This is a genomic window from Aliishimia ponticola (assembly GCF_004803475.1).
Classification (GTDB): domain Bacteria; phylum Pseudomonadota; class Alphaproteobacteria; order Rhodobacterales; family Rhodobacteraceae; genus Aliishimia; species Aliishimia ponticola.
Genome location: NZ_SRKY01000002.1, coordinates 848,327 through 961,508, shown reverse-complemented (window position 1 = coordinate 961,508; position 113,182 = coordinate 848,327). Strand labels below are relative to the sequence as shown.

Genomic DNA, 113,182 nt, shown 5'->3' with positions numbered 1-113,182 from the left:
GGCATTTCCATCAATGTCGAACCCGATCTGGAGCATTTCTCCGGCATCGTGCCCTGCGGCATCAGCGATCACGGCGTCACCAGCCTTGTCGATCTGGGTCTGCCGGTCACGATGGACGATGTGGACGTCGCTTTGCGCCAGAGCTTCGAACGCGTTTTCGGCCCCTGCCCGGCAGAGACGCAGTCCTGACATCAAAGACGCTTGCCGGCGCGAATGGACCATTCCCGCGGTTTTTCGACCTGCGGCGTCAAACCCATGTTACAATTTTAGCGTGAAAGGGACGATGCGGTGGGCCTGCGGCCTGCCACCCCATACCCCATCTAGATGACAGGTGTTCCCGTGAAAGACATAGATCCGACGATGCTCTCCGCCGATGACTGGGACGAACAGAACTTCCCCCGGCCAGAAGAAAATGAGTTCGACCAAGTGGTTGAGCGTGCGATTTCGCGACGTGGCTTTCTGGGCGGGGCGCTGGCCTTTGGCTCTGGCGCGGCGGTGATGACGGGCGGGCTGCTGTCCTCCACCTCGGCGCAGGCGCAAACCGCAAGCCGATTCCCCTTCAAGCCGATCGCGGCGCACACCGACGCCATGGTTCACGTGCCCGAAGGCTTTACCAGTCAAGTCATGGTCAGCTGGGGCGATCCGCTGATGTCCGCCGCCGACGGCTATGACATCACCGAGGGCGGCCCGCTGGAAGGGTCGGACATGGTCTTTGGCGAGAATACCGACGGGATGGAGACCTTCGTGTTCCAAGGTCGCCAGTTGATCGCGATCAACCACGAATACACCAACCGCAAGACCAACCTGCCTGCAGCGCAGGAGGGCACCCCAGCCAATGCGGATGACGTGCGCAAGCTGCAAAACCTGCAAGGCGTGGCCGTGATCGAAGTGAGCGAAGGCGAAAACGGCTGGCAGGTGGTGAAGGACAGCCCCTTCAACCGGCGCATCCACCACAACACGCCGATGCAGATCACCGGCCCCGCAGCCGGGCATGACCTGATGAAGACGCAGGCCGATCCGACCGGCACACAAAGCCTTGGCACGCTCAACAATTGTGGGTCGGGCAAAACGCCGTGGGGCACCTATCTGACCTGCGAAGAGAACTTCAACGGCTATTTCGGCTCCACCGCCGAGGTGGCGGAAGGCGACCCCGCGCCGCTTGCCCCCGGCTATGCGCGCTATGGCATCGGGACCGATGGTTGGGGTTATGATTACCACAAATGGGATGCACGTTTCGACGTGTCGCAAAACCCAAATGAGCCGCACCGCGCGGGCTGGATTGTCGAAATCGACCCGACCGATCCCACATCCACACCGGTCAAGCATACGGGGCTGGGCCGCTTCAAGCATGAGAACGCGGCCGTGACGCTTTCCGCTGATGGGCATGTGATCGTCTATATGGGCGATGATGAACGCGGCGAGTTCCTGTACAAGTTCGTCTCCAATGGCACCTATGCCACGGGCGGGCCGACCGACGGGCTGCTGGATGACGGCACGCTGTACGCGGCGAAGTTCAACGATGACGGCACCGGCGAATGGCTGGCGCTGACGCCGGAGACCACCGGTATGGCATCGCTGGCCGAGGTGCTGATCTTTGCCCGTCAGGCCGGGTCCGCCGTGGGCGCGACGACGATGGACCGCCCCGAATGGGTGGCCGTCAATCCCAAGGCCATCGAGGCATATTGCTGCCTGACCAACAACAAGAACCGTGGCGTCAAACCCAACGCCGGCGGGGATGAGACCCCGGTCAACGGCCCCAACCCGCGCGAGACCAACCATTACGGCCAGATCGTGCGCTGGCGTCCCCATGACGACGACCACACGGCGACGACCTTCGACTGGGATCTGTACGTGATGGCGGGCAACCCGGAGGTTTACAACAACGTCTATGGCGGGTCCGACAATGTCACGGCGGGCAATATGTTCAATTCGCCCGACGGCATGGCCTTTGACAGCAACGGTCTGGTCTGGATTCAGACCGATGGCGATGACAGCAACGAAGAGGACTTCGCCGGACAGGGCAACAACCAGATGCTTGTGGGCGACCCCGTCACCGGCGAGATCGCCCGCTTCATGACAGGGCCGAAGGGATGCGAGGTCACGGGGATCTGCTGGTCCGCCGACCGGCGCACCATGTTCGTCGGCATCCAGCATCCGGGCGGGTCCTGGCCTACCGGGTCTGGCCTGCCGCGGTCCTCGGTCATCGCGATCAAGCGGGATGACAACGGTCTGGTCGGCTAAGCTTTTTGCGAACGCGCAGCGCCCGCCCAAGATCGCGGGCGCTGCGATGCTACGTCACAGGTGCCGCCCCGCCCCCCTGCGCGGCCCGTGAGATAGACGTGAGAAGGACGGCGCGGCCCGCCAAACCCCACATTGCACAAAGCAGGCCGAAGCACGGCTGCGCCCCGACGGCCCCCGCGACCCGCCGCAAATCTTTCCACACCTGCGGCACGATCGCTCATTGATCCTTCACCAATCCCATTCTAGAACCAGAATAAGTCCGGAATCTGTCCGGGTAACGTTTCGCGCGCAGGATTGTCTAACAGGAGGCACGCCATATGGCAGACGCAGCCATTCACGGCCACGAACATGAAGACAACCGGGGATTCTTTACCCGGTGGTTCATGTCGACCAACCACAAAGATATCGGGATTCTCTACCTGATCACATCGGCCTTTGTTGGCCTTATCTCGGTTATGTTCACCGTTTACATGCGGATGGAACTTCAGGAACCGGGCGTTCAGTACATGTGTATGGAAGGCGCTCGTTTCTTCCAGTCTTCCGCTGAATGTACCCCGAACGGTCACCTCTGGAACGTGCTGATCACGGGCCACGGCATCCTGATGATGTTCTTCGTCGTGATTCCGGCCCTTTTCGGCGGTTTTGGCAACTATTTCATGCCGTTGCAGATCGGTGCGCCGGATATGGCCTTCCCGCGGATGAACAACCTCAGCTACTGGCTCTATGTTGCCGGTACGACGCTGGCGGTTTGCTCCGTGCTGGCGCCGGGCGGTAACGACCAGCTTGGCTCTGGCGTGGGCTGGGTTCTGTACCCGCCGCTCTCCGTCAACGAAGGCGGCATGTCCATGGACCTCGCCATCTTCGCCGTGCACGTGTCAGGCGCGTCGTCGATCCTTGGTGCGATCAACATGATCACCACCTTCCTGAACATGCGTGCCCCTGGCATGTCGCTGTTCAAGGTACCGCTGTTCTCGTGGTCGATCTTCGTCACATCCTGGCTGATTCTGCTGTCCCTGCCGGTTCTGGCGGGCGCGATCACCATGCTGCTGATGGATCGTAACTTCGGCTTCACCTTCTTCGACCCTGCCGGTGGCGGTGACCCGATCCTGTATCAGCACATCCTGTGGTTCTTCGGCCACCCGGAAGTGTACATCATCATTCTGCCGGGCTTCGGCATCATCAGCCACGTGATTGCAACATTCTCGCGCAAGCCGATCTTCGGCTACCTGCCGATGGTGTGGGCGATCATTGCGATCGGTGTTCTGGGCTTCGTCGTGTGGGCGCACCACATGTACACCGTCGGGATGAGCGTTGAGCAACAGGCCTACTTCATGCTCGCCACCATGGTCATCGCGGTGCCGACAGGTGTGAAGGTGTTCTCCTGGATCGCAACGATGTGGAAGGGCTCGATCGAGTTCAAGACACCGATGCTCTGGGCGTTTGGCTTCCTGTTCCTGTTCACCGTTGGCGGTGTGACCGGCATCGTGCTGAGCCAGGCTGCCGTCGACCGCTATTACCACGACACATACTACGTGGTGGCACACTTCCACTACGTGATGTCGCTGGGCGCGGTCTTTGCCATCTTCGCCGGGATCTACTTCTACCTGCCCAAAATGACGGGCCGGATGTATTCCGAAACCTTCGGCAAGATCCACTTCTGGATGATGTTCATCGGTGCAAACCTGACCTTCTTCCCGCAGCACTTCCTGGGCCGTCAGGGCATGCCGCGCCGCTACATCGACTACCCGGAGGCGTTCGCCTACTGGAACCAGTGGTCGTCCTTTGGCGCGTACCTGTCCTTCGCCTCGTTCCTGCTGTTCTTCGGCATCATCGCTTACGCCCTGCTGCGTGGCGCGAAAGTGACCGAAGCCAACCCGTGGAACGAATATGCGGACACGCTGGAATGGACACTGCCCAGCCCGCCGCCGGAGCATACCTTCGAAATCCTGCCCAAGCAGGAAGACTGGGATAACAAGCACGCGCATTAATCATCCGTGCAAATAGAGATCGAAAGCCCCGCCAAAATGGCGGGGCTTTTTTGTTAGGGGGGCCGATATGCCAGCAGCGCTGGCAGACGGGCGGGTTTGGCCGCCTCGCCCGATCAGGTCGGCAATCACTTCAAACAGAAGCTTCCATTTTTAGTTGAACTCCAAACTCGCCGAAGGAAAATACACTAGGAAAAACAAACACCCCCCGCCATGTGAACCGCTTTGCAAGGCTTGGGCCCTAATGGTGTTTTGGTTAAGAGTGGAAAAGGCTGGCACGTCATGGAAGTTGATATATCCCCCGACGACATCGCGAATATCGGGCAACAAGTCTCGCTCGCGACGGGTCCGTTCTTCTGGATATTAGTCATATTGGCGGGCGGCATGATCGCCGGAATGATATACGTGGCGTGGGGCGAAAAATTCCAGGTCTCCAACCTTCTTGGCGGTATGTCTGGCGTGGGTCTGATCGCGCTTGCCGGCGCACTACTTGTCGCCGGTGTCTTCGTCACCGACCGGGAGGTTCGCGCCTGGGTGCTGATTCAGCGAAACCTGATCGATCCGTTTTACGTGACCATTTTGGGCAAAGACAGTTGCAACCCTGAATCATCAAAGTTCTGCGTCGTTGTTTGGGACAAGACCGGAAAGGAGCTTTTGGTCAATTGGCACGACAAACGGGTCAATGCGCATGAGGTGTTCGGCGGCTACGAATTTTCGCTTTTTACCTCCGCAAGGCCGCAGATGCGCCCGGCGCAGTCCTCGCCGAAGGACCTGTAAAGCGCGCACTGCGTCAATTCGGTGCCTGTCAGCAACCTCAATTCGGATTATTCTAGCTCTACACACATTCATCAACTCGCCCGCCCATTATGCCCTATCGCTGGACGTCCGCATCACCCGCCCCGACACAGGAACTTCGTCTGTGGCCCTATGAATCGCTCCCCGCTCGCGGCATGGCGGCAGTTGTCCTGACGACGTTCACGATGATCCTGATCCCCGCCCTGCCGCTGCTGGGCTCGCCCGTGCTCTGGGGGCTGTTGCCGTTTCTGATGCTCGCTGTCTGGGGCATCTATTTCGCCCTGCAACGCAACCACAAGGCGCGGCAAATCCTTGAAGTGCTGACCCTGTCAGACGACATGGCCCACCTGTCGCGCACTGACCCGAACGGGCAGGTGCAGGAATGGGAATGCAACCGCTATTGGACGCAGGTGACCAAATACGACACCGAAGGCCCCGTGCCCCATTACGTCACCCTGCGCGGTGAAGGCCGGGAGGTGGAGATCGGTGCCTTCCTGTCCGAAGAAGAGCGAATCGAGCTTTACGACGATCTGGCCCGCGCCCTGCGCCGGGCGTGATACACCGCGTGGGATCACGGCCCATGACATCGACGCGCATCGCCCCCGTAGGGAAACCGTCTGAATTGTAGGAAGAAGGTCGCTCACCCGGCGCATCGCCTTGAACCGCCGGGCGTTTGGGCAAAGGGGCGATCTGCCGCCCCTGCCCTATCTCAACCGCAAAGGCGGGATTTGACCAAAGCGCCCACGGCGCCGAAATCCATCTGGCCGGTATACTTGGACTTGAGCGCGCCCATCACCTTGCCCATGTCCCGCACGTTTTCAGCGCCGATCTCTTCGATGGTCGCCGACACGGCCGCTTCGACTTCTTCATCGCTCAGCTGCCGCGGCAGATATTCCGCAATAACAGCGACTTCCTGCATCTCGCGCTCTGCCAGATCCAGCCGCCCGCCCTCTTCATAAGCGCGCGCGCTTTCCTGACGCTGCTTCGTCATCTTGCCAAGGATCGCGAGCACCTCATCATCGCCCACGCCCTCTTCCTTGCCTTCGCCGCGCGCCGCGATATCACGGTCCTTGATCGCAGCATTGATCAGCCGGAGTGTCGACAGCCGCTGCTGGTCCTTATCCTTCATCGCTTGCTTCAGCGCATCGGTCACGCGCGTGCGAAGATCGGTCATATGTGTCATCCTCATCTCGCCCGGTGAGTGGTCGGGCCGTCAGGTGGCGGACCATACGCAAAAGCCGATGACCCTGCAACCAAAGAGCCCCGCAGCAAGGCACTGAAAATAAAGGGAAACTCTTTTTTTCCTACTCTTGACCCTGCCGCCGGGCGGCATTAGGTTCCCGCCAATTTGCCCCATTCCTACAGGTAGCCCCCCATGACCGAGCCTCGCCCGACCGCTTGTCTTGCCCTCGCCGACGGAACGCTGTTTTTCGGAACGGGCTTCGGCGCAACTGGTCAGACAACCGCTGAACTGTGCTTCAATACCGCCATGACCGGCTATCAAGAGATCATGACAGACCCGTCCTATGCGGGACAGATCGTGACCTTCACCTTCCCCCATATCGGCAATGTCGGCGTCAATCCCGACGATGACGAGACCGGCGATCCCGTTGCGGCGGGCATGGTCGTGAAGTGGATGCCGACGGAGCCGTCGAACTGGCGCGCGGTGCAACCATTGTCGAGCTGGCTTGCCAGCCGGGGCCGGATTGCGATTGGGGGCCTCGACACGCGCCGCCTGACCCGCGCCATCCGGCAGGCCGGCGCGCCGCATGTCGCGCTGGCCCATGATCCGGATGGGAATTTCGACACCGATGCGCTGGTCGATGCGGCCCGCAAGTTTGTCGGCCTGGAAGGCATGGACCTTGCGAAGGAAGTGACCTGCGCGCAGTCCTACCGTTGGGATGAAACGCGCTGGAACTGGCCCGAAGGCTTCGGCACCTTGACCGAGCCGCGCCACAAGGTCGTTGCCATCGACTATGGCGCAAAACGCAACATCCTGCGCTGCCTCGCCTCTGCCGGGTGCGATGTCACGGTCTTGCCTGCCACCGCCACGGCAGAGGAAGTTCTGGCCCACGAACCCGACGGTGTTTTCCTGTCCAACGGCCCGGGTGATCCGGCAGCGACGGGCAGCTACGCGGTGCCGATGATCCAGACCATTCTTGAGAAAGACCTGCCCGTTTTCGGTATTTGCCTCGGCCACCAGATGCTGGCGCTTGCCCTTGGCGCAAAGACGATCAAGATGAATCACGGCCACCACGGGGCCAACCATCCGGTCAAAGACCTTGAAACCGGGAAGGTCGAAATCACCTCGATGAACCACGGGTTCGCGGTGGATGCGCAGACCTTGCCCAAGGGCGTCAAGGAAACCCATACGTCGCTGTTCGACGGGTCCAATTGTGGCATCCGGGTTGAAAACAAGCCGATCTTCTCGGTGCAGTACCACCCCGAAGCCAGTCCCGGCCCGCAGGACAGCTATTACCTGTTCGACCGGTTCGCCGCTGCGATGCAAGAACGCGCCTCCTAACGTCGCGTTCTGCCCTTTCGCCTAAGCGTGGGACGTTTTCCCCAGCTTTTCCGTCTGCTTACGGCCGGGGATTAATCCGGCCTTAACCCTAATTCAGTCTAAAGATTCGCGCAGCAGCCAGAAGGGATGATGCGTGAGTACGCAGAATGCGTTGTCGACAGTTCTTCCAGGCGCCCATTCAGGTGGGCGTCCGCCTCTGCGTGGCCCTCGGCTGCTGGGGCGTATCCTTGTCGATATGGGGGCCATCACCGAACAGCAACTGGAAGACGGGCTGGCCCAGCAGCGCCGGATCGACGCGCAGCTTGGTGATATCTTTTTGGCCGAAGGGATCATTACGGCCGAACAGTTGCAGCAAGCGCTCGCGCAGCAACATGGTATGGGCCTGACGGACCTGACCGCCCAGCCCCCTGCCCCGAAAATGGCCGCGCTGATGGGGGTCGATCTGTGCTTGCGCCACAATGCGGTACCTTGGCGGCACTTTGGGGACATCCTGCTGGTCGCGATGTCGCACCCACATCACTGCGATGCGCTCAAGTCGGAACGGCCCGATGACGGGCTGACCGTGCTGCCGGTCCTTGCCGAACCCGAAGCGGTGCGCGCCGCGATTCAAGCGCTTTACCGTCCGGAACTGACGCAGCAGGCGGAAACACGGGTTGAAGACGTCTATTCCTGCCGCAACTGGGGGCAGGTGCAATGGCGGCGGCACGCGGTGTCCGTCCTGTTGGTTGCCGCCCTGCTGCTTTGGGCGGTGCGCTCTCCGCAATCCCTTGCGCTTGGCCTGGCGGGGATCGCGATCGTCACGCTGGCCATGTCCATGGCGCTGAAGATCACCGCCGCGGGCACGCAGCTTTGGGCAGAGATTCGGCGCAAGCCGCCCGAGGACGCGCCCGATATCACCCCGCTGCGCCTGCCGCGCGTGTCAGTGATGGTGCCTCTGCTGCGCGAAAAGGAAATCGCGGGCGCGCTGATTCACCGCTTGGAACGGCTCACTTATCCCAAGGCGCTGCTCGACATCATTCTGGTGCTCGAAGAAAGCGACGAGATCACCAAGCAAACACTGGCACGAACCGAATTGCCGCAATGGATGCGGGTCATCGAAGTGCCGTCAGGCTCCGGGCTGATGACGAAACCGCGCGCGCTGAACTACGCGCTGGATTTCTGCCGGGGCAGCATCGTTGGCATTTGGGATGCCGAGGATTCGCCAGAAACCGACCAGATCGAACAGGTCGTGCGACACTTCCATACCGCCGGGCCAGAGGTCGTTTGCCTGCAAGGGCGGCTCGACTACTACAATTCGCGGGATAACTGGATCGCGCGCTGTTTCACCATCGAATACGCCGCGTGGTGGCGGCTGATCATGCCGGGACTGGCCCGGCTGGGCTTCGTGATTCCGCTGGGCGGAACCACCCTGTTCTTCCGCCGCAAAGAGCTGGAAGAGCTTGGCGGCTGGGATGCGCATAATGTGACTGAGGATGCCGACCTTGGCGTGCGCCTTGCCCGCGCCGGGTACCGCACCGAACTGATCCCAACCGTCACCTATGAAGAGGCCAACTGCCGCGCCTGGCCGTGGATTCGCCAACGCTCACGCTGGCTCAAGGGGTTCGCGATCACATGGGCCGTCCATATGCGCGCGCCCCGGCAGCTATGGCGCGACCTGGGGCCGCTGCGATTTCTGGGCCTGCAACTGTTCTTCGTGACCGCGCTAAGCCAATTCCTGCTGGCCCCTGTATTATGGAGCTTTTGGCTGGTCTCTGCCGGATTGCTGCCATGGCTTGCCGGGGCGGGCGCGCAGCCGGTCCTGATCGGGTTCTTCGCCGGCTGCGAAGTCATGGCGCTGTTGATCCATATGGCGGCGGTGCGGCGGCAACAGCACCGGCATCTTCTGCCATGGACCATCACGATGATCGCTTATTTCCCAATGGCGAGCGTTGCGATCTACAAGGCGCTGTATGAACTCGTGCTGCGCCCGTTTTTCTGGGACAAGACAGAGCATGGCGTCTCCGCCCCGCCCTGCATTCCGGCTAAAGATCCTCCCGCCGAGCTTCCGCGTCCTGCTGCAACCGGGTCATGAAGGCGATCGAAATGTGATCGCGCAGCGCCTTTCCGGCGGCTTGCTCATCCCGGTTTTCAATCGCGGTGACGATCTTGTCATGTTCGCGCTGCGCGATCTCGGACCGCCCCTGCGCCGCAAGAGAGGTCGAGGTCATCAGCGCCATCGTCCGGTGCACAAGGTCAAGCTGCTGAACCAGATAGCGGTTATGCGAGGCAAGGTGAATCTGCTTGTGAAACCGCCGGTTGGCGCGGGCAAGCGCTGCTGGATCGTTGGTCAACTGGTCGTCCATCTTCACCATATCGCGCAGCAGGCGGACTTCTTCGGCGGTGGCATGTTTGGCCGCCAGACTGGCCGCCAGCCCCTCCAATTCGCGGCGCACGATATAAAGCTCTGCCATCTGGTTATGGTCAAGCGTCGCGACGATCAGGCTGCGCCCGTCCCGCTCAAGCAGCGACTGCGTTTCCAGTCGTTGCAGCGCTTCGCGGATCGGGGTGCGCGAGACGCCGAACCGTTCGGCCAATTCGCTTTCCACCAGCCTGTTGCCGGGCCGATAGACCCCCTCGTCAATCGCGGCGAGGATCATCGAATAGGCATCCGTCGGTGCAAGTTTGGTTACGGCCATTGAAGGTCGCCTCCCTCTCCATCGGCGGTTTGATCCCGGCACCTTACCGACCCCGCCGCGCAAAGAGCAAGCGTTAAGCCTGCGGCCCCTTGTCCCCGCGCCCATGCGTTGCACGATTTGCCTGCCCCCTTGTCCCGCAGATCGCGCCGCAGTATCCCGGCCCCATGCCACGCGACGCCTTTTCCCATGTCGACACTTGGGTGTTCGACCTCGACAACACGCTGTACCCGCCGTCGGCGCGTCTTTTCGACCAGATCGAAGTGCGCATGACGCAGTTCGTGATGAACGCCACCGGTGTGGACCGGCCCGAAGCGGACCGGCTGCGCAAACATTACTGGGCAAGCTACGGCACGACGCTGGCCGGGCTGATGCGCGAACATGATGTCGACCCCGCGCCCTATCTGACAGAAGTGCATGACATCTCTTTCGACACGCTGACCCCCGATGCCGATCTGGCCGCCCGTATCGCGGCACTGCCGGGGCGCAAGATCGTCTACACCAATGGTTGTGCGCCCTATGCGGAAAAGGTCATCGCCGCGCGGGGGCTGTCAGGCCAGTTCGACGCGATCTATGGGGTGGAGCACGCCGATTTCCTGCCCAAACCCGAAGCCGGCGCTTTCGCCAAAGTCTTCGAACAGGATGGGCTTGTCCCCGAACGTGCCGCCATGTTCGAAGACGACCCACGCAATCTGGCCGTGCCTCACGCGCTGGGGATGCGCACCGTCCATGTGGCCGAAGCGCCCAGCCCTGCGGATCATATTCACCACCATACCGACGATCTGGCCTATTTCCTGCGCCTGCTCACCGACAGGTAATCCCCCGCGTGACACGATGCCGCTTGGAAACATGGCCAGCCCGGCCCTAGCTTTGGACGCATGACACATACCGACATCCTGATCTCCGGCGGCGGTATCGCCGGGCTTTGCGCAGCAGCCGCCTTCGGCAATGCCGGGTTTTCCGTTGTTTGCGTCGATCCCACCCCCCCGGTGACAGAGCGCGACGTGGAAGGCGCGGATTTGCGGACCACCGCGCTGCTGCAACCGGCCCGCGATGTTTTGAGCGCGGCGGGCATTTGGCAGGATCTGGAACCGCACGGCATGCCGCTTGAGGTGATGCGGATCGTCGATGCGGGCGGCGAAATCGCACAGCCGCGCGTGACACATGACTTCAAGGCCGCTGACTTGTCTGACCTGCCCTTCGGCTGGAATTTCCCCAACTGGCTGCTGCGGCGCGAATTGCTGGGCCGCCTTCGCACGTTGGAGAACGTTGATTTTCGCCCCGGTGTCGCCACCACACGGCTGTTCACCCGCACGGCAGAGGCCCGCGTCAGCCTGACCGATGGCAGCCGGATCACCGCCAAGCTGGTGATCGCCGCCGATGGGCGCGGCTCTCCGATGCGCGAGGCTGCCGGGATCGGCGTGCGCACCAAACGCTATGGCCAGAAGGCGCTGGCCTTCGCGGTCACGCACCCGATTCCGCATGAAAATGTCTCGACCGAGATTCACCGCTCCGGCGGGCCATTCACACTGGTGCCCCTGCCCGATTTCGACGGACGCCCCTCTTCCGCCGTGGTCTGGATGGAAGACGGCCCGCGTGCGCAAGAGCTTGCGCATATGGAACAATCCGCGTTCGAAACCGCCATGTCGGAACGCTCTTGTCATCTGTTCGGGCCGCTGACACTCGCCTCGCGCCGGACGGTTTGGCCGATCATCTCGCAGCAGGCAGAGCGTATGTCGGGCGAACGGCTCGCACTTATGGCCGAGGCCGCCCATGTGGTGCCGCCGATTGGCGCACAGGGGCTCAACATGTCCCTGCGCGATCTGGATTGCCTTCTGGACCTTGCCCAGGAACGCCCGGATGGGCTGGGCGACATGGTGATGCTAGATGCGTATCACGCCGCCCGGCACCGCGATATTAGCCTGCGCGTGACGGGGATAGACATGCTGAACCGCGCCAGCCAGGCGGCCAGTCAGCCCCTGCGCGACACCCGCGCGGCGGGGCTGCAAGCGATCTATGGCCTGCCCCCCATCCGCCGAATGCTGATGCAGATGGGGCTGGGCGTTCGGTAAAACCGCGCCGGATTACAGGACCTTGTCGACGGTCTTGCGCAGCCGCGCGACGGTGCCGTCGACATCATAAAGCTTGTCCAGACCGAACAACCCAATCCGGAACGTGCGGAAATCGGCAGGCTCATCGCAGGCCAGCGGCACACCGGCAGCGATCTGCATCCCTTGGGCGGCGAATTTCTTGCCGTTTTGCACATCGGGATCAGAGGTATAGCTGACGACCACGCCCGGCGCACCGAAACCATCAGCGGCAACAGATTGCAGACCTTTCTGCGCCATCATCTCCCGCACCGCGCGGCCCAGCGCCCATTGTGCATCCCGCAACTTGTCAAAGCCATAGGCGCGGGTTTCCAGCATGGTGTCCCGAAAATCGCGCAGCGCATCGGTCGGCATGGTCGCATGATAGGCATGGCCGCCATCCAGATAGGCCTGCATGATCTGACGCCATTTCTTGAGGTCCGCAGCAAAGCTGTCCGAAGTCGTTTCCTCCAACCGCGCCAAGGCCTTGGCCGACAACATGACCAGCCCGGCGCAGGGCGACGCGCTCCACCCCTTCTGGGGCGCAGAGATCAGAACATCGACGCCAAGTGCGCGCATATCCACCCAGACACAGCCCGATGCGATGCAGTCCAGCACCGTCAAGGCACCGACCTCATGCGCGGCCGCAGCCATCTGCTGAATGTAATCGTCCGGCAAGATCACGCCCGCCGACGTTTCCACATGCGGGGCAAAGACCACGTCCGGCTTGCGCGTTTTGATTTCCGCCACAACCTCGTCGATCGGCGCGGGCGCGAAGGGAGAGGTCGAGGAATTGCCCGTCTGGCGCGCCTTCATGACGGTGGCTTCCGCAGTCAGATCCCCGCTTTCGATGATCTGGCTCCAGCGATAGGAAAACCAGCCATTGCGCACGACCAGAACCTTGCGATCCCGTGCAAATTGCCGCGCGACCGCTTCCATGCCGAAAGTTCCGCCGCCCGGAACGATCACCGCCCCCTCCGCGCCGTACACCTCACACAGCATTTCGTGAATGTCGCGCATCACGGCCTGAAACGCCCCGCTCATGTGGTTCAAAGAGCGGTCCGTGAACACGACCGAGAATTCCTCAAGCCCGTCGGGATCGATATTGTCCAATAGTGCCGCCATGTCGCGCGCCTCCTCTACTGATCTGCGCCCGCTTTACGCGGTTCTGCCAGGACGCACAAAAGGTTCTTGCCCGGACCAGCGCGGTGGATCGCCGCGCGCGCCATGGCTTGTCGCCCCCGGCGTCCTTTGCGCGCCCTATGGTCACCGATGCCCCCGTCAGGACGCTTTCGGGCGGATGTCCAATGTGGAAATTTCCGCAGGTGTCAGAATCACGCAGTCCCGGCCCGCTGCCTTCGCCCGGTAAAGCGCCGCATCCGCCTGCCGGACAGCCTGTTGGATATCGCTCACCGGTAATTTCCGCGACACTCCAATCGAAACCGTCACCCAGATCGAACGCCCTTCAGCCGTGATCTCCGACCGTGCGACGCGGGCCCGCACCCGCTCCGCCACAAGCTCTGCCGTCGGTTCATCCACACCATCAAGGTATACCAGAAACTCTTCGCCGCCGAATCTGCAGACGATATCGCGCACCCGCACCTCTTGGCCCAGCATGGTCGCCACATGCGCGATAACCGCGTCCCCGGCGAGATGCCCATGGCTGTCATTGACCTTCTTGAAAAAGTCGATGTCCACCATCAACGCGATACCGGCACTGTGCTGCCGTTCGGCCAGACGATTGAAAAAGGCATCGCGCGTGGCGACATTCGTCAACCGATCACGGCTTACCAACCGATGCAATTCCGCATTCAATCGCCCGATCTCGAGAAGCTGCAAACTGATCATCCGCGTGGTCGTGAAGGTGATCAAGGTGGTCAGCGGCCAGCTTACCGCGATCTGCCAAAGCCACAGCGACCGGGGATAGATCGTCAATGATACGACCGTGACGAACACCAACGCCGCCACTGTCAGCAGCAGCGACAGGCGGGTGACGTCCGACCGATCATTGATGGCAATCCTCATCATAAAGGACGCTGTAGCGCAGAACGTTGAAACGCACGTTAATCCGCCAGGGGGCCGGACAGTCTTTCTTCCGACAAAAGCACATTCGCCTCGACCGCCCCCGCCCCGGGCAAGGTCATGATCCGGCGCCGCAAGACCCGCTCGAAATCGGCCAGATCCCGCGCCACAACACGCAGCCGGTAATCATAAAGCCCCAAGACATGCTCGACCGTCTGCACTTCCGGGATCCCGGTCACCGCCCGCTCGAAATCCTCCAGACTGACCCGCCCCTTGGTCGCCAGTTTCACACCCAGAAAGACCGTGACGCCGAAACCCAGCTTGTCAGGCGCCAATCGCAGCCGCTTGCGCACAAGAACACCGGCTTCACGCAATCGCTGAATGCGCCGCCATGTCGCGGGCTGAGACAGCCCAAATTCCCGCCCCAGCGCGCTCGCACTCTGTGTCGCGTCCCGTGCCAAGGCCGCGATCAACGCCCGGTCGACCTCATCCAACGGGATCATATCGGCAAACCTTCCTGTGTCTTGATCCGCGCGACCTGCATCAATGCCTCAATATCGGCAATATGCGGCAAGGTCAGAATCCGGTCCCGATACACACGCTGATAATCCGGCATATCCCGCGCAATGAGCGACAGCCGCACATCGACGCGGCCCAGAAAGGTCTGAATTTCCAAAACCTCCGGCACCTTGCGCGCTTCTGCGATAAATTCATCAAAGGCGCGCGCGACCGTCTTGTCCAAAGTGACCCGTAACGACACCTCGACCTCATAACCCAGCGCAGCCCAGTCAATCACCGTCTCGACAGCCTCGATCACACCGGTATCCTGTATCCGCGCGATCCGCCGCGACACCTGCGCTGCGGACAGCCCGGCGCGCTCGGCGATCTCGGGCACGGTCAGCGACGGCTCCGCCTGCCATTGCCGCAGAATGCGCCTGTCCAGATCATCAAGCATGATTTTCCCAAATTATCCGAATTGCACGCATGACTTTGCCTTCATTGTTCTGAAAATACTCATATACATACCCTGCAACCCGCACAACGCCCTGCTAGAACGCGCTCCAATATCCAACCGGAAAGGAAATATCATGCGCGTTTACTACGACCGCGACTGCGACGTGAACCTGATCAAGGACATGAAAGTGGCAATCCTCGGCTATGGCAGCCAAGGTCACGCCCACGCCCTGAACCTGCGTGACAGCGGCGCCAAGAACGTCGTCGTCGCGCTGCGTGAAGGCTCTGCCTCCGCTTCCAAAGCCGAAGGCGAAGGCCTCAAGGTCATGGGCATCGCGGAAGCCGCCGCATGGTGCGACCTGATCATGTTCACAATGCCCGACGAGCTTCAGGCGGAAACCTACAAGAAATACGTCCACGACAACATCAAGCCCGGCGCAGCCATCGCATTCGCGCACGGCCTGAACGTTCATTTCGGCCTGATCGAACCGAAAGACGGCGTCGACGTCATCATGATGGCCCCCAAAGGCCCCGGCCACACAGTGCGCGGCGAATACACCAAAGGCGGCGGCGTGCCCTGCCTTGTGGCTGTGGACACTGACGCCTCCGGCAAAGCGCTGGAAATCGGCCTCAGCTATTGCTCCGCCATCGGTGGCGGCCGTTCTGGCATCATCGAAACCAACTTCCGCGAAGAATGTGAAACCGACCTGTTCGGCGAACAAGCGGTTCTGTGCGGCGGTCTCGTCGAGCTGATCCGTTGCGGCTTTGAGACCCTGGTCGAGGCGGGCTATGCCCCCGAGATGGCCTATTTCGAGTGCCTGCACGAAGTGAAGCTGATCGTCGACCTGATCTATGAAGGCGGCATCGCCAACATGGATTACTCGATCTCCAACACGGCGGAATACGGTCAGTACGTCACCGGCCCGCGCATCCTGAAATACGACGAAACCAAAGCCCGGATGAAAGAGGTTCTGACCGACATCCAGGAAGGCAAGTTCGTGCGTGATTTCATGCTGGAAAACGCGGTTGGTCAGCCGACCATCAAAGCGGCCCGTCGCCACAATGACGAGCACCAGATCGAAGCCACCGGCGAGAAACTGCGTTCCATGATGCCGTGGATTTCTGCGGGCAAGATGGTCGACAAGTCCAAGAACTAAGGCCGACAAGTCTTGAACCAGATTGGGGCGCCCGGTTTCGGACGCCCCTTTTTCGTGGCACATACTGCGCCGCCCGCGCCCCTTACGTCAGGCTGTAGCGCAGCTTGGGAAGTCGCGACAGGATGAACAGATCCAGCGCCAGCGCAGACAGCAGCGCCAGACCGGCCATGGGAAAGGCCATCGACACACCAAGCCCGACCAGCACAGCGCCCTGCCACAGCGGCAGCTCTTTCGGCATCGGCGGCGCAGCAAGACGGCCTGCCTTGGCCGGGCGCCGCTTCCACCACAGCACGATGGAACTGGCGCACAGGAACAGCACCGCAAGACACACAGCCGTGTTGGCCAGCACGCTCCACAGCCCCAAGGTGCCCATATGCAGCGCGATCCCGACCGCCATCGCCTTACCATAAATCGAATAATCGGCGTAACGCACCTCTGCCAGCACATTGCCGGTGAACTGATCCACATGCACCGTCCGGTCCGAGGTCGGATCGACGCTATCGGTATTCATGGAATCGCGGTTTACCGTCCAAACCCCGGTCTCGCCGCGTGGCAGGGTCAGCTGATACCGCCCTTGGAACCCGATCTGCCGCGCCAAGGCGTCGATCGTATCGATGGTCACAGCCCCCGTCACTCCGGCCTGCCCTGCCGCGCTGCCGGATGCGGGCATTGGCGTTTGCTCAATCGCCCAAGGCACCTCACGCCGATGGTGGTTCATGCTGGCATGGGTCACATCGGACAGCGGGACATTGTCCCATTTCGCCGCCGGGAACTGGCTCCAGGCCTGCACCATCTTGCCGCCCCAAATCCCGGCCCAGCTCAACCCGGAGATCAGGAAAAACACCAGAATGGCGGAGACCCAGATGCCGACGACCCCGTGCAGGGATTTCCACAGCGCCCGTCCCCGGCCAAGGCTGGGCACCAGCGCGCCGCGCCAGCCCTTTTCGCGCGGCCACCACATGTAAAGCCCGGTCGCCACCAGAACGAGGCTCAATGACGCGGCGGTTTCCAATATCCGGTCGCCGGTCACGCCCAGCATAAGGTCGCTGTGAATTCCGTCGAAGAAATCATACCACCCGCTGCGGCGCGGGAAGGTCTCGATCACCTGCGCGGTATAGGGATCGACCGCGACCATGACCGCATCGCCATCTGCATCCACACGGAACAGCGCGGCGAGGTCATTGCTGCGCGGCGCGACATATTGCTTGAGCACCCCGTCCGGCACCGCCGCCACGGCGGCTTCGGCCTGCGCCGATACGGCCAGCGGGGCGTCTTGCGGCACGACGGGCGTGCGCTCTCCATCGCGCCCGTCAATCCATGCGATCCACAGCATCGACATGCCGGTAATCGCCAGAATGGCCAGAAACGGAATCACGAAGAGGCCCGCGTAAAAATGCCAGCGCCATGCCGCGAAATAGAATATGTTCACGCGCCCTTCGGGCTGCGCATCTGCTTGTGTTGTCATTGGTAAGTGCTCCATGCCTTTTTGGGCCCGCGAAGATGCGGGCGATCTGATTTGAGTTTTGAAAAAGCTCAGACCAGCGGCGGAGCGCGCGTCAGACGGGCGGGATCAAGCGCCGTGCGGTTATGGATGCGTTTGGCGACAAAACCGAGTGTTTCGAAGGAGGCCAGAACGGCCACCGGGACGGCTTCGCACCCGCCGATTAGCGCCGCCGCGTCGGCAATCCGGCAGGCCTGACATTCCGACGATCCCGACCGCCCCTGCCCGTCCAGATCTCCGCAGACATCCGCCAGCGACCCGCCGAGCGCCACAAAGGCCGCAAGTTCGGGCGACGGCGCCGAGGTTTTGAAATTATGCGCAAAGCCAATGCCGATCAGCGCCACGATCATTGCGGATCGCAGGATCAGATCGGCCAAGGTGAAAGGGCGCCATCGCATGGGACCGGCAATAATCCAGGACCTGCGGCGATGCTACTTTAATTTGTAGCGCCGCTTGCCGGATCGCGAATTGGCATTGCCGGGAAAACGCATCTTGCGCCGGGGCGCACGGGCGGGGCACAAGCTGGCACGAGGGAGGGACCACAACATGATCGCAGTGATTTTCGAGGTATGGCCAAAGGACGGCCATCGCGACCCCTATCTGGAACGCGCCGCTGGCTTGCGCGCGGTGCTGTCGCAAGCGCCCGGCTTCATCTCTGTCGAGCGGTTCGAAAGCCTGACAGAGCCGGGCAAGCTGCTGTCGCTCTCTTTCTGGGAAAGCGAAGAGGCGCTGGAAGCATGGCGCGCCGTGCCCAAACATCGGGACGCCCAGACCGCCGGGCGCGATATTCATTTTGCAGATTATCGCCTGCGCGTGGCGGGCGTTCTGCGCGATTATGGCATGACCGATCGCAGCCAAGCACCGGCGGACAGCAAGGCCCTGCATGACACCTGACATCACGTGGAAAAGCTGGGCCATGGTCGGGATTCTGGGCCTGACATGGGGCGGAACATTCCTTGTGACCGAACTGGCGCTGGAGGAGTTTCCCCCCTTCTGGCTTGCCGCCGGCCGCATCACCTTTGCCGCGCTGGTCATGAGCGCGGTCTGGCAAGGCATGGTGGGCGGCCGCCTCTTTGCCAGCCCGCCCCCGCCCAGTGCCATTGTCGCGGTGCTGTCGATCGGCGCGTTTTCCACCGCGATCCCCTTCACGCTTCTGGCATGGGGGCAGCAATTCGTGACCTCTGGCTTGGCGGGCGTATCGATGGCTTCGGTCGGGCTGATTGTCCTGCCCCTCGCGCATTTCTTCGTCCCCGGAGAAGCGATGACCCTGCGGCGCAGCCTTGGCTTTCTCATCGGGTTCGCGGGGGTCTGCCTGTTGCTGGGCAGTCAGGCCTTCGACACGATAGGCGCGGCGCTGGAATGGGCGGGACGACTGGCCTGCATCAGCGCCGCCTGCTGCTATGGTATCTCCTCCGTGCTGATGCGCCGTCTGCCATCAATCGATCCAATCGGGCTGGCAACGATCTTGCTGATCATCGCGGCCTGCATGGTCATCCCCTTGGCGCTGCTGCGCGAAGGAGCGCCGCCCCTGCCCACGGCCAAGGGATTGATGATCCTCGCCTTTCTGGGGCTCATCCCAACCGCCGCCGCCAGCCTGCTGCGGGTTCTGGTGATCCGGTCCGCCGGACCGGTCTTTATGTCGCTGACAAATTTCCAAGTCCCGGTCTGGTCGCTGGTTCTGGGCGCAGTGCTGCTGAACGAGCCGCTGCCCGGCACCCTTGTCATCGCGCTGGCACTGATCCTTGCCGGGTCGGGGCTTAGCCAATATGGCGCGCTTTCCCGTATGTTTCGGGCGCGGGCCTGAACGGGCTTAGGATGCGCTTGCGACCTCGGCCACGATCCCGTCAACGACCCGTTCCAGCATCGCTTCGTCCTCGCATTCGGCCATGACGCGGATCAGCGGCTCTGTGCCGGACTTGCGGATCAGCACCCGGCCCTTCTGGCCCATCTCGGCCTCGCCCGCCTTGATCGCATCCTGTACCGATTGCGCCTCAAGCGGGGATGCCCCGGCCGCATAGCGCACGTTCTTCAGCAGTTGCGGCACCGGCTCGAACGAGCGCAGAAGCTTGGAGGCCTGTTTGCCGCTGCGCACCATCTCTGCCAGAAATTGCAGGCCCGCCATCAGGCCATCCCCGGTGGTCGCGTAATCGGTCATCACGATATGACCCGATTGTTCGCCGCCAAGGTTGAACCCACCCTCGCGCATCCGTTCGACCACATAGCGGTCCCCGACCGATGTACGTTCCAACCGGACGCCATGGCCTTCAAGATACCGCTCCAGCCCCAGATTGGACATGACCGTGGCCACAAGCGCGTCGCCTTTCAGACGATCCTCGGCCTTCCAGCGCGTAGCCATCAGCGCCATGAACTGATCGCCATCACCAATCTGGCCCTTTTCGTCGATCAGGATCAGCCGATCCGCGTCGCCATCCAGACAAATCCCCACATCCGCCTCATGCGCCAGCACCGCCTGCGCGGCCGTGCGCGGCGATGTCGATCCGCAATTGAGGTTGATATTGTGGCCGTTCGGGCTGACGCCGATTTCAATCACATCCGCGCCAAGTTCCCAAAGCGCCGTGGGCGCAACGTTATAGGCCGCCCCATGCGCGCAATCCACGACCACCTTGATCCCGTCCAGACGCATCTGCCGGGGGAAGGTGCTTTTGACCCGCTCCACATAGCGGAAGCGGCCATCGTCGATCCGCTTGGCGCGTCCGATCTCTGCGGCGGGGACCGGGTCCACCCCCTGCGTCACCAGCTCTTCGATCTCGGCTTCGACCGCGTCGGACAGCTTGAACCCGTCCGGGCCAAAAAACTTGATCCCGTTATCAATCGCCGGGTTATGCGAGGCAGAGATCATCACCCCAAGATCGGCGCGCATTGACCGGGTCAACAGCCCCACGGCGGGCGTCGGCACCGGCCCCAGCAACAGCACATTCATCCCGGTAGATGTCAGGCCCGCCGTAAGCGCGTTTTCGAACATATAGCCCGACAGGCGCGTGTCCTTGCCGATGACCACGCGGTGCACACCGCCATCGCGCGCGAAATAGCGCCCCACCGCCGCACCAAGGTTCAGCGCGTTGCTGGCTGTCATGAAGCCGGTATTGGCGGTCCCGCGAACGCCGTCTGTTCCGAAAAGCTCACCCATCAATCCGTCTTTCCTACGGTTACCGCCTGCCACAATGCCACTGCCTGCCGGGTTTCGGCGACATCGTGTACCCGCACTATTTGCACGCCCTGCGCAATGCCCGCAAGCGCGACGGCGATTGATCCGGGGGCGCGGTCAGCGGGTTCGGGCGCATTCCCGATAGTGCCGATAAAGCGCTTACGCGATGCGCCCAACAGGATCGGCACACCCAGCCCTTGGAACACCGAAAGCCGGTTCAGCAGTGCAAGATTATGCGCCGCAGTCTTGCCAAAGCCGATGCCGGGGTCCGCGATGATACTGTGCCGCGCGATCCCCTGCGCGACCAACGCCTCGATCCGATCGGCAAGGTAGTCATAGACATCCAGCAGCACGTCATCATAGCGCGGATCGTTCTGCATCATCTCCGGATCGCCCAGCGCATGCATGGCGCAGACCGGAACGGCGCGCGCAGCACATAGTGGCGCAAGTGCCGGATCATATGTGAACCCGGCCACGTCATTGACCAGGCTCGCCCCCGCATCCAGCGCCGCACCGGCCACCGCCGCCTTGCGTGTATCGATGGAGATCGGCAGCGTCACACCAGCGGCGCGCAGCCCCGCGATCACCGGGGCCGTGCGCTGAATTTCATCCTCCGCCGGAACCGTCTTGGCGCCGGGCCGTGTGCTTTCGCCACCCACATCAAGGATATCCGCGCCCGCTTGCGCCAAAGCGACACCGGCGGCCACCGCCTGCGCGGCTGCGTCAAAGCGCCCCCCGTCCGAGAAACTGTCCGGCGTGACATTGAGAATTCCCATGATTTGGGGCCGCGCCATATCCATACCAGCGATATCGGCGCGCGGCGCAGTCAGCGCCTCCCGCCATTCTGCGGGCAAGGCAGTGACTGGCAGGACGTCTGGCGCGCGGCCACGGCGCAAATGCTCCACCTGTGTGAACCATCCGATCCCACCGGCCAGGGGCAACGCCTCTGCCGGGCGGGTCCGGTCCATCTGCACCAGGGGCCGGAAATAATTGGTCATGTCAGGTCCAGCGCGCGCGATTGGGCTGAAAGCGGACGCACGGGGCACGCCGTATCCCCGGCCACGGCGTCAAGCCGCCCCTCACCCAGAAGCAACATCTCTTCTGCGGCAAATGTCGCGGCGAACCACGCCGCCAGCGCCACCGCGTCATCGGCGGCCGTGCCGGGGCTGTCGACCGCATCCAGCACGATCTTGGACGGGGCCCAGACGCAAATCTGCCCATTGCGCATTGCCCAATCGAGTTCCGTGCGCGTCTCGACCACTTTGCAGCGCGCATCCCGCGCGGCCAGCACCCAAGCGTTCTGTTCAATCGCAAGCAGGTCGATACGGCGCTGCGCCAGCGGGTGATCGGCCTGCGGCAAATCAAGATCCGCCGCGCCAACGCAAAAGATCAGCGGCTTGCCAAGCGCCTGAAGCTGGTCGATCCACGCTTCCAGATGGGGTGAGGCAAGCGCCGCATTGGAAAGATACACGATCTCGGGATGGGGCGCGTCATCATCGGCCACCTGCGCGCCAGAGCCGCTGGAGCGCACGATTTCCACCCCCAGCGCCCCCGGCCCGCGATCCAGCTTTTCGATCCGCACGAAGACGCGCATGGCTTGCGGCTCGTTCAGAATCCGCTCGGCCACACGTTCGGCCAACGTCTCCAGCAGGTTGAGCCGTTCTTCCGCCAGCGCCGCCGCAATTGCCTCCGTCACCTTGTCATAGCTGAGGATGCGGTCCACATCGTCGTCAATCGGCCCCGATAGCGGGCGCACTTCCACGACGATGTTGAAACAGACCCGCTGCGTCACACCGCGTTCGGCCTGAAAGGCGCCGATCTCGACCTCGACCACATGATCGCGGACCGAAATCCGGTCGAGAGGGGCAGATGTCGCCGTCGCCTCGGCCCGTTCGCTGGGATGGGCAAAGGCCAACCGGATTTCTGAACTCATGAGGGGGACCTCCATCACCGCTTTGGCGCTCTATATCCTGCGCGGGCAGGAACGCAAATTCCGGCGGCGACACCTTGCGGGCTGAACCCGCCTTTCGCCGGCGTCAGTTGGACGCGGTGCGATAGGTATGGCGGTAGAAGATATGCACGCCGATCTTGGTCGTGCGTGTGTAGGTCTTGGACCAACGCGGGTTCACCGCCGTCGTGTGATAGTGGGTCGCGCCGCTGGTCAGAGGGGCCACCTTGCCGTCCAGCATCGCCCGCGCCACCTTGCCGACGCGCTTATAGGCTTTCGGTTCGTGGATCACTTCCTTCTTGCCGTCGCAGGTATAGGTGAACTGGCACTGATACCGCTTGCCGGTGCCTTGGTTGATCACCCCGCAGACAGACCCGGGGAAGCGTGCGCTTTTCACCCGGTTCAGGATCACTTCCGCCACCGCGAACTGGCCCTTGATCGTCTCGCCTCGCGCCTCGAAATAAAGCGCTTCGGATAGGCACTGCCATTCCGACCCGCCCTTCGCGGCAGGCTGCGCATCCAGCCACGAGCGGCTGAACTGCACCCCGGCATGACGCGGCGCGGGCGCGCTGAGCAATTCTTCGATCAGGGCCGGTTTCAGGCTTGCCAGCCCACGGGACTCAATGCGGCGAAGCTCCTCGACGGTTGCATCGGAAGCCAACGCGAAGGATGAGATACACAAGCATATTGATGCCACGAGGGCTGAAATCAGGCAGCGCATGATGAAGGCAGTCTCCACAAAATCGGGCAGCAAGTAGCCCGAATTGCCACAATCGTCCAGACCAGCGTCACATTTCACGCGGGACGGGTGATTTTCCGCCAGTATCTGCGCTGGGGAAACGATCCCCAAGACCACGACATATTGTAGCCGTCAGGCCGCCCGTTGGTTGATCTTGTCCGCAATCGCAAGTTGCGCAGCGGCCAGTCGCGCAACCGGAACGCGGAAGGGAGAACAGGACACATAGTCGAATCCGGCCTCTCGGCAGAAGGCAATCGATTCGGGATTGCCCCCGTGTTCGCCACAAATGGACAGCGTCAGGCCGGGCTGCGCCGCGCGCCCGCGCTCTGCGCCGAGCTTCAAAAGCTCCCCCACCCCTTCGATATCGAGCGTGTGGAACGGGTCTTCGGCATAGACGCCCTGCTGCACATAGACCGACATGAACCGCCCCGCATCGTCGCGGGACAGACCATAGGTCATCTGCGTCAGGTCATTGGTGCCGAAGCTGAGGAAGGCACAATGCTGCGCGATTTCACCGGCGCGCAAAGCCGCGCGCGGGGTTTCGACCATGACGCCCAGACGATAGGTGAAGTCGCGCTCTTGCTCATTGCGCACAGCGGCGGCCACGGCGTCGACGCGCGTCTTGACCAGTTCCACTTCGCGCTTGGCCGATACCAGCGGGATCATGATCTCAGGCACCACCGGATCGCCCTCGGCGCTAGCGGCCAATGTTGCCTCAAAGATCGCGCGCGCCTGCATCTCGTAGATTTCGGGCACCGTCACCCCAAGCCGCACGCCGCGCATCCCCAGCATCGGGTTATATTCGCGCAACGCATCCACCCGCCGCGTCACATCCGACAGCGGCAAATCCAGCGCCTCGGCCAGTTCACGCTGGCCGCTACGGTCGGACGGCAGGAATTCATGCAGCGGCGGGTCGAACAGCCGGATCGTGACGGGCTTGCCTTCCATGATGCGGAAAAGCTCTGTGAAATCAGCGCGCTGCATGGGAAGCAGACGCTCCAGCACCTCGCGCCGATCCTCGGGATCTGCGGTAAAGATCATCTCGCGCATGACCGTCAGGCGGTCAGCCTCGAAGAACATATGTTCGGTCCGGCACAAGCCGATGCCTTCGGCGTCGAAATTGCGCGCGGTCTGCGCATCGACGGGCGTGTCGGCATTGGCGCGAATGCCCAGATCGCTGGCCTCTTTCGCCCAATCCATGATCGCCTGAAACGCATCGTCCTGTGCCGCTTCCAGCAGCGGCGGCGCCCCGGCCAGCACCTGCCCGGTAGAGCCGTCGATGGTGATCTCGTCGCCTTGGGTGAACACACGTCCATCCGGCGCGGTCAGCGTCTTTTGCCGGACCTGAAAGCGCATGTCATTGGCCCCGACAACGCAAGGAAGCCCCATGCCGCGCCCGATCACCGCCGCGTGGCTGGTGATCCCGCCCTTTTCGGTCAGCACCGCCGCAGAGACATGCATCCCCCGGATGTCTTCCGGGTTTGTCTCGCGCCGGACGAGGATACAAGGCTCGCCGCGCGCGGCGCTGGCCTGCGCCTCGGTCGAGGAAAACACGATCTTGCCCGTTGCCGCGCCGGGGCTGGCGGCGATGCCGGTGCCGATCAGGTCACGCGGCGCTTCAGGATCGACCTGCCGGTGCAGAAGTTCGTTCAGCGTGCGCGGCGGAATGCGCATCAACGCCTCTTCGCGCGGAATGATCCCATCCGCGGCCAGATCAACGGCGATACGCACGCTTGCCCGTGCCGAGCGTGCCACGCGCACCCCGTCAAGGATATGCACCTCGCCATCATCCAGCGCGAATTCGACCTGCATCTCTTCGCGCAGCTTGCGGCGCATCAGTTCGGCATATTCCACCAAGGCGCCAAAGGCTTTGGGCGCAATATCCTGCAAGGAGGGGCCGCGCGGATCATGGGTCAGAAACAGCGCCTCGGATTCAGGCTTCAACGCCTCGCGCCCTTGGCTTTGGCTCAGATACCGCCCTGTCACCTGCGGCGCGCCGGTGGCGGTGTCCACCAGTTGCAACACGCCGGAGCCGGATTCGCCCTTGCCGATGCCAAAGACCATGCGCTGCACCACCAGCCCAAGCCCCGCATCCGGCGGCGCACCGCGCGCTTGACGGAGCAGGCGAGCTGTCGTCCCCTCCCATGCGCGCGCCATGGATTTGAGCACATCCGACAACTGCCGCGCGGGATCTTGCGGAAAGGCTTCCTCCGCCTCGTCCTCATAGGCGGTCAGGCATTCCTGCAACGCCTCTTGCGGCGAAGCGCAGGTCACATGTTCGAACACATCCGGGTCCAGCCGCGCCACATGGACAGCGTAGGATTGCACAAACCGCGCATAGATCCGCGCCGCCGCGTCGGCCCCAAGCTCGCTGCGCAATTCCTCGAAACAGGCGTCGTTCATCCCGATATTGAGGATCGCGCCCGGCCCGCCCCAGTCAGGGTCTTCCGAACTTGGCCGCACACAAAGCAGCCCGCCCGAAGGAAAGGCCGACACGATCCGATCCACATCCGGCAAAACGCCCTGCGCGATTTCCTTAACTGCCGGAAAGGACAGCGCCACAGTGGGCGGCACCGGCAGGTTAAGACGTGTCAGACGTTGCAGGCATTTCGCGCGCCCCCCATGAGTCGCCGCCGCAATCGGTGCGTCAGGCGTCACAAGGGTCACGTTGGGATCGGTGTTCATCCACACTCTTTCTGCACTGCGGCAAAGCCAATTCGCCCGCAGGATAGGCAGAAATGCCTGTCACGCAAGCGTTACATGAACGCAGATCAACCTTCGATCCGCGTCAAATCGGCCACGCCCAGACAGACCTGCCGAATGCGCGACAGCAGGTTCAGGCGATTGCGCCGCACGGTCTGGTTGTCTGCATTGATCATGACGGCTTCGAAAAACGCATCGATCGGGCCGCGCAAATCCGCCATGGCCCCCATCGCCACCGGGAAATCCTGCGCCTCGATCGCCGGGGCAATCGCGGCCTCCGCCGTGTCGAGCGCGGCGAACAGCGCGCGTTCTTCGTCCGTCTCGGCGAATTTGGGATCGGCACCGAAGGAGTATTCGACCCCGTCCTTCTCTTCCGCCTGCGTCAGAATGTTATTGGCGCGCCGGAAGCCTTGGATCAGGTTTTCGCCATCCTCGGTTTTCAGGGTCTCGGACAAAGCCTTGGCCCGGTTCACCAGAAGCGCCAGATCGTCATTGCCGGGCATGGCAAGGCAAGCGTCGATCACATCATGGCGGATGCCCTGATCGCGCAGATACACTTTCAGCCGGTCGTGCATGAAGGACAGAAGGTCGTCCGATGTATCCGGCACCGCCCCCATGACCGGCTCCAACGCACCAACGCCGTCCTGTTTGAACTTTTCGCGGAAGGTCCGCCACGCCGCGCCAAAGACGCCGTGATCTGCGATTTCCTCAAGCAGATCACGCAGTTTGTTCAACTGCGCCTCATCCAGCGCCCCGTGGTTCAGGTTGAGCTTGTGGCGCACGAATTGCGTATCGTTGAATTGATCAAGCTGGAGCGACAGACCGTTTTCCAGAACCAACCGGATCACGCCCAGCGCCGCACGGCGCAGCGCGTAGGGGTCTTTGGAACCGGTGGGTTTTTCATCGATGGCCCAGAAGCCGGTCAGCGTGTCGATCTTGTCGGCCAGCGCGACCGCGATAGAAACCGGCGCGTTTGGCACATCGTCGGACGGGCCCAGCGGCGAATAATGTTCTTCCGCCGCAGCCGCGATAGCCGCATCCTTGCCCGACGCCTCGATATAATAGCGCCCCATAAGCCCCTGAAGTTCCGGGAATTCATAGACCATTTCGGAAGACAGGTCCGCCTTGGCCAGACGCGCGGCCTCTTCCGCCTGATCGGCATCGGCGCCAACCACGGGCGCCAGATCGCGCGCAAGCGCCGCGATCCGGTCGATCCGTTCGGCCTGACTTCCCAGCTTGTTGTGGAACGTCACGTTTTCCAGCGACTTGGTCCAGACCGACATATCGGACTTGGCGACCCGCAAATCGTTCTCCCAGAAGAATTTCGCATCGGCCAGACGGGCCGACAGCACCTTCTGGTTGCCCGCAAGGATCGTCGCGCCATTATCGGCGGTTTCGCGGTTGGCCACGGTGACAAAGCGCACGATGCGCCCGTCCTTGTTTTTGACTGAGAAGAACTTCTGGTGCTCTTTCATCGAAGTTTGCAGCACTTCGGGCGGCAATTCGAGGAAATCGGCCCCGATTTCACCCATCAACGCCACCGGCCATTCGACCAGCCCGGCGACCTCTGCCAGCAGGCCACGGTCTTCGACGACTTCCAGCCCCTGCGCGAAGGCAAGGTTGGTCGCGTCGTGCCAGATCGTGTCCGCACGCTCTTGCGGGTCAAGGATGACATAGGCGCGCTTCAGCTTGGTGGCATAATCGTCGAAACCGGTGACGGAAAATGCGCCGGGCGCCATGAAACGGTGACCTTCGGTCGTGTCACCCGAAGCGATGCCTTCGACCTCCATCGGGACGACGCGCGCGCCCTCCTCATCCGAAAGAATGCACAGGATCGAATGCAGCGGGCGCACCCAGCGCAGCGTTTTATCCGCCCAGCGCATGGATTTCGGCCACGGGAAGGTGCGGATCGCGTGCTCCAGCACCTCGGCCACGATATCGGCCGCCGGGCGTCCGGGCTTTTCGATCACGGCAAAAAGCACATTGCCCTTGGGTGTTTCGCGTTCTTCGACCTGATCGCGGGTCAGACCGGCACCGCGCAGGAAGCCTTCGATCGCCTTTTCCGGCGCATCGGCGCGAGGGCCTTTGCGTTCTTCGCGCGTGGTCGGGCTTTGCCCCAGCATCCCCTCGACCGACAGCGTCAAGCGGCGCGGCGTGGAAAACGCGCCCGCGGATTCATAGGTCAGGCCAGCCTCGACAAGGCCGTCGGTGACCAGCTTCTTCAAGTCCTGCGCCGCGCGGCTCTGCATCCGCGCCGGGATTTCTTCGGAAAACAGTTCAATCAGCAGATCAGGCATTTAGTTCCTTTCCAGAGGCGGGCATTCCTCGCCCACCACCGTGCCGTCATAGGCTTTTTCGCCACAAGCGTTCAGCTCGTGCCAGATGTATCCCCGGCCATCGTCCGAGATCGCAACGATCTGGTCGACGCCATAGTGAATGTTCTTGCGGCCCAGAAAGGCCAGCATGGTGCCCGCTTCCAGTTCCGCCCCGATGTTTTCGGCATCGAAGCAATCGAACCAGTACGGCGCATTGCGTGGTGCGGGCGCATCAAGGCCCACATAGGTTTCGGTCAGCATCGCAAGGCTGAGATCGGTCTGAAAGCACGCGCGATACCGGATCGGAGAGCTGTCGGCATCAATCGCTTCGAACCCGCTGACCGGAATTTCCTCGGGCGCGTCGCTGACCACGCTGACAAGCTGCACCCCGCCCTGCGGCGCGGGCACGGCGGCATAAAAGCCGTAGACCTGAAGATAATATAGGGACGCCCCCGCGATCAGACCGGACAACAAGATGACAATCCCCACGAATTTACCGCTGACGCGCATGACCTATTGCTCACCCTCGCCCTGAACCATCAACACGCTGGCACCGCGCACGATCCGCGCCGGATGGCCGCGCCCGTCCTCGAAATTATCCGCGTCGCCCTTGATCAGGCTTTCCCAATCGCGGTCGAACCCAAGCCGCAGCGTCCAGTTGCGGTGATCGGCCTCGCGCAGATGTGCCATGAACGGCTCATTCGCAGGTGCGAAGCCCACGACTTTCTTGAGCCGGTCGAAATAGTCCCAATAGAGGATCGCGGTGCCCTTTGGTTCATCGACCTGAAGGTCTTCGCCATAGACCACGACCTCTGCCGCGATTTCGTTCATGTTTAAGATCGCGTCCATTTCCTCATGCGGGTGGCCATCCCACAGATCGGACAGCGCTTCGGCCACGACACAGGGCCGCGACGTCGCAGGTCCGCCCGCCGCATGGCCAAGCTGGGTTTCCCATCTGGTGAAACCACGGAACCCGATAGAGATCATGCGCCCGCCTCTTGCGCGGTCCAGCCGCCCGCTTCGGTCTGCACGAAGGCGTCGGCGCACAGCTTGGCCAACGTCCGCACCCGCCCGATATAGGACTGCCGCTCGGTGACGGAGATCACGCCGCGCGCGTCCAGCAGGTTAAAGATGTGGGACGCCTTGATGCACTGATCATAGGCCGGATGCGCCATGATGATGCGTTTGCCCGTCTTGGGGTCCACCGCCTCTTGATCGAGGATGGTCCGGCACTCCGCCTCCGCCTCTTCGAAGTGGCGCAACAGCACCTCTGTATTCGCGGTATCGAAGTTCCAGCGCGCATATTCCTGCTCTGTCTGGAAGAAGATGTCGCCATATTTCAGCGGGATCGGCGTTTGCGGATCATTGAACGGCATGTCCATCACGTGATCGATGCCCAGCACATACATGGCCAGACGTTCCAACCCGTAAGTCAGCTCGCCCGAGACCGGGTGGCAATCATGCCCGCCGACCTGTTGGAAATAGGTGAACTGGCTGACTTCCATCCCGTCGCACCAGACCTCCCAGCCCAGCCCCCACGCACCCAGCGTCGGGCTTTCCCAGTCATCCTCGACAAAGCGGATGTCATGCATCTCCATATCGATGCCGATCGCCTCAAGGCTGCCAAGATACAGCTCTTGCAGGTTCGGCGGGCTGGGTTTGATCAGAACCTGGTACTGGTAATAGTGCTGCAACCGGTTGGGGTTCTCGCCGTAGCGCCCATCGGTGGGACGCCGCGAGGGCTGCACATAGGCCGCCGCCCAAGGGCGCGAGCCAAGGCTGCGCAACGTGGTGGCCGGATGGAAGGTGCCCGCGCCGACCTCCATGTCGTATGGCTGCAACACCGCGCAACCTTTGGCAGCCCAGTAGGTCTGAAGGCGCAGGATGATTTCCTGAAAGGACTTGGGAGAAGTCTCGGACATGGCGGTATTTCCCGTCTTTTTGCGCGCCCTACCTAGGCCCTGCCGCGCGCAGGGTCAATTGCGTCACACCAGCGAGAGGACAGGTTTTCCCCCATGGAAAACACGGCGGAAACCTGCTTATCTGTGCGCCAGAAAAAACATGAAGTTTCCAAAGGCGTTACCCAACATGCGTAAACCGTGGCTGCTGATCGCAACCCTGACTTTTCTGGTGTCCTGGACGCTGTCCGCTGTGGCGCAATCGGCCAATGACGTCGTCTGGGTCCAGATCGAGGCGCATCCGTCGCTGGCCACCGCGCAAGAGCGGGCACAGGCCTTTGGCACGCGGCTTGAGGACGTCAACGGGTTCGCCTTGGGCGGCGGCTGGTACGGGATAGCGCTTGGCCCCTATCGCCGGATCGACGCCGAACAGGTGCTGCGCGTCTACCGCAGCGAAGGCGAGATCCCGCGCGACAGCTATATCGCGCTGTCCTCCGATTTTCGGCAGCAATTCTATCCCGCCGGTGCGGATATCCTGAACAACGGAACGCTGGCCGACCTGCCGGAGACAGCGGCCCCCACCCCCGCGACGCCGGAAACCGCGACCACCGACACCGCAACCGCTGAACCAGAACCGACCCCGCAGCCCGCCGACGAAACCCCGGCAGAGGCGCGCCGCGCCGAACAGGCGCTGGACCGGGACGCGCGCCGCGCGTTGCAAGTCGCGCTGAAATCGGCAGGGTTCTATAACTCGACCGTCGATGGCCTGTTCGGGCGCGGCACGCGCAACTCCATGGCTGCGTGGCAAGAGGCGAACGGCTTTGAAGTGACTGGCATTCTGACGACGCTGCAACGCCAGGAGCTGTTCCGCCAATATAACGCGGTGCTGGACGGCCTTGGCCTGCAAGTGGTGCGCGACGATGCTGCGGGCATTGAGATGAAAATCCCGACCGAGGTCGTCGCCTTCAGCCGCCACGATTACCCGTTCTCGCAATATGACGCGACCGGCGACATTCCTGCGCAGGTGCTGCTGATCTCGCAGGCCGGGGACCGCAACACGCTTTACGGTCTGTACGACATCATGCAGACACTTGAGATCGTCCCGCTGGAGGGCGACCGCGAACGCGGGCGCGACAGCTTCACGCTGGTCGGGCAGAACGCGAAGATGATCAGCTATACCGAGGCCCGCCTGCAAAACGGCGAGATCAAGGGCTTCACCCTTGTCTGGCCCACCGGTGACGAAGAACGCCGCACCCGGATGCTGGACGAAATGCGCAGCAGCTTCACCCGGCTGAGTGGGGTTCTCGACCCAAGCTGGAGCGACAGCGCACAGCAAGCCGTCGACCTCGTGTCTGGCCTGAAGATCCGCAAACCGAAACTGACCCGCTCGGGCTTTTTCGTGAATACCAATGGCACCGTCGTCACCGCGACAGAGGCCGTGGCAGGCTGCGCCCGCATCACGATCGACGAAGAGACAGAGGCCAGTATCGCCGCGCAGGATGACGCCACTGGCATCACCGTGCTGACGCCGACCACGGCCCTTGCCCCGCGCGCGGTGGCCCGGTTCTCCGGCACGGCGCCGCGGCTGAATTCCGATGTTGCGGTTTCCGGCTTTTCCTATGGAGGGGTGCTGGAAGTGGCGACACTGACCTTTGGGCAATTGTCCGACCTGCGCGGCCTGCGCGGCGAAGAAGACCTGACGCGCCTTGCTCTCGATAGTTTCGAGGGCGATGTCGGCGGCCCGGTCTTTGACGAGACAGGCGGCGTTCTGGGCGTTCTGCTGCCGCGCGCGGGATCGGATCGCCAGCTGCCCGCCGATGTACAATTCGCCGCCGATGCCAGGGTTGTGCAATCCCTGCTGAGCCAAAGCGGCATCGCCTCGCAGACGGGCGATGCAGGCCGCGTCATGGCCCCCGAGGACATCACAGCGCAAGCCCGCGACATGACCGTTCTGGTCAGCTGCTGGGAAGACTAAGCGCCCAGCGCCGCAGATTGCTTGCCGACGGGGCTGCGCCTATTCCGCGATCCCCGGCGTGACCCGGATCAAGGTGGGCACGGGCGCGTCGAACGCTGCGCGCACGGCCTCTTGCATGGCGTCCAATGTCTGCGGCGCGGCAGAGCGCGCGCCATATGCTTCGGCCAGCTTGACGAAATCCGGGTTGCGCTGATGCACCGCGTTCGGCGCGATTTGCGCGCCAACCATGCTGTCTTCGATCTCGCCCAGCTTGCCATTGTCCCACAGAAAGATCGGCAGGCTCAGTTCCAGTTCGACCGCCGTCGCCAGTTCCTGAACGGTGTACTGAAAGCCATAATCCCCGATGATCGCCATGGTCGGCTTCCCCGGCCGCGCCACCGCCCCGCCGATCGCCGCCGGTGTCGCATAGCCAAGCGTGCCGAACCCCGTCGGGTGGTGCCAATGGCCGGGGCGGTCCATGTCCCAGACCTCCTTCGCGGCATAGGCGAATTGGGTCATGTCGGAATAGATCATCGTGCCGCCGGGCAGGCAATCGCGGAGCGCATCGACCACGGGCAGAATGCCGGGGCGCTCGGCCTCTACTTCCGCGCGCCAGCGGCCACGGATCGCGGCGACGTCATCCGCCGTCCATTCAGAACGATGAGCGCCTGTACCCCCTGCCCCGAGCATGGCAAGGAAATCGGCCCCATCGCACAGGAACCGCGTGTCGGCAGGATGCGCGCGGGCCAAAACCTCCGGGTCGATATTGACGTGGATGGTCTTGCCCGGCGGCGTGCCGGCATCGTCCCGCCACAGATCGACCTGGGCCAGATCGCAACCGATCACCACCACGCAATCGCTTTGCGCCAGAACCTCGGCACTGCCGGGCCGGGCCAAACCCGCGCCCAACGACAGGGGATAATCGGGTGCCACCAGACCGCGCCCGGCATATGAGGTCAGCGCCGCCGCCCCGAACCTTTGCAACACATGGCCCAGATCGGCCTGCGCCATGCCACGCGCCAGACCACCGCCCAAAAGGAATAGCGGTCGGCGCGCCTGTGCCAGAGCCTCTGCCACCGACGCCACCTGATCCGCCGAAATCTGCGCGGCGACCGGACGCTGCCCATCGCGCGCAGGTGCGCGCGCGGCGTCGGCCAACCCTTCCAGCGCGGGGATTGTCACCTGAATATGCTTGGGCCGCTGGCGCCCTGTTCCAAACTCCATCAGCGCGCGATCCACCAACGCATAGGCCGTGGCCGCGTCCCGCGCTTCTTCCGACCAATCGCAGACCGCTGCCCCCGCGATGCGTTGATCCTTCATCTGGTGCAACTGCCCGCGAATGCCCGTTACATCCGGCAAGCAGGATGAAATCACCAGAACCGGCACGCTGTCGCTATAGGCTTGCCCCATCGGTGTCATGATGTTGCACAGGCCCGGCCCGGTGATCACATAGGCCACCCCCGGCTTGCCCGTGGCCCGCGCATAGCCATCGGCCATGAATCCCGCGCCTTGTTCGTGACGCGCCAGAACATGCACCAGCCCGGCCTCTTCAATGCCGCGATACATTTCCTGATTATGCACCCCCGGAATACCGAAGATGTGGCTGACCCCACGCGCTTTGAGCATGTGGGAAATCTGTGCGCCAAGTGGGCGGTTCATCAGGCTCTCCAGAATTGTACCGTAAAGATGACGTAGACGGCCAAAAGCTCCAACCGTCCGATCAGCATCGCAAAGCAGAGAATCCACTTCGCGGTGTCATTCAGCCCGGCGAAATTGCCCGCAGGGCCGATTTCCTGTCCGAGTCCGGGGCCGACATTGGCCACCGCCGTCGCCGCCCCGGAGACAGAGGTGATGAAATCCAGCCCCGTCAGCCCCAGCGCCACGGCGACGATGCCCAGCGTGAGAACGAAGAACATGAAGAACGACATGACCGAGCTTAGGACATCCTCGCCCACGGTGCGGCCTTCGAACCGTGGGGTGAAGATGCCATGCGGCGTGCGGATGCGGCGCAATTGCGAACGGATGGAGGCGAACAGGATCTGGTAGCGGAACACCTTGATCGAGCAGGAGGTCGACCCCGCGCAGCCACCGATCAGGCCGACGAAGAAGAACACCATCACCGCCAGCGGCCCCCACCGCATGTAATCCGCACTGGCATAGCCGGTGCCGGTGGTGATCGAAATCACGTTGAAGATCGCCTGCATGACCGTCGGCCGGTCATAGTCATAGGTGCTGGTCCATGTTGCCAGCAACAGGAACACCACCACGACCGCAAGGATCATCAGAAAGACACGGATTTGACTGTCACGCAGCAGCGGCTCCGCATGGCCGCCCAGAAGCTGCACGAAGCGCACGAATGGAAAGGCCGACAGCACCATAAAGACGCAGGCCACGACCAGCGTCGGCACTGAATAGGCAGAAAAAGACGCGTCGCTATTGGCCATGCCGCCCGTCGATACGGTGGTCATCGCATGCACCGTCGCGTCGAACGCATTGAGCCCGGTGGCGAGGTAGCAAAAGATGCAGGTCAGCGTCATTGACACATAGATGACCGAGATGCGCGAGGCGATTTCCGTCGCACGCGGCAGGATTTTTCCCATCGTGTCAAAGGCTTCCGACCGGAAGATCTGCATCCCGCCGACCCGAAGCTCTGGCAGGAACACCATGGCGAAGACGATGATCCCGACGCCGCCCAGCCATTGCATGATGCCGCGCCACAGCAGCAAGCCCTTGGGCAGATGCTCGATTCCAGTCAGCACGGTCGATCCGGTGGTGGTCAACGCCGACATTGCCTCGAAAAACGCGTCAACGGGGGCGGAGGCTGTCTCACCCAGCAGGAAAGGCAGCGCGCCGAAAATCGGCAGGAACAGCCAGACCGAGGTAACAAGCAGGAAGGTTTCCTGAAGCGTCAGCCCCTCGCGGACACCATTGGCACAGCTAAGTGCCAGAAAGCCGCCGATCAGCATGGTCAGCGCGGCGGATTGCATGAAGACAGGCCAGTGCCCCAGCCCTTCGGCCACATCCACCAGCAGGGGCAGCAACATGGTTGCCCCAAGAACGGTCAACAAAAGACCGATAACATATCCGACGGGGCGCAAATCTACCATGAAGCGCAGGGTTGATCTGCCCCGCCGCGACTGTCAAGCGCTCAGCTGTCGGACTTCAGCCGTTCCGGCATTTGCGGCGGCATGGAAGGCGACCGGGGCTTGCGCGCGTTCTGGGCCGCGTCTGCGCCGCTGGCGGGTTTCGGGGCAGCCGCGGCGGCGGGCGTCGGCGCGGGCGCTGCCGGTTTGGCAACCTCCGCTTTGGTCGCGGGCGCGGGTTTTGACGCGGCTTTTGGTGTGGGCTTAGCTGTTGGCTTGGCTGCGGCTTCGACCGGCTTGGGGGCAGGCTTTGCAGCAGGTTTCGGTGCGGCTTTGGCAGCGGGCTTGGGTGCAGCCTTCGCTTTGGTCGCTGGCTTCGCCGCAGGTTTGGCAGCCGCCTTCACGGCCGGTTTCGGCGCGGCTTCGGCTTTCGGCGCAGGTTTCGCTTCAACTTTCGGCGCAGGCTTGGCCACCGGTTTCGCAGCGGTTTTGGCCAAAGCCGGTTTCGCGGCCACCGGTTTCGCAGCCGCTGGTTTCGCCGGGCTGGCCTTGACCGCCGCCTTCTTCGGAGCCGCCGGTTTCGCAGCAGGCTTGGCAGCCGCACTCTTGCGCGGCGCAGGCTTGGCGGCCTTGTTCGCGACTGGTTTAGCGGCTTTCTTCGCCGCTGGCTTGGCGGCGGGTTTGGCGACGGGCTTGGCGGCGGGTTTGGCCGCGGGCTTGGCGACAGGCGTCGCTACCGAGGATACGGCGGTCTCCGCCATCGTCACCCGGACCGGAACGTCCATCAGGGTTTGCGTCAGTCGAATTTGCCCTTCGACCGCCTGCACCATCATCCGCGTCATCGCATGTTGCTGGCGCAGCCCCTGCTCCAACATCTTGGTTGCAAGCGCGCCCATCACCGCGCCAGATTTATACTGCGTCAGCATGATTTCGGTCAGTCCAGACATCGCTCAAACTCCTGTTTCTCGGCGAAACCTTGATCTGCAACCGTGCATATCAGGTCTCGCTGCAAAGCAGAAGGAAAAATTGCCGCACCGCAGCAATTCCGGCGAAATCAGGCGTAAATCACCCGATATGGAACAGCGATTGGAACAGGCGCGGGTCCAGACTGTCCTGGGCGAAGGTCGGCCCCTCGGTCAAAACTGACACCGCGTCATGGCTGTGCAGGCTTTCCTGATGGCTCGCGATCACGCGGAAATCACCGACACGATGATCGGCTAGCAATTGCGCGCAAAAGAGCCGCGCCGCATCCTCTACAAAGATCGGATTGGCCGCGTTGAGTTCCGCAAAGGCTTGCTCATCCTCGCGTTTGACCATGGCCTGGGTCTCTGTCGGCACCGCCCGGCGGCACGCGTCGATCAGATCTTCGAACCACAGGCACGGCGCGTCTTCTTCCAGCACCACGGAAATCCGTGCGACCGAGCGCTGCGAATGCGGTGTCGCTAGTTGCCCACGGGTGGCGCGGGCATGCTCGCTCAACTCCAGCGAACAGGGGCAGGTCGAGGAATAGACATAGTCGAGGTGCACGATCTTCTTGCGCAGCCCGGCCTGTTCGACCAATTCCAGAGCGATGTCGTAATATTGGTAACCAGACAGGCCAGAGCGCAGGCTTTCCACCTTCATCGGAAAGGAGAACCGCATCTGGATACGGGCATCGAAGCTGCCCAGATCGGCTTTGTAATCGTCAAGGGCGGCGTCGATCACATCGAAGGAGAACTCCCGCTCTGCATGCTTGTAAAAGCTGCGCATGATGCGGGACATGTTGATGCCCTTCTTTTCCGCCTCAAGGCTGACCGTCCCCGTGACAGACGTTTCCAGCATCAGCGGGCCGTTATCGCGGGTGGCATAGCGGATCGGCAGGCGGAAATTGGAAATCCCCACATGCTGGATTTGGCGCTTGGCCCCGCGGATCAGGCTCGACGGGCCGTTCTGAAGGTCCGGCAACCCGGCCTTGTAAGCCTCATCGACCGTGAAATCGTCAGGATAGCTGCGCGACAAGGCCGGATAGGGCGCAGTGCTGCGGCCGGGCAATAGTGCGGACAGCGACGGGTCAAGCTCAGCGATTTCGGCGGCGCTGGCCCTTTTGGCCCATTCTCTGAGAGTTTCCAGCGCGGTTTCAGCCTCGCTGCGTTCGGGTATTGTCGTCAATTCGGGCGCATGAATATTCATGGAAGTAGCCCCCCTTTCATTTCTAACCTGACAGATAAGCACTGCGGTCTGCGTTTCCAAACTTATCTTTTCTACGCACACGGGCCAGCACTGGATCACTCAAGTCGCATAAAATCCTGAACGCCGGCGCAAGGCACCCCGGCAGCGCCGCGCACCGCCGGGTTTTGCCCCCAAGACTGAAAGAAAAGAACGGGCGCGCGGCAGGTTAGACCGCGTCGAGCGCCCCCAGAACATCCGCGACGAGGTCTTCGGGATCTTCCAGCCCCACGGACATGCGGACCAATCCGGGCGTGATGCCCAGAACCGCACGTTGATCGTCGCTGAGCCGCTGGTGGGTGGTCGTCGCCGGATGGGTCACAATGGATTTGGCATCGCCCAGATTGTTGGAAATCACGGCCACGTTCAGCGCATTGAGGAACCGGAACGCCGCCGCCTGCCCGCCCGCGATATCAAGCGACAGAACCGTGCCGCCCTTGCCCGCCATGATCCGCTGCGCCACGTCATGCTGCGCATGATCGGCCAGCCCCGGATAGATCACCCGTGCCAATTTGGGATGACCTTGCAAGGTCTCGGCCAGCACATGCGCGCTTGTCGCCTGCGCACGCACCCGCAGTTCCATCGTCTCCAGCCCTTTGAGCATGACCCACGCCGTGAAGGGCGACATCGAACCGCCGGTATGCTTCATGTAAGGCTCGACGACCTTGCGGATATGCTCCTTGGTGCCAAGGATCACCCCGCCCAAGGTCCGGCCCTGCCCGTCAATATGCTTGGTTGCCGAATAGACAACCACATCGACACCCTGTTCGATCGCGCTGGAAAATACGGGGGTGGAGAACACGTTATCCACGATCACCGTCGCGCCCACCTGATGCGCCAGTTCGGCCACGGCGGGCACGTCGATCACCTCTAGCGTCGGGTTGGACACGGATTCGAAGAAGACCGCGCGCGTGTCCGGGCGGATCGCCTCTTTCCACTGGGCCAGATCGCACCCATCGACGAAGGTGACTTCGACGCCGTAACGGGTCAGGATATCTTCGAGCACATATAGGCACGACCCGAACAACGCCCGCGCCGAAACAACGTGATCGCCGCTTTTCAGCATCGACATCAGCGCACCCGAAACCGCCGCCATGCCGGAGGCCGTGGCGAACGCATCTTCCGCCCCTTCCAGCGCGGCGATGCGGTCTTCGAACATTGCCACGGTCGGGTTGCCGTAACGGCCATAGATGAACTCATCCGGGCCGGTTTCGATAAACCGGGCCTCTGCCGCCTCGGCCGTGTCGTACACAAAGCCCTGCGTCAGAAAGATCGCCTCGCTCACCTCGCCATATTGGCTGCGGCGGGTTCCCGCATGGACGGCGCGCGTCCGTTTTTTCCAAGAATCAGACATGACTGTCATCCTTTCCGGGCGCGATGGCCCAACAAAAAAGCCCCGTTCGCGGTCAGACGAATGGGGCAAGCCAGTCGGATGACCTCTTTAGCGGAATGATTAACGTGGCCCGCAATCCGGTAACAAATCGCCACGCCCGTTTCCTAAGCCCCACCGCACGCTCCGTCAATGGCTGAAAAACCATCGCGCGTTACCAAAGAGTCACCGCATCTTCACCGGAACGTCACGCGCGGTTCCTATGCGGCGTCGAACAGATTGCCACTAAATCTGGTAGGGGACTCGAAGACATGCCAATCCTTCGGATCAATGCGGGCCCAAGCGGACTGGAACCACACCGGGCGCGCATGAGCTTGCCAGACGCCCTGCGCCTAACGCTGCCCGAAACCGGCCCGATCATCATCATGATACATGGCTTCAAATATCGTCCCGGACACGGCTCCGCCTGCCCGCACGGATCGATTTTCGCGACGGATACCGCCCGCGGCGCGGCGGCATGGCCCCGGCATCTGGGCTTTGGCCTGGGTCATGAAGACGAAGGGCTGGGCATCGCCTTTGGCTGGAACGCGCGCGGACACTTGCGGCAAGCCTACAAACGCGCGGCCACCGCCGGACAGGAACTTGCCGCCCTGATCACCCAGCTGCGCACCCGCGCCCCCGGTCGCCGCATCCACATATTGACCCACTCCATGGGGTCGGAGGTCGCCTTCTGCGCCCTTCCCCACCTGCCTGCGCAAAGCGTGTCGCGGATTTTGTGCCTGACCGGCGCGAGCTTTCGATCCACGGCACTTGCCGCGATGGACAGCCCAGCCGGACGCACGGCCGAACTGGTCAATATCACAAGCCGGGAAAACGACCTGTTCGACTGGCTTTTCGAATGGTCCGTGCCCGCGCCACAGCGGGGGGACCGCGCCATGGGCCACGGGCTCAAGTCCCGCAATATCGGCACGCTGCAACTCGACCACCCCGAACACATCACCGCGCTCGCCCGCCTTGGAAGCCATATCGCCCCGCCCAATCGGCGGGTGTGCCATTGGTCCGGCTATCTGCGCCCCGGTGCGCTGCGGGTCTGGGCGCGCGCCATGCGGCAGCCAGAGCAACTGCCATTGCACCTGATCGCCCCTTCCCCGCCCGCGCCGCGCTGGTCCCGTATCGTGGCGCTGCCCGGCGGGTCTTTTCCCGGCGGCGCGACAGCGGCCAGCCAACCGGTCAGTCACGTGTAAGACGTGACATAAAAACCGCACAGTTTTTCATCAGATTGTCACGATCTGGCCCCGAATATTGCCCGTTCTGCCCCGCAGTTGGTAGACCTGCCTAAATATTTGATTTCGGGGGAGTAACGATGACAACCTACGCGATAAACGCCATTACACTGACCTATGACAACGATTTCGGAAACGACACCCTTTCGCAATCGGTCCTGCAAGTCACCTACCCCGATAGCGGCCCTGTCAGCTACGACTTTCCGTTCGGCACAGCGCCCAACACCGAGATCAACCCTGAATTCGATTACGACCAGATGCTCGTATCGGGCGCGCTCATTCCGATGAGCGCCTATCTCGACGTGCCGGGGTCCGAAACGCTCAACTCCGACCATTTCATCGACATGGATTCCGCCGAAGTCAGCATCGTCGATTTCGTCTGGAGCGGTAACCGGACGACCGTTCTGGTCATGACCGAATTTCAATATGACGACAATATTGGCGACAGCGATACGTTCTTCGTGCTGAACGGGCCGGCCCTGCCCAGCTTTACCGATGCCGAAGACCTGTACGATTTCATCTCTGGCGTCACCTTCCGCACCCCACGGTCCAGCAACCCGTTCGGTCCGGACACGGATTTCGCCATCGATAGTTTCGGCGCACTCCTCACCGAGGACGATTTCATCATCGACACGCTGACCTATACCGGCGGCAATTCGATCGACACCGGGATCGGCGATGACGTGATCGTCGGGCTGCAAGGCGACGATCTTATCGATGGTGAAGAGGGTTTTGACACCGTCCGCTATGATCTGGACGCATCCTATGGCGGCAATCGCGGGATCAACGGCAATCTCGACACCAAGCTGGTGACAGATGGGTTCGGCACCACGGATTCTCTGTTCAACATCGAAGAGATCATCGGCACCGACAACAGCGACTCCCTGATCGCGGGCGACAACGACGTGCGCTTTGAAGGCCGCAGCGGCAGTGACACGTTCTTTGGCGGAACCGGCACGACCGAATTTGACGGCGGCAACGGCACTGACACGCTGACCTATGTCCTCGTTTCAGAGGATCTGAACATCGACGTCTCGCGCGGCGTGGTCAAAGGCGCGGGCCGTGACACTTTCGCCAATGTGGAACAGATCAACGGTGGCAGCGGCAATGACTTCATCGCCGCGCGCGTGGATGAATTCGCCACGCTCTCCGGTCTGGATGGCGACGATGTGCTGAAATTCAAGAACGACGCATGGGGCGTCCTCTTCGGCAATGACGGCAACGACAAACTCGTCGGCGCAGGTCTGGATGACGAACTTGACGGCGGCGCCGGTGACGACGTGGTGATCGGCAATGACGGCCAAGACATGGTCTTTGGCGGCGACGGGTCGGATTACGTCTATGGCGGGCTTGGCGCGGATTCGGTCGAAGGTAATGACGGCAATGACTTCGTGCGGGGCAACCGTGGTGCGGACCTTCTGCTCGGCGGCGACGGCGATGACGATATCGAAGGCGGCGCGGATAACGACTATCTGGACGGCGGCAACGGGATCGACGTGCTGGAAGGCGGCAATGGCCTTGATGAATTGGTTGGCGGGTCCGGCAACGACTATTTCTATGGCGGCGGCGGGGCCGATATCTTCTCCTTCTACTGGATGGGCGAAGACCAGTTCGACCGGATTCAGGATTTCGAAGACGGCACCGATACCATCTCCCTGATCGGCTATGGCTTTGACGATATCTCGGACTTCTCGATCACATCGCCCTCTGCGGGCCGGGTCGTTCTGGATCTGGGCGATGGTCGCAAGGTGAATATCAACGGGATCGACGTGTCGGACCTGTCCAACGACGACTTCTCCTTCGAAGATCTGTTCCCGATCTTTGAATTCTGATCGGGCAATGCCCCAAGGCATCCGCTGCGTGCGGGTGCCTTACAGCGCCTTGCTGCAAGGTCGCGCGATCCGCGCAAAGCGCAGCGATCAGGAGCCGTCGCTATCCGCCTCAGCGGATTTTTCGGCATCCTCCTCGATCACGTGCTCTTCCAGCCCCATCATCTGCCAGAACAGAAACGCCATCAGGGCAATCGGGAAGCCGAAAGTTTCGATCTTGACCCACGCATCGGTCGACATGGTGCGCCAGACGATCTCATTCGCCACGGCAAGCGTCGCAAAGCCCAGGCACAGACGCCGGGTCAGGATCATCCACCCTTCCTGCGTCATCGGGATCATGTCCGACAGGATATAGGCCAGCCACGACTCGCGGCGCAGCAGCCCGACCCCCAGCAGCAGCGCAAAAAGCCCGTAGACGATCGTGGTCTTCATCTTGAAGAACCGTTCGTCATTGAACCATGCGGTCAGCGCGCCGAAGACGATCACCATGATCGCGGTAAAGATTTGCATCCGGCTCAACTTGCCGGTCAGCGCCCAAAGCGTGCCCATCGCCAAAAGCAGGATCGGCACGAAAATCAGCGTGGCCGCGATGAAGCCCGAATATTCAAAGCCCCACATCGCGTAGGTGTTGTCGCGCATCTTCATGTAGACAAGGAAGAAGACGATCGGTGGTCCCAGTTCGAGAACCTGCTTCAACAGAGGATTGATTTTACGCTCTTGCGACATACCGAATATCCTTTACCCACCCATTTCCACTATCACAGCCCCCACTGCAATCAATGCCATCAACGCGATCCGGCGCGGACCGACGGTCTCGCGCAGGACAAGCCAGCCGATCAATGCGGCGAAAACGGTCGAGGTTTCGCGCAGGACGGCGGCCTCCCCCACCTTGTCGAGCCGGGTCGCCAGCATCACCGACCCGAAGGAGAAGAACGCGATGATGCCGCCCGCGACGCCGCGCAGCAGGAGCGGGCCAAGAACCGGCGCATCCGCCATCCGCAGCCAGCGGCGCGCCGCGATCATCGGAAAGACAAGCCCGTCGATCAAAAAGAACCACGCAAGGAAGGTAAACGGGTCCGCCGTGGCGCGGATGCCATAGGCGTCCCACGTGGTATACATCGCTACGAACAGCCCCGTCGCAACCGCCAGACCCAGGGCCATATGCAGCGTGTCGCGCCCGGTCTCCAGATAGCGCAGGTTATAAAGCGCAAGGCCGTAAATCCCGGCCAGCAGCACCCCCACCCCGACCCATTGCGTCGGTGTGAAGGTTTCGGAAAACAGCAGATAGGCACCGACCACGGTAAAAAGCGGCCCCGTGCCGCGCACCACCGGATAGACGACCGTATAGGCCCCCTTGGTATAGGCCCACGCCTGCAGCAGCTTGTAGATCGTGTGGATCACCCAAGCGATGGCGAAAATCGCCCACATATGCGGCTCGGGCCATGGGACGACAAACAGCGCGAAGGGCGCGGCCATCAGGGCATAGGCCCCGTCAACCGCCCCCCGCGTCAGCCACGGATCGTGCCGCCCCTTCTGCAAGGCCCCGAAAGCGGCATGCAAAAAGGCGGCGAGAAGCGCAAGGAACAGGGCCGCGCGATGCCCGGCCTCTGTCCCTTCGATAGAAAGTATCCAATCCGTCATGCGCGGCGCGGCGGCGCCGGGCGGTACTTATGCCTCATGCGTCCCCCGGATCGGGTAGTCATTGTCGAACACGAATTTCAGACGCTTGGGCAGCGTCACCACATCCGGGCGCAGATACGGCGCGTTGGACACATCGACCATATGCAGGTTGCCCTCTGGGTTGATCAGGAACAGGCCCGGTTCCGCAAAGGGGCGGTCGGTTTCCTGGGGCGAGCGCGGATCGGAAATATAAAGCCCCATCGCCGCCATTTGAACCGGCGTCAGGCCAAAGCCGATGGGCACCGTGATATCCAGATCGGCCACCGTCTTGCGCGCCTTCGCCTCGGTATCGGCAGAGACCGCAACGACCTCGACGCCCAGATCGGCATAGTCGGGCAGCTTCGGTTCCAGATCGGTCAGGTACTGACGGCAGATCGGGCAGTGGATGCCGCGATAGACGATGACAAGCTGCCAGCCATGGGACTTTGGCCGGCCCAGCGTGATCTTTCCGCCCGACAGATCGTCCACTTCTGTGACCGGAAAGGGTTGGGCGGCGGTGAGTACATTTGGCATGGATCAGTCCTTATCTTGCGCCGAACCGCGGCGCGTTGCGTTCACGGACCAACGTGGGAAGTCGCCCCGTGGTTCCCAGAGCGCGCCTCTCAAGTTCGCGTGATCACCCATCCAGCCCCGTCAACGCGGCCGCGAATTCCTCCGGGTCGAAGGGGGCCAGATCGTCGATCTGCTCGCCCACGCCAATGGCATGGATCGGCAGGCCGAACTTATCGGCCAGCGCCACCAGAACACCGCCCTTGGCCGTGCCGTCCAGCTTGGTCATCACAAGGCCGGACACATCGGACACTTCCTGGAAAATCTTCACTTGGTTCAAGGCGTTCTGCCCTGTTGTCGCGTCCAGAACCAGAAGCGTGTTATGCGGTGCCGTTTCATCATGCTTGCGGATGACGCGTACGATCTTGGCCAGTTCCTCCATCAGGTCAGAGCGGTTTTGCAACCGCCCCGCCGTGTCGATCATCAGCAGATCGGCCCCGTCGCGCGTGGCTTGCTCCATCGCGTCGAAGGCAAGGCTGGCCGGGTCGGACCCTTCGGGCGCGGTCAGGACTGGCACACCGGCGCGTTCGCCCCAGACCTGCAACTGTTCCACCGCTGCGGCGCGAAATGTATCGCCCGCAGCGATCACCACTTTCTTGCCCGCCGCGCGGAACTGGCTGGCAAGCTTGCCGATGGTCGTCGTCTTGCCCGACCCGTTCACGCCAACCACCAGCACCACTTGCGGCCTTTTGGGAAACAGCGGCAGCGGGCGCGCGACAGGCTCCATGATCCGCGCCACTTCCGTCGCCAGCAATTCCTTGATCTCCTGCACCGACAGGCGTTTGCCATAACGCCCTTCGGCCATGTTGGCGGTCACGCGCAGGGCGGTATCCACCCCCATATCCGAGGCGATCAGAAGCTCTTCAAGCTGTTCGAGCATGTCATCATCAAGCTCGCGCCGGACCACTGCGGGGGCGTCTTTACGGCCAAAGAGCCGGCCCAGCAGACCCGGTTTTGCGGCGCTCGCCGTTTCCGCAGGCGGGATGGGCAATGGCGCGGGCATTTCTGCGGGCGCTTCCGATGGCACCTCAACCGGCGCAGCAGGCGGCACCTCGGAAGGGGGTGCAGGAACCGATACCGGTTCGGGTGTCGGCGCTGGGATAGGTTCCGGGGCAGGCTCCGGTTGCGGCGGGATATCCGGCTCTGGCTCTGGCTGCGGCGCCGGGGGAATGTCGGGCGCAGGCGCGGGGACCGGTTCTGGCGTCACCGGGTCTGGCGTTGTCGGGATTTCCGTCGGCGCAGGTTGCGGTGTCGGAACAGGTTCCGGCATCGGTTCGGGCTGCGGCTGGATTTCCGGCTCTGGCTCCGGCTGCGGCGCAGGATCGGGCTGCGCGGGCACCTCGGGGGTGGGCACTTCGGGAATTGGGTCCGGGGCGGGCGCCTCTGGTTCCGGCGCGGCGGATTCCGGCGGTACGGTGTCGACAACGCCGCCATCCTCGACAATCGCCTCCAGCCCCTCGTCCAGCTTTGAGGACGATTTGAACAAACGTTCCTTGAGTTTCGAAAAGAATGCCATGCGCAGCCCGCATCAATTAGGTTCTTATCTCACCTAACCTTCCGGCGCGGAAGATAAAAGCCCGCGCAACACGGGCGCGGGCCGTCCCCGTCACACTTCGTCCGGGAAATGCTTCATCGTCAGGCGGATCGGGTTCGGTGCCGCCTGCCCCAACCCGCAAATCGACGCATCGGCCATCGCGCTGCACAGCTCTTCCAAAAGCGGCTGGTCCCAGCGGTCCGCCTGCATCAGCTTGACCGCCTTCTCGCAGCCCACACGGCAGGGCGTACACTGGCCGCAGCTTTCGTCCTCGAAAAAGCGCAGCATGTTCAACGCCGCATCCCGCGCCGAATCCTTGTCCGACAGGACCACGATCGCCGCCGAACCGATGAACGTGCCATGTTCCTGCAAAACATCGAAATCCATCGGGATATCCGCCATGGAGGCTGGCAACAGACCGGCAGACGGCCCGCCCGGTTGGTAGGCCTTGAACCTGTGCCCGTCCAGCATCCCGCCTGCGGCCTCGATGATGTCTTCCATCGTCGACCCGGCAGGCAGCAGATAGACGCCCGGCGCTTTCACACGCCCCGAGACTGAGAAGTTGCGCAGCCCGGTTCGCCCGTTCTTTTCGACGCCCGACAGGATGTCCGGCCCTTCGCGGCAGATCTTGGCCACCCAGTAAAGCGTTTCGACATTGTGGACGAGCGTCGGACGGCCAAAGATACCGACCTGCGCCACGAAAGGCGGACGATGACGCGGCAGACCACGCTTGCCTTCGATGCTTTCGATCATCGCGCTTTCTTCACCGCAGATATAGGCCCCCGCGCCGCGCCGCAGGTCGATATAGCCCTTATCCACAACACCTGCATCCTCCAGCGCCTTGATTTCGCGGCGCAAAATCTCAAGCACGGCGGGGTATTCGTCGCGCATGTAGATAAAGCAGGTTTCGGCCTCTACCGCCCAGGCGGCGATCAACATTCCCTCAAGAAACGTATGAGGCTCGCGCTCCAAGTGGAAGCGATCCTTGAAGGTCCCCGGCTCGCCCTCATCCCCGTTCACCGCAATGTAACGCGGGCCATCATTGCCCCGCACGAAGCCCCATTTCTTGCCGGACGGGAACCCGGCGCCGCCAAGCCCGCGCAGACCGGAGGACAAGACCGTGTCTTGCACGACCTCCCAGTCGCCCTTCGCGCGCAAGGTGCGAAGAGTCTCGTACCCGCCTGATTTGCAATAGCTTTCGAAGGTTTCGTAGCTGGGGATATGTGCGTGGAAATCCTGTGAATCGATTGCCGCCCGCACCTTTTCCGGCGTGGCATTGTCGATATGGTGATGGCCCAGTTCCAACACCGGGGCCGTGTCGCAGCGGCCCATGCAGGGCGCGCGCAGCACCCGCACCTCGGCCGGATCGAGCCCCTCTTCCAGCGCCGCTTGCAGCTGTTCGGCCCCGGCAAGTTCGCAGGCCAGCGAGTCGCAGACCCGGATCGTCAAGGCGGGGGGCGGTGCCTCGTCCTCCTTGACCACGTCGAAATGCGCATAGAACGTCGCGACCTCGTATACCTCTGCCATGGACAGGCGCATTTCTTCGGCCAATGCGCGCAGATGGGTCGCCGACAAATGGCCATAGCTGTCTTGAATCAGGTGCAGAAATTCGATCAGCAAATCCCGCCGACGCGGACGATCCTGCATAAGCGCGCAAACCTCTTCATGGGCGCGGTCGTCCAATTGGCGGCCCTTCGGCGTATGCCGGCCCTTGCCTTTGCCCGATTTCCAGACGCCTTTGCGTTCATCCAGTGCCATGCGCGAGTCCTTGCTGAAGTCCGCCAAAGAGTAGCAACCAAGCCGCAGCGAGCAGAGACGAAAAACGACCGTTTTCGGCGCAATACGCGGCAAATGGAGAGGCGCGTTTCCGATATGAAATCAGGTTTCCGTGTCCCGGCCCGGTGAAGGCTGGCAGTGCCGCGCGATTCAAGTCATGATAGCGCGATGCGATGGATTGCCCTGATGGCCCTATTGGCCGCCGCCCAGATCACCCGCGCCGCAGAGCCGATGAGCCCGGCGCAATTCGAAGCCTATGTCACCGGAAAGACGCTGTTTTACGGGCAGCAGGGCCGCGCCTATGGGGCGGAAATCTACCTTGAGAACCGTCAGGTGCGCTGGTCCTTTCTGGACGGCGAATGCAAGGATGGGCACTGGTATCCGGTGGATGAGAAAATCTGTTTCGTCTACGAAGACCGGCTTGATCCGCAATGCTGGACGTTTTTCCTGCAATCTGGCGGGCTTAGCGCCAAGTTCGAAGGCAATCCCGATGCGCCGGAACTGTATGAGGCGCAGGATCTGGGCGAAGAGATGCTGTGCCTCGGCCCCAAGGTCGGCGTCTGACGCGGCATCAAGATCACGATCAGAACAGGCTGCCTTGCTCCGGCGGTTTCGGCTTGCTGGCTTTGCGCTGCGCCGACGTCGCGGCGGGCTTGCCCCCCACCTCCACACGCCCATCCGCGAACTGAATTTGCAGCGAGTCCGCCTTTTCGGCTGCTGCCTTGCCGGTGATGACCGTGTCGCCATCCCAGACCACCGCATACCCGCGCTGCAACGTCGCCTCATAGCCCAGCGTCTGGCGCAGGCGGTCCAGCGCCTCAAGCCGGTCGGACAGGCGCCGAAGCCGGGTCGCGCCGTTCTCCGCCAGCCGGGCGGTGCGGTCTTCCAGCGCCTTGCGCCGCTCTGCCACGTCGCGCGCCAGCATTTGCGGACGGAAACTGCGTAGTTTCGCACTCAAAAGCTCTGACTGCCGGGCCACCCGCGCCGCCAGAACCGGCTGGAGCCTATCGCCCACCCGCGTCAGATCGGCCCGGCGTTGACGCAGCCCTGCCGTAAGGACTTGCGGGCGCAGCCCGGCCCCGGCCTCTGCCAGCGCCCCGCGCCGCCGATGCACTACAGATTGCAACGCCGCCTCAAGCCGATCGGCCCGGTCGAGCCTTTGGCGCGGCGCTTCCAGCAGGCGGTCGGCAGAGGGCAAGGCCCGCGACAAGTCCTGCAAGCGCTGTCCCCGCCGGTCCAGAACCGCCGCCAAACCGCGCCCAAGCCGGGCATTTGCCTCGCGCAGCCATGCCATCAAGTCCAGCCGTACCGGCACCGCCATTTCCGCAGCGGCGGTCGGTGTCGGCGCGCGCCGGTCCGAAACGAAGTCGATCAAGGTCGTATCGGTTTCATGGCCCACCGCTGAAATCAGCGGAATCTCCGACGCGGCAGCGGCACGGGCGACGATCTCTTCGTTGAAGCCCCAAAGATCCTCGATGGAGCCACCGCCCCGTGCCACGATCAGCAAATCCGGCCGCGGCAACGCGCCGCCCGGTGTCATCGCATTGAAGCCCTTGATCGCACGCTCGACCTCGGGCGCACAATTGGTGCCCTGCACGGCGACGGGCCAGATCAGAACCTTGCGCGGAAAACGGTCCCGCAACCGGTGCAGGATGTCCCGGATCACGGCCCCCTGCAGCGATGTGACGACGCCGATCACCTCGGGCAGGAACGGCAGCGGCTTCTTGCGCTCTGCGGCAAAGAGGCCCTCTGCCTCCAACGCCTTCTTGCGCTTTTCCAGAAGCGCCATCAATGCGCCCTGCCCCGCGACGGTGACCTCGTCCACGTTCATATTGTACTTGGACTGCGCGCCATAGGCGGTCATGCGTCCGGTGACGACGACCTCCATGCCTTCTTCGGGCACCACGGCGAGTCGCGCGACCTGCCCTTTCCACGTGGTGCAAGCCAGCGAACTGCGATCGTCCTTCACGTCGAAATACATATGGCCCGACCGCGCGCGCACGACGCGGCCGACCTCGCCCTTGACGCGGATTCGGCCGAATTCGTCCTCCAGCGTGCGCTTTACCGCGCCGGAGATTTCGCTGACCGTATATTCCGGCGTATTTTGTCCCGGTACGGGATCGTCGATCAGGTCCATGCCGCGTGCCTCGCCTCGTCGCTTGTCTGGTGCCTTGTACTGCTGCACCGCTCAGCCTAGAACGCCGCAACGCAAAGACCAAGGGGGCGCGCATGAACATCCTGATCCTCGGCGGCGGTGGCCGCGAGCATTCGCTGGCCTGGGCCGTGGAGCAGAACCCGAAATGCGACCGGCTGATCGTCGCGCCGGGCAATGCGGGCATCGCGCAGATTGCCGAATGCGCATCGCTGGATATCGAAGATCCGGGCGCGGTGGTCGAGTTCGCCCATGCCGAAAGCATCGATTTCGTGATCGTCGGCCCCGAAGCGCCGCTGGCGGCGGGCGTGTCCGATCGCCTGCGCGAAGCGGGCGTGCTGGTGTTTGGCCCCTCTGCCGCGGCGGCGCAGCTTGAGGCCTCGAAAGCTTTCACCAAGGAAATCTGCGCGGCGGCGGATGCACCGACAGCCGCTTACGGTCATTTCACCGATGCTGACGCGGCAAAGGCCCATATCCGCGCACATGGCGCGCCCATCGTGGTCAAGGCCGACGGTTTGGCGGCGGGCAAGGGCGTGATCGTGGCCATGGACGAGGCCACCGCGCTGGCGGCGGTCGACGACATGTTCGGCGGCGCGTTTGGCGGTGCAGGCGCGGAAGTGGTGATCGAAGAATTCATGACGGGCGAAGAGGCGTCGTTCTTCGTGCTGGTCGATGGCACCGATGTCCTGCCCGTGGGCACCGCCCAGGATCACAAACGAGTGGGCGAAGGCGATACCGGGCTGAACACGGGCGGCATGGGCGCCTATTCCCCCGCCCCGGTGCTGTCCGACGCGCTGCAGCAACAGGCGCTGGACGAGATCATCAAACCGACCATGGCAGAGATGGCGCGGCGCGGCACGCCCTATCAAGGTGTGCTTTATGCCGGGTTGATGATCGAGAACGGGCGTGCACGCCTGGTCGAGTACAACGTCCGCTTCGGCGATCCCGAATGTCAGGCCCTGATGCTGCGGCTTGGGGCGCAAGCGCTGGATTTGATGCATGCCGCCGCCGAAGGCCGTCTGTCCGAAGCGCAGGCCCATTGGGCCGATGACCATGCGATGACTGTCGTCCTGGCCGCGAAAGGGTATCCGGGCGCCTATGAGAAAGGCAGCAAGATCAGAGGCCTGGAGGATTGCCCTGCGGATTCCTTCAACATGGTGTTCCATGCGGGCACCGCTGAGGCGGAGGGCGCGATTGTGGCCACCGGGGGGCGCGTTCTCAATGTAACCGCGCGCGGGGCCACACTGCACGAAGCGCGCGACCGGGCCTATGCCATGGTTGACCGTATCGACTGGCCCGAGGGGTTTTGCCGCCGCGACATTGGCTGGCGGGCTCTTTGAACTCTTGTATCGGATCGGCGGTGCCGATCCGACCGTTACGGGGGCTCTGCCCCCGCGCCCCCGGAGTACTTCACGAACAATGAAGGGTTATTCGCAGTTCAGGGCTGCGTTGAGGCGCGTTTTGTCAAAGGGTCCGAGATCGCGGCTTGTGATGCTGTGCCCGTCGAATGTGGAGGCCATGATCCGGGACCAGTTAGCGTTGGCGGTCAGTAGTTCGGGTTGGCCTGCGCAGGTTCTGAGGCCGCCGGAGATGAAGTCCTCTCCGATCCGGTGGTTGGTCAGGCCGTCCTTGTCGGCGATCTGTTGCAGCGCGCCGTCCTTGAAGCGCCAGATGCGCAGGCGCTTTGCGAGATGAGGCCGGTCAATATAGGCGATTTCCACATGGCCGTCACCGTCAAGATCGCCTGTGCCGATGGGGGCGAGCCAGCGGAACCGGGTGCCGATATAGGGCGTTGCCGCCATCAGCCCGTCGCCATTGTAGATTGCGAGACGCGCCCCCTCGTTGGCATGGCTTTCGATCACCAGTGCTTCGGGTTTCTGGTCGCCATCGACATCGACAATGCGGGGCGCGATATCTTCGAAGACGCGGGTTTGCGGGAGTCGGATCGTGATGGCCGGCCCCGCTGAATAGTGGAGCGTCAGTGCACCGTATTCGATCGTGTCGCCAAGAACCCCATGCGGATAGCGATCTGTCGGCTCTGCGTAGTCGGCCGTCACCAGATGCTCTGCCTGCCAGGATTGGGCGAGGCCCGTGCCAGCGCCGGAGAGCCACAGGCACAGACCCATCAGCCCGCCGCGAGCCAGACGTGGCCACAGGCGCGCGGGCTGTCGCGGCGCCTTGGCCGGTATCATATCTGCTTTTCGGGCATTTTGACCACGAGGCCGTCCAACGCGTCGGTCACCTTGATCTGGCAGGTCAGGCGCGAGGTTGCCGGATCGGGTTCGAACGCGAAGTCGAGCATATCTTCTTCCATGTCGTCCTTGGCCGGGAGCTTTTCGACCCATGCCGGATCGACATAGACATGGCAGGTGGAACAGGCACAGGCCCCGCCGCAATCGGCTTCGATGCCCGGAATATTGTTGTCACGTGCGCCTTCCATCACGGTCAGACCGTTGGCGACGTCCACGACATGTTCGGTGCCGTTATGCTCAATATAGGTGATCTTGGCCATGCTTGCCCTCTTCGTGCCGAGTTATCCGGGATATACCTAGTGGGCTTGCTCCGGCCCTGCCAGCCCTTTTGCGACACTCTGGCGTCACAGGCTTGCGACGGGCCATAGATGTTCTATTCTTGTTCTCATGAAACTTGTCCCCTCTTCGTCTTCCCGCGGCGCATGGCCGCGCCCGCCGGCCTGTCTGCGGGCGGATCAGCTGGCCCTGCCCTCAGACGGAGCGCGGGTGAGCGTGGCCGGGCTTGTCATTCTGCGCCAGCGTCCCGGCACGGCCAAAGGCGTGATTTTTCTGACGCTTGAGGATGAAACCGGCGTGGTCAATGTGATCGTCTGGCGCGCGATGTATGAAAAGTTTCGGCGGGCGGTGATCTCTGGTCGGATGCTGCGCGTGACGGGCCGGATGCAGCGCGCCCATTCCGTCACCCATGTGCTGGCCGAAGAGATCGAGGATATCTCGTTCATGCTGGATCGGCTGGTCGCCCCGGACCCCCGGCAGGCGCTGCCTCATGCCATGCCCGCCCTCGGCCGCACAGAGACATGGGACAGCCGCAGTTGAGCCTTGCCGCCGGGCCGTGACGCGCCAAAGCTTTAACTGGTCAAAGGATGACCGCGCGGTTACTCTCCACGCGAACCTTGCCCGACAAGAGGCACGACACAAGGCCAGAGCAGTCATGCGCACCATCGCTTCTCTTCTTGCCGTATTGGCAATCGCTGGCTGCACGCCCGGCGACGCCCCCGCCACGCGGGAAACCACACAAAAACTTTTCACGCCGAGCGGCGCCGCACCGCAGGACGCCGCCCCCGGCACCTGCTGGGACAAGACGGAAACGCCCGCGCGCGTCAGATCGGTGACGGAAGACGTGCTGGTCCAGCCCGCGCAGATGTCGTCCGAAGGCACGGTACAGGCCCCGCCCATTTATCGCAGCCAGACGCATATCATCGTCGAGGAAGACCGCCACATCGATTGGGTGCAAATTGCCTGCACCACCGATCTGACCCCGGAATTCGTCGCATCCGTGCAACGCGCGCTGGCCTTGCGCAATCTGTATGATGGCCCCGACACGGGCGTTTATGATGATGCCACGCGCGCGGCGGTGGCGCGGTTCCAGACCGAGGCCGGGATCAAAACGATCGACCCGGGCAACCTGACCATCGACGGGGCGCGCAAGCTGGGGCTTTGGGCTGTCGCCCAACCGGCAAAGCCCGCATAACGCCGCCGCCGCCCGCCCAAAAGAAAAGGGGCGCAGGTTTCCCCACGCCCCGCATTCAAGTTTTCATCGATAGGTCAGTCTGCGTCGGATTCCAGACCCAGCGCCACGAAGCGCGGATCACCGCCACGGCGCACCAGCAGCAGCAGCGACTTGCGCCCGGCTTCTTTCGCTTCCGCGATACGCTCTTCGAGCACCTCCAGGGTTTCTACCTTCTGCTGGCCCGCTTCGGTGATGATGTCCCCGGCACGCAGACCTTTTTCATAGGCTTCGGATGTTTCGTCCACATCCGTCACGGCCAGTCCGATTTGCTTGTCATCGGCGCCAAGCTGTTCGCGCAGCTCGTTGGTCAGCGGGCTGAGGGTAAGGCCAAGAATATCCTTGGTCTCTGGCTCTGCCTCTTCGCCCGGTGTCGCCGCGGCGGGCACAGCGCCTTCGGCTTCTTCCCGGCGTCCCAGCGTCACTTTCAGCGTTTCGGTCTTGCCGCCGCGCAGCACCACGACACGCACGGTTTTGCCAACCGCCGCGTTCCCGACCTTGCGGACAAGATCCCGCGTGTCTTCGACTTCGCGCCCATCAAAGGACATGATCACGTCTTCGACCTTCATCCCGGCATCCTTCGCAGGACCATCCGGCACATCCGTGACGATCGCCCCCTTGGCCGAGGTCAGCCCTTCGATCGCTTCGACCATGTCTGGGCTGACATCCTGAATGCGCACGCCCAGCCAGCCACGGCGGGTTTCGCCGAATTCTTTCAGCTGCGCCACGACCTTGGTGACAACGTTCGACGCCATGGAAAAGCCGATCCCGATGGAGCCGCCATTGGGCGACAGGATCGCGGTGTTCACACCGATCACTTCACCATCCATGTTGAACAGCGGCCCGCCAGAGTTGCCCCGGTTGATCGCCGCGTCGGTCTGGATGTAGTCGTCATAGGTGCCGCTGAGCGCGCGGTTACGGGCCGACACGATCCCGGCAGATACCGAAAAGCCCTGCCCCAGCGGGTTGCCCATGGCGATGACCCAATCACCCACGCGGGCCAGATCGCTATCGCCAAAGGGAACGAATTTCAGCGGCTGTTCCGCTTCGACCTTCAGCAGCGCGATATCCGTGTTCGGATCCGTGCCGATCACCTTGGCCGGCAGCTTTTCCGTCGGCTGACCATCGCCGGGGAAGAATTCGATCAGGATTTCATCCGCCCCTTCGATCACGTGGTTATTCGTGACCACAAAGCCATCCTCGGAAATGACGAAGCCGGACCCCAATGCAGAGGACCGGCGCGGACGCTCGCCCTCGCCATTGCGGTCCTGGAATTCGCGGAAGAAATCTTCGAACGGCGAGCCTTCGGGCACGATGCCCTGCGGCCCGGTGCGTCCTTCGACGACCGTAGAGGTCGTGATGTTCACCACCGCGGGGCTGATTTTCTCGGCCAGCGGCGCGAGGCTTTCGGGCCGTGCGGCTGCGCTGAGAACTTGGGCCAGCAGTAGAAGGGTCGCCAGAAAACCGAGCCACATCAAACGCATGACCTGCAACTGGGGGGTGGGACGTGGGATCGAAATCGCCTGTGGCTTCATTCTCAAAGCTCCTGAATTCTTCTGACTCGCGGCGCTTGGGCCTATGTTATTCTATGCGCGCATCGCCCGCGCGCAGGGTGCATCTAGTGCGGCTTACATGCAACATTAAAGATGGGATTCACTCTCAGCCTTTCAACTCCACGTGACAGTTCCGTGAAACGAATGTTTGCGGAAGGGCTGCCCAGCAGAATCGCGCAGCCTGCGGCTCACAACCCAAGCTGATACGCGCCCCAAACAAGGATGAGGCCGCTGACCACCGCCAGCAGGCCGATCTGCCGCACCGCGCTTTGCGGCAAACTGCGCAGCGCTTCCAGCATACGCTCCACAAGCGAAGGGGCCAGCGCATAGGCCAGCCCCTCTACAATACACACCATCCCGATGGACAGGAGCAGCAGACTCATTCCGCGCCCTGATCCGACTTCAGGTAATTGAAGAATTCGCTATCGGGGCTCAGAACCATCGTCGAGTTGTCGCCGTTGAGCGCACGTTGATAGGCGGTGAGCGACCGATAGAACTCAAAGAACTCCGGGTCCGCGCCGAAGGCTTCGGCGAAGATGCCGTTGCGTTCCGCATCCGCTTCACCGCGCACGACCTCGGCAGAGCGCGCCGCCTCGGAGGTCAGTTCCACCACGGTCCGATCCGCTTGTGCCCGAACCCGCTGCGCCGCTTCGTTACCGCGCGCGATCTCGTCGGCCGCTTCACGTTCCCGTTCCGCCCGCATCCGGGCGAAGGTGGCGTCAAGGTTCTGCTCCGGCAGGTTTGTCTGCTTCAGACGCACGTCGATGACCTCAAGCCCAAGGGGCCGTGCCCGTGCCCGCGCCCGTGCGGTGATCCGCGCCATAAGCTCGGCCCGGTCGGCGGACAGGATGGTCGAAGAGGTTACGCCATCGGCACCCAGAACTTCGCGGATATCGGGGTTGAGAATGCCTTCCAGCCGGTCCTCGGCGGTACGCAAACCGCCAACGCCCACGGCCTGACGGAACTGGACCACATCGGAAATCCGGTAACGTGCGAAGGCGTCAACCACCAAACGACGACCGTCCGAAGGCGTGACTTCGGTGGCTTGCGTGTCCAGCGACAGGATCCGGTCATCATATTTGACGACTTCCTGAACCAGCGGGATCTTGAAACCCAGACCCGGGTCTTCCTTGACGCGGACAATCTGCCCGAATTGCAGGACCAGCGCCTTTTCACGCTCGTCCACGATGAAGATCGACGACAACAGGCCGACAATGGCGACGGCCACGAGGATCAATACATAACGCATCAGTTGGACCCTCCCGAGCGACGCAGTTCGTTCAGCGGCAGGTAAGGCACGACGCCCTGACTTTCGCCGCTATTTTCGTCCAGGATGATCTTGTCCACGCGGCCCAACACTTGTTCCATGGTTTCAAGGTAAAGACGCTTGCGTGTCACTTCCGGCGCTTTGGCATATTCAGCCAGAACCGCACCAAAGCGCGACGCCTCACCCAAGGCTTCGTTCACGACCTGCGCCCGGTAGGCTTCGGCCTCTTCCAAAAGCTGCGCAGCTTCACCGCGCGCACCCGCCGTCACCCTGTTGGCATAGGCATCCGCCTGACGTTCCAGGCGGTCACGCTCCTGCTCGGCGGCCTGCACTTCGCGGAAGCTGTCGATTACTTCGCCCGGCGGGTCCGCCTTGTCGAGGTTGAGACGCACGATATTCACGCCGCTGTCATAAGCGTCCAGCGTGCTTTGGATCAGCGTCATCGCCTCGTCCTTCACGACCTCCCGGTCACGGTTGAGGATCGGGGCCAGTTCCCGGCGCGCGATCACTTCGCGCATCGCCGACTCGCTGACCGCGGAAATGGTTTCCTGCGGCTCTGCAAGGTTGAACAGGAACTTCGCAGGGTCGGAGATGTTCCAAACCACCTGGAAGTCGATGTCGATGATGTTTTCATCCGTGGTCAGCATCAGCCCTTCAGAGCTGCGCCCGCCCGAACCCGCGCCAAGCTCTTCGGTCTGTTCGCGCGTCACCGGCAGCACTTCTGCCGTCACGAAAGGCCATGGGGCGAAGTTCAGACCCGGATTGCCCACCTGGCTGAATTCACCAAGGAACAGTTCGACCGACTGCTCTTCCGGCGCGACCGTGTAAAAGCTAGCAAAGCCCCACAGGAAGACTGCCGCAACGCCGCCCAAAAGCAAGGTGCCGCGCGTGAAGAACGGAGGCGTCTCGCCACGACCGCCGCCGCCGCCACCACCGCCGGAGCGGTCACTGTTGTCACGGCCGCCCATCAGGACGCGCAATTGTTCCTGACCCTTTTTGACAAGCTCGTCGATCTCCGGAATCTGCGGGCCATCGGGTCCGCCGGGACGTCGTCCTCCGCCGCCCCCGTTGCCACCGCGTCCACGGTCATCGCCACCGCCCGACCCGCCCGAATTTCCACCGCCGCCCCAAGGGCCGCTCCCATTGCTCGCCATTCGCTGATCTTCCCTCTCAAGTCTTGCACCGCACGAAGCGGCTATTTGTGTCTAAGCTGTGCGTTTTTACCCGGGTTTCAAGTCGTACGCACAGGGGACCGCATCGTCACCATTTCCTCGCTCATGGTCGGGTGAACCGCAACGGTCCGGTCAAAATCCTCTTTTGTCGCGCCCATTTTGACCGCGATCCCCGCCAGTTGGATCAACTCGCCCGCGTTTGGCGCGACGATATGACATCCCAGAACCTTGCGGCTTTCCTGACTGACAATCAATTTGAACAGCACCCGGTCAGACTTGCCCGCAAAGGCGGTTTGCATGGGCCGGAACGAAGTGCAGTAAACCTCGACCGGCTCTTGCTCGCGTGCGGCTTCCTCGGTCAGTCCAACGGTGCCCATCTCTGGCTGGGTGAAGACGGCGGACGGGATCAGATCGTGATCGACCGGCGTGGGCGTCCCGCGGAACACCGTATCGACAAAGGCCATGCCCTCGCGGATGGCCACCGGCGTCAGGTTCACCCGGTCCGTCACATCGCCAATCGCATAGACCGACGGAACGGCCGTCTGGCTGTATTCATTCACCTCGACAGCGCCGCCACGCGCCAGCTCGACGCCGATCTCTTCGGCCCCCAGATCATCGGTATTGGGTTTGCGCCCGGTGGCGAAAAGAACCATGTCAAAGACCTTTTCGGTCCCATTGGTCGATTTCACCCGGATCGGGCCGCCACGGCTGGCCTGCGCCTCCGGAGCGGTGTCGCCGCGCGCCAATTCGTCCGACTGCTGGATATCCGCGCCCATGGTCGCATCCGATCCGGTCGGCCCGCCTTGCAGCCCCTCGCCGTTTTCAAGGCACATCTCGACGATGTTGGTACCCACATGCAGGTCAATTCCGCGCTCGCGCATCCCTTCGGCGATGAGGCCGCGCGCCTCTTCATCGAAGCCGCGCAAAATCTGCGCGCCCCGGTAATACTGGGTCACTTCCACGCCAAGCCCGTGCAGGATGCAGGCAAATTCGCAGGCGATATATCCGCCGCCGATGATCAGGATGCTGCGCGGCAGGGATTCCAGATGGAAAATATCGTCCGATACGATGCCAAGCTCGGCGTTGGGGATATCGGGTCGAACCGGGCGCCCGCCCGCCGCGATCAGGATATGTTTCGCCGTCTTGGTCGTACCATCGGCCAGTTCCACCGTATGCGGGTCTTTGAGCCGCGCGCGCTGGTCGAACATCTCTACTCCCGAGGAATCCAGCAGTTTGCGATACACGCCTTCCAGCCGGTCCAGCTCCGCTTCGAGCTTGGCCTTAAACTCATGCCAATTGAAAACGCCATCGCTGGTGTCCCAGCCATAGCAGCGCGCGAGGTCGGGCATATCGTTGAATTCCGACGCGAAAACCATCAGCTTCTTGGGAACACAGCCACGGATCACGCAGGTGCCGCCATAGCGGTCTTCTTCTGCTAGGGCGACCTTGGCCCCGGCCTCACCGGCGGCGACACGGGCGGCGCGCACACCGCCGGACCCTCCACCGATGACGAAAAGATCATAGTCAAAATCCATGGCGGCAACCCATTTTGTCGTTCCGGTCGAGCGTGTATCTCATACGGCGCGCACCTTTGCCAGAGCACCCGCCCCGGCAATTGCGCGTCCTAGTCGTCGAGATCGGCAAAGAGGTTGTCTGTCTCGACGAATTCCAGCCGATCCTGTTCGACCGTACCGGCATTGATGTCGCGCACTTCGACGCGGCCATCCCCATGCCCGACCACGACGCTGTCGCAGATGTCGATGAACAGACCGTTTTCCACCACGCCCGGCATCTGGTTCAATACCAAGGCCAGTTGGCGCGGATTGCCGATGCGGTTGAGATGCAGATCAAGGATGTGATTGCCCTCATCCGTGACGAAAGGCGCGTCGCCATTCATCCGCAGGCTGGAATTGCGCCCCAGCACATCCATCGACACCAGCGTTTCCTCGACAAGCGCTTGCGTGGTCTGCCAGCCAAAGGGGATCACCTCGATCGGCAGCGGGAAGGCCCCAAGCGCGTCGACCTCCTTGCCGGCATCTGCAATCACGACCATCCGGTCAGAGGCCGTGGCCACGATCTTTTCCTGCAACAGCGCGCCGCCGCCACCCTTGATCAGATTGAGATCGCCGTCGAATTCGTCGGCCCCGTCGATGGTCACGTCCAGCCATTTCGCCTCGTCAAGGCTGATCACCTCGATGCCCACATTGCGCGCCAGTTCAGCAGTGCGCGTGGAGGTCGGAACGCCCTTGATCCGCAGACCGTCGTCGCGCACCATTTCCCCAAGGCAGCGTACCAGCCATGCGGCAGTCGATCCTGTGCCCATGCCGACGCGCATTCCCGATTCCACGTATTCCGTGGCCTTCTTGGCAGCGACGAACTTGGCCTTGTCGATGGGCGACAATTCTCCGGACATGGGGCAGCGACTCCTTTGCGATTTGCCGCCTTATACGCCGCCACCCCGGCGCGCGCGACCCCTTAGGCGCAATTGTCACGGCCCCGAAGTGATCGCCCGGCACCGCATCGGCGCCGTGGCGCGCGGCCTAGCGTTTCTGGCCCACGTGACGCCCTGCCCCCTCGGGCAGCGGCAGCCCCGCCTGCGCCTGCGCGATCTGCGCCAACGCCGCGACGATTTCGGCTTTCGGCTCCGACGGGCGCCGGGTTTCAAGACTGACATGCAGCAGGAAATGCTCACCCGTTGCGACGATCTCGCCGTTGCGGGTCATCTCGTGCCACAGATGCATCTTCTTGCCCTCGCCGCCAAGCAGCCGCGTGTGGATGTCGATCACGTCCCCGGCATTCGCCTCTGCCACGTGGCGGATATGGGTTTCGGCAGTGAAATAGCTGCCGCCCGTCGCGATGTAGTCCATATCGCACCCGACAAGCTCCATGAAACGATCCGTCGCATCGCAGAACGCCTGAAGGTATTTCGCCTCGTTCATATGGCCGTTGTAATCCGTCCAGTCGAGCGGCACCGCGCGCCGCCCCATCAGGATCGGCCGGCCCAGATCAGCCACATCCGCAAGGCTCTGCGGGCGCGGATCGATGGCCTTTTGCTGGGCATTTAGAACCGCCCCAGCGCCCCAGTCATTGGCCTTGAGCGCGCGCATTAGCCCGACAAGGTTATCGTCCCGTGCCTTGAGCAGTTCGGAAATCGTCAGATGCCCCGATTGTTCATCCGACTGCCCTGCGATCAGATCGACCAACTCATCCGTGAATTCCGGCACGTCCATCAGCTTGGTCCACGGCCATTTCAACGCCGGACCGAACTGCGCCATGAAGTGCCGCATCCCCGCATTGCCGCCCGCCGTGCGATAGGTTTCGAACAGCCCCATCTGCGCCCAGCGGATGCCAAAGCCCATGCGGATGCTTTCGTCGATTTCTTGCGTAGTCGCGACCCCGTCCTTCACCAGCCAGAGCGCCTCGCGCCAGACCGCCTCAAGGAACCGGTCGGCAATATGCGCGTCGATTTCCTTGCGCACCCGCAGCGGGTACATGCCAAGGCTGTGCAGGATGGTTTCGGCCTGCTCCACCAGCGCAAGATCGGTCTGCGCGGATGGGACGACCTCGACCAGCGGCATCAGATAGACCGGATTGAACGGGTGCGTCACCATGATCTGTCCGGGCCGGGCCGCGCCGTCCTGCAACTCGCTTGGCTTGAAGCCGGAGGTGGACGAACCGATCACCGCCGCCGGGTCACAGGCCGCCTGCACCTCGGCCAGAACCTTGTGTTTAAGCTCCAGACGCTCCGGCACGCTTTCCTGAATCCAGGCCGCGCCCGCCACCGCCTCGGCGACCGTGGCATGAAAGGAGATCGCGCCCTCGGGCGGCAAGGCCACATCCGTCAGCCCCGGCAGGGAACGCCGCGCATTGTCCAACACTTCGGCAAAGATCGCCGCGCAATTGGGGTCCGGGTCGAACACCTGCACGTTCCAGCCATTCAGCAGGAAACGCGCGGCCCAGCCGCCCCCGATCACGCCGCCACCGATGATTGCTGCTGTCCTGGTCATTCCGGTGCCCTCATCCATTCTCGATTATATCCATACCAGTCAAAGACTTCCCACGCCGCGTTCACCCTGTCAGCGGGCGGCGCGGCGCGTGTCATGATCCACACGGCGGGCGCATTCAGAACGCCCACAAGCGCCACGGTCGCATCCGCATCCATCCAGTGAACCCAGTATTGCTGCTTCAGCACACCGAACCGTCCCTGCCCAAGGTCGGTCGCCGGAAGGTCAGCCCTGCCATCCTGCACGAAAACCGCGCCGCCATCGGACAGCGCCCGCACCTGAAAGCGTCTTTTTGGGGCCAAAGCGCCTGCACTGGACAGGACGCGCCACTCCCCCCGCAAACGGTCCAGCGTCACGTCGACCTGACTTGCGATCGGGGCGGCCGGATCCCGCAACGGCCCCGGATGCCGGGTGTCCTTGAGCGGCGCATTCGAGACCAGCGCGCACCCTGGCAAAACGCCGGTCAAAGCGGCAAGACCGCCCAGAACAAAGACCCGTCGCGCTGCGTGGATCACCCCTGCGGCGCCCGCTTCGTCAGGCCCAGCTTCGCGCGGACCTCATCAGGGCCGATGACGCGCGCGCCCATGTTCTCGATGATGGTGCCGGCGCGTTCGACCAACTGCCAGTTCTCGGCCAGCACGCCCTTGTCCAGCCACAGGTTATCCTCAAGCCCGACGCGCACATTACCGCCCGCCAGCACGGATGCCGCGACATAAGCCATCTGGTCGCGGCCAAGGCTGAAGGCGGACCAGTTCCAGTCGGCGGGCACGTTGTTCACCATCGCCATGAAGGTGTTCAGGTCGTTCGGCGCGCCCCACGGCACGCCCATGCACAGCTGCACCAGCGCGGGGCTATCCAGAACCCCATCCGCAACCAGCTGTTTTGCATACCAAAGATGGCCCGTATCAAAGGCCTCGATCTCCGGCTTCACGCCCAGATGGGTCATCATCCGGCCCATCGCGGTCAACATGCCGGGCGTGTTGGTCATCACGTAATCGGCCTCGGCGAAGTTCATCGTACCGCAATCGAGCGTGCAAATCTCGGGCAGGCATTGCTTGACATGCTCGACCCGTGCTGCGGCCCCGATCATATCCGTACCGGCCTCATTCACCGGGAACGGGCTTTCGGGCGAGCCAAAGACGATATCGCCGCCCATCCCGGCGGTCAGGTTCAGCACCACGTCCACCTCGGCCTCGCGGATGCGGTCGGTGACTTCGCGGTAGAGCGCCAGATCACGCGAGGGCGCGCCCGTCTCCGGGTCGCGAACATGGCAGTGGACGACGGCGGCCCCGGCCTTTGCGGCGGCGATGGCGCTCTGCGCGATCTGCGCGGGAGAACGCGGCACATGCGGGCTGCGATCTTGCGTGCCACCCGACCCGGTCACGGCACAGGTGATGAACACCTCTTTATTCATGGTAAGCGGCATCGCCCTCTCCTCTGTCGCAGTTCTTCGCGCACAGAAGGCAGATTCGGCCCCGCCTGCCAAGCAGGTTTGCGACGTTTGAGCCGCCGAAACGGTCTAATAGGGCATTGGGTGGGCGCGATGCGCAATCGTGATATCGTCCAACACCTCTTGCGAGAGCGTCACATCCGCAGCGCCCAGCGCCACGTCCAACTGGTCAAGCGTCGTCGCGCCAAAGATGACAGAGGCCATGAAGGGCCGCGTAAGGCACCAGGCCAGCGCCATCTGCACGGGATCGAGCCCGTGTTTGCGCGCAATCGCCAGATAGGTATCGACCGCCGCAAAGGCCCGGTCCGTGACGCGCCCGCCAAGGTCGGGGTTCTTCTTCATGCGGCTTCGGCCCGGCACCGCGCCATTCTGGTATTTGCCCGACAGCAGCCCCTGCGCGATGGGCGAGAACGCCAGCAGACCGACCTCTTCGTTCAGGCATGTCTCTGCCATGTCGGTGTCGAAGAGGCGGCACATCAGCGAATATTCATTCTGCACCGTGGCCGGACGCGGACCACCGACGCGCTCGGACGCGGCGATCCACTGCAAGGTGCCCCAAGCGCTTTCATTGGACAGGCCAAAGGCCCGAATCCGGCCCCTGCGGACCTCGTCCTCCAACGCGCCGATGCAGTCTTCCATGTTCTGAATGATCGCCGCGCGGTCCTGACCGGATGGATCATAGGTCCAGTTCTTGCGGAACATGTAGCTGCCGCGATTGGGCCAGTGGAATTGATAAAGGTCGATATAGTCGGTCTTGAGCCGCCGCAGTGATCCGTCGACAGCGTCGGGAATCGTCTCAGCCGTGATCGGCGCCCCCTCGCGGACCATTTTCTGCCCCTCGCCGGAATGTTTCGTCGCGATGACGACATCCTCGCGCCGCTCGCGCGCCTCCAGCCACAGGCCCAGGATGCGTTCGGTGCGGCCAATCGTTTCCGCCCGGACCGGGTTGACGGGATACATTTCCGCCGTGTCGATGAAATTGACCCCGGCTTCGATCGCTCGGTCGATCTGCTCATGCGCTTCCTCAGCGTCGTTCCTGGCCCCCCACGTCATTGACCCAAGACACAGTTCGCTGACTTCGATTCCTGTCTTGCCGAGCGGTTTCATCTTCATCGGCAGGTTCCTTTCCGTCTGTCTTGCATTCCACGATGCACGCTATGGGCCAAGCCCACCGTTGACCAGTCTTCAGTTTCACGGCAAGAATGAGAACAAATAAAGAACACGCGCCGCCGCGAGATGTTATCATGACCTACCAACCACTTTTGGGACGACGCCCGGTACGGGCGGGCCCTTCCTTGGCCCTTCTGCCAGATAAAGATGAACTCAATCTTCACTGCGGCCGCCTTCATGAGGCATGCGGCCCGGCGCGGCGCAATTTCGCGCTTTGGCTGGCCGCGCGTTGTACCGGACCGGTGCTGTGGGTGCGCCCCCTGTGGGAGGTCGACAGGCTCAATGCGGATGGGGTTGCCGATTGGGTGGACCCGGCCCGGATCATCTTTGTGGATGCGCGCCGCCCCGAGGATGTCCTGTGGTGCCTTGAAGAAGCGTTGCGCGCGGGGGCGGTCCCGCTTGTCATTGGCGACCTGCCCGGCCTGCCGGGACTGACGCAGGTGCGACGCCTGCATCTGGCCGCCGAAACCGGGGGCACGCAGGGGGCTTATGTCCCGCTGGGCCTTATTCTGACCCCCGGCATGGGCGGCGCGCAGGGGGTGGAAAGCCGCTGGCACCTCGCGCCGGATCATGCGGGGGGCGCGGAACAATGGCAGCTTGCGCGGCTACGCGCCCGCACCGCCCCCGAAGCGCGCTGGACCTTGCAGCGCCGCGGCACAGAGGGAAACCGCAGCCTCCACGCGGCATGACGCCCTGCTTCGACCGGGTTCGGAAAACGACACCTGCCCGTCGAAACTGCACTAGCGCTCGACCTAAGGCGCTGTCATGCAAGGCACATGCGCCTCATCATTTCCTTCGCCGCCCTGTTTTTTTCGGTCCTGCTGCTGCAACTTTCCTCGGGAGGTGTCGGCCCGCTTGACGCGCTGTCCGGGCTCGCGCTCGACTTCACGCGGCAACAGATCGGCCTTCTCGGCTCGGCCCACTTCCTTGGCTTTTTCGTCGGCTGCTGGTGGGCACCGCGCCTGATGGGATCGGTCGGACACTCGCGCGCCTTTGCCGCCTTCACCGCCGCCGGAGCGATCGGCCTGCTGGCGCATATGCTGGTCATCGACCCCTATGCCTGGGCGCTGATGCGCGTGGCGTCGGGCGTCTGCGTCGCGGGCTGCTACACCGTGATCGAGGCCTGGCTACAGGCGAAAGTCACCAACGAAACGCGGGGCCGCACCATGGGGGTCTACCGCGTGATCGACATGACCGGATCGCTCGCCGCGCAAATGGCCATCGGCTTTCTGGAGCCCGCCAATTACGTCTCTTACAACCTGCTTGCCATCATCTGCTGCGCCGCCCTGCTGCCGCTGACCCTGACCACCGTCCAACAACCCGCCACCCCAAGCGCGCCGCGCCTGCGTCCCTCGCTGGCCTATGCGCGCTCGCCCCTTGCGGCGGCCGGGGTGATCGTGGCGGCTGTCTCCAGCGCGTCGTTCCGTATGGTCGGGCCGCTCTATGGGCAAGAGGTCGGCCTTACCGCCACGCAGATCGCCTGGTTCCTGTCCGCCTTCGTCTTGGGCGGCGCGGTTGCGCAAATCCCGGTGGGCTGGCTTGCGGACAAATTCGACCGACGCCGCGTGCTGATCGGCCTGTCCCTTGCCGCCGTGCTCAGCAGCGCGCTGACGATCTATGCCGCCGATTTCGGCACGACCGGGATTTTCGCCGCCGCGATCCTGTTCGGCCTGACGACATTCCCGATCTATTCGGTGGCCTCAGCGCACGCACATGACTTCGCGTCCTCGGACGAAAGGGTCGAACTGTCGGCCGCGCTGATGTTCTATTTCGCGCTGGGGGCCATCGCCGCGCCCTATCTCGCCTCGGCGCTGATCGAGGCCTTTGGCCCGGATGCGCTCTTTGTCATGATTTCCGCCGCGCATCTGGCGCTGATCCTGTTCAGTGCCACCCGGATGCGTGTGCGCCCGGCCCGAACGCGCACCCGCTATGTCTATGCGCCGCGCACCTCCTTTACCGTCGGCAGGCTTTTTGGCAAATCGCGGGACAAAGACTGACGCAGACTGACTCTGGCCCTCTCCCCGTCCATCCGATAAAGGGGGCGCGACTTTCAGCGAGGACACGGAACGCATGGCCCGTCACCTGATCACATCCGCTATCCCCTATATCAACGGGATCAAACACTTAGGCAATCTTATCGGCTCGCAGCTTCCCGCCGACCTGTATGCCCGCTATCAACGTGCGCGCGGCAACGAGGTTCTGTTTCTCTGCGCGACCGATGAACACGGCACCCCGGCGGAACTTGCCGCCGCCAAGGCCGGGATGCCCGTCGATGAATATTGCGCGAAGATGCACGAGGTTCAGGCAGAGCTTGCCGCGGGCTTCCGGCTTAGCTTTGACCATTTCGGGCGCTCCTCCTCGCCGCAGAACCACGCGCTGACCCAACATTTCGCCGGACGTCTGGCAGACCAAGGCCTGATCGAAGAAGTGTCGGAAAAACAAGTCTATTCCAAGGCGGATGGGCGGTTCCTGCCGGATCGCTATATCGAAGGCACCTGCCCCAATTGCGGGTATGACAAGGCACGCGGCGACCAGTGTGAAAACTGCACCAAGCAGCTTGACCCGACCGACCTGATCGAGCCGCGCTCGGCGATTTCCGGCTCGACCGATCTGGAAGTACGCGAGACCAAGCACCTTTACCTGCGGCAATCGGCCATGCGCGACCAGTTGAACGACTGGATCGACCAGAAAGCGGATTGGCCGGTTCTGACGACCTCGATCGCAAAGAAATGGCTCAACGATGGGGACGGGCTGCAAGATCGCGGCATCACACGCGATCTGGATTGGGGCGTGCCCGTCCAGCGCGGGACAGAGCCGTGGCCGGGCATGGAAGGCAAGGTCTTCTATGTGTGGTTCGACGCACCGATCGAATATATCGCCTGCGCCGCCGAATGGGCCGAAGCCAATGGTCTGGACGCCGCTGCGTGGGAACGTTGGTGGCGCACGGACAAGGGCGCAGAGGACGTGCGCTACACCCAGTTCATGGGCAAGGACAACGTCCCCTTCCATACGCTCAGCTTCCCCGCGACGATCATCGGATCGGGCGAAGACTGGAAGCTGGTCGATTACATCAAGTCCTTCAACTACCTGACCTATGATGGCGGCCAGTTCTCGACCAGCCAGGGGCGCGGGATCTTCATGGATCAGGCGCTGGACATCTTGCCTGCGGATTACTGGCGGTGGTGGCTGCTGAGCCATGCGCCCGAAAATTCCGACAGCGAATTCACCTGGGATAATTTCCAGGCCTCGGTCAACAAGGACCTCGCCGATGTGCTGGGCAACCTTGTCAGCCGCGTCACCAAGTTCTGCCGGTCCAAATTCTCCGAAGCGGTGCCCGCAGGCGGCAGCTTTGGCCCGGCCGAAGAGGCACTGATCGCCGACCTGACCCGCCGGCAAGCGGTCTATGCGGAACATATGGACGCGATGGATGTGCGCAAAGCGGCGACAGAATTGCGCGCCATGTGGGCCGCCGGGAACGAATATCTGCAAGCCGCCGCACCATGGAGCACGATCAAGACCGACCCGGAGCAGGCAGAAGCGCAAATCCGGCTGGCACTGAACATGATAGTTGTCTTCGCGCAGATTTCCTCTCCATTTATCCCGGATGCGAGCATGTCGATCCTGCGCGACTTCGGTGGGGTGGCCCCGGAATGGCCCGAAGATATGGCCCAAGCCCTGTCGCGCCTTGAGCCGGGCCATGCCTTCACCGTGCCGGAAAACCTCTTTGGCAAGATCACGGATGATCAGGTCGAAGAATGGCGCGCCCGCTTTGCAGGCGGCAAAAGCTGACCCCTTCGCACCATGCGGATACGCGGCGATGACGCCGTGTGTCCGGCAGGGTTCAGCGACTTGAAAAAGAAAGATGGTACGGGCGGTGGGACTCGAACCCACACGGGCTTGCGCCCTTCGGATTTTAAGTCCGATATGTCTACCATTCCATCACGCCCGCGACGCGCTCAGCTTTACGCATTGCGGGCCGCAGGCTCAACCGAATAACGCCTAAATATCGTCGCCTTGCGGGGCAAGCCGACCGCCTTCGGCCAGCAGATGGCGTTCGGGAAGCCATGGGTTTTGCCGCAACGCAATGCGCAGCTGTGCCCGTGCGCGGTCAAGCTCACCAAGTTCCATGAATGTCAGCGCCAGCCCGGCGCGCGCCGCGATGTGGTCTGGCGCAAGGTCTAGAGCGCGGCTCAGATCCGCCAGCGCCGCAAGGTAATCCTGTTTTATGAAACGCACGAAAGCGCGCTGATTATAGCCCTCGGCATAGTCCGGGCAGTAGTCGATCAGCAGATCGAAATCCTCAATCGCGCCCAGAAAATCATAGCTGGCGCGCTTGCGCATCCCGCGATCCAGAACCGCTTGCGCCTGCGCATCCGGCGCTTTGGACCACAACTCCCACATACGGTTGGTCACAAGCCGCGCCGCCATCTCGTTAGGGGCATCCTGAACCTGCGCGATCAGCCCACGCAGCGCCTCCGCCTGATCTGGCGCGTCCGGACACTCAGCCAAAACAGGCCCTGCCCCCAGCATCATGGCCGCGATGAAAACCTTCACATCCATGGGTTCTGAGACTGCGGCAAACGCGGCAGATTTCAACGAAAAATCACGCCGCCGCGTTCACGTCTGCGTATCAGAGGCCAAAACCGCCTCTTTCACGGCCTCCATCGCGACGAAACTCGACGTGGCCGAAACATACGGCAACGCTGATATCACTTCGCCCAGAACACGCCGATACGAGGACATATCCGCCGTGCGGACCTTCAGCAGATAATCGAAATTCCCCGCAATCATATGGGCTTGTTCGATCTCGGGGATTTTGCGCACGGCCGCGTTGAACGCCTGCAATGCTGGCTCGCGCGTGTCGCTGAGCCGGACTTCGACGAATGCCACATGGTCCAGCCCCAGGCGGATAGGGTTCAGCATCGCCCGATAGCCAAGAATATACCCTTCGGCCTCAAGGCGGCGCAGCCTTGCCTGTGCGGGGGATTTGGACAGGCCAATCCGCTGCGCGAGGTCCGTCACCGTCATGCGCCCGTCCTGTGCAAGCGCCCGCAAAATGGCAGAATCGAAACGGTCCAGCTCAGACTGCGCTTTTGGCCCGATATTTTCCATTTCTTCACCCCTTTCGGAAAGGAAAAATCCGATAATCAGTCAGATTTCCTGCAAACCTGAAAGTAAGCTGAACGAAATCACCGGAGACCGCAAGATGCTGAACGCCGCCTTCGATCGCCTGCCCGAAAAGCTGGACGACGCCACCTATGCAGACCCGACGCAGGTTCTGACGGGCCTGACCGAACTTGCCGCCTTGACGCCGCAGGACCGCGCCACGATCACGGCACAGGCCGCCGCGCTGGTCCGCCAGATCCGCTCTGCCGCCGATCCCGGATTGATGGAAGTTTTTCTGGCCGAATACGGGCTGTCCACCGATGAAGGCGTGGCGCTGATGTGCCTTGCCGAAGCGCTGCTGCGTGTGCCTGACGCCGATACGATGGACGCGCTGATCGAAGACAAGATCGCGCCCTCCGATTGGGGCCGCCATCTGGGCCACTCGGCCTCTACCCTGGTCAATGCCTCGACCTGGGCGCTGATGCTGACCGGCCGCGTGCTGGACGATGACGCGCCGGGTCTTGCAGGCACGCTGCGCGGGGCGATCAAGCGCGTGGGCGAACCCGTTATCCGCACCGCCGTGGCCCGCGCCATGAAGGAGATGGGCCGTCAATTCGTTCTGGGCGAGGATATCGCAGCCGCAATGAAACGCGCCAAGGGCATGGAGGCTCTGGGCTTCACCTATAGCTACGACATGCTGGGCGAAGCGGCGATGACCGAAGCCGCCGCGCGCAAATACCATCTAAGCTATTCAAGGGCGATTTCGGCCATTGCCGGGGCCTGCACGTCGCAGGACATCCGCGAAAATCCGGGCATCTCGGTCAAGCTATCCGCGCTGCATCCAAGATATGAGGTCGCGCAAACCGACCGTGTCCTTGCCGAACTGGTGCCCCGTCTGCGCGCGCTGGCGCAACTTGCGGCCTCTGCCGGGATGGGGCTGAATATCGACGCGGAAGAGGCGGACCGCCTCACCCTGTCCATGGCCGTCATCGAAGAGGTGCTGGCCGATCCGGGGCTGAAAGGCTGGGACGGTTTCGGCGTCGTGGTGCAGGCCTATGGTCAGCGCACGGGCGCGGTGCTCGATCACCTGCACGCCATGGCGACACGGCTCGACCGCAAGCTGATGGTGCGTCTGGTCAAGGGGGCCTATTGGGATTCCGAAGTCAAACAGGCCCAGACTGCCGGCGTCGAAGGCTTTCCGGTATTCACGCGCAAGCCCGCCTCTGACGTCAGCTATATCGCGAATGCGCGCAAACTTCTGGGCATGACCGACCGGATCTACCCGCAATTCGCAACCCACAATGCCCATACCGTCGCCGCGATCCTGCATATGGCCGATGGGGCGAAAAACTATGAGTTTCAACGCCTTCACGGCATGGGCGAAGCGCTGCACAAGCTGGTCATGGCGCAGCATGGCACCCGCTGCCGCATCTATGCGCCCGTGGGCGCACATCGCGACCTGCTGGCCTATCTGGTGCGGCGCCTGCTTGAAAACGGCGCGAATTCCAGTTTCGTGAACCAGATCGTGGATGAGGATGTCGCGCCCGAGCAGGTCGCAGCCGATCCGTTCGATGCGCTGGCCGCGAACCCGCCCGCCCTGCCCGATGGCCCCGAGCTTTTCGCGCCAGAGCGGCGCAATTCCAAAGGCTTCGACATCGCGCATATGGCCACGCTGCGCCAATTGGATCGGAACCGCGAAGAATTTGCGACGTCGACATGGACCGCCGGCCCAATGCTGGCCAAGGAACCGCAGGGCGGCGCGGCCGATACGGCGGAAGATGTGATCAATCCCGCGCGCCCCGGCGATGTGGTCGGTCAGGTGCAGTGGTCCACTCCCAAGGATGTGGAGACCGCGCTGATCGCCGCTGAGGTCTGGAAGGCCCCCGCCGGGGACCGCGCCCGCATCCTGCGCCGGGCCGCCGATCTTTACGAGGCCCATCACGCCGAACTGTTCGCCCTGCTCTCCCGCGAGGCCGGGAAAACGCTGGCCGATGCCGTTGCAGAACTGCGCGAGGCGGTGGATTTCCTGCGGTACTATGCCGCCAATGCCCCCGATCATGCGCCAGTCGGCACCTTTGCCTGCATCTCGCCCTGGAACTTCCCCTTGGCGATCTTCACCGGCCAACTCTCTGCCGCGCTGGCGGCGGGCAACGCGGTGCTGGCCAAACCGGCAGAGCAGACCCCGCTGATCGCCGCCCGCGCCATCGCGCTTCTGCACGAAGCAGGCGTGCCGCGCAGCGCCCTGCAATTGCTGCCCGGCGCCGGGGATGTGGGGGCGGCCCTGACCAGTGATCCGCGCGTGGGCGGCGTGGCTTTCACCGGCGGCACCGATACCGCGCGCCTGATCCGCAAATCCATGGCCGAGAACCTCACGCCCGGCGCACCATTGATCGCGGAAACCGGCGGCTTGAACGCGATGATCGTGGACAGCACCGCCCTGCCGGAACAAGCGGTTGGCGCGGTGATCGAAAGCGCCTTCCAATCGGCGGGCCAACGCTGCTCTGCCCTGCGATGCCTGTATGTGCAGGAAGACATCGCCGAGGATTTCCGAACGCTGCTGATCGGCGCGATGGATCAGTTGCGCCAAGGCGACCCATGGCAGATTGGCACCGATGTCGGCCCCGTCATCGACGCAGAGGCGCAGCAGGCCATCGCGGTCTATATCGACACTGCCCGGCGCGGCGGACGTATCCTGCATGAAGGCAAGACCCCTGACGCAGGCCACTTCATCGCGCCAACCCTCCTCAGCGTGCGCAGCATCGCCGAGATGGAGCGGGAAATCTTCGGCCCCGTGCTGCATCTTGCAACTTTCCGCGCGGACGAGCTGGATCAGGTGATCACGGATATCAACGCCACCGGCTTCGGTCTGACCTTTGGCCTGCAAACACGTATCGACGACCGCGTGCAACATGTGTCCGACCGGATTCATGCGGGCAATATCTATGTGAACCGCAACCAGATCGGCGCGATCGTCGGCTCGCAACCCTTTGGCGGCGAGGGGCTTTCCGGCACCGGGCCAAAGGCGGGCGGGCCGCTATACCTGTCGCGCTTCACCCGTGGTTCGGTTCCGCGCCAAGCGGCGGCGCAAACGCTGCCCGGCCCGACCGGCGAACTCAACGCCTACAGCCTGCACCAGCGCGATCCGATCCTGTGCCTTGGCCCCGGCGCGGCGCAGGCAGAGACTCAGGCGAAATCCGTTCGTGCCCTTGGCGGCGTGGCCACCGCAGCGCCCGATGCAACGCCGCAGCAGGCTGCCGATACCAAACTTCTGGGCGGTGTCCTCTGGTGGGGCGATGCCGAAACCGGCCGCGCCATCGATACGGCCCTGGCCGCACGCGAAGGGCCGTTGGTGCCGCTGATCACCGGCGAGCCCGACCAAGCCCATGTGATGGCGGAAAAACACCTGTGCGTCGACACCACCGCGGCGGGCGGCAACGCGGCGCTGCTTGGTGCAATGTCGGAAGGCTGACAGGAACTTGAGGCACGCGGTGCGCCCTTTCGGCGCGCCGCGCGCGCCCGCACAGGCTTGCCCTTGACCTTGCCCAGCTTTGGCCGCAGCGTGCGCCCATGTTTCCAATACGCGACCATAACCCGTCGGGCCGTACGCCTTATGTCACCTATGCGCTGATCGTGATCAACGTGGTGGTTTTCCTCAGCTATCTGTCGTTGTTTTCCGACACACGCGCGCTGAACGGGTTCTTTGCCAGCTACGCGCTGACCCCTTCGCAGCTATTGTCCGGCAGCGGGTGGGAGACGATCTTCACCTCGATGTTCCTGCATGGCGGGTTCATGCACCTCGCCGGGAATATGCTGTTCCTCTATATCTATGGCGACAACATGGAAGACGAGATGGGCCATGTCCCCTTTCTGATCTTCTATCTTCTCGCCGGTGTGGCGGCGGGTTTGGCGCAGGTCATCTCGGCCCCGTTTTCCGACGTGCCCATGGTCGGTGCGTCCGGGGCCATTGCCGGTGTCATGGGCGGTTACCTTCTGCTCTTTCCCAAAGCGCGCGTCGATATCCTGCTGATACTTATCGTCTATTTCCGCATCTTCCCAATCCCCGCCTGGATCGTGCTGATGCTGTGGTTCGCGATGCAGTTCATCGGCGGCGTCGGTGCTGATCCGGCGGCGGGCGGCGTGGCCTACTGGGCCCATGCGGGCGGGTTCGTCGCGGGTCTGTTGATGACCGTACCGCTGTGGCGGCGCCTTGGCGGCACGCGCTTTTGGGATCGGACAGACGGGCATCCGCCGCATCCAAAGGCCACGTATCCCACTGTAAGAAGCTCCATCCCGAAAGTGCGCCGCAAGTGAGCCGCAGCGTCACCGCAAGCTGCCACTGCGGCGCGGTCCGGATCAGGGCGACACTGCGCGGCGATCACCTGTTACCGTCGCGCTGCACCTGTTCCTTTTGCCGCCGCCGCCAAGCGGGCAATGTTTCCGCCGATCTTGGCAGCCTTGAAATCCTGTCGGGGGAAAGCGCGCTGCGGCTTTATCAGTTCGGCTCGCAGACCGCCGCGCATTACTTTTGCGGCACCTGCGGGATTTACACCCACCACAAGCGCCGGTCAGACCCGACCGAAATCGGGATCAATATCGGATGTATCGATGGGGCCGAACCTTGGCAGTTCGAACCGATGCCTTGGAACGATGGGATCAATCACCCATCGGACGCGTCCGATTAAGTCCGGATAACCTTGGCGAAGGTGTTGAAGATCGCCTCGTTCGCGCACAGAACCTCGCCCGAATGCAGTGGGTTGTCCTCGGGGTCGATCCCTTCGGCGAAACCGCCCGCCTCGCGCACGATCAGCACGCCCGCAGCCACATCCCAGATGTTCAGACGCCGTTCCCAGAACCCGTCGTAGCGGCCCGCCGCCACATAGGCCAGATCCAGCGCCGCCGCCCCCCAGCGCCGTACACCGGCACAGACGGGCATCAGCCGTGCAAGATCCTGCAAGGTTTCGGGCAGATCGGACCGACCGCCAAAGGGAAGACCGGTGGCGAAGATCGCTTCGATCATCCGGTGGCGCTGCGAAACCCGCAAACGGGTGTCGTTCATCCACGCACCCGAACCTTTTTCAGCAAAGAACATCTCGTCCTTGGCCGCGTCATAGATCACGGCGGACACGATATTGCCCTTGTGTTCCAGCGCGATGGAAATCGCCCAATGCGGCAGTCCGTGCAGGAAATTCGTGGTGCCGTCCAGCGGATCGACGATCCAGCGGCGAGTCGGGTCTTCGCCATCCTCTTCGCCGCCCTCTTCGGCCAGCCAGCCATAGGTCGGACGTGCGCCCATCAGTTCTTCCTTGAGGATGCGCTCGGCCTCCAGATCGGCCTTGGACACGAAATCGCCCGCGCCTTTCATGGCCGCCTGAAGGTTTTCCACTTCACGGAAATCCTTCACCAGTGACCGCCCGGCCTTGCGGGCCGCTTTAAGCATGATATTCAGATTTGCACTGCCCTGCATGGCGCGTCTCCGGAAAACCTCTGGGTTCGAGCCGGGGCCTTACACCGCCGGGCGCGGACCCGCAAGGAGAGACCAGCATGACCGGCCGTGAAGGTTACCGAATGGACCCGCAGGATTGGGAGGCATTCCGGGCGGATATGCACAGGCTGCTCGATCAATGCGTCGACCAGTTGCACAGCGCGCGCGAGCGGCCTTGGCAGCCGGTGCCGGACGCATTCAACGAAGCGATCACGATCCCCGACCAGACCACCGGCGAACACGGCGCGGTGATGGACCGGCTGGCGCAAGATATCCTGCCGCAAACCACCGGCAACACGCATCCGGCCTTCTTTGGCTGGGTGCATGGGACCGGGCAGGCGATGGGGCTTGCCTCGGAACTGGTGGCGGCGACGATGAATTCCAATTGCGGCGGGCGCGATCACGGTGCGATCCGGGTGGAACAAGAAGTCATCCGCTGGCTGTGCGCCACCGCAGGCTGGCCGGCGAACACCGGCGGCATCCTGACCACAGGCACATCGCAGGCCACGATCTATGCGCTTTGTGCGGCGCGGCTCAAACGCTTTGGCGCGGCGGTCAGAACGCGCGGTCTGCATGACATGCCACGCCTGCGTGTTTACGCGGCCAAGGGGGCCCATAGCTGCGTGGTCAAAGCGCTTCAGGTCATGGGCCACGGCACCCAAGCGCTCAAACAGATACCGCTGCGGGACGGGCAAATGGACCTGGACGCGCTGCGCGAAGCGCTGCGCCAGGACCGCGATGCGGGGATTGAGCCCTTGGCCATCGTCGCCACCGCCGGGTCGGTGAATACCGGCACGTTCGACGACATCGCCGGGCTTGCGCGGATCGCCCATTCCCACGGGACATGGCTGCATGTGGACGCCGCCTTCGGATACTGGATTCGCCTTGCAGATGCCCCATGGCGCGCCTTGGCGGACGGGATGGAAGAGGCCGACAGCATCGCACTGGACGGCCACAAATGGCTGGGCGTGACCTATGATTGCGGGGCCTGCCTGATCCGGGACCAAGCGGTTCACCGGGCAACCTTTGCAGAGCGGCCCGAATATCTTGCCGCCCAAAGCAAGGGGCTGGCCGCCGGGGATTGGTGGCCCACCGATTACGGCACCGAACTCAGCCGGGGGTTCCGCGCGCTCAAGATGTGGACCGCGCTGCAAACCCATGGGCCAGAGGTGATCGGCGCGGTTGTCACCGACAATTGCAAGCAGGCAGCGCTGATGGGGGCCTTGGCCGAAGCGTCCGACCTGCTGGACCTCGCCTGCCCCGTCGTGTCGAACCTGTGCGTGATCCGCCCGCGTCAGGGCGACCCGGCGGCCTTGGCGGCGCAACTGCAACTGTCGGGCGAGGCTGTCTTTTCCACCACCACGCTGGACGGAGCGCCTTGCCTGCGCGCCGCGATCGTGAACCACCGCACCACGTCAGACACGATCCGGGCCGCCGTAACAGCGCTGGAACGCGCCGTGGCTACTGCGCCTGAAGGCGGCGCGCTTCCTGCCGGGCCAGCTTGATCAGGTCATTCATGTAGCCCCGTTCCAGATCGTCAGAGCGGACCGCCGCGTAAAGCCGCCGCGTGATTCCGTCCTTGGTCAGGGGCCGCGTCACGTAGTCAGAGGAATATTTGACCTCGCGCACCACCCAGTCCGGCAGCACCGACACACCGCGCGCCGAGGCCACCAGCAACAGGATCACGGCCGTCAATTCCACCTGCCGGATCGCCGCCGGTTCGACCTTGGCCGGGATGAGCAGTTGCGAGAACACATCCAGCCGCTGCCGTTCCACCGGGTAGGTGATCAGCGTCTGGCCCCGGAAATCCTCCGCCTCGATATACGCTTTCTCGGCCAGAGGATGCGACGATGCCGCCACGAAAACCGGATTGTAATCAAAGAGTTCGACAAACTCGACACCGGGCAGTTCTTCGGGGTCGGAGGACACGACAAGATCGACCTCTTCCTTGATCAGTGCGGGCAACGCATCGAAGGCCAGACCGGGGCGAATATCCACATCCACGTCCGGCCAGTTCTTGCGGAACAGCTCCAGGACCGGGAACAGCCATTCGAAACAGGCGTGACACTCAATCGCGATATGCAACCGCCCCGCCTTGCCACTGCGCAAGCCTTCGAATTCCTGCTGCAACGCTTCGACCTGCGGCAAAACCTGATTGGCCAACCCCAGCAAACGCTTGCCAGCTGCCGACAGCTTGAGCGGCTTGGACCGCCGCACGAAAAGCTCCACCCCGGCCTGTTCCTCCAAGCCCTTGATCTGGTGGGACAATGCGCTTTGGGTGATGTTCATCACCTCTGCCGCACGGGCCAAGCCGCCCGCCTCGTGGATCGCCTTGATCGTGCGCAAATGCCGGAATTCCAGATGCATTATCAAGCGCTCCTCATGTTAATCTTTAGAAATATGAGTTTGTCTCACAAAGCGACTGATGGCACAAGGGAGACGTCCCAAGAGGAATTCTGACATGTCCGCCCCTTCTGTCTCTTTCGAGATTTTCCCCCCCGCCTCCATGACCGCATCGTTCAAGCTGTGGGATGCGATGGCGCGGCTCAGCACATTCGCGCCTGACTACGTCTCTGTCACCTATGGCGCGCAAGGATCGGCGCAGGACAAAACCCTGGACACCGCGCGCGCGGTGATGGAGCAGACCAAGCTGCCCGTGGCGTCGCACCTGACTGCCGCCCGCGCCAGCAAGGAAGATGTCATGACACGGGCACAAGGCTTTGCCGATGCCGGTATCCGCGACATCGTCGCCCTGCGCGGCGATCCGGACAGCGCGGGCGCTGAATTTGCGCCGCACCCGGACGGGTTCGCAAGTTCGGTCGAGCTGGTGAGCGCATTGGCCGAAACCGGCAACTTCAATATCCGCGTCGGTGCCTATCCCGAAAGCCACCCTTCGGCATCCTCGCAACAGCAGAATATCGACTATCTCAAAGCCAAGTTCGATGCAGGCGCGTCCGAGGCGATCACGCAATTCTTCTTCGAGGCGGACACCTTCCTGCGCTTCCGCGATGCCTGCGCCAAGGCCGGGATCACGCAGCGGATCGTGCCGGGCATCCTGCCGCCGACCAATTGGACGCGCGCGCGCAGTTTTGCTGAACGTTGCGGGGCTTCTGTGCCGGATTGGCTGGATCAGGCCTTCGATGCGGCGATCCGCGATGATCGGGCTGACCTGTTGTCACTGGCCGTCACCACCGAACTTTGTTCGACGCTGATCGACGAAGGCGTGGATCACCTGCATATCTACACCCTGAACAGTGCGCATCTGACCGAACGGCTGTGCCTTGCCCTTGGTCTTGCCCCCGAACAGCCCGTGCTGCGCCCGGTTTTGCGGGACGTCGCGTAACACTTGCACCGGCACTGACCTTGCATAGCCTTCCGGTTGCACTCAATCGGAAGGTTTTTTCATGTCAAAGCGCTTTGCCACCTCTCCCGCCGATCTGCCCACCCCGCAGGAGACGCTCGGCATGTCGGGCCTTGAATTCATGCAGGCGGTGCTGGCAGGCGAAATTCCCGGCCCGCCGATTGGCCAAACCCTTGGCTATGAGCTGCTCAGCGTCGAAGAAGGCCGCGCCGTGTTCCGCGGCGCCCCCAGCTTTGAGAAGACCAACCCGATGGGCACCGTGCATGGCGGCTGGTACGGCACGCTTCTGGACAGCGCGATGGCCTGCGCCGTGATGACCCGCGTGCCCAAGGGGTCGGTTTATACGACACTGGAATACAAGGTGAATATCCTGCGCCCTATCCCGCTGGGCATGATGATCGACTGCGTCGGCACCACCGATCACGTGGGCCGCTCGACTGGGGTGGCGCATGGCGAAATTCGCGGGGTGGAAGACGGCAAGCTGTATGCGACGGGATCGACAACCTGCATCGTGATGACGCCGCGCTGACCGGGATCGCCTTGGCCCTAATGCGAGGCACGCAGCCCCGCGAAGGGCAACCGCCAGCCCGAAGGCTCCGGCACGGCAGAGACACTCGGATGCACACGTTCTGACGGGTCGAGTCCGATGCGCCGCGCGCGCCGGGCCACCAGCCACCTGCCCATGCCGCGAAACTTGCCCGAAGAAGGCGCGGACGGATCCTGCGGGAATCGCGCCTGCCACCCGGCCGGAAGATCAAGGCCGCAGCGCTCTGCCTGCTCCATCATCCAGACGAAAGAGATATTGGCGAGCGGGCGCGCCTCTTCGAAACCGCCAAGCATCCCGCCCACATCGCCATGGGTGCCGCGGAACCACATCTGGATCAATTCACCCTGCCAGTTCGGATCGGATTCCCACATGACCGGATCATAAGCCAGTCGCGTTTCATTGCGCGCCAGCGCGTGAAACCCGCGTTTGACCGAGGGGCCAAGATGGTGGTTGTGAAAGTCGTGGCGCGGTGTACTGAGCCGCCACAGGAACGGCAGGTTCAGGCCAAGCGACTTCACCGTATCCCAGACGCCGATCATCTCGATCTCGACCGTGTCGTGACAATGGGCGCGCGCAAAAGCCTGCGCGGCGTCGCTATCCGGGTGGTTCTCGTAGTGGCGGTAGATGTCGCGCACATTGCGCTGCGTGGCGTCCTGCGCGCGCAGCAAGCCCACGCGGTCGATCACACCGGCAAGGCTGCGCACCGCATAAGCGCCGCGCGAATATCCCATCAGAATGATCTTGTCGCCGGGCCGATACCGCGATGCGAGATACCCATAGGCCCGGCGGATTTGCCGGTTGATCCCGCGCCCGACGACCACATCGCCCAGTTTGCGCCAATGCGACCACTGGATACCCGCTTCATAATAGACAGAGACCGGCGCGCCCTGTTCGCGGCACAGCTTGTAGGCAAGCCCGGCATTCGATTCCATCCCGTCACGCAAGCTGGACATGGTCCCATCAAGGATGATCACATGGGTTGTCTTGCCCCGCTCACGCGGCTGCGTTTTCGGATCGCCTCGTCCGAACAGGCCCTGAAGAAGGCGGGCAACACGTCTATTCAGCAGCGATCCGAGCATTCTCCATCATTTCCCAAACACGGAGCGGCGTGAACGGCATATCGGCCTGCCGGACGCCACATTCCCAAAGTGCATCCTGTACCGCGTTGGCCGTGGCGGCCATCGCGCCGACTGTTCCGGCTTCCCCGCAGCCCTTCATGCCCATGATATTGGCGGTGGAAGGCACCGGTTCAGACGTAAAAGAGAACATAGGCAAATCTGAGGCGCGCGGCAGCGCATAGTCCATGAAACTTGCCGTGAGCAGCTGACCGTCCTCGTCAAAGACGACATGCTCCGTCAGGGCCTGCCCCACCCCTTGCGCGACCCCGCCATGCACCTGCCCTTCGGCCAGCATCGGATTGATAAGATTACCGAAATCATCCACCACGGTGTAGCGATCCAAATGCACTTCGCCGGTATCACGGCTGATCACGACTTCCGCGATGTGACACCCGTTGGGGAAGCTGCGCGCATCCAGTTTCGCGGTTTCTTCATGGCGCAGCAGGTCGTCGCGCCCCTTCTCGCGCGCCATGTCCGCCACGTCGAGCATGGTCGGCGTCAAGTTGGAACCGGAGATGCGGAAGGTTTCGTCGTCAAAGCTGATCTGTTCGGCGGGCACCCCGGTTTCATCCGACAAAAAGGCCGTGAACGCGGACGTCATGGTGGAGACGGTCGCCAGCGTGGCATTGTTCTGAACCGTCACGGAACGCGATCCGCCGGTGCCACCGCCCCGTGCGATCCGGTCGCTGTCGCCTTGGACAAAGCGGATTTTCTCGGCCGGGATACCCGTCTGATCCGCAAGGAACTGGGTGAACACGGTTTCGTGCCCCTGCCCGTTCGATTGCGTACCGACGAAAATCGTCACCGTCCCGTCCTCGTTAAATTCCAATGCGGTTGTTTCAGAAGGATCACCTAAAATACTTTCGATATAGTAACATACCCCCACGCCACGTACATGCCCCTGTGCTGCATCCGCAGCATGGCGGGCCTTGAACCCGGCCAGATCGGCCTCGGCCTTGGCGCGTGTGATGACCTTGTGGAAATCCCCCACATCATAGGTTTCGCCCACTGGTGTATCGTAGGGGAACGCCTCTGCCGGGATGAAGTTGCGCATCCGCAATTCAAACGGATCGACGCCAAGCTCACGCGCCGCCCGGTCCATCAACCGTTCCATCACATAGATCGCTTCGGGCCGCCCGGCCCCGCGATACGCATCCACCGGCGCGGTGTTGGTGAAGAAGCCTTCGGCCTGCATCCATGTGGTCTGGATGTCATAGACATTTGTCAGCACGCGCGAGAAAAGCTGCGTCTGGATCATCTGTGCATATTGCGAACAATGGGCCCCCATGTTGCAGCGCGAATGTATCCGGTAGGCGGTGATCTTGTTGGTGTCGTCGAAGGCCAGTTCCGCCACCGAGACCAGATCGCGCCCGCCATTGTCGCTCAGCATCGCCTCGCCCCGCTCGGACATCCAGCGCACAGGAGTGCCCAGCGCCTTGGCTGCTGCCGCAACGCAGAAATATTCAGGATACATGAAGGATTTCATGCCGAATCCGCCGCCCACATCAGGGTTGGTCACACGCACATCGGAAGGGTCCAAGCCGAACTTCGCGGCCAATTGCGCCTTTGCGCCCCAGACGCCCTGCCCGTTGAAGCTGAGATGCAGGCGTCCGTCTTCGATCTGCGCCCACGCGCCGCGCGGCTCAAGCGAGTTGACCATGATGCGGTTGTCTTCAACTTCGAGCGAGACCACTTGCGCGGCCTTGTCGAAGGCGGCCTTGGTCGCGGCCTCGTCCCCGAGGCCCCAGTCGAACACGCGGTTATCGGGCGCTTCGGCGTGCAGCACTGCGCCACCGGCAGCGGTATCCATCTTGGCAGGAAGATCGTCGATCTCCACCTCGACCAGTTCTGCCGCATCGCGCCCCGCAACCACGCTGTCGGCAATGATCACGGCCAGCGCCTCGCCCACATGGCGCACCTTGTCTTTGGCCAGCACCGGGCGTGCCGGGGCCGCGCCCTTCGATCCGTCGCGATTGGTTTGAACGGCGAAATCCATTGTCGCGGTGACCATCTGCGCTTCAAGATCGGCCTGCGTCAGCACCAGCTTCACACCGGGCGCCTCGCGCGCCGCGCTTACATCCAGCGTGGTAATGTCCCCATGCGCTACGTCAGAGCGCACGAAAACCGCGTAAAGCGCGCCTTCGGGCGCGATGTCATCGATGTAGCGCCCCGCCCCGGTCAGGAACCGTGTGTCTTCGATGCGCTTTACCGGCTGGCTTTTACCGAATTTTTCCATGAGATCCGCGCTCCGTTCATCCGCTGCTGGTAGGTCACGGCGGACACTAGGCGAAAGCGCGATGGTGTCCAGACAAAGAAGAGCCGGACAAGCCGTCCGTCGCGGCGGCAGCCCGAATCCGGGCACGGCGCGCAAAGCTTGGGCGCGCTGCATCTGCCGCAAGCGCGCCGGGCACGAAACGTGTCCTCAGACAGCCATGGGCGCCGCGCTAATCCTGCTTCACACGCCCGATCAGCGCCTGCACATCCGCATCCACGACCTTGAGCTTCATCCGGTGCACCTGATTGTCAGGCACTTCGGCCAAACGCTCGCGATCAATCGCCACGCGCACGCCATCATCCTCCAGATCCGTCACGGCAAAGGAAAAATCCATCTCCGCCTCGGCCAGATGAAAGCGCGGCACCTCGCGATCGTCAGACGCGGCGATCAGCGCCACGGCCTCCAACTCGCGGCGCAGGGCCGCCACGACCTCAGCAAGGCGCGGATCGGGGGCCTTGGTCGTTCCGGTCGGTTTGACCACGGTGGCGTCCTTGAACAGCATCGGGTCGAGCGGCGTCGCGATCCTGAGATTCGCTTTCTTGACTGGTGTTCGTCCCATGTCTCACACTCCCTTTCCCACACTATTCCGGCACGTCCGCCAAGGTCGATACCGCGTCCCCGGCCAGCCGTGCCAGACGCCCATGCAGATCGTCATCATGGGCCGCACGCAGCACCATCTTGACGTTGAGCTTGCCATGGGTCCGGAAATTCCGGGTCGTCGTCGCGTTGGAGACATTGCCCTTCAGCCGCGCCGTCGTCACCACCCGCGATTTGGGCAGCAGCGCCTCGCGCGCGATCACCGGGCGGTCGCCAGCCGCAGGCGCGGGCGCCTTTTCCTCGGCCTCGGTTTCGCTGCGCACATCAAGATCAAGCTCTATCGTCGCCTCTTCGATCCCGATGGCCGGCATCTGCACCAGCGACAACAGCGGGGCACGCACACGCGCTTGCGTTTCCACCACCTCGCCCGGCGCGGCCGGGTTGCTGATCGCACGGGTCATGCCAAAGCTGATCTCGCGCAGTTTGAGATCCGGCACCTCCTTGCCGTCTTCCTTGCGCGTGGTTTCTTCCAGCCCGTAATCGAGCAGGAACTGCATATATTCGCGCTCTGCCGCGATCTGCGCCTCTTGAATGGCCCGCACGGGGCCACCCAAAAGCGTACCGATATCGTAGTCTTCGTCTTCCATCAGGAGTTGCCCCCGTCATCGGTATCGGCCTGGCTGGAAATCGCATCGGCAAATATGTCGAGCACCCGTTTGAACCCTTCAGGCACACGTTGCTTGGCGGTCATGCTCATCTTCAGCGTGGCCTGACGCTCCGTGTTCTGCGCGGCATTGCGTTGATACGCGGCCGAGACGTTCATATTCGCCTTGAAACTGGTCGAACTGGTCACATTGGCCTTGCCGAACAGGAATGCGGCAAGGCCACTGGTCTGCGCCTTCACCTGCGTGGAGTGCTGAAATTCCGTCGAGGCGCTGGAACTCAGCTTGAGCTGGTTCGACTTGGTGATCACGTCCTTGATCTTGAACTCGAAATCGACGCTGAGGTTCTCGATCGACATATGTGGCGCTTCGACCATGGCCAATGTCGGCACGGTCAGCGTCACCTCCTCTTGGGTCAGTGACCCATCGGACGGATCTGTGATCCCCTTGAGGTATTTGAACTCCATCGTGCGCAGCGCGCCGAATTCATCCGTGCCCAGGATATCCACGAATTCAACGGTGGAATGGGCCGAAAGCGCCTGAGCTTCGATAGCAGCAGTCAACGGTGCGGACAGATAATAGCCCAAAGGCAGGGCCTGTGTTTCCGCGGCAATATCTACTTGTGGCATAGCAACCTCCCAAAAAATTTCTCGTAATAGGGGAAGCATGCCACAAAATGATGCTTTCAACCAGTAGGGGAATCCAGACCCCCTGCGGCGCAACCGTTAGGTGCGGTCGGTCCCGACGCCGCGGCGTCAGTCGTCGCCGCGCCGAACGATGCCCGCGGCGCGGAAGATCCACCATTGCAGCAGGCCAAGCGCCACCATCAAGGCGCAGACGATCCAGAAGGCGATATCGCTATGTGTCCCCGGCAGCCCGCCGACATTGACGCCCAGAAGCCCTGTCACGAAGCCCAGCGGTAAGAACAGCGCCGCCACCACGGACAGCAGATACATCTGCCGGTTCAGGTCATCCGCCTGCCGCGCCGCGATGTGATCCTGAAGCACCTGCGTCCGGTGGCCCAGCGCCTCCAACTCTTCGGTCAGGCGCGCCATGCGGTCTGTCGCCTCGGCCAGACGGTCGCGGTCCTGGTCGGTAATCCAAGGGATATGCACATGATGCAGTTCCGACAATGCGTCGCGCTGGGGCGAGAAGTAGCGGCGCAGCGCGATCACGGTGCGGCGCAAACGGGTCAGCGCGGCGCGCGGTATCTTTACCGCCGGGTCGACCAGCGATTCCTCCAGCGCGTCCACGCGATCGGCCAGGTCCGAGATCACCGGCGCCGCAGTTTCGGAGAGATTCAGCGCCAATTGGCTGACAAACGCGCCGGGCCCATCCGGCCCAGAGCCCAGATCGGACGCGCTGCGCAACTGGGCCACCGCCCGCAATGGCCGCAACCAGACCGAGACCACGCGCCCCGGTTCCACCCACATCCGGACAGAGACCATATCCTCTGCCTCGGCCCCTTCATTAGTATTGACCCCGCGCAGGAAGACGACAGCACCATCGTCGTAGAACGTCGCACGCGGGCGCGTATCCGGCGCGGCCAGCGCCTCGATCACCAGCGGGTCGAGGCCGGATTGATCCAGCCATGCGCGCCCCGCAACATCCAGTTTGACGTGATCCCAACGAAACCCGGACGGGTGCTGCCACTCTTCAATCATGCTCTGCCTCATTTCAGGTCCGCCCAACATGGCGCGCCCGCACGCGGTTGTCACGCCGTCACCGCGCCCATGCGATTACACGAACGCAGGCGGGCCAAGCGGCCAAGGGGCTTTCCCTCGCTCGCGCTTAGCGGTATCCCCGCCTCGCAATATCAATTGGGGACCATCGCAATGGCATTGGGAAAATTCGACGCCGCAACAGCCGAGCCGCGCCTGTACCAGATGTGGGAGGAAGCGGGCTGTTTCACCGCCGGGGCGAACGCAAAGCCCGAGGCCTCAGCCTATTGCATCATGATCCCGCCCCCGAACGTGACCGGCGCACTGCATATGGGCCACGCGTTCAACAACACGTTGCAGGACATCCTGATCCGCTGGAAGCGCATGCAGGGTTTTGACACGCTTTGGCAGCCTGGCACCGACCACGCGGGCATTGCCACGCAGATGGTGACCGAACGCGAGATGGCCGCCAATGGCGAGCCGTCGCGGGCGGAAATGGGCCGGGAAGCGTTTGAAAAGCGCGTCTGGGAGCAGAAGATCAAGTCGCGCGGGAATATTATCGGCCAGTTGAAACGGCTGGGCGCGAGTTGCGATTGGTCGCGCGAGGCGTTCACCATGTCCGGCGCGCCCTCTGCCCCCGAGGGGGAGGATGGGAATTTCCATGATGCGGTCATCAAGGTTTTTGTCGACCTCTACCAGAAGGGTCTGATTTATCGCGGCAAACGGCTGGTCAACTGGGACCCCAAATTCGAAACGGCGATTTCCGATCTTGAGGTCGAGAATGTGGAAGTCGCCGGGCATATGTGGCACTTCAAGTACCCCTTGGCCGGTGGCGAGACATATGAGTATTTGGAGAACAATGAAGACGGCGAAGTGATCTTTCGCGAGACGCGGGATTATATCTCTATTGCGACGACGCGGCCGGAGACGATGCTAGGCGATGGCGCGGTTGCGGTGCATCCGGGCGATGCGCGCTATGCGCCGATCGTGGGCAAGTTCTGCGAAATTCCGGTCGGGCCGAAAGAGCATCGCCGCCTGATCCCGATCATCACCGATGAGTATCCCGATCCCGATTTCGGATCGGGTGCGGTGAAGATCACCGGGGCGCATGATTTCAACGACTACGAAGTCGCCAAGCGCGGCGGGATTCCAATGTACCGGCTGATGGACACCAAGGGCGCGATGCGCGCCGATGGGGCGCCCTATGCCGAGGAAGCGGCGATTGCGATGGCGGTGGCCGAAGGCAAGCGCAGCTTGTCCGAAGCCGAAGCCGATGCGATCAACCTTGTACCGGACGAGCTGCGCGGACTGGACCGGTTCGAGGCGCGCAAGGCGGTGGTCGAGCAGATCACGGCCGAAGGGCTGGCGGTCATGACCACGGAAGTTCAGACCGATGAGGACGGTAACGAGGTCGAGGTATCCGTGCCGCTGGTCGAGAACAAGCCGATCATGCAGCCCTTTGGCGACCGGTCGAAGGTCGTGATCGAGCCGATGCTGACCGACCAGTGGTTCGTGGATGCCGAGAAGGTGGTCGGCCCTGCGCTGGACGCGGTGCGCGGCGGTGACGTGAAGATCATCCCCGAGAGCGGCGAGAAGACCTATTATCACTGGCTGGACAATATCGAGCCTTGGTGCATCTCGCGCCAGCTGTGGTGGGGCCATCAGATTCCGGTTTGGTATGGCCTGAACCTGAACGGCACCGGCTTTCAGGATGATGAAGGCGATGGGGCGCTCGACGCGGTCGAGATGGGACGTTTCCTGCTGGATCAGCGTTTGCTGCCGGGTGAGGAACATGCCCATTGCGCGGCGGATTTCGACGCGGTCAAAGCGAAATTCATGGATGATGAGGCGGTCTTGCCCGTGCCTCTCAACCACGCGACGGTGATCGAGGCGGAAAGCCGCGCGGACGCGACCGAGAAACTGGCGCAATCGCTGGCCCAGTACGAGATCGATCAGGATCCGACCAAGCTGGTCTATCCGGTTTGGCGCGATCCCGATGTGCTGGACACGTGGTTTTCTTCCGGGCTTTGGCCCATCGGGACGCTTGGCTGGCCCGAGGACACCGATGCGCTGAAGCGGTATTTCCCGACCTCGACCCTGATCACGGGGCAGGACATCTTGTTCTTCTGGGTCGCGCGGATGATGATGATGCAATATGCCGTCACCGGGCAGAAACCGTTCGACACGGTCTATCTGCATGGCCTCGTGCGCGACGCCAAGGGCAAGAAGATGTCCAAATCGCTTGGCAATGTGGTGGACCCGCTTGAGGTGATCGACGAGTTCGGCGCGGATGCCTTGCGGTTTTCTTCGGCGGCGATGGCGGCGCTTGGCGGTGTGCTCAAGCTCGATATGGAGCGGATCAAGGGCTATCGTAACTTCGGCACCAAGCTGTGGAATTCGGCCAGCTATGGCGAAATGAAGGGCGTCATGGAGGTGCCTCATGCCGACCCCGCCCCCGAGGCCACACTGGCGCTGAACAAATGGATCAAGGGCGAGGTCGCAAAAACGCGCGAGGCGGTGGATGCGGCCCTTGCCGACTTCCGGTTCAATGATGCGGCCGATGCGCTTTACAAGTTCGTCTGGGGCGTGTTCTGCGACTGGTATCTGGAATTCACCAAGCCGGTTTTCGATGGCGGTGACGCCGATGCGATTGCCGAAACCCGCGCGACCTATGCCTGGGTTTTGGATCAATGCCTGATCCTGCTGCACCCGATCATGCCCTTCATCACCGAAGAGCTTTGGCGGCAGAAAGCCCGGCCCAAGCATCTGATCCATGCCGATTGGCCGACCTATACCGCCGCCGAACTGGTGGATGAGGACGCGGATGCGGAACTTGGCTGGACCATCCGGATCATCGAGGAAACCCGGTCAGCCCGTGCGCAGATGCATGTGCCTGCCGGGGCCTATGTGCCAATGGTCGTCAAGGGCTTTACGCCCCGCGCCCGTGCGGCGTTCGAGGCCAACGAGGCGCTGATCAAGCGGCTGGCGCGGATCGAAACGCTGGAAGAGGTCGACAGCTTCCCGAAAGGCACCGTCACGCTGGGCCTGCCGGGCGGAGAGTTCGGCCTGCCGCTGGAAGGTGTGATCGACGTGGCCGAGGAAAAGGCACGGCTGGAAAAGACGCTTGGCAAACTGGCCAAGGAAATCGGCGGCTTGGCCGGGCGTCTCAAGAACCCGAAATTCGCCGAGAGCGCCCCGGCAGAGGTCGTGGCCGAAACCCGCGCTAACCTCGAAGAGCGTCAGGGCGAGGAAGCCAAGCTGAAAGAAGCGCTCGCGCGGCTCGCAGAATTGGGCTGACACGACGGCCGGGCCGGGATACACTCGGTCCCATGTTATCCGCGCTGAACCGTATGATCGAACGTCAACTTCGCCGTGCCGAGGCGGAGGGGAAACTGTCCGGTCTGAAGGGCGAAGGCGCGCCGCTGCCGGATCGCCCCGTGGGCGAGGATGCCGGGCTGTCCGCCGCGATGCGCATGGCCGCAGAGGCGGGCGTCGTGCCCGAAGAATTCACCCTGCAAAAAGAGCTGGACGCGGCCCGCGCCGCCTTGGCGCAGACCGAGTCACCCGAAGACCGCCGCACCCTGCAAACCCGCATCGCCGAGCTGGAGATGCGCAGGAATATGGCCCGCGAAGCCCGCCGCAGCTTTTTCAGATGACCGCTGGGGCGAAATCCCCAGTTCACGATATTCGCCGTTCACGATCCCGTGCAGCCACTTCGCCTTCGCGGCGTCCGGGATTATCTAGGGTTGCAACCTGATACGTCCTGAGCAGGAGACTGTCCCATGACCCTGACCGCCCTCACCCGTCGAACCTTTGTCGCCGCTGGTGCCGCCACGCTTGCCTCTGGCCTTCTTGTGCCGGCGCGCGCCGCCGAGATCGCCCCGACCCAGACGATGCGCGGCGGGGCCAATAACTATCGCCCCGGCGCGCCCATCGTCGAACGGATCGGCAATGGCGGCTTTTGGATGACAGGCACTGTGCGCCGCGCGGGCGATGGTGCGCCGCTGCCCGGTCAGCGCATTCAGGTCTGGGCCCATACGACCGAAGGGCATGAGCGCGACCCCGAAAGCCACGGCGCGACTCTGACCGATGAGAATGGTGAATTCCGGCTGGAAATGCCCCAAATCGTGCCCGCCTTCGGGCAGGCCCATGGCCACGTCGCCTATGACAGTGACGCATTCAAATCCGTCTTCCTCAGACCATTGTTGCCGCGCACCTCGGACACCCAACTGTCCGCGCATTTCGTCCTGCAACCTGCCTGAGCGCGCATGTCCGGGCGCAGGGCCACGTTGATCGGGGCGCTTGTTGGCGCACTGACGCTTGGCCCGCTTGCCATCGCCGCCACCAGCCCGCTGCTGCAATGGCGCCAGCCGGTCTATATCGCGGCAGGTTTCGCGGGGGTGGCCGGGCTTGCGCTGTTGCTGTTGCAGCCGCTTCTGATCCGGCGGCTACTTCCCGGCATTGACGGGCGACGCTGGCACAGGGTCATCGGCGTGGCACTGGTTCTGATGGTTGTCATCCACATTGCCGGCCTTTGGATCACCAGCCCGCCGGATGTGGTGGACGTGTTGCTTTTCCGCTCCCCCACGCCGTTTTCGATCTGGGGCGCGCTAGCCATGTGGGCGATCTTTGGCGCGGCGTTTTTCGCTGCGTTGCGAAGGCGTCTGTCACCGCGCGTCTGGCGGCTGAGCCACCTTGTCGCCGTGACATTGGCGGTGCTTACCACCGCCGCGCACGCGGTGCTGATCGACGGCACGATGGGCACCCTGTCAAAGTTGGCCCTATGTGCCGCAGCCCTTACCGCGACAGCCTATGCCGTCGTCAAAGCCAAACCGGGCAGGATGCTCAAACGCCGCTGACAGGCTCCCACCCCGCCCGAACCTGTCCACCGCCGGCAGACCAGATCACGATTTGCGCGTGTCGGGGTGCAGCGCCTTGCCAAGGATATGCTCTGACGAGTGGATCACGTGATGCGCTTGGCCGACGATCAACGGATCGGGCTGACCAACCAGTTTCACATCCTTGCCCGGATAATCGAGCGAGGCGAGGAAATGGGTCATGCAGCCCAGACGCGCACGTTTCTTGTCGTTCGACTTGACCACAGTCCAAGGCGCATCGGCGGTGTCGGTGTAGAAGAACATCGCTTCCTTCGCCTCGGTATAGGCGTCCCATTTGCCCAGCGATGCCTTGTCGATCGGGGACAGCTTCCACTGCTTGAGCGGATCGGTCTCGCGGCTTTGGAACCGTGCGCGCTGTTCGTCCTGCGTGACCGAGAACCAGTATTTGTAAAGGCGGATACCCGACCGCACGAGCATCCGCTCAAGCTCTGGCGTTTGGCGCATGAATTCCAGATATTCGGATGGCTCGCAAAATCCCATCACCCGTTCCACACCGGCGCGGTTGTACCAAGACCGATCATAGAACACCATTTCGCCCACGGTCGGCAGTTCCTGAATATAGCGCTGGAAATACCACTGGCCCTTCTCTTCCCATGTGGGCTTGTTCAGCGCGACGACGCGGGCTGCGCGCGGATTGAGATGTTCCGTAAAGCGCTTGATCGTGCCGCCTTTGCCCGCCGCATCGCGCCCTTCGAACAGCAGCACGAATTTCTGGCCGGTTTCCTGCGCCCAAAGCTGCACTTTCAGCAACTCGGCCTGAAGCCGCGCCTTGCGCCGTTCATAGGTCGCACGGGCCAGTTTCGTGTCGTAAGGATAGGTGCCGCCTTCAAAGGCGCGGCGGATTTCATCCGGGGTTGGCGCGGCTTTGCGGCTCTGCGCCCGTGCCTTGCCATTCGCTTGCTGGTTCGCTTCCATCGCCGATCCGTCCATGACCTCTCCTTTCGCTATGTCCTGCACAGTATGCCGCACCTGCAAAAACCGTGCCTTGACCTGCATCAAGCAGGGCTGCCGTTACGTCACACACATGTCTTTTGGCAGACCTACGCTAGGTTGAGACCGGAGTCGGGGGAGAACACCCGGCATCCCGACCCGTGTGACAGGAGGACAGCACATGAAGACCACCACCGCCTTGACCTTTGGCTTTGCAGCGGCCCTGACCGCCGCGGCGCAGGCCGAGAACCGTATCGACACGATCCGCCCCGACGCGCCGGAACTGGCCGCACATGGGGACTATCCGGTCGGCGTGCGCACGCTGGAACTGTCGGATCCGGGCCGGATCGATGTGCTGAATGTGACCGATGACGCGATCCCGACCTATGACCGGCCACTGACCGTGGAACTTTGGTATCCTGCGGCGGCTGGCACCACGCCCGGCACCACCTATGACACCGTGATCCGTGACGGGCAGACCGCCACGCAGCTTCAGGGCATGGCGACCCGCGACGCGGCCCCCGCCAGCGGAGAGACCTTCCCCGTGATCGTGATCTCGCACGGGTATCCCGGCAACCGCTACCTGATGAGCCATCTTGGCGAAAACCTCGCCTCCAAGGGCTATGTGACCGTCTCCATCGACCATACGGACAGCACCTATTCCGACCAGACCGTTTTCGGTTCCACCCTGCTGAACCGGCCCCATGACCAGCGTTTCGTTCTGGACCAGATGGGCGATCCGGAGGTCATCGGCGCGGATCTGGCGGCGATCACGGATGCGACCACGGCTGGGCTGATCGGGTATTCCATGGGCGGCTACGGGGCGCTGATCTATGGCGGCGCCGGGGTCACGAAAGCGTCCACCGAATACACCTGGGGCACTCCGCGCGGCCTGCTGGAAGCCAATATGGCAGGCACAGAAAGCCACGCAAAGCTGACCGATGATCCGCGCCTCAAAGCGGTGATCGCCATCGGGCCGTGGGGGCGCAATACCGGCTTTTGGGATGCAGAGGGGATGAAGGGGTTCTCGCGCCCGTTGATGCTGATTGCAGGCAGCGTGGATGACGTTTCGATCTATAACGCGATGCGGATGATCTTCGACGAAACCAGCGGCACCACGCGCCACCTGCTGACGTTCAATCACGCCAACCATAACGCGGCAGCCCCGATGCCGGCCCCGGCGGAAAGCTATCAGCCGGTAGAGACGCTGGAATTCGTGCCCTTCGAACATTACGCCGATGCGGTCTGGGACACGGTGCGGATGAACAACATCACCCAGCATTTCGCGACAGCCTTCATGGACCTGCATGTGAAGGGCGACGCGGACAAGGCCACCTATTTCGACCTCGTGCCCAACTCTGACGACAGCGCCGTTTCGGTGAACGAGGACGGAACTCCCAAACCGGACAACAGCCAATGGCAGGGCTTCCCGCCACGCACCGCCAAAGGTCTGCGATTTGAGACGAAACAAGCCGGCGAATGATCCCGCCAGTAGGGTGCGCTTCAGCGCACCCTACCAGAGCGCGCCAACCCGCAGAACGGTCTGAGCCGCCACCAGCGCGACGATCAGCCCGGCGGCAATCTCGATCAGTGCCATGATGCGGCGGCCCGCAAGACCATCGAGCCGGGCCAGGAACCCGCCGCGCAGTTCTCCTGCGCCCAATGCCACGGCCACTGTCAACAATGCTGTGCCCAGCCCCATCACCAACGCGCCCAGAATACCGGCCCAGCCGATCCCCATCGCAAAGGTCAGGATCAGAACGAAGAGCGCCCCGGTACAGGGCCGGACCGCAATCGCCAGCACGACGCCCAGCCCTGCGCGCCACGTGGTCGCCCCGGCAACTTGCGCCGCCGTAGGCCCATGCACGTGGCCGCAACTGCTGCAAACGCCGTCGTCGTTCCCGTGCGCGTGGTCATGTCCATCAGCGTGGTCATGCCCATATGTATGCCCATGCGTGTGCCCGTGCGAATGACTGCACGAAGCACTATGCATGTGCTCCGCCTCATGCCTACGTTCCGCGAAAACCGACCGCAACCTGCGAAGCCCTCGCCAAACAAGCCACAATCCGACAAGAACAATCGCCCCGGCGCTCACCGCCTCCAGCGATCCATCTGCCAGATCGGTCATCCGCTCGCGGCTCCAGCCAAGAACCAAAGCGCCCGCGCTGACCAGAAGGATGGCCGTCACCGCCTGCCCCAGCGATCCGGCCAACGTCAACCCGATCAGCCGCGCCCGCGGCACATCGGTGCCCAGCGCGTAACCGCCCATGACCAGCTTGCCATGCCCCGGCCCTGCTGCGTGAAAGAAGCCATAGGCAAAGCACAGGCCCAGAAGGCTTGCCAGGGCCCAAGGCTGCCCCGCGCGGACCGCGCGCAAGGCACCTGCCAGCCCGCGCTGGACCTCTCGTTGCTCGGCCGCGGCCCAGATCGAAACCTGCGTCGCGCCGCCAAAGCCCCAAAGCCAGACGGCCAGCCCACAGACCAACAAAAGCACGGCGGCAAACGCGCCATGTCGCCTTACTGCCCGCACCGCAAAACCACCGTATCCGCGAATTTCTGACCGACCTCGGGAAAGGCCACTTCCGCCTCGGCCTGCGGCATCCCATAAAGGATTTCCTCCAGCGCCGAATAGGCCGCATTCAGATCGACCGGCGTGATATCGGCCACGCAGCCGCCAATCACCTCGACCCCGCCGCCAAGGTCATAGGCGGTGTAAAATGTCGGATCATAGGCCTGCACCACCACATCCTGCGCCGGAACGCCCACCGCCCGGCGATGCCACGTGGTGATGCGCCCATCTTTGCCCAGTTCGGTACTCAGCGGCACGGGGCGCCCCAGCTCAAGCGCCGCATCCCCCTTCTGAAGGAACAAATCGCCCGCGAAATCCGCGACCCAGTTCATGTCAAATCCGGCCAAAGCCGCCTGCTCGGACGAGTTCAAAACGCCGTCGCCATCCGCATCCAGCCCCTTATCCTCAAGGATCAACAGCGAATACAGCTCGTCATATGTCCACCCGACTTCGACCGCCTCCAGCCGCCCGGAGCCGTCGACAATAAGGCGCAGGCCAGCCTCCACAAAGACATGCGGATGCGCCGCCGCAGCGACCGGAGCCAGCAGGCTCATTGCCCAAACCAGAAATCGCGTCATCATGAGGATCTACTAACCACCGATCGGTCAGCGCGGCAATTGCCATTCCGCCGCATACGCAACGTCCCGCTTGCCACAGACCGCGCGCCGCGCCACGCTTGGTTTCATGGAAACTTGGTACGATACCCCGCGCGGCCCGATCTTCGCTCAAACCTACGGTGATCCGTCACTGCCGCGCCTGCTCATGCTGCACGGCTTTCCCGAATATTCCGGCGCGTGGGAGGCCCTTGCCCCGCGCCTTGCCCACCGGTTCCACTGTATCTGCCCGGACCAGCGCGGCTATGGCAAAACCGGCGGTCCCGACGATGTGGCGGCCTACCGCACTTCCGCGCTTGTCGCGGATATGGCCGCCGTGATCGGAGACGAGCCGCTTACGGTCCTCGGCCATGACTGGGGCGCTTCCGTCGCTTATGGGCTGGCCATGTTCCGCCCTGAACTGGTGGACCGGCTCATCATCGCCAATGGCGTCCACCCGGTGCCCTTCCAACGCGCACTGGCGAATGGCGGCGCGCAGGCGGAGGCCAGCCAATATATCAAAGTGCTGCGCAAAGAAGGATCGGAAAACCGCCTGGCCGAGGATGACTACGCAAAACTGCTGCAACTCTTCTCGGCGAAAATGGACCTCAGCTGGATGACACCGGACCGGCTCGCTGCCTACAAGTCCGCATGGGGCGGCGCGGCCGGCCTAAAAACCATGATCCACTGGTATCGCGCCTCCCCGCTCGTTGTGGCAAAACCCGGCGAGTCCCTGCCCCTCCCCGACCTGCCGCTGGACAAACTCCATATCGCGCAACCCCACCTGCTGATCTGGGGTACCGATGACACCGCCCTGCTGCCCGAAGCAACCGAAGGGCTGGAAGCATTCGCCCCGAACCTCACGAGGGTCAAAGTCGACGGGGCCGATCACTGGCTCGCGCATCAAGCCCCCGAAAAGATCGCCGAAATCATCCTCGACTGGACCACCACCTGACGCTCACACGTCACCCTTGCCCTTCATTGTTCCCAAAATACTCAAAAACGACCGCAACCTGACGCGAACACTTCCCCCAGGTATCCCGACGGCGAAACACAGATGACAGCCCCCCTGCATCTGCTATCCTGACGTGTATTCACACAAGCATATTTGCACGAAAGGGAATGGGATGCGCTACAGCCTGACACGCGCCGCCGAATTGGCCGAAGCCTCGTATACCGGGCGGCGACACGCCCAGATCGGTTATCAATTCAAGGCCGCTTTCTCCAAGAACGATGTCGAAGCGATCCTGCTGACGGACAACACCCTGCTGATCCCCGGCTCCAACACGGTGATGGACTACATCCGCTATAATCTGCGCGTCCAGCGGCTTGGCAAGGGGCGGCTGCGGATGACCAATGTGGACGGCGTGAGCTGGCACCAAGGCTTTCTCGCCCATGCCAAGGTCGTGCAAGACTGGCTGCTTGCCAACCGCTACAGCCCCAGCTTTATCATCGGTCATTCGCTGGGCGCGGCCTCGGCGCAGATCCTGTCGTCCGGGTATAACATCCCCGCCGTTGCATTCGCCGCACCGCGTCCCAGCCGGACGAAATCCCTGCGCAAGGCCGCACGCCGCTGCCTGTGCGTGAACCGCTCCGACGACCGGGTATGCAACCTGCCCGGGGCCTTCTTTCACCTCGGCGAAGTGCGTTTGTGTCGTCCAAAGATTGAAAACCCGGGCCTCGATCACTCGATGCTGCATTACCGAACCAGCGTGGAAGAAGGGCTTTCCGCGCGCAGCCTGCCCCGCAATTGGCCGCAGTAACACCGGTGCGGGCGCACTCCGATCACTACGCGCATGGCCCAATACAGCGCGGAATGAGCATATTACCTTGCGAAAAACGCCGCCCGGTTTCCCGGACGGCGCCCCCCTCACCCGACGGACGTAAGGGTTACCCCTTGGCCCGACGTTTCATCACGAACAGCCCGGCAACGCCGCCAATCAGCAGCGGAAAGCTCGCCGGAACCGGAACCGGCGCGATCAGGCCCGGATCATAGCTGATCTTGAGCGACCCATTGCCATACCCGACACCTGCCAGCGCGAACATGTCATACCCGGCATTGAAGGAGCCGCCGCCCCCCGCGACGCGGCCGCCATCACCACCGGAATAGCCGCCACCGCCGCCGCCGCCCCAGCAGCCATTACCCGCGCCGCCGCCGCCAAAGCCACCCGGTGCAGGCGCGGCGCACCCCAAGCCGGCCCCGCCGACAAGCCCATTGCTCCAGCTCTTGCCGCCATTGTCAGATCCGTATTCGCCTTGGCCATCGGTATAGAACCCCGCGCCGGCAGAGCCCCAACTAAAGGAAGACACGACGCCGCCCTGTCCGATGCCCGTGGTTTTCAGCATTGGGGTGTAAGAGGCTGTGTACCCGCTGGCGGTATAGGCCGCTTCGGCAATCGAGGCGTCAGTGCCATTCTGGTTGACATCTGCACGGGTCCCGCCGCCACCGCCCGCGATCAGCATCGGCGCGTCTCCCGCCGCGGCGACAAAGAACGTGCCCCCGCCACCGCCGCCGTTGCCCGCATTCACGTCTGGCGAACTCGCAACGCCGGCACCGCCGACGGCGATCATGAAGACGTCTCCTTGCAGCAGGTCAAAACTGCCCGCGATGAGCGCGCCACGCCCGCCTTCATACCTGCTGTCCCCGGCAGCGCCCTGCGCGCCCACCGCAGTGATGCGGTAGGTTGTGGTTTCCGGCACGATCCAGGACACGATCGTCCCGGTATATTCAAAACCAATATCGACCGTCGCCGCCTGAGCGCCATGACCGCCCGCAAGCGCCAACAGAACGGCACCAAATTTCATGGGTAATTTCATAGAAAAATTCAAAACGAAGCCTTTCAGTTAGTGTTAACCACTTTTCTGGCTAGACGCGAAATCCGGCGGAACCGTGGCCACCCTTTCCCAAAACCGTGCCGAAACACTCTGTTTCCAAAGGCCAAACCCGCCCACAGCCGCGCGGCCCGTGGACCGCGCCACCGCAACCGACGCCCCGCGCCTTACCCGCAGCAAAGGCCGCGCATTAACACTTGAGCGCTTTTTCCCCCCCGGATTTGGTGTCATACTGTGGACCAACCACTAAAATGAGCAGCGCAGCACATGGCAAACGACCTTCTGTCTACTTCCGAAACCAAAACCTATGACGCCTCCTCCATTCAGGTGCTCGAGGATATGGAACACGTCCGCCTGCGGCCGGGCATGTATATCGGCGGCAAGGACGACCGCGCGCTGCACCACATGGTGGCAGAGATCATCGACAACTCCATGGACGAGGCCGTCGCCGGACACGCCACCTGGATCGAGGTCGAGCTGCACGAAAACGGCCATGTCAGCGTGCGCGACAACGGACGCGGCATCCCCACCGACCCGCACCCGAAAGACCCGGAGAAATCCGCGCTCGAAATCATCTTCTGCACGCTCAACGCGGGCGGCAAATTCTCTGGCGACAGCTATGAAACCTCGGGCGGCCTGCACGGGGTCGGCTCTTCGGTGGTGAATGCGCTCTCCGACCACCTGCGCGTCGAAGTGGCGCGCAACCGTGAACTTTTCGCGATGGAATTTTCCAAGGGCGTGCCGCAGACCAAGCTGGAAAAGATCGGCGCGGCCCCCAACCGGCGCGGCACCTCCGTCACCTTCCACCCGGACCCGGAAATCTTCGGCTCGCTCAGCCTCAAGCCTGCGCGCCTGTTCAAGATGGCGCGTTCCAAGGCCTATCTGTTCTCTGGCGTGGAAATCCGCTGGAAATCGGCCTTGCCCGATGGCGACATGCCGCAAGAGGCGACGTTCCACTTCCCCGGCGGGCTGGCGGACTACCTGACCGAAACCCTGGGCGAGGCGACGACCTATTCCGAACGCCCCTTCACCGGCGCCGTGTCCTTCGAGAAATTCAACGCCCCCGGCAAGGTCGAATGGGCGATCAACTGGACCCCGTCCCGCGACGGGTTCATCCAGTCCTACTGTAACACCGTCCCCACGCCCGAGGGCGGCACCCACGAGGCGGGCTTCTGGGCCGCGATCCTCAAGGGCATCAAGGCCTATGGCGAGCTGGTCAGCAACAAGAAAGCCAGCACCATCACCCGCGAAGACCTGACCACGGGCGGCTGCGCGCTGGTGTCCTGCTTCATCCGCGAGCCGGAATTCGTCGGCCAGACCAAGGACCGGCTGGCCACGGTGGACGCACAGCGCATGGTCGAAAACTCGGTCCGCGACCACTTCGACAACTGGCTGGCCGCCGATACCAAGGCGGCGGGCGCGATCCTCGACTTCCTCGTGCTGCGCGCCGAAGAACGCCTGCGCCGCAAGCAGGAAAAGGAAACCGCGCGCAAAACCGCCACCAAGAAACTGCGCCTGCCCGGCAAACTGGTCGATTGTTCCAACAGTTCACGCGAAGGCACAGAGCTGTTCATCGTCGAGGGCGACTCGGCGGGCGGATCGGCCAAGATGGCGCGCGACCGCAAGACCCAGGCGCTGCTGCCCCTGCGCGGCAAGATCCTGAACGTGCTGGGCGCGGCATCCTCCAAGCTGGGCAGCAATGCCGAGATCAACGACCTGACACAGGCGCTTGGCGTCGGCCTTGGCAGCAAGTTCAACGTGGATGACCTGCGCTATGAAAAGGTCATCATCATGACCGACGCGGACGTGGACGGCGCACATATCGCGGCGCTGCTGATGACGTTCTTCTTCACGCAAATGCGCCCGATGATCGACCACGGGCATCTCTACCTTGCCTGCCCGCCGCTGTTCCGCCTGACGCAAGGGGCCAAGCGGGTCTATTGCCTGGACGAGGCCGAACGCGACACCTGGCTGGAAAAGGGCATCGGCGGCAAAGGCAAGATCGACGTCTCGCGCTTCAAGGGTCTGGGCGAGATGGACGCGAAGGATCTGAAAGACACCACGATGAACCCCGAAACGCGGAAATTGATCCGCGTGAGCATCGACGAAGACGAGCCCGGCCAAACCGGCGATCTGGTGGAGCGTCTGATGGGCAAAAAGCCCGAGATGCGATTCCAATACATCTCCGAGAATGCGAGGTTTGTGGAGGAGTTGGATGTTTGAGTGAAATAGATCGACTGTCAGCTCAAAGCATACCAATTCTCTCCTATAAGGATGACATCTGTTTAGGGCCCGCCAGCGGCTTTATCTATCGGCACCTCGGCGTAGACTACCTTGTTTCGAACTGGCATGTTTTTTCCGGTAGGGATACCTACTCCGGACAACCGCTGCACAAAATGAATGCAACTCCAAACAATTTTCGGATAACACTTCATGGTTCTCAGCTAGGCAAGCGTATTGAGGGATTGCAGGTCTCATTGCTGAAACCAAATGGCGAACCAGCCTGGATGCAGCATTCACAGGGTCAAGACATTGACGTTGCCGCTATTCGTCTAAGTGATTTGCCATCAAACGCACGTATGTATCCAGTGAATAATCATACGTTCCATTCAGACCTGGCGCTTCATGCAGGCGCAGAGGTTTTCATCTTAGGCTACCCGAGAGGCTTATCAAAGCAAGCAAATATTCCGGTTTGGAAAAAAGGTTCAGTAGCTTCAGAACCGGAAGTGGAAATGGATGATGGTACGCCCACGGTTTTAGTAGATACAGCAACGCGCGAAGGCATGTCAGGCGCGCCCGTATATATTGGCAGCTCAACAGCAACAAACAGGTTCATAGACGGTTCAGTAAGTCAAACAGCTTTGCCAATCTACCAATTTATTGGAATTTACTCCGGCAGATTTGGAGCGGATCAATCGAAGGACCTATTCTTGGCTCAGCTAGCTAGGTTCTTCAAGAGAAGAGCGATTGAACAGTTGTTCGAAGAACCCGCACCGGCGAATTGTAAACTACGCAAAAACTCCACGGTTTGAACGCAAGACGTTGTGCTATGAGTTAGCCACACCATCGCCGACCCGCGGGGTGGCGTCTGGCCATTGAGCGGCGCGCTTTATGGCAGCCAAGCTTGTCCCGCAATTTGATCTAGCCGCCAACGGCACCCAATCGCCGCCCCGGGGGGCGGGTCGGCGCTGCGCGGCGGGCTTCGCCCTTGGTTCCGCGCGAAAGTGCCCCGTTCAAAGGCTGGATCGAAGGTCGCCCGCCGCAGCGCCCCCGGCTCAATGCCCGAAGGCGCTGGCCGGGACGACTTCCAATTCGCCGCCCTCAGCGGCCCATTCAAGGATCAGGCACGACCCGCCCTTGCGCTGCCAATACAGCGCCTCGACCTCGTACCAGCCCGCCTCGGGCACCCGCAATTCGACCTCTCCAATCGGGTCGCAGCCGCGCTTTTCATCGACCTTGGCGATCTCGCGCCCGCCGATGGTCAGTTCCAACCCGTCATTGCTGTAGGTTTCCATCCGGTAGGTGCCCGGCGCGTCGAACCGCAGATACCCGGTGATCCGTGCGGCGACCTTAGTCTCCTGCCCGCTGGTGAGCGCGCCCGGCGCGGCCTCTGACGACAGGTAATCCATCCCGGCCAGCGGCGTGCCCTGCTCTGCGCCAACGCCCAGCGCCACATAGGCGTCGCGCAGGGATTTCACGTCATCGGGAAAGGCATATTCGACGGACAGGCCTTCGGTCACCGCCTCCGGCTGCGTTTTGGCCGGTTTGAGCTTGAGCGCGCGCGCCTCCGCCGTCACGGCAGCCATCGACACGGCACCGGCAAGTGCCACGATCCAGATCGGTTTCATCTGATTTTCCCCTTTGGCAGACACGGCCCCCACGCCGCTTTCGGAACATTATGCGCGGCGCTGCGATGCGGGCAAGGCGCATCTTGGCCCCTGCGCCGGGATCGGAGCGCTTAGTCCTGAATGCTTTCGAGATAGGCAAGCAGCCCGGCTGTTCGCGCCGGCACCGGGCGGTCCACCCCCGCGACGGACACGAACCGGCCCGACCCCATGCCTTGCCCGCCGAAATCCGGCATCGCGGCACTGAAATCGTCGCTGCGGCGGTGGCCTTCCAGCACATCCACCACGTATTGCGCCGGGAAGGCCCCGCCTTCGGCCTGTGTCAGCCCGGTGATGCTTGGCGCGGGTTCAAACAGGGTGCCGCCCCCGCGCCCATCGGACCCGTGGCATCCGGCGCAATTGCTTTGAAACGCAAGCCCCCCGGCCCCCTGCCGCGTTTCCGGTTGGATCAGGCCACAGGCAGAGAAGGTTGCAAGCCCGGCAAGGGCGGCGGCGGCGGTCAGGACGCGGTTCATTGCTGAATTTCCTTCAGATAGGCGACGAGATCCGCAATCGGCTGGCTGACCAGCATCGGTTGCCCCGCCGCAGTCTTGAGCGGCACGTCATGCACGCCTTCGAAGAACTCGCCAAAGATCGGCATATCGGAGCCGTGACTGACAAGCGGCTCGCGCCCATCGATCCGCATCACGACCCGCAGCAGCGGGAATTGCCCGTCATGGCGCCGGGTCAGGCTGGTCAGATCCGAAGGTTGCACCAGCAGAACCGGGGCCATCGGGCCTTTGCCGTCGCCCTCGATCCCGTGGCAGGTGGCGCAGTTCTCCTGATAGATTTCCGCCCCGATTTCAGCTTCTTGTGCCAGCGCCGGGGACAAGGCCAGCAGGGTCGCGAGAATGGTCAGATACCGCATGGGACACCTCCTCTTTCCGCCATCAGGCTAACACCAAGCCTGCCCCTTACCCTGATCCAGATCAATCCCGTTGTGGTGTCGCCCTGCCGCGCGGCGCAGCGGACATGGCCCGGATGGGCGTTCCATGGCCGAGGCCCGCGCGACGATTCTTGCGCGGAACATGCAGAAGCCGGTTGCCTTTGCGTCCGTGTCTTTCGCAAAGTGATCCCATGTTGATCCGCGCGTTTCTTTGCCTGTTATTGCTGGCCGCTTGCACTGGCCGTCCTCTCACCGAAAGCGAGAAATCCTTTGTCGCCACGCTGCATGGGGAGTCGCTCGACATCTCGCGCGTGCGTCTTGTGGATGGCGCGCCCACGCGGGCGGTGACATTCCGCCGGGCGCCGCGCCCACGCACGACCTGCCGCGAGAATATCCTGCCGCCGCCCACCGGCGATATCGTCACCGCCAAGCCCGCGGCGGTCACGCTGTTCAATCGGGTGCTGTTCGACAAGGACTGGTATCTTGATGATTACCTGCCCGACTACCCGGACGAGATGGGCCTGATCGCCGCGATGCTTCTGGCCCATGAACTGACCCATGTCTGGCAATGGCAGAACCGCAAGCTGACGGGCTATCACCCGTTGAAGGCGGCAGCGGAACATAGCGCCGAAGACCCCTATCTGTTCGATCTGAGCCGGGCGCCGAAATTCCTCGATTACGGGTATGAGCAGCAGGGTGCCATCGTCGAGGAATATGTCTGCTGCCGCGCGCTCGCGCCGCAGGCCGGACGCACCAAGCGCTTGCATGGGATGATCTCCGACGTCATGCCCCTGTCGCCGCTGCCACAATCGCGCGCCCATGCAGTGCGCCTGCCGTGGAGAGGCGCGGAACTGCGCGGAATCTGCGACTGATTGCACGGCGGCGCGTCCGCTTCTCCCCCCGTGTGTCGGCGCTTTACTGCGCACCGCAGGCCGCGTGATTTTGTTCGGCGGGGCGTTTTGTGCTACTTTGAGTTGCGTATTTTGAGCAATTTTTTATCGGAGGACTCACAATGAACGTGATTTCAAAGGCTTTCATACTCGGCCTGATCGCAACCCAAGCCCATGCCGCATCCGCCCTTTTCGAAGATTTCGATGCCGGCCCCGGCGCATGGAGGCCCAACACCGTTGAAACAAACACGTCTTGGATCAATGCGGGCGGTAACCCGGGCGGATTTCTGGCAACCAACAACTTCGGCGCTGGCGTGTCCTTTGGCGTCGCCGGTGCCAGAGCGGAAGGGGGCGCGTATAGCGGCGCGTTGCCCGACGGGACATGGACCGTGTCGGTCGACCTGCTCTACTACGACACGCCAATCACCGAAGCCCGGTTGCGCTGGCGGTATCAGGATCCCACCTTCAACGGCTGGTATATTCCGATCGAGCAATCGGATTTCGACTTGGACTGGACCAGCTACAGCGTGACCTTCGACACCAATTGGGATGACGCGACCGCCATGGCGAATGGCTGGGTGCAAGAGACATCCTCCGTCGCGTTCTCGACCCTTTGGGATGACATCTATACGGCAGAGGTCCGACTCCTTGGCCCGGCAACGCCCGGCCTGTCCGCAGCCATCGACAACTATTCCATTCAGCCCGCAGCGGTATCACTGCCTGCCGGTATCGTGCTGTTGGGCTCTGCCCTGGCCGGGACCATGGCATTCAAACGCAAGCGCCGCTGATCCGGCCGGACCAGACAGGCAACGCCGGGATCGAGTTCCGCGATCCCGGTCACCACCCGGCGTCACCGGTCGGGGCGCGTTGCCCGGACCAGCGGCGGATTATTCCTGAATACCTTCCAGATAGGTCAGCAATGCCGCCAGCACGCGCGGTGTCGGGGTTGGCACGCCGTCTATATCCACCGGAACCAGATCGTCGGTCAGCCCTTCGCCAAATTCCGGCATCACCCGGTCGGGATGCGTACCCTGCCGGTAGCCGTCGATCACTGACAAGACCTGCGCGCGCGGGAACGTACCGCCATGACGCGAAGCGATTGTGGTAAGGTCCGGGGGCACCTTGCCAATGCCGAGGGTCTCTGGCCCTGCGCCGCGCGCATCAGCACCGTGACAGGCTGCGCAATTTTCCGCGAACAGCCGCGCGCCCTCGCTGCGGGTCGGCATCTGCATCTGCGTCAGGCTGCACGCGCCAACGACCAGAACACTGCCAAGCAGGATATACTTCATCGCCTCACTCCCTCTTCTTATGTTTCGATCTTGCCATAGGCGCAGGGTGACGACATGATCTCGATCAATCAACAGGCCGGAGCCCGCAAAATGTCCCAATACGCGCTGATCATGCTGGCGGCCGGTTTCTGCATCCCGATCCTTGCGGCCTTGAACGCGGCGCTTGGACAACATCTGGGCAATCCATCCGCCGCTGCGCTGGTGCTGTTCTGCGTCGCGCTCAGCTGCTGTATCCTTGCCGTTCTGGTGACGGGCGCGGGGAACCTGGCAGGCATTGCCGCCGCCCCGCGCCACCTGCTTCTTGGCGGGGCGCTGGTGGCGTTCTACATCCTGTCCATCACCTATATCGCTCCGAAATTCGGTGTCGGGAACGCGGTGTTCTTCGTTCTGCTGGGCCAGCTTGTCTCTGCCGCTGCGATCGATCATTTCGGCCTGTTCGGCGCGCAAGTCTCACCAATGAGCCTGACACGGTCCGCAGGCATCGCGGTCATGGCACTTGGGGTCTGGATCGCGCAAATCGCATGACCCGCTCGGCAGGCTGCGCCGCCGCGCACCCTATGCACCGCCCGCAAGCGCCCGCGCCTGTTCCCAGACCCGGCGTTCCAGCGTGACACGCTGCGCGGCCACCTTGCCCTGTCCCGGCATCCGCGCGCCAGCATCAACCTGCACCGCATCGCCCAGCGCCGCGATCCGTTCCGCGAAATCCGGCGTGCTCGACGGGTCGATCAACACATAGAACTGCCCCAGATCATGCGGCCCGCCTTCCGGCGCCTTGAGCGGCGCAACATCGCGGCTGAAGGTCGATCCCGTCAGCCCCGCGGCAAGCATTTCGACCATCAGGCCCAGTCCCCAACCCTTGTAGCCCGCTTCCATCCCTCCGACAGAAACCAGCGACCCTTTCAAAGCCGCCTCCGGGTCGGTGGTGGCGACCCCATCCGCATCCACGGCCCAGCCTGCGGGGATCGCCTCGCCCGCAGCTTTCGCCATCGTGATCTTGCCAAGTGCGACGGTCGTTGTGGACTGGTCGAACTGCATCGCCACGCCGCCCGCACCATCGGGCACCGAAAAGGCCATCGGATTCGTACCGATCACACGGGTCTTGCCGCCCGGCGGCGCGACAATGGGCGAGGCGTTAGTCGCGCCAAGACCGATCAGACCGGCCTGTGCGATCTGCTGGGTGAAATAGCCAAGCGAGGTACAGGTATGGGCATGGCACACCGCAAGCCGCGCGATCCCGGCCTCGCGGGCGGCTTTCACCGCCTCCGGCAGGCCGCGGGTAAAAGCCGGTTGCGCGAACCCGAGTTTCGCATCGACGACGACCTCAGCGCTGCGCGGGCGCGTCACTTCGGGTTCCACATCGCCTTTCACACGCCCCGACAGCAACTGCTGGCAATAGCTTTCAAGGTAATAAAGCCCGCAGATCCGGTTGCCGACGCTTTCCGCCGCCGCGACGGCGCGCGCGACCTCTGCCGCCTGAAACGTCCCTGCCCCGTGATGGCGCAGCGCGGCGTCCGTTACCCGTTCGATCTCGCTCACATCTACGTCGATCATGTCACACCTGCTCCAAGCTGCCTGCGTCCAGCCGCACCGCGCGGTCCATCCGCTCGGCCAGCGCCATGTTATGGGTCGCGATCAGCGCGCTCATCCCCGTGGACCGGACCAACCCCATCAAGACATCGAACACCGTGTCGGAGGTTTCGGGATCAAGGTTGCCGGTCGGCTCATCCGCCAGCAAGAGCTTTGGCGCATTGGCCAGCGCGCGGCAAAAGGCGACGCGCTGCTGTTCGCCGCCAGACAGTTCCGCCGGACGGTGATTGGCACGCGCCCCAACGCCGACAAGCCCCAAAAGCTCTGCCGCGCGGGACCGCGCCTCGCCACGCGGAACACCGGCGGCCAATTGCGGCAGTTCGACATTCTCTTGGGCAGAGAATTCCGGCAACAGATGGTGGAACTGGTAGATAAACCCGATCATATCGCGCCGCGCCAAGGTCCGCGCGGTCTGCGCGCTGCCCTGCATTTCCTGCCCGGCAAGGCGCACGCGGCCCGCATCGGGCACATCCAGCAATCCTGCGATATGCAGCAATGTCGATTTGCCCGCCCCCGAAGGCGCCACCAGCGCCACGACCTCGCCCGGTGCTAGCGCAAGGTTGACACCGCGCAGCACGGAAACTTCGCCCGGCGTGCCGGGATTATAGCTTTTCTCGATCCCCGAGAGTTCCAGAACAGGATCACTCATACCGCAGCGCCTCCACCGGGTTCATGCGGGCCGCCCGGCGCGCCGGGAACCACGTGACAAGGAAACTCAGCCCCAGCGACAGCCCCGCCGCCCAAAGGATGTCGGATAGACGAATGATCGCGGGCGGGAAGAAGAAGCCCTGCGCCTCAAGCGCCGATTTGCTTTGCCCCGACACCAGATCGACGAAGGAATAGACCGTGTCGATCTGCCAGGCGAAAAGCACGCCAAGGGCCACGCCCGCCACCGTGCCGACGCAGCCGATCAGCGCGCCGACCAGAAAGAACACCCGCAAGATCGATCCCTGCGTCAGCCCCATCGTGCGCAGGATGCCAATATCGCGGCCCTTGTTTTTCACCAGCATGATCAGGCCAGAGATGATGTTCATCGTGGCAATCAGGACAAGAATGGACACAAGGATATACAGCGCATTGTCCTGCATCGACAGCGCGCGCAGAAACCCGCCCGACCGATCCTGCCATGTCCACGGATAGGCACGCGGCCCGGCCGCTTCGAGCACCGGGGCCAGCATTTGCTGCACGGCTTCGGGGTTCTCCAGCCGCAGGTCGATCATATCGACCCCGCCTTCCCGGTTGAGATAGGGCTGCGCCTCGGCCATCGGCAGATAGCCACGGGTGGTATCGGTAAACCCATGGCCGGAGCGGAAGATATACACCACCTCGAAGGCAGAGACGCGGGGCCGAGTGCCAAAGGGGCTGCGCGCGCCATTGGGGCTGATGATCCGGACCGTATCGCCGACGGTGACGCCAAGGTCTCTGGCCAGAATTTGCCCCAGGGCGAGGCCTTCGGAAAAGCGGGCGGGATCGCCCTCGGCGGATTCCGGCTTGGCGACGCCGTCGATCTTCATCAGATCCGCCGGTGTCACACCGTAAAGCGACATGGGCGCGTTATTCGACCCGGCATTGGCGATGACCTGCCCCTTGACCGTCGGCACGGCGACGATGACGCCGGGCACCTGGTCCAGACGCGCGGCCAGATCGTCATAATCGCGGATCACGTCATCCCGCACGCCGGCGGCGTCCTCGGCCGCGTAATAGTGCAATTCGATATGCGCATCCGCCCCAAGGATCGACTTGACGGTTTCGGCCCGCAACCCTGCGCGCACGGCCAGCGTCGCGACCAGCGCGAACACCGCAAGCGCGATGCCGATCAGGCTGATCCACGTCATCACGCTGACCCCGCCCTCGGCCCGCCGCGCCTTGAGATAACGCCACGCGATCATGAATTCGAAAGGGGCAAATGGGGCCGTCTTGCGGGCCATGGGCTGTCCTGCTCTCTTGTTTGCGGCGAAGATGCGCACCGCCGCCAGAAGGGTCAAGGGGCTGTCCGCGCCCGCCCGCTATTCGCCCTGCAGCCGCCGCCTGCCTCTGCGCCGGGGCACGAGCGCGCCAAGCGCGGAAACGGCGAGGCTTCCGAACAGGAACCCTGCCCCCGCGAAGATGCCCCCGGCCAATGTCAGGGGCAGTGCGGGCTTGAACTCTGCCAGCGCGGCACGGGCTATTTCGGTATCGACACGGCTTATGTGATAGGCGCGCATGAACGGGCCAGCTTGCCGGAACGCGGCAAGGTCCGCACTAAGCTTTTCATGCTGCGCGAACACGGCTGTCATGTCCTTGCGGCGTCGTTCCACGAAATCGCTTCCGGTCATTTCCGCCAGCGCGGCTTCGCGCGTCAGCCCTTCGGCAGAGGCAGAGCGGTCGAACGCCGCCGCCACTTCGCCCAGCGCATCCACTGCCCCGCCAAGCCGCTGCACATATTGTTGGGACGCCTCGGGAAATTGCGAAAAGGCCGCCGCGCCAGTCAGCCCCCCGGCCAGTGTGAGCGCGCGCAGGATCATCGGCGATAGACCGCGCCCGCCAAGGCCGCGTCCAGTGCGAACATATCGTCCCAGGACACGCAGGCGTCATACAGAGCCAACGCGCTGACCTTGCCCTCGAACATCACCACGAAGCTGCCAGCATCCAAGGCGCCGGGAAAACACAGCGCGCCGAAATGCCAAAAGTTGAAGCTGTCATTGAAGCGGCGGAACACCATGCCCAGCCCGTAATAGACGCCCCCGCCCATGTCGGCATGCGGCAAGGCGAAGGGATCGCTTGCCACCCTGCTGCCAAGCCCGAAATGGGTCTGCACGAATGCCAGAAAACCCGGCGCCGCGCCGTACATCCCGCCCCATGGTGCGAAGGCTGCCGTTTGCGCACTGACGCGAATGCCCGGCGACAGACCCAGCCGTGCGTCGCAGGCTTCGGCAAAGCCCTGTCCGCTCGCCGTCTCGATCACCAGCCCCAGTAGCGCGTAGTTTTCGTTGTTGTAGTGAAACCGTCCAGCCGTTCCCGCAGGGCCGCCGCGCGCCACGATGCGGTCCAGCACGCTTGCGCCGCGATGGGAGGAGGACTGCGCGGCAAGCCACGCGGGCATGTCGCCCTGTGTGCTGTCTTGTTCCAGCCCCGATGTGTGCGTGACAAGCTGCGCCACCGTCGCTTCCGGCCCGCGCCCCAAATGCTGCGCGACCGTATCGGACCAGTCCAGCGCGCCTTCTTCCACCAGTTTGAGCGCACAGATCGCGGTGATCGCCTTGCTCAGGCTCGCCAATTCGCCGGGGCGATCCGCCGCCCCTTCGAATGTCCAGCCGCCGGGCCCGCGCAGCCCGACGCCCAGCGCCCCGGTGGTATCATGGGTCTTTAGCCATCCGCTGAACGCCGCCTGCATCCGGGCTGGACCGTCCTGCGCCGCCACTGGCGACGCAAGAGCCAAGCAGATCAGCGCGGCCCGCAGCATCTTACAGCCAGGTGTGGAAGCTCTGCCGGGCCATCGGCTCCCAATGGGCGGAGCTATGCGCCTTGTGCGGCGCGTAGATGTCGATCACCCGGGCAACCGCATCCTTGGGCGTCAGCTCTTCGCTTTCGCCCGTCCGGCGGCAGGTGAGTTCGACCACCCCGTTCTTCAGCCCGCGCGGCCCCACGGTGATCCGCCATGGCAGACCGATCAGGTCCATCGTTGCGAACTTGCCGCCCGCGCGCTCATCCCGGTCATCATACAATGGCTCCAGTCCGGCGGCCTCAAGGCTCTTGTAAAGCTTCTCGCAAGCGCCATCGGCCTCTGCATCGCCCTGCTTGAGGTTAACGATCCCCACATGGAACGGCGTCACGCCTTCGGGCCAGATGATGCCCTTGTCGTCATGGCTGGCTTCGATGATCGCGCCGACAAGGCGGCTGACCCCGATCCCGTGCGAGCCCATATGCACCGGCACCTGCTTGCCGTCCGGGCCTTGCACCATCGCGCCCATCGGTTCGGAATACTTGGTGCCGAAGTAGAAAATCTGGCCGACCTCGATCCCGCGCGCCGTGCGCTGACGGTCCAGCGGCACATCCTTGAGGAACGCGCCCTCGTCATGGGTTTCGTCCGTCCGGGCATAAAGCGCCGTGAATTCTTCCATGATCGACTGGCATTGCGCGTGGTCGTCATAGTCGATGTCGCGCGCGCCAAGGCGGATATCGGTCACGGCGCTGTCATAGAACACCTCCGATTCGCCGGTTTCCGCCAGAACGAGGAATTCATGCGTGTCATCGCCGCCAATCGGGCCGGAATCGGCACGCATCGGTATCGCTTGAAGGCCCATACGCTCATAGGTGCGCAGGTAGCTGACAAGATGGCGGTTATAGGCGTGCAGCGCGTCTTCCTTGGTCAGGTCGAAGTTATACCCGTCCTTCATGAAGAATTCGCGCCCGCGCATCACGCCAAAGCGGGGCCGGACCTCGTCGCGGAACTTCCACTGGATGTGATACAGCGTCAGCGGCAGATCCTTGTAGCTGCTCACATGGCTGCGGAAGATGTCGGTGATCATCTCTTCGTTCGTCGGCCCGTACAGCATGTCTCGATCATGGCGATCCCGGATGCGCAGCATTTCGGGGCCATAAGCGTCATAGCGCCCCGATTCCTGCCACAAATCCGCTGGCTGCAAGGTCGGCATCAGCATCGGCACATGGCCCGCGCGGATCTGTTCTTCGTGGACGATATCTTCAAGTTTGCGCAGCACCTTGAAGCCCATCGGCAGCCACGAATAGATGCCCGCGGCCTGCTGTTTGATCATGCCTGCACGCAGCATATAGCGGTGAGAGACGATCTGCGCCTCAGAGGGCGTTTCCTTCAGAACCGGCAGAAAGTAACGGGACAGACGCATCGCGGATCGGACCTTTTGTTGTCTAGCTTGCTGCCCTGAGTAGGGCAAAGACGGCAGGCAAACAATCGGGATTACGGAACATTAAGCGATTTCCCTTAAGCCCGTGGCGACTCCCGCGAAGGAAACATGCCATGAAGCCAGAACGGTCTCTCGCCAAGATATCGAAACCCCTGTCCAACTATCGCACCGCCATGGGATCGGGCGATTATCGGCAAGCCATCACATTCGCCGATACGATGATCGCGCAGCTCCCCGGCCATGCCGACCTCTATGCCTGCCGGGCAGAGGCGCGTCTGCGCGGCGGCGATGCGATCAACGCCGCGAACGATTTTGCAGAAGCACACAATCTGCAACCGGATGAGCCGCAATATCTGGTCCGTTTCGGCGATGCGCTGGATCAGGCAGGCGAACGCGACGGTGCCGAAAGCTGCTTTCGCCGGGCGCTGCAACTGGATGGCGATTGCCTGACAGCCCTTCTGGGCCTTGGCCGCGTGCTGGAAGCGCTTGGCCGCCCACGCGAAGCGGCGCCTGTCATCCTGCAAGCCGTGCGCAGCTTTCCCGATTCCGCGCTGGCCTGTCACGCGGCAGGCAGGTTTCTGCACATCTATGGCAGCAAGGAAGACGCGATCCCCTTCTTCCGCAAGGCGATCGAAAACGACCCGACCCTGCCCGACCCCTATCGCGTATTGGCCAATTACCTGCGCGAAACCAAGCATTTCGACGATGCGATCACGCTTTACAATGGCCTTCTCGAAATCGTTCCGGGCGATGCGGTGGGCCATTCGGAACGCGCCCATTGCCTTGCGCATATCAATGACTGGACCGACCCGGGCTATGCGAATTTCGATCCCGGCACGCCGGAGCAGTTGCAAACCAGCGCCGGGCCGTTCCAGTTCCTTGCGTTGGAGGACGCCCCCGAACGCCTGCTGGAACGGTGCAAACGCTATGCCCATCGGATGCTGGGCGGGATCACCCCGGCCAAGGTCAAGCCCACCGCGCATGACCGTATCCGCGTCGGCTATTTTTCTGCCGATTTTCACGACCACGCGACCATGCACCTGCTTGCCGGTATGCTCGAAGCCCATGACCGCGCCGCGTTTGAGCTTTTCGCCTACTCCTTCGGCCCCGATCACGATGACACAATGCGCGCAAGGGCCATCGCGGCGGTCGATCACTTCCACGATATTTCCGGCATGGATGACCGGTCGGCGGCAGAGTTCGCGCGGGCGCATGAGCTTGACATCGCCATCGATCTCAAGGGGTTCACATCCGGCCAGCGCATTGCGATTTTCGGCCACCGCGTTGCGCCAGTGCAGATGACATGGCTTGGGTTCCCGGGCAGCACCGGGGCGGATTGCATGGACGTGATCCTTGCCGACACTGTCGTGATCCCGCCCGAGCTTGCCCATGCCTACAGCGAAAAAGTCGTGCGGATGCCCCAATGCTATCAACCAAATGACCGCGCCCGCCCGCTGCCCGATCCGGCACTGACCCGCGCGGATGTCGGCCTGCCCGAAGACGCTTTTGTCTTTTGTAGTTTCAACAGCCCCTACAAGATTTCCCCAGCCGAGTTCGATATCTGGATGGAGCTGCTGCGCGAGATTGACGGTGCAGTGCTGTGGCAGCTTACGGGCGGCGACGCCTCCAGCGCAAACCTGCGCAAGGCGGCAGAGGCGCGCGGCGTCGATCCATCGCGGATCATCATAGCGCCGCGGCTGGACCCCGGCCCGCACCTGTCGCGCGTGGCGCTGGCGGACCTGTTTCTCGACACGTTCAACTGCAACGCCCACACAACGGCGAGCGATGCACTTTGGGCAGGCGTGCCGGTGCTGACCAAACCCGGCCGTCAGTTCGCGGCGCGGGTTGCCGCCAGCCTCGTCACGGCCGCAGGCACCCCCGAAACCGTCTGTGCCGATACGGAGGCCTACCGCGACACGGCGCTGGCCCTTGCCCGCGACCCGGAGCGGCTCGCGGAATTGAAAGCGCGGCTCATTGCGGGGCGCGACACCTGCGCGCTGTTCGATACAGAGCGTTTTACCCGCGATTTCGAATCCGTCCTGCGCGATTGCGTCCTGCGCTGATGGCCGCTTTGCCGACAAACCCGACGCCGAACTGACCCGGAATGCCCATGGCCCAAGCCCAAACCACCCCGCATGACCCCCAGGCCGAGTATGACCAGGCCATGGCGGAAAAACGCTTTGCCGCCGCCGCTGACACCGCATCGCAGCTGATCGCCCAAAATCCGGTCGAAGCGCGGTTCCACGCGATGCGGGCCGAAGCCCGGATCAAGGCCGGCAAGGCCCATGAAGCGCTGGCCGATATGGTGCAGGCCAATGCCCTGGCCCCAGATACGCCGGATTTCCTGTCTACGCTCGGGTCTCTCTTGCTGGCCCATGGCGATCAATCTTCCGGCGAGGCGTGTTTCCAGCGGGCCTTGCAATTGGAACCGAACCACCTGATGAGCGCGCTCAACCTCGGCCGGCATTTTGAAAAAACGGGACGCGCGCAGGATGCCGAACGGCTGTTCATGCAGGCTTTGGTCGCCCATCCAGAGAGCGCCGCCGCCTGCCACCTGACCGGCCGCGTTCTGCATTTTCAAGGCAAACGCGAACAAGCCGCCGCCCTGTTCCTGCGCGCGATTGAAAATGACCCGACCTTGCCGGAACCCTACCGCATTCTGGCCGCCTATCTGCGCGAGGCCGGTGATCTGAAATCCGCGATCGGCATGTATGACGCCTTGCTGCGACAATGCCCGGACGACCTGATCTCGGTCG

106 protein-coding genes, 1 tRNA gene and 1 riboswitch (2 of these 108 cut by a window edge) are annotated in these 113,182 nt (G+C 62.8%); of the genes, 42 read left to right on the top strand and 65 right to left on the bottom strand.

The annotated features are described in order from the left end of the window. The 5 genes from lipB to E4Z66_RS10965 all read left to right on the top strand — a co-directional run. Positions 1–189, top strand: the 3' end of a protein-coding gene (gene lipB / locus E4Z66_RS10985; protein ID WP_136463020.1) for a lipoyl(octanoyl) transferase LipB. Its footprint begins 483 nt before the window's first position; only the last 189 of its 672 coding nucleotides appear in the window; its start codon lies off the left edge, out of view; it ends in the stop codon at positions 187–189. A 150-nt stretch (positions 190–339) separates the two neighbouring features. Beyond that, on the top strand, positions 340–2,241 hold the full coding sequence (locus tag E4Z66_RS10980; RefSeq protein ID WP_136463105.1) for a PhoX family protein: 1,902 nt from the start codon (positions 340–342) through the stop codon (positions 2,239–2,241). A 317-nt stretch (positions 2,242–2,558) separates the two neighbouring features. After that, positions 2,559–4,229 carry a cytochrome c oxidase subunit I gene (ctaD, locus tag E4Z66_RS10975; RefSeq protein WP_136463019.1) on the top strand — a complete coding sequence of 557 codons (1,671 nt, stop codon included), beginning with the start codon at positions 2,559–2,561 and terminating at the stop codon, positions 4,227–4,229. A 279-nt stretch (positions 4,230–4,508) separates the two neighbouring features. Continuing rightward, entirely contained in the window at positions 4,509–5,003 is a 495-nt protein-coding gene (locus E4Z66_RS10970) for a hypothetical protein (protein WP_136463018.1), read from the top strand. Positions 5,004–5,092: 89 nt separating this feature from the next. Continuing rightward, the gene (locus E4Z66_RS10965; RefSeq protein ID WP_136463017.1) at positions 5,093–5,578 is read left to right on the top strand and encodes a DUF2244 domain-containing protein; all 486 of its coding nucleotides are present in this window, start codon (positions 5,093–5,095) and stop codon (positions 5,576–5,578) included. 152 nt (positions 5,579–5,730) lie between these two features. On the opposite strand, the gene E4Z66_RS10960 is transcribed toward E4Z66_RS10965, so the two are convergent. Continuing rightward, the gene (locus E4Z66_RS10960; protein WP_136463016.1) at positions 5,731–6,195 is read right to left on the bottom strand and encodes a GatB/YqeY domain-containing protein; all 465 of its coding nucleotides are present in this window, start codon (positions 6,193–6,195) and stop codon (positions 5,731–5,733) included. A gap of 201 nt (positions 6,196–6,396) precedes the next feature. Between E4Z66_RS10960 and carA the strand changes: the two genes are divergently transcribed. Both carA and E4Z66_RS10950 read left to right on the top strand, forming a co-directional pair. Next, positions 6,397–7,545, top strand: coding sequence for a glutamine-hydrolyzing carbamoyl-phosphate synthase small subunit (gene carA / locus E4Z66_RS10955; protein WP_136463015.1), 1,149 nt, complete (start codon positions 6,397–6,399; stop codon positions 7,543–7,545). A gap of 133 nt (positions 7,546–7,678) precedes the next feature. After that, on the top strand, positions 7,679–9,616 hold the full coding sequence (locus E4Z66_RS10950) for a glycosyltransferase family 2 protein (RefSeq protein ID WP_246035969.1): 1,938 nt from the start codon (positions 7,679–7,681) through the stop codon (positions 9,614–9,616). Here the strand turns inward: E4Z66_RS10950 and E4Z66_RS10945 are convergent. Next, on the bottom strand, positions 9,567–10,220 hold the full coding sequence (locus E4Z66_RS10945; protein WP_136463014.1) for a GntR family transcriptional regulator: 654 nt from the start codon (positions 10,218–10,220) through the stop codon (positions 9,567–9,569). The two genes, E4Z66_RS10950 and E4Z66_RS10945, sit on opposite strands and share 50 nt — an antisense overlap. Before the next feature lie 164 nt (positions 10,221–10,384). Between E4Z66_RS10945 and E4Z66_RS10940 the strand changes: the two genes are divergently transcribed. Both E4Z66_RS10940 and E4Z66_RS10935 read left to right on the top strand, forming a co-directional pair. Then, on the top strand, positions 10,385–11,035 hold the full coding sequence (locus tag E4Z66_RS10940; protein WP_136463013.1) for a pyrimidine 5'-nucleotidase: 651 nt from the start codon (positions 10,385–10,387) through the stop codon (positions 11,033–11,035). Between the two features lie 60 nt (positions 11,036–11,095). Continuing rightward, entirely contained in the window at positions 11,096–12,289 is a 1,194-nt protein-coding gene (locus E4Z66_RS10935) for a UbiH/UbiF family hydroxylase (RefSeq protein ID WP_136463012.1), read from the top strand. A gap of 12 nt (positions 12,290–12,301) precedes the next feature. On the opposite strand, the gene E4Z66_RS10930 is transcribed toward E4Z66_RS10935, so the two are convergent. From E4Z66_RS10930 to E4Z66_RS10915, 4 genes are all read right to left on the bottom strand, one after another. Beyond that, positions 12,302–13,429, bottom strand: a complete 1,128-nt coding sequence (locus E4Z66_RS10930; RefSeq protein WP_136463011.1) for an aminotransferase class V-fold PLP-dependent enzyme — start codon at positions 13,427–13,429, stop codon at positions 12,302–12,304. Positions 13,430–13,585: 156 nt separating this feature from the next. Then, complete coding sequence (locus tag E4Z66_RS10925) at positions 13,586–14,332, bottom strand: GGDEF domain-containing protein (RefSeq protein WP_136463010.1); 747 nt, start codon at positions 14,330–14,332, stop codon at positions 13,586–13,588. Positions 14,333–14,367: 35 nt separating this feature from the next. Then, complete coding sequence (locus E4Z66_RS10920) at positions 14,368–14,829, bottom strand: Lrp/AsnC family transcriptional regulator (protein ID WP_136463009.1); 462 nt, start codon at positions 14,827–14,829, stop codon at positions 14,368–14,370. Continuing rightward, entirely contained in the window at positions 14,826–15,281 is a 456-nt protein-coding gene (locus E4Z66_RS10915; RefSeq protein WP_136463008.1) for an Lrp/AsnC family transcriptional regulator, read from the bottom strand. The genes E4Z66_RS10920 and E4Z66_RS10915 overlap by 4 nt, the downstream gene beginning before the upstream one ends. 133 nt (positions 15,282–15,414) lie before the next feature. Here E4Z66_RS10915 and ilvC point away from each other — a divergent pair, with 133 nt between their 5' ends. After that, positions 15,415–16,437, top strand: a complete 1,023-nt coding sequence (ilvC, locus tag E4Z66_RS10910; protein WP_136463007.1) for a ketol-acid reductoisomerase — start codon at positions 15,415–15,417, stop codon at positions 16,435–16,437. Between the two features lie 82 nt (positions 16,438–16,519). Here ilvC and E4Z66_RS10905 read toward each other — a convergent pair whose 3' ends face one another. After that, a complete protein-coding gene (locus tag E4Z66_RS10905; RefSeq protein WP_136463006.1) occupies positions 16,520–17,902 on the bottom strand; it encodes a PepSY-associated TM helix domain-containing protein in 1,383 nt (460 codons plus the stop codon). 68 nt (positions 17,903–17,970) lie between these two features. After that, positions 17,971–18,336: a hypothetical protein gene (locus E4Z66_RS10900; RefSeq protein WP_136463005.1), complete on the bottom strand. Its 366-nt coding sequence runs from the start codon at positions 18,334–18,336 to the stop codon at positions 17,971–17,973. Between the two features lie 148 nt (positions 18,337–18,484). Between E4Z66_RS10900 and E4Z66_RS10895 the strand changes: the two genes are divergently transcribed. Beyond that, the gene (locus E4Z66_RS10895; protein WP_136463004.1) at positions 18,485–18,832 is read left to right on the top strand and encodes an antibiotic biosynthesis monooxygenase family protein; all 348 of its coding nucleotides are present in this window, start codon (positions 18,485–18,487) and stop codon (positions 18,830–18,832) included. Beyond that, positions 18,822–19,742, top strand: coding sequence for a DMT family transporter (locus tag E4Z66_RS10890; protein ID WP_136463003.1), 921 nt, complete (start codon positions 18,822–18,824; stop codon positions 19,740–19,742). Before E4Z66_RS10895 ends, E4Z66_RS10890 begins: the two co-directional genes overlap by 11 nt. Before the next feature lie 6 nt (positions 19,743–19,748). Here E4Z66_RS10890 and glmM read toward each other — a convergent pair whose 3' ends face one another. From glmM to E4Z66_RS10845, 9 genes are all read right to left on the bottom strand, one after another. Continuing rightward, a complete protein-coding gene (glmM, locus tag E4Z66_RS10885; RefSeq protein ID WP_136463002.1) occupies positions 19,749–21,086 on the bottom strand; it encodes a phosphoglucosamine mutase in 1,338 nt (445 codons plus the stop codon). Beyond that, positions 21,086–22,102: a dihydropteroate synthase gene (gene folP / locus E4Z66_RS10880; protein WP_136463001.1), complete on the bottom strand. Its 1,017-nt coding sequence runs from the start codon at positions 22,100–22,102 to the stop codon at positions 21,086–21,088. Before folP ends, glmM begins: the two co-directional genes overlap by 1 nt. Beyond that, positions 22,099–23,037, bottom strand: a complete 939-nt coding sequence (locus E4Z66_RS10875; protein ID WP_136463000.1) for a dihydroneopterin aldolase — start codon at positions 23,035–23,037, stop codon at positions 22,099–22,101. The genes folP and E4Z66_RS10875 overlap by 4 nt, the downstream gene beginning before the upstream one ends. A 103-nt stretch (positions 23,038–23,140) precedes the next feature. Next, positions 23,141–23,713 (bottom strand): cell wall hydrolase, encoded by a 573-nt coding sequence (locus tag E4Z66_RS10870; protein WP_425456132.1) that lies wholly within the window; start codon positions 23,711–23,713, stop codon positions 23,141–23,143. 210 nt (positions 23,714–23,923) lie between these two features. Further along, a complete protein-coding gene (locus E4Z66_RS10865; protein ID WP_136462999.1) occupies positions 23,924–26,476 on the bottom strand; it encodes a putative PEP-binding protein in 2,553 nt (850 codons plus the stop codon). Positions 26,477–26,562: 86 nt separating this feature from the next. Beyond that, positions 26,563–28,791 (bottom strand): glycine--tRNA ligase subunit beta, encoded by a 2,229-nt coding sequence (gene glyS / locus E4Z66_RS10860; RefSeq protein ID WP_136462998.1) that lies wholly within the window; start codon positions 28,789–28,791, stop codon positions 26,563–26,565. Beyond that, positions 28,792–29,319, bottom strand: a complete 528-nt coding sequence (locus E4Z66_RS10855; RefSeq protein ID WP_136462997.1) for a DUF6446 family protein — start codon at positions 29,317–29,319, stop codon at positions 28,792–28,794. A 3-nt stretch (positions 29,320–29,322) separates the two neighbouring features. Next, positions 29,323–29,796 carry a hypothetical protein gene (locus E4Z66_RS10850; RefSeq protein WP_136462996.1) on the bottom strand — a complete coding sequence of 158 codons (474 nt, stop codon included), beginning with the start codon at positions 29,794–29,796 and terminating at the stop codon, positions 29,323–29,325. Next, positions 29,793–30,731 carry a glycine--tRNA ligase subunit alpha gene (locus tag E4Z66_RS10845; RefSeq protein WP_136462995.1) on the bottom strand — a complete coding sequence of 313 codons (939 nt, stop codon included), beginning with the start codon at positions 30,729–30,731 and terminating at the stop codon, positions 29,793–29,795. Before E4Z66_RS10845 ends, E4Z66_RS10850 begins: the two co-directional genes overlap by 4 nt. A 166-nt stretch (positions 30,732–30,897) precedes the next feature. Between E4Z66_RS10845 and E4Z66_RS10840 the strand changes: the two genes are divergently transcribed. Then, positions 30,898–32,682, top strand: coding sequence for a serine protease (locus E4Z66_RS10840; protein WP_136462994.1), 1,785 nt, complete (start codon positions 30,898–30,900; stop codon positions 32,680–32,682). A 39-nt stretch (positions 32,683–32,721) separates the two neighbouring features. Here E4Z66_RS10840 and E4Z66_RS10835 read toward each other — a convergent pair whose 3' ends face one another. From E4Z66_RS10835 to metZ, 5 genes are all read right to left on the bottom strand, one after another. Further along, on the bottom strand, positions 32,722–34,320 hold the full coding sequence (locus tag E4Z66_RS10835) for a thiamine pyrophosphate-binding protein (RefSeq protein WP_136462993.1): 1,599 nt from the start codon (positions 34,318–34,320) through the stop codon (positions 32,722–32,724). After that, positions 34,320–35,768 carry a TrkH family potassium uptake protein gene (locus E4Z66_RS10830; RefSeq protein ID WP_136462992.1) on the bottom strand — a complete coding sequence of 483 codons (1,449 nt, stop codon included), beginning with the start codon at positions 35,766–35,768 and terminating at the stop codon, positions 34,320–34,322. Before E4Z66_RS10830 ends, E4Z66_RS10835 begins: the two co-directional genes overlap by 1 nt. Positions 35,769–35,809: 41 nt before the next feature. Continuing rightward, on the bottom strand, positions 35,810–36,691 hold the full coding sequence (locus E4Z66_RS19760; protein ID WP_211097139.1) for a hypothetical protein: 882 nt from the start codon (positions 36,689–36,691) through the stop codon (positions 35,810–35,812). Positions 36,692–36,809: 118 nt separating this feature from the next. Continuing rightward, on the bottom strand, positions 36,810–37,913 hold the full coding sequence (folE2, locus tag E4Z66_RS10820; protein WP_136462991.1) for a GTP cyclohydrolase FolE2: 1,104 nt from the start codon (positions 37,911–37,913) through the stop codon (positions 36,810–36,812). Between the two features lie 205 nt (positions 37,914–38,118). Then, positions 38,119–39,303, bottom strand: a complete 1,185-nt coding sequence (gene metZ, locus E4Z66_RS10815; RefSeq protein ID WP_136462990.1) for an O-succinylhomoserine sulfhydrylase — start codon at positions 39,301–39,303, stop codon at positions 38,119–38,121. A gap of 66 nt (positions 39,304–39,369) precedes the next feature. Then, a riboswitch (SAM riboswitch) is annotated at positions 39,370–39,447 on the bottom strand. Positions 39,448–39,647: 200 nt separating this feature from the next. Here metZ and E4Z66_RS10810 point away from each other — a divergent pair. Continuing rightward, positions 39,648–40,523, top strand: a complete 876-nt coding sequence (locus tag E4Z66_RS10810) for an alpha/beta hydrolase (RefSeq protein WP_168797777.1) — start codon at positions 39,648–39,650, stop codon at positions 40,521–40,523. 119 nt (positions 40,524–40,642) lie between these two features. Beyond that, on the top strand, positions 40,643–42,394 hold the full coding sequence (locus E4Z66_RS10805) for a calcium-binding protein (protein ID WP_136462988.1): 1,752 nt from the start codon (positions 40,643–40,645) through the stop codon (positions 42,392–42,394). Between the two features lie 87 nt (positions 42,395–42,481). Here the strand turns inward: E4Z66_RS10805 and E4Z66_RS10800 are convergent, their stop codons facing one another. From E4Z66_RS10800 to E4Z66_RS10780, 5 genes are all read right to left on the bottom strand, one after another. Beyond that, a complete protein-coding gene (locus E4Z66_RS10800) occupies positions 42,482–43,117 on the bottom strand; it encodes an inner membrane-spanning protein YciB (RefSeq protein WP_136462987.1) in 636 nt (211 codons plus the stop codon). Positions 43,118–43,129: 12 nt separating this feature from the next. Beyond that, positions 43,130–44,032, bottom strand: a complete 903-nt coding sequence (locus tag E4Z66_RS10795; RefSeq protein WP_136462986.1) for a DMT family transporter — start codon at positions 44,030–44,032, stop codon at positions 43,130–43,132. Between the two features lie 27 nt (positions 44,033–44,059). Further along, positions 44,060–44,584 (bottom strand): peroxiredoxin-like family protein, encoded by a 525-nt coding sequence (locus tag E4Z66_RS10790; protein ID WP_136462985.1) that lies wholly within the window; start codon positions 44,582–44,584, stop codon positions 44,060–44,062. A gap of 103 nt (positions 44,585–44,687) precedes the next feature. Continuing rightward, complete coding sequence (ftsY, locus tag E4Z66_RS10785; protein WP_136462984.1) at positions 44,688–46,136, bottom strand: signal recognition particle-docking protein FtsY; 1,449 nt, start codon at positions 46,134–46,136, stop codon at positions 44,688–44,690. A 90-nt stretch (positions 46,137–46,226) separates the two neighbouring features. Continuing rightward, entirely contained in the window at positions 46,227–47,912 is a 1,686-nt protein-coding gene (locus tag E4Z66_RS10780; protein WP_136462983.1) for an NAD(P)H-dependent oxidoreductase subunit E, read from the bottom strand. 186 nt (positions 47,913–48,098) lie between these two features. Here E4Z66_RS10780 and E4Z66_RS10775 point away from each other — a divergent pair, with 186 nt between their 5' ends. Continuing rightward, on the top strand, positions 48,099–48,494 hold the full coding sequence (locus E4Z66_RS10775; protein WP_136462982.1) for a hypothetical protein: 396 nt from the start codon (positions 48,099–48,101) through the stop codon (positions 48,492–48,494). Positions 48,495–48,513: 19 nt separating this feature from the next. Here E4Z66_RS10775 and xseA read toward each other — a convergent pair whose 3' ends face one another. Beyond that, on the bottom strand, positions 48,514–50,067 hold the full coding sequence (xseA, locus tag E4Z66_RS10770) for an exodeoxyribonuclease VII large subunit (protein ID WP_136462981.1): 1,554 nt from the start codon (positions 50,065–50,067) through the stop codon (positions 48,514–48,516). Positions 50,068–50,159: 92 nt separating this feature from the next. On the opposite strand from xseA, the gene purD reads away from it, so the two are divergent. Further along, positions 50,160–51,422, top strand: a complete 1,263-nt coding sequence (gene purD / locus E4Z66_RS10765; protein WP_136462980.1) for a phosphoribosylamine--glycine ligase — start codon at positions 50,160–50,162, stop codon at positions 51,420–51,422. Between the two features lie 87 nt (positions 51,423–51,509). Here purD and E4Z66_RS10760 read toward each other — a convergent pair whose 3' ends face one another. Next, positions 51,510–52,274, bottom strand: a complete 765-nt coding sequence (locus E4Z66_RS10760) for an FG-GAP repeat domain-containing protein (protein ID WP_246035968.1) — start codon at positions 52,272–52,274, stop codon at positions 51,510–51,512. Then, positions 52,271–52,594 (bottom strand): 2Fe-2S iron-sulfur cluster-binding protein, encoded by a 324-nt coding sequence (locus E4Z66_RS10755; RefSeq protein ID WP_136462979.1) that lies wholly within the window; start codon positions 52,592–52,594, stop codon positions 52,271–52,273. Before E4Z66_RS10755 ends, E4Z66_RS10760 begins: the two co-directional genes overlap by 4 nt. Positions 52,595–52,721: 127 nt before the next feature. Between E4Z66_RS10755 and E4Z66_RS10750 the strand changes: the two genes are divergently transcribed. Both E4Z66_RS10750 and E4Z66_RS10745 read left to right on the top strand, forming a co-directional pair. Next, positions 52,722–53,150, top strand: a complete 429-nt coding sequence (locus tag E4Z66_RS10750; RefSeq protein WP_136462978.1) for an OB-fold nucleic acid binding domain-containing protein — start codon at positions 52,722–52,724, stop codon at positions 53,148–53,150. A gap of 115 nt (positions 53,151–53,265) precedes the next feature. Then, positions 53,266–53,805, top strand: a complete 540-nt coding sequence (locus tag E4Z66_RS10745; RefSeq protein WP_136462977.1) for a peptidoglycan-binding domain-containing protein — start codon at positions 53,266–53,268, stop codon at positions 53,803–53,805. A 74-nt stretch (positions 53,806–53,879) separates the two neighbouring features. Here E4Z66_RS10745 and E4Z66_RS10740 read toward each other — a convergent pair whose 3' ends face one another. The 10 genes from E4Z66_RS10740 to E4Z66_RS10695 form a co-directional block, all read right to left on the bottom strand. Further along, positions 53,880–55,376: a Do family serine endopeptidase gene (locus E4Z66_RS10740; RefSeq protein ID WP_136462976.1), complete on the bottom strand. Its 1,497-nt coding sequence runs from the start codon at positions 55,374–55,376 to the stop codon at positions 53,880–53,882. Positions 55,377–55,582: 206 nt separating this feature from the next. Beyond that, positions 55,583–55,777 carry a DUF2065 domain-containing protein gene (locus E4Z66_RS10735; protein ID WP_136462975.1) on the bottom strand — a complete coding sequence of 65 codons (195 nt, stop codon included), beginning with the start codon at positions 55,775–55,777 and terminating at the stop codon, positions 55,583–55,585. Continuing rightward, positions 55,774–56,643: a protease modulator HflC gene (gene hflC, locus E4Z66_RS10730; protein WP_136462974.1), complete on the bottom strand. Its 870-nt coding sequence runs from the start codon at positions 56,641–56,643 to the stop codon at positions 55,774–55,776. The genes E4Z66_RS10735 and hflC overlap by 4 nt, the downstream gene beginning before the upstream one ends. Then, positions 56,643–57,815: an FtsH protease activity modulator HflK gene (gene hflK, locus E4Z66_RS10725; RefSeq protein ID WP_136462973.1), complete on the bottom strand. Its 1,173-nt coding sequence runs from the start codon at positions 57,813–57,815 to the stop codon at positions 56,643–56,645. Before hflK ends, hflC begins: the two co-directional genes overlap by 1 nt. 77 nt (positions 57,816–57,892) lie before the next feature. Beyond that, entirely contained in the window at positions 57,893–59,368 is a 1,476-nt protein-coding gene (locus tag E4Z66_RS10720; protein WP_136462972.1) for an FAD-dependent oxidoreductase, read from the bottom strand. A gap of 89 nt (positions 59,369–59,457) precedes the next feature. Beyond that, positions 59,458–60,246, bottom strand: a complete 789-nt coding sequence (gene rpiA, locus E4Z66_RS10715) for a ribose-5-phosphate isomerase RpiA (RefSeq protein ID WP_136462971.1) — start codon at positions 60,244–60,246, stop codon at positions 59,458–59,460. A 127-nt stretch (positions 60,247–60,373) separates the two neighbouring features. Beyond that, positions 60,374–61,840, bottom strand: a complete 1,467-nt coding sequence (locus E4Z66_RS10710) for a carnitine 3-dehydrogenase (RefSeq protein ID WP_136462970.1) — start codon at positions 61,838–61,840, stop codon at positions 60,374–60,376. Continuing rightward, positions 61,837–62,352 carry a lipocalin family protein gene (locus E4Z66_RS10705; protein WP_136462969.1) on the bottom strand — a complete coding sequence of 172 codons (516 nt, stop codon included), beginning with the start codon at positions 62,350–62,352 and terminating at the stop codon, positions 61,837–61,839. Before E4Z66_RS10705 ends, E4Z66_RS10710 begins: the two co-directional genes overlap by 4 nt. Next, complete coding sequence (gene bcoG / locus E4Z66_RS10700; RefSeq protein ID WP_136462968.1) at positions 62,349–63,263, bottom strand: 3-dehydrocarnitine:acetyl-CoA trimethylamine transferase BcoG; 915 nt, start codon at positions 63,261–63,263, stop codon at positions 62,349–62,351. Before bcoG ends, E4Z66_RS10705 begins: the two co-directional genes overlap by 4 nt. Positions 63,264–63,356: 93 nt before the next feature. Continuing rightward, positions 63,357–64,400 (bottom strand): aldo/keto reductase, encoded by a 1,044-nt coding sequence (locus E4Z66_RS10695; protein ID WP_136462967.1) that lies wholly within the window; start codon positions 64,398–64,400, stop codon positions 63,357–63,359. A gap of 131 nt (positions 64,401–64,531) precedes the next feature. On the opposite strand from E4Z66_RS10695, the gene E4Z66_RS10690 reads away from it, so the two are divergent. The 3 genes from E4Z66_RS10690 to metG all read left to right on the top strand — a co-directional run bounded on the left by E4Z66_RS10690 (position 64,532) and on the right by metG (position 68,246). Further along, positions 64,532–65,146 (top strand): ImuA family protein, encoded by a 615-nt coding sequence (locus E4Z66_RS10690; RefSeq protein ID WP_136462966.1) that lies wholly within the window; start codon positions 64,532–64,534, stop codon positions 65,144–65,146. Positions 65,147–65,233: 87 nt separating this feature from the next. Beyond that, positions 65,234–66,454, top strand: a complete 1,221-nt coding sequence (locus E4Z66_RS10685; RefSeq protein WP_136462965.1) for an MFS transporter — start codon at positions 65,234–65,236, stop codon at positions 66,452–66,454. 73 nt (positions 66,455–66,527) lie between these two features. Further along, positions 66,528–68,246, top strand: a complete 1,719-nt coding sequence (gene metG, locus E4Z66_RS10680) for a methionine--tRNA ligase (protein WP_136462964.1) — start codon at positions 66,528–66,530, stop codon at positions 68,244–68,246. A gap of 74 nt (positions 68,247–68,320) precedes the next feature. On the opposite strand, the gene E4Z66_RS10675 is transcribed toward metG, so the two are convergent. From E4Z66_RS10675 to E4Z66_RS10665, 3 genes are all read right to left on the bottom strand, one after another. Beyond that, positions 68,321–68,406, bottom strand: a tRNA-Leu gene (locus E4Z66_RS10675). 50 nt (positions 68,407–68,456) lie between these two features. Beyond that, positions 68,457–69,017, bottom strand: a complete 561-nt coding sequence (locus E4Z66_RS10670) for a tetratricopeptide repeat protein (RefSeq protein WP_246035967.1) — start codon at positions 69,015–69,017, stop codon at positions 68,457–68,459. A gap of 57 nt (positions 69,018–69,074) precedes the next feature. Next, positions 69,075–69,569 carry an Lrp/AsnC family transcriptional regulator gene (locus E4Z66_RS10665; protein WP_136462963.1) on the bottom strand — a complete coding sequence of 165 codons (495 nt, stop codon included), beginning with the start codon at positions 69,567–69,569 and terminating at the stop codon, positions 69,075–69,077. A 94-nt stretch (positions 69,570–69,663) separates the two neighbouring features. On the opposite strand from E4Z66_RS10665, the gene putA reads away from it, so the two are divergent. From putA to E4Z66_RS10650, 3 genes are all read left to right on the top strand, one after another. Further along, positions 69,664–73,032 (top strand): bifunctional proline dehydrogenase/L-glutamate gamma-semialdehyde dehydrogenase PutA, encoded by a 3,369-nt coding sequence (gene putA / locus E4Z66_RS10660; protein WP_136462962.1) that lies wholly within the window; start codon positions 69,664–69,666, stop codon positions 73,030–73,032. Between the two features lie 98 nt (positions 73,033–73,130). Next, complete coding sequence (locus tag E4Z66_RS10655; protein ID WP_136462961.1) at positions 73,131–73,874, top strand: rhomboid family intramembrane serine protease; 744 nt, start codon at positions 73,131–73,133, stop codon at positions 73,872–73,874. Further along, a complete protein-coding gene (locus E4Z66_RS10650; protein WP_136462960.1) occupies positions 73,871–74,245 on the top strand; it encodes a GFA family protein in 375 nt (124 codons plus the stop codon). The genes E4Z66_RS10655 and E4Z66_RS10650 overlap by 4 nt, the downstream gene beginning before the upstream one ends. Here the strand turns inward: E4Z66_RS10650 and E4Z66_RS10645 are convergent. Then, positions 74,242–75,027, bottom strand: a complete 786-nt coding sequence (locus tag E4Z66_RS10645) for an inositol monophosphatase family protein (protein WP_136462959.1) — start codon at positions 75,025–75,027, stop codon at positions 74,242–74,244. The two genes, E4Z66_RS10650 and E4Z66_RS10645, sit on opposite strands and share 4 nt — an antisense overlap. Positions 75,028–75,104: 77 nt before the next feature. Here E4Z66_RS10645 and E4Z66_RS10640 point away from each other — a divergent pair, with 77 nt between their 5' ends. Next, the gene (locus E4Z66_RS10640; RefSeq protein ID WP_246035966.1) at positions 75,105–76,550 is read left to right on the top strand and encodes a pyridoxal phosphate-dependent decarboxylase family protein; all 1,446 of its coding nucleotides are present in this window, start codon (positions 75,105–75,107) and stop codon (positions 76,548–76,550) included. Here E4Z66_RS10640 and E4Z66_RS10635 read toward each other — a convergent pair. Next, a complete protein-coding gene (locus tag E4Z66_RS10635) occupies positions 76,507–77,412 on the bottom strand; it encodes a LysR family transcriptional regulator (protein ID WP_136462958.1) in 906 nt (301 codons plus the stop codon). The two genes, E4Z66_RS10640 and E4Z66_RS10635, sit on opposite strands and share 44 nt — an antisense overlap. Before the next feature lie 94 nt (positions 77,413–77,506). Between E4Z66_RS10635 and E4Z66_RS10630 the strand changes: the two genes are divergently transcribed. Beyond that, positions 77,507–78,388 carry a methylenetetrahydrofolate reductase gene (locus tag E4Z66_RS10630; RefSeq protein WP_136462957.1) on the top strand — a complete coding sequence of 294 codons (882 nt, stop codon included), beginning with the start codon at positions 77,507–77,509 and terminating at the stop codon, positions 78,386–78,388. 61 nt (positions 78,389–78,449) lie between these two features. After that, positions 78,450–78,935, top strand: a complete 486-nt coding sequence (locus E4Z66_RS10625) for a PaaI family thioesterase (RefSeq protein WP_136462956.1) — start codon at positions 78,450–78,452, stop codon at positions 78,933–78,935. 17 nt (positions 78,936–78,952) lie between these two features. On the opposite strand, the gene E4Z66_RS10620 is transcribed toward E4Z66_RS10625, so the two are convergent. The 6 genes from E4Z66_RS10620 to E4Z66_RS10595 all read right to left on the bottom strand — a co-directional run bounded on the left by E4Z66_RS10620 (position 78,953) and on the right by E4Z66_RS10595 (position 85,209). Continuing rightward, entirely contained in the window at positions 78,953–80,032 is a 1,080-nt protein-coding gene (locus E4Z66_RS10620; protein WP_136462955.1) for a DUF2235 domain-containing protein, read from the bottom strand. Continuing rightward, entirely contained in the window at positions 80,010–82,307 is a 2,298-nt protein-coding gene (locus E4Z66_RS10615; RefSeq protein ID WP_136462954.1) for a xanthine dehydrogenase family protein molybdopterin-binding subunit, read from the bottom strand. The genes E4Z66_RS10620 and E4Z66_RS10615 overlap by 23 nt, the downstream gene beginning before the upstream one ends. 208 nt (positions 82,308–82,515) lie before the next feature. After that, positions 82,516–82,905, bottom strand: coding sequence for a trypco2 family protein (locus tag E4Z66_RS10610; protein ID WP_136462953.1), 390 nt, complete (start codon positions 82,903–82,905; stop codon positions 82,516–82,518). A gap of 22 nt (positions 82,906–82,927) precedes the next feature. Then, positions 82,928–83,530, bottom strand: coding sequence for a DUF2589 domain-containing protein (locus E4Z66_RS10605; protein ID WP_136462952.1), 603 nt, complete (start codon positions 83,528–83,530; stop codon positions 82,928–82,930). Then, positions 83,530–84,174: a DUF2589 domain-containing protein gene (locus E4Z66_RS10600; protein WP_168797776.1), complete on the bottom strand. Its 645-nt coding sequence runs from the start codon at positions 84,172–84,174 to the stop codon at positions 83,530–83,532. The genes E4Z66_RS10605 and E4Z66_RS10600 overlap by 1 nt, the downstream gene beginning before the upstream one ends. A 126-nt stretch (positions 84,175–84,300) precedes the next feature. Beyond that, positions 84,301–85,209: a zinc transporter ZntB gene (locus tag E4Z66_RS10595; RefSeq protein ID WP_168797775.1), complete on the bottom strand. Its 909-nt coding sequence runs from the start codon at positions 85,207–85,209 to the stop codon at positions 84,301–84,303. A gap of 171 nt (positions 85,210–85,380) precedes the next feature. Here E4Z66_RS10595 and E4Z66_RS10590 point away from each other — a divergent pair, with 171 nt between their 5' ends. The 4 genes from E4Z66_RS10590 (at position 85,381) to E4Z66_RS10575 (ending at position 90,065) form a co-directional block, all read left to right on the top strand. Next, the gene (locus E4Z66_RS10590; protein ID WP_136462949.1) at positions 85,381–88,503 is read left to right on the top strand and encodes a valine--tRNA ligase; all 3,123 of its coding nucleotides are present in this window, start codon (positions 85,381–85,383) and stop codon (positions 88,501–88,503) included. 32 nt (positions 88,504–88,535) lie between these two features. Then, the gene (locus tag E4Z66_RS10585; protein WP_136462948.1) at positions 88,536–88,862 is read left to right on the top strand and encodes a DnaJ family domain-containing protein; all 327 of its coding nucleotides are present in this window, start codon (positions 88,536–88,538) and stop codon (positions 88,860–88,862) included. Between the two features lie 126 nt (positions 88,863–88,988). Then, on the top strand, positions 88,989–89,468 hold the full coding sequence (locus E4Z66_RS10580; RefSeq protein WP_136462947.1) for a peptidase associated/transthyretin-like domain-containing protein: 480 nt from the start codon (positions 88,989–88,991) through the stop codon (positions 89,466–89,468). A 6-nt stretch (positions 89,469–89,474) separates the two neighbouring features. Beyond that, positions 89,475–90,065, top strand: coding sequence for a ferric reductase-like transmembrane domain-containing protein (locus tag E4Z66_RS10575; protein WP_136462946.1), 591 nt, complete (start codon positions 89,475–89,477; stop codon positions 90,063–90,065). Positions 90,066–90,110: 45 nt separating this feature from the next. On the opposite strand, the gene ppk2 is transcribed toward E4Z66_RS10575, so the two are convergent. Then, complete coding sequence (ppk2, locus tag E4Z66_RS10570) at positions 90,111–91,019, bottom strand: polyphosphate kinase 2 (RefSeq protein ID WP_246035993.1); 909 nt, start codon at positions 91,017–91,019, stop codon at positions 90,111–90,113. A gap of 196 nt (positions 91,020–91,215) precedes the next feature. On the opposite strand from ppk2, the gene E4Z66_RS10565 reads away from it, so the two are divergent. Continuing rightward, positions 91,216–92,517, top strand: coding sequence for an alpha/beta hydrolase family protein (locus tag E4Z66_RS10565; protein WP_136462944.1), 1,302 nt, complete (start codon positions 91,216–91,218; stop codon positions 92,515–92,517). A 30-nt stretch (positions 92,518–92,547) separates the two neighbouring features. Here the strand turns inward: E4Z66_RS10565 and E4Z66_RS10560 are convergent, their stop codons facing one another. Together E4Z66_RS10560 and E4Z66_RS10555 are read right to left on the bottom strand one after the other, a co-directional pair. Continuing rightward, on the bottom strand, positions 92,548–93,528 hold the full coding sequence (locus tag E4Z66_RS10560; RefSeq protein WP_246035965.1) for a nickel/cobalt transporter: 981 nt from the start codon (positions 93,526–93,528) through the stop codon (positions 92,548–92,550). Positions 93,529–93,551: 23 nt separating this feature from the next. Beyond that, positions 93,552–94,184, bottom strand: coding sequence for a DUF1007 family protein (locus E4Z66_RS10555; RefSeq protein WP_246035964.1), 633 nt, complete (start codon positions 94,182–94,184; stop codon positions 93,552–93,554). A gap of 103 nt (positions 94,185–94,287) precedes the next feature. Here E4Z66_RS10555 and E4Z66_RS10550 point away from each other — a divergent pair, with 103 nt between their 5' ends. Both E4Z66_RS10550 and E4Z66_RS10545 read left to right on the top strand, forming a co-directional pair. Then, on the top strand, positions 94,288–95,151 hold the full coding sequence (locus tag E4Z66_RS10550) for an alpha/beta fold hydrolase (RefSeq protein WP_136462942.1): 864 nt from the start codon (positions 94,288–94,290) through the stop codon (positions 95,149–95,151). A gap of 172 nt (positions 95,152–95,323) precedes the next feature. Continuing rightward, positions 95,324–95,959: an alpha/beta hydrolase family protein gene (locus E4Z66_RS10545; protein ID WP_136462941.1), complete on the top strand. Its 636-nt coding sequence runs from the start codon at positions 95,324–95,326 to the stop codon at positions 95,957–95,959. Positions 95,960–96,086: 127 nt separating this feature from the next. Here the strand turns inward: E4Z66_RS10545 and E4Z66_RS19935 are convergent, their stop codons facing one another. Next, complete coding sequence (locus E4Z66_RS19935; RefSeq protein ID WP_168797774.1) at positions 96,087–97,001, bottom strand: VPLPA-CTERM sorting domain-containing protein; 915 nt, start codon at positions 96,999–97,001, stop codon at positions 96,087–96,089. A 294-nt stretch (positions 97,002–97,295) separates the two neighbouring features. On the opposite strand from E4Z66_RS19935, the gene parE reads away from it, so the two are divergent. Together parE and E4Z66_RS10520 are read left to right on the top strand one after the other, a co-directional pair. Then, entirely contained in the window at positions 97,296–99,251 is a 1,956-nt protein-coding gene (gene parE, locus E4Z66_RS10525) for a DNA topoisomerase IV subunit B (RefSeq protein ID WP_136462938.1), read from the top strand. Then, positions 99,248–100,060: a S1 family peptidase gene (locus E4Z66_RS10520; RefSeq protein WP_168797773.1), complete on the top strand. Its 813-nt coding sequence runs from the start codon at positions 99,248–99,250 to the stop codon at positions 100,058–100,060. The genes parE and E4Z66_RS10520 overlap by 4 nt, the downstream gene beginning before the upstream one ends. 243 nt (positions 100,061–100,303) lie before the next feature. Here E4Z66_RS10520 and E4Z66_RS10515 read toward each other — a convergent pair whose 3' ends face one another. From E4Z66_RS10515 to E4Z66_RS10505, 3 genes are all read right to left on the bottom strand, one after another. Then, positions 100,304–100,876 carry a PA14 domain-containing protein gene (locus E4Z66_RS10515; RefSeq protein WP_136462936.1) on the bottom strand — a complete coding sequence of 191 codons (573 nt, stop codon included), beginning with the start codon at positions 100,874–100,876 and terminating at the stop codon, positions 100,304–100,306. A 110-nt stretch (positions 100,877–100,986) separates the two neighbouring features. Further along, complete coding sequence (locus E4Z66_RS10510; RefSeq protein WP_136462935.1) at positions 100,987–101,388, bottom strand: c-type cytochrome; 402 nt, start codon at positions 101,386–101,388, stop codon at positions 100,987–100,989. Further along, a complete protein-coding gene (locus E4Z66_RS10505) occupies positions 101,385–101,780 on the bottom strand; it encodes a c-type cytochrome (RefSeq protein WP_136462934.1) in 396 nt (131 codons plus the stop codon). Before E4Z66_RS10505 ends, E4Z66_RS10510 begins: the two co-directional genes overlap by 4 nt. A 209-nt stretch (positions 101,781–101,989) precedes the next feature. On the opposite strand from E4Z66_RS10505, the gene E4Z66_RS10500 reads away from it, so the two are divergent. Beyond that, entirely contained in the window at positions 101,990–102,670 is a 681-nt protein-coding gene (locus E4Z66_RS10500) for a hypothetical protein (RefSeq protein WP_136462933.1), read from the top strand. Between the two features lie 140 nt (positions 102,671–102,810). Then, the gene (locus tag E4Z66_RS10495) at positions 102,811–103,476 is read left to right on the top strand and encodes a hypothetical protein (RefSeq protein WP_136462932.1); all 666 of its coding nucleotides are present in this window, start codon (positions 102,811–102,813) and stop codon (positions 103,474–103,476) included. A 99-nt stretch (positions 103,477–103,575) separates the two neighbouring features. On the opposite strand, the gene E4Z66_RS10490 is transcribed toward E4Z66_RS10495, so the two are convergent. Beyond that, the gene (locus E4Z66_RS10490) at positions 103,576–103,977 is read right to left on the bottom strand and encodes a c-type cytochrome (RefSeq protein ID WP_136462931.1); all 402 of its coding nucleotides are present in this window, start codon (positions 103,975–103,977) and stop codon (positions 103,576–103,578) included. Between the two features lie 90 nt (positions 103,978–104,067). Between E4Z66_RS10490 and E4Z66_RS10485 the strand changes: the two genes are divergently transcribed. Further along, on the top strand, positions 104,068–104,502 hold the full coding sequence (locus tag E4Z66_RS10485) for a DMT family transporter (RefSeq protein ID WP_136463098.1): 435 nt from the start codon (positions 104,068–104,070) through the stop codon (positions 104,500–104,502). A gap of 30 nt (positions 104,503–104,532) precedes the next feature. Here E4Z66_RS10485 and E4Z66_RS10480 read toward each other — a convergent pair whose 3' ends face one another. The 6 genes from E4Z66_RS10480 to proS all read right to left on the bottom strand — a co-directional run bounded on the left by E4Z66_RS10480 (position 104,533) and on the right by proS (position 110,408). Further along, the gene (locus E4Z66_RS10480) at positions 104,533–105,528 is read right to left on the bottom strand and encodes an Ldh family oxidoreductase (protein WP_136462930.1); all 996 of its coding nucleotides are present in this window, start codon (positions 105,526–105,528) and stop codon (positions 104,533–104,535) included. A 1-nt stretch (position 105,529) separates the two neighbouring features. Next, positions 105,530–106,213, bottom strand: coding sequence for an ABC transporter ATP-binding protein (locus tag E4Z66_RS10475; RefSeq protein WP_136462929.1), 684 nt, complete (start codon positions 106,211–106,213; stop codon positions 105,530–105,532). Next, positions 106,206–107,492 carry an FtsX-like permease family protein gene (locus E4Z66_RS10470; RefSeq protein WP_136462928.1) on the bottom strand — a complete coding sequence of 429 codons (1,287 nt, stop codon included), beginning with the start codon at positions 107,490–107,492 and terminating at the stop codon, positions 106,206–106,208. The genes E4Z66_RS10475 and E4Z66_RS10470 overlap by 8 nt, the downstream gene beginning before the upstream one ends. Before the next feature lie 78 nt (positions 107,493–107,570). Continuing rightward, positions 107,571–108,068 (bottom strand): DUF2937 family protein, encoded by a 498-nt coding sequence (locus E4Z66_RS10465; RefSeq protein WP_136462927.1) that lies wholly within the window; start codon positions 108,066–108,068, stop codon positions 107,571–107,573. Beyond that, positions 108,065–109,006, bottom strand: a complete 942-nt coding sequence (locus tag E4Z66_RS10460) for a serine hydrolase domain-containing protein (protein ID WP_136462926.1) — start codon at positions 109,004–109,006, stop codon at positions 108,065–108,067. The genes E4Z66_RS10465 and E4Z66_RS10460 overlap by 4 nt, the downstream gene beginning before the upstream one ends. A 1-nt stretch (position 109,007) precedes the next feature. Further along, positions 109,008–110,408 carry a proline--tRNA ligase gene (gene proS, locus E4Z66_RS10455; RefSeq protein WP_136462925.1) on the bottom strand — a complete coding sequence of 467 codons (1,401 nt, stop codon included), beginning with the start codon at positions 110,406–110,408 and terminating at the stop codon, positions 109,008–109,010. Positions 110,409–110,539: 131 nt separating this feature from the next. On the opposite strand from proS, the gene E4Z66_RS10450 reads away from it, so the two are divergent. Both E4Z66_RS10450 and E4Z66_RS10445 read left to right on the top strand, forming a co-directional pair. Beyond that, entirely contained in the window at positions 110,540–112,489 is a 1,950-nt protein-coding gene (locus E4Z66_RS10450; RefSeq protein ID WP_136462924.1) for an O-linked N-acetylglucosamine transferase, SPINDLY family protein, read from the top strand. A 47-nt stretch (positions 112,490–112,536) separates the two neighbouring features. Continuing rightward, positions 112,537–113,182: the 5' end (the start) of an O-linked N-acetylglucosamine transferase, SPINDLY family protein gene (locus E4Z66_RS10445; RefSeq protein WP_168797772.1), read on the top strand. The gene runs 1,310 nt beyond the window's last position; the window shows 646 of its 1,956 coding nt (coding positions 1–646); the start codon lies at positions 112,537–112,539; its stop codon lies beyond the right edge, outside the window.

Coding starts and splice junctions, on each gene's coding strand:
- ctaD (WP_136463019.1), top strand. CDS start 2,559: ATGGCAGACGCAGCCATTCACGGCCACGAACATGAAGACAACCGGGGA.
- E4Z66_RS10970 (WP_136463018.1), top strand. CDS start 4,509: ATGGAAGTTGATATATCCCCCGACGACATCGCGAATATCGGGCAACAA.
- E4Z66_RS10965 (WP_136463017.1), top strand. CDS start 5,093: ATGCCCTATCGCTGGACGTCCGCATCACCCGCCCCGACACAGGAACTT.
- E4Z66_RS10960 (WP_136463016.1), bottom strand. CDS start 6,195: ATGACCGATCTTCGCACGCGCGTGACCGATGCGCTGAAGCAAGCGATG.
- carA (WP_136463015.1), top strand. CDS start 6,397: ATGACCGAGCCTCGCCCGACCGCTTGTCTTGCCCTCGCCGACGGAACG.
- E4Z66_RS10945 (WP_136463014.1), bottom strand. CDS start 10,220: ATGGCCGTAACCAAACTTGCACCGACGGATGCCTATTCGATGATCCTC.
- E4Z66_RS10940 (WP_136463013.1), top strand. CDS start 10,385: ATGCCACGCGACGCCTTTTCCCATGTCGACACTTGGGTGTTCGACCTC.
- E4Z66_RS10935 (WP_136463012.1), top strand. CDS start 11,096: ATGACACATACCGACATCCTGATCTCCGGCGGCGGTATCGCCGGGCTT.
- E4Z66_RS10930 (WP_136463011.1), bottom strand. CDS start 13,429: ATGGCGGCACTATTGGACAATATCGATCCCGACGGGCTTGAGGAATTC.
- E4Z66_RS10925 (WP_136463010.1), bottom strand. CDS start 14,332: ATGATGAGGATTGCCATCAATGATCGGTCGGACGTCACCCGCCTGTCG.
- E4Z66_RS10920 (WP_136463009.1), bottom strand. CDS start 14,829: ATGATCCCGTTGGATGAGGTCGACCGGGCGTTGATCGCGGCCTTGGCA.
- E4Z66_RS10915 (WP_136463008.1), bottom strand. CDS start 15,281: ATGCTTGATGATCTGGACAGGCGCATTCTGCGGCAATGGCAGGCGGAG.
- ilvC (WP_136463007.1), top strand. CDS start 15,415: ATGCGCGTTTACTACGACCGCGACTGCGACGTGAACCTGATCAAGGAC.
- E4Z66_RS10905 (WP_136463006.1), bottom strand. CDS start 17,902: ATGACAACACAAGCAGATGCGCAGCCCGAAGGGCGCGTGAACATATTC.
- E4Z66_RS10900 (WP_136463005.1), bottom strand. CDS start 18,336: ATGCGATGGCGCCCTTTCACCTTGGCCGATCTGATCCTGCGATCCGCA.
- E4Z66_RS10895 (WP_136463004.1), top strand. CDS start 18,485: ATGATCGCAGTGATTTTCGAGGTATGGCCAAAGGACGGCCATCGCGAC.
- E4Z66_RS10890 (WP_136463003.1), top strand. CDS start 18,822: ATGACACCTGACATCACGTGGAAAAGCTGGGCCATGGTCGGGATTCTG.
- glmM (WP_136463002.1), bottom strand. CDS start 21,086: ATGGGTGAGCTTTTCGGAACAGACGGCGTTCGCGGGACCGCCAATACC.
- folP (WP_136463001.1), bottom strand. CDS start 22,102: ATGACCAATTATTTCCGGCCCCTGGTGCAGATGGACCGGACCCGCCCG.
- E4Z66_RS10875 (WP_136463000.1), bottom strand. CDS start 23,037: ATGAGTTCAGAAATCCGGTTGGCCTTTGCCCATCCCAGCGAACGGGCC.
- E4Z66_RS10865 (WP_136462999.1), bottom strand. CDS start 26,476: ATGAACACCGATCCCAACGTGACCCTTGTGACGCCTGACGCACCGATT.
- glyS (WP_136462998.1), bottom strand. CDS start 28,791: ATGCCTGATCTGCTGATTGAACTGTTTTCCGAAGAAATCCCGGCGCGG.
- E4Z66_RS10855 (WP_136462997.1), bottom strand. CDS start 29,319: ATGCGCGTCAGCGGTAAATTCGTGGGGATTGTCATCTTGTTGTCCGGT.
- E4Z66_RS10850 (WP_136462996.1), bottom strand. CDS start 29,796: ATGATCTCTATCGGGTTCCGTGGTTTCACCAGATGGGAAACCCAGCTT.
- E4Z66_RS10845 (WP_136462995.1), bottom strand. CDS start 30,731: ATGTCCGAGACTTCTCCCAAGTCCTTTCAGGAAATCATCCTGCGCCTT.
- E4Z66_RS10840 (WP_136462994.1), top strand. CDS start 30,898: ATGCGTAAACCGTGGCTGCTGATCGCAACCCTGACTTTTCTGGTGTCC.
- E4Z66_RS10835 (WP_136462993.1), bottom strand. CDS start 34,320: ATGAACCGCCCACTTGGCGCACAGATTTCCCACATGCTCAAAGCGCGT.
- E4Z66_RS10830 (WP_136462992.1), bottom strand. CDS start 35,768: ATGGTAGATTTGCGCCCCGTCGGATATGTTATCGGTCTTTTGTTGACC.
- E4Z66_RS19760 (WP_211097139.1), bottom strand. CDS start 36,691: ATGTCTGGACTGACCGAAATCATGCTGACGCAGTATAAATCTGGCGCG.
- folE2 (WP_136462991.1), bottom strand. CDS start 37,913: ATGAATATTCATGCGCCCGAATTGACGACAATACCCGAACGCAGCGAG.
- metZ (WP_136462990.1), bottom strand. CDS start 39,303: ATGTCTGATTCTTGGAAAAAACGGACGCGCGCCGTCCATGCGGGAACC.
- E4Z66_RS10810 (WP_168797777.1), top strand. CDS start 39,648: ATGAGCTTGCCAGACGCCCTGCGCCTAACGCTGCCCGAAACCGGCCCG.
- E4Z66_RS10805 (WP_136462988.1), top strand. CDS start 40,643: ATGACAACCTACGCGATAAACGCCATTACACTGACCTATGACAACGAT.
- E4Z66_RS10800 (WP_136462987.1), bottom strand. CDS start 43,117: ATGTCGCAAGAGCGTAAAATCAATCCTCTGTTGAAGCAGGTTCTCGAA.
- E4Z66_RS10795 (WP_136462986.1), bottom strand. CDS start 44,032: ATGACGGATTGGATACTTTCTATCGAAGGGACAGAGGCCGGGCATCGC.
- E4Z66_RS10790 (WP_136462985.1), bottom strand. CDS start 44,584: ATGCCAAATGTACTCACCGCCGCCCAACCCTTTCCGGTCACAGAAGTG.
- ftsY (WP_136462984.1), bottom strand. CDS start 46,136: ATGGCATTCTTTTCGAAACTCAAGGAACGTTTGTTCAAATCGTCCTCA.
- E4Z66_RS10780 (WP_136462983.1), bottom strand. CDS start 47,912: ATGGCACTGGATGAACGCAAAGGCGTCTGGAAATCGGGCAAAGGCAAG.
- E4Z66_RS10775 (WP_136462982.1), top strand. CDS start 48,099: ATGCGATGGATTGCCCTGATGGCCCTATTGGCCGCCGCCCAGATCACC.
- xseA (WP_136462981.1), bottom strand. CDS start 50,067: ATGGACCTGATCGACGATCCCGTACCGGGACAAAATACGCCGGAATAT.
- purD (WP_136462980.1), top strand. CDS start 50,160: ATGAACATCCTGATCCTCGGCGGCGGTGGCCGCGAGCATTCGCTGGCC.
- E4Z66_RS10760 (WP_246035968.1), bottom strand. CDS start 52,274: ATGATACCGGCCAAGGCGCCGCGACAGCCCGCGCGCCTGTGGCCACGT.
- E4Z66_RS10755 (WP_136462979.1), bottom strand. CDS start 52,594: ATGGCCAAGATCACCTATATTGAGCATAACGGCACCGAACATGTCGTG.
- E4Z66_RS10750 (WP_136462978.1), top strand. CDS start 52,722: ATGAAACTTGTCCCCTCTTCGTCTTCCCGCGGCGCATGGCCGCGCCCG.
- E4Z66_RS10745 (WP_136462977.1), top strand. CDS start 53,266: ATGCGCACCATCGCTTCTCTTCTTGCCGTATTGGCAATCGCTGGCTGC.
- E4Z66_RS10740 (WP_136462976.1), bottom strand. CDS start 55,376: ATGAAGCCACAGGCGATTTCGATCCCACGTCCCACCCCCCAGTTGCAG.
- E4Z66_RS10735 (WP_136462975.1), bottom strand. CDS start 55,777: ATGAGTCTGCTGCTCCTGTCCATCGGGATGGTGTGTATTGTAGAGGGG.
- hflC (WP_136462974.1), bottom strand. CDS start 56,643: ATGCGTTATGTATTGATCCTCGTGGCCGTCGCCATTGTCGGCCTGTTG.
- hflK (WP_136462973.1), bottom strand. CDS start 57,815: ATGGCGAGCAATGGGAGCGGCCCTTGGGGCGGCGGTGGAAATTCGGGC.
- E4Z66_RS10720 (WP_136462972.1), bottom strand. CDS start 59,368: ATGGATTTTGACTATGATCTTTTCGTCATCGGTGGAGGGTCCGGCGGT.
- rpiA (WP_136462971.1), bottom strand. CDS start 60,246: ATGTCCGGAGAATTGTCGCCCATCGACAAGGCCAAGTTCGTCGCTGCC.
- E4Z66_RS10710 (WP_136462970.1), bottom strand. CDS start 61,840: ATGACCAGGACAGCAGCAATCATCGGTGGCGGCGTGATCGGGGGCGGC.
- bcoG (WP_136462968.1), bottom strand. CDS start 63,263: ATGCCGCTTACCATGAATAAAGAGGTGTTCATCACCTGTGCCGTGACC.
- E4Z66_RS10695 (WP_136462967.1), bottom strand. CDS start 64,400: ATGAAGATGAAACCGCTCGGCAAGACAGGAATCGAAGTCAGCGAACTG.
- E4Z66_RS10690 (WP_136462966.1), top strand. CDS start 64,532: ATGACCTACCAACCACTTTTGGGACGACGCCCGGTACGGGCGGGCCCT.
- E4Z66_RS10685 (WP_136462965.1), top strand. CDS start 65,234: ATGCGCCTCATCATTTCCTTCGCCGCCCTGTTTTTTTCGGTCCTGCTG.
- metG (WP_136462964.1), top strand. CDS start 66,528: ATGGCCCGTCACCTGATCACATCCGCTATCCCCTATATCAACGGGATC.
- E4Z66_RS10670 (WP_246035967.1), bottom strand. CDS start 69,017: ATGGATGTGAAGGTTTTCATCGCGGCCATGATGCTGGGGGCAGGGCCT.
- E4Z66_RS10665 (WP_136462963.1), bottom strand. CDS start 69,569: ATGGAAAATATCGGGCCAAAAGCGCAGTCTGAGCTGGACCGTTTCGAT.
- putA (WP_136462962.1), top strand. CDS start 69,664: ATGCTGAACGCCGCCTTCGATCGCCTGCCCGAAAAGCTGGACGACGCC.
- E4Z66_RS10655 (WP_136462961.1), top strand. CDS start 73,131: ATGTTTCCAATACGCGACCATAACCCGTCGGGCCGTACGCCTTATGTC.
- E4Z66_RS10645 (WP_136462959.1), bottom strand. CDS start 75,027: ATGCAGGGCAGTGCAAATCTGAATATCATGCTTAAAGCGGCCCGCAAG.
- E4Z66_RS10640 (WP_246035966.1), top strand. CDS start 75,105: ATGACCGGCCGTGAAGGTTACCGAATGGACCCGCAGGATTGGGAGGCA.
- E4Z66_RS10635 (WP_136462958.1), bottom strand. CDS start 77,412: ATGCATCTGGAATTCCGGCATTTGCGCACGATCAAGGCGATCCACGAG.
- E4Z66_RS10630 (WP_136462957.1), top strand. CDS start 77,507: ATGTCCGCCCCTTCTGTCTCTTTCGAGATTTTCCCCCCCGCCTCCATG.
- E4Z66_RS10625 (WP_136462956.1), top strand. CDS start 78,450: ATGTCAAAGCGCTTTGCCACCTCTCCCGCCGATCTGCCCACCCCGCAG.
- E4Z66_RS10620 (WP_136462955.1), bottom strand. CDS start 80,032: ATGCTCGGATCGCTGCTGAATAGACGTGTTGCCCGCCTTCTTCAGGGC.
- E4Z66_RS10615 (WP_136462954.1), bottom strand. CDS start 82,307: ATGGAAAAATTCGGTAAAAGCCAGCCGGTAAAGCGCATCGAAGACACA.
- E4Z66_RS10610 (WP_136462953.1), bottom strand. CDS start 82,905: ATGGGACGAACACCAGTCAAGAAAGCGAATCTCAGGATCGCGACGCCG.
- E4Z66_RS10605 (WP_136462952.1), bottom strand. CDS start 83,530: ATGGAAGACGAAGACTACGATATCGGTACGCTTTTGGGTGGCCCCGTG.
- E4Z66_RS10600 (WP_168797776.1), bottom strand. CDS start 84,174: ATGCCACAAGTAGATATTGCCGCGGAAACACAGGCCCTGCCTTTGGGC.
- E4Z66_RS10595 (WP_168797775.1), bottom strand. CDS start 85,209: ATGATTGAAGAGTGGCAGCACCCGTCCGGGTTTCGTTGGGATCACGTC.
- E4Z66_RS10590 (WP_136462949.1), top strand. CDS start 85,381: ATGGCATTGGGAAAATTCGACGCCGCAACAGCCGAGCCGCGCCTGTAC.
- E4Z66_RS10585 (WP_136462948.1), top strand. CDS start 88,536: ATGTTATCCGCGCTGAACCGTATGATCGAACGTCAACTTCGCCGTGCC.
- E4Z66_RS10580 (WP_136462947.1), top strand. CDS start 88,989: ATGACCCTGACCGCCCTCACCCGTCGAACCTTTGTCGCCGCTGGTGCC.
- E4Z66_RS10575 (WP_136462946.1), top strand. CDS start 89,475: ATGTCCGGGCGCAGGGCCACGTTGATCGGGGCGCTTGTTGGCGCACTG.
- ppk2 (WP_246035993.1), bottom strand. CDS start 91,019: ATGGAAGCGAACCAGCAAGCGAATGGCAAGGCACGGGCGCAGAGCCGC.
- E4Z66_RS10565 (WP_136462944.1), top strand. CDS start 91,216: ATGAAGACCACCACCGCCTTGACCTTTGGCTTTGCAGCGGCCCTGACC.
- E4Z66_RS10555 (WP_246035964.1), bottom strand. CDS start 94,184: ATGATGACGCGATTTCTGGTTTGGGCAATGAGCCTGCTGGCTCCGGTC.
- E4Z66_RS10550 (WP_136462942.1), top strand. CDS start 94,288: ATGGAAACTTGGTACGATACCCCGCGCGGCCCGATCTTCGCTCAAACC.
- E4Z66_RS10545 (WP_136462941.1), top strand. CDS start 95,324: ATGCGCTACAGCCTGACACGCGCCGCCGAATTGGCCGAAGCCTCGTAT.
- E4Z66_RS19935 (WP_168797774.1), bottom strand. CDS start 97,001: ATGAAATTTGGTGCCGTTCTGTTGGCGCTTGCGGGCGGTCATGGCGCT.
- parE (WP_136462938.1), top strand. CDS start 97,296: ATGGCAAACGACCTTCTGTCTACTTCCGAAACCAAAACCTATGACGCC.
- E4Z66_RS10515 (WP_136462936.1), bottom strand. CDS start 100,876: ATGAAACCGATCTGGATCGTGGCACTTGCCGGTGCCGTGTCGATGGCT.
- E4Z66_RS10510 (WP_136462935.1), bottom strand. CDS start 101,388: ATGAACCGCGTCCTGACCGCCGCCGCCGCCCTTGCCGGGCTTGCAACC.
- E4Z66_RS10505 (WP_136462934.1), bottom strand. CDS start 101,780: ATGCGGTATCTGACCATTCTCGCGACCCTGCTGGCCTTGTCCCCGGCG.
- E4Z66_RS10500 (WP_136462933.1), top strand. CDS start 101,990: ATGTTGATCCGCGCGTTTCTTTGCCTGTTATTGCTGGCCGCTTGCACT.
- E4Z66_RS10495 (WP_136462932.1), top strand. CDS start 102,811: ATGAACGTGATTTCAAAGGCTTTCATACTCGGCCTGATCGCAACCCAA.
- E4Z66_RS10490 (WP_136462931.1), bottom strand. CDS start 103,977: ATGAAGTATATCCTGCTTGGCAGTGTTCTGGTCGTTGGCGCGTGCAGC.
- E4Z66_RS10485 (WP_136463098.1), top strand. CDS start 104,068: ATGTCCCAATACGCGCTGATCATGCTGGCGGCCGGTTTCTGCATCCCG.
- E4Z66_RS10480 (WP_136462930.1), bottom strand. CDS start 105,528: ATGATCGACGTAGATGTGAGCGAGATCGAACGGGTAACGGACGCCGCG.
- E4Z66_RS10475 (WP_136462929.1), bottom strand. CDS start 106,213: ATGAGTGATCCTGTTCTGGAACTCTCGGGGATCGAGAAAAGCTATAAT.
- E4Z66_RS10470 (WP_136462928.1), bottom strand. CDS start 107,492: ATGGCCCGCAAGACGGCCCCATTTGCCCCTTTCGAATTCATGATCGCG.
- E4Z66_RS10465 (WP_136462927.1), bottom strand. CDS start 108,068: ATGATCCTGCGCGCGCTCACACTGGCCGGGGGGCTGACTGGCGCGGCG.
- E4Z66_RS10460 (WP_136462926.1), bottom strand. CDS start 109,006: ATGCTGCGGGCCGCGCTGATCTGCTTGGCTCTTGCGTCGCCAGTGGCG.
- proS (WP_136462925.1), bottom strand. CDS start 110,408: ATGCGTCTGTCCCGTTACTTTCTGCCGGTTCTGAAGGAAACGCCCTCT.
- E4Z66_RS10450 (WP_136462924.1), top strand. CDS start 110,540: ATGAAGCCAGAACGGTCTCTCGCCAAGATATCGAAACCCCTGTCCAAC.